The sequence below is a fragment of the Sphingomonas sp. BT-65 genome, from assembly GCF_026107375.2.
Lineage (GTDB): Bacteria > Pseudomonadota > Alphaproteobacteria > Sphingomonadales > Sphingomonadaceae > Sphingomonas.
Map to the genome: position 1 here is coordinate 1,302,169 of NZ_JAPCIA010000001.1, position 112,159 is coordinate 1,414,327.

The 112,159-nt window shown below is 67.4% G+C and carries 113 protein-coding genes (2 of these 113 running past the window's edge); 61 read left to right on the top strand and 52 right to left on the bottom strand.

The features are described 5' to 3' along the window. From OK349_RS06260 to OK349_RS06270, 3 genes are all read right to left on the bottom strand, one after another. A protein-coding gene (locus tag OK349_RS06260; protein ID WP_265116954.1) for a hypothetical protein crosses the window boundary here: on the bottom strand, positions 1 to 297 show its start. Its footprint begins 465 nt before the window's first position; 297 of the gene's 762 nt are visible here — the first part of the coding sequence; its start codon is at positions 295 to 297; the stop codon falls past the left edge of the window. Positions 298 to 432: 135 nt separating this feature from the next. Then, positions 433 to 2,022 (bottom strand): PAS domain-containing sensor histidine kinase, encoded by a 1,590-nt coding sequence (locus tag OK349_RS06265; RefSeq protein WP_265116955.1) that lies wholly within the window; start codon positions 2,020 to 2,022, stop codon positions 433 to 435. A gap of 114 nt (positions 2,023 to 2,136) precedes the next feature. Further along, positions 2,137 to 3,042: a LysR family transcriptional regulator gene (locus OK349_RS06270; protein WP_265116956.1), complete on the bottom strand. Its 906-nt coding sequence runs from the start codon at positions 3,040 to 3,042 to the stop codon at positions 2,137 to 2,139. An 87-nt stretch (positions 3,043 to 3,129) separates the two neighbouring features. On the opposite strand from OK349_RS06270, the gene OK349_RS06275 reads away from it, so the two are divergent. The 6 genes from OK349_RS06275 (at position 3,130) to OK349_RS06300 (ending at position 6,671) form a co-directional block, all read left to right on the top strand. Continuing rightward, entirely contained in the window at positions 3,130 to 4,164 is a 1,035-nt protein-coding gene (locus OK349_RS06275; protein ID WP_265116957.1) for an aldo/keto reductase, read from the top strand. Positions 4,165 to 4,178: 14 nt separating this feature from the next. Continuing rightward, positions 4,179 to 5,357, top strand: coding sequence for an MFS transporter (locus OK349_RS06280; RefSeq protein WP_265116958.1), 1,179 nt, complete (start codon positions 4,179 to 4,181; stop codon positions 5,355 to 5,357). Positions 5,358 to 5,652: 295 nt separating this feature from the next. Further along, the gene (locus OK349_RS06285; RefSeq protein WP_066577768.1) at positions 5,653 to 5,859 is read left to right on the top strand and encodes a cold-shock protein; all 207 of its coding nucleotides are present in this window, start codon (positions 5,653 to 5,655) and stop codon (positions 5,857 to 5,859) included. A gap of 60 nt (positions 5,860 to 5,919) precedes the next feature. Beyond that, entirely contained in the window at positions 5,920 to 6,138 is a 219-nt protein-coding gene (locus OK349_RS06290) for a hypothetical protein (RefSeq protein WP_265116959.1), read from the top strand. A gap of 14 nt (positions 6,139 to 6,152) precedes the next feature. Next, positions 6,153 to 6,491, top strand: a complete 339-nt coding sequence (locus OK349_RS06295; RefSeq protein WP_265116960.1) for a DUF6481 family protein — start codon at positions 6,153 to 6,155, stop codon at positions 6,489 to 6,491. 51 nt (positions 6,492 to 6,542) lie between these two features. Beyond that, positions 6,543 to 6,671, top strand: coding sequence for a hypothetical protein (locus OK349_RS06300; RefSeq protein WP_265116961.1), 129 nt, complete (start codon positions 6,543 to 6,545; stop codon positions 6,669 to 6,671). Positions 6,672 to 6,706: 35 nt separating this feature from the next. Here OK349_RS06300 and guaB read toward each other — a convergent pair whose 3' ends face one another. Next, entirely contained in the window at positions 6,707 to 8,164 is a 1,458-nt protein-coding gene (guaB, locus tag OK349_RS06305) for an IMP dehydrogenase (RefSeq protein ID WP_265116962.1), read from the bottom strand. 225 nt (positions 8,165 to 8,389) lie between these two features. Beyond that, positions 8,390 to 9,211, bottom strand: a complete 822-nt coding sequence (locus OK349_RS06310; RefSeq protein WP_265116963.1) for an HpcH/HpaI aldolase/citrate lyase family protein — start codon at positions 9,209 to 9,211, stop codon at positions 8,390 to 8,392. A 59-nt stretch (positions 9,212 to 9,270) separates the two neighbouring features. On the opposite strand from OK349_RS06310, the gene OK349_RS06315 reads away from it, so the two are divergent. The 5 genes from OK349_RS06315 to OK349_RS06335 all read left to right on the top strand — a co-directional run bounded on the left by OK349_RS06315 (position 9,271) and on the right by OK349_RS06335 (position 14,101). Beyond that, on the top strand, positions 9,271 to 10,260 hold the full coding sequence (locus tag OK349_RS06315) for an SPFH domain-containing protein (RefSeq protein WP_265116964.1): 990 nt from the start codon (positions 9,271 to 9,273) through the stop codon (positions 10,258 to 10,260). Beyond that, positions 10,257 to 10,715, top strand: a complete 459-nt coding sequence (locus tag OK349_RS06320) for an NfeD family protein (protein WP_265116965.1) — start codon at positions 10,257 to 10,259, stop codon at positions 10,713 to 10,715. The genes OK349_RS06315 and OK349_RS06320 overlap by 4 nt, the downstream gene beginning before the upstream one ends. Positions 10,716 to 10,807: 92 nt before the next feature. Then, positions 10,808 to 11,869, top strand: a complete 1,062-nt coding sequence (locus OK349_RS06325) for a methyltransferase domain-containing protein (protein ID WP_265116966.1) — start codon at positions 10,808 to 10,810, stop codon at positions 11,867 to 11,869. A 97-nt stretch (positions 11,870 to 11,966) separates the two neighbouring features. Next, entirely contained in the window at positions 11,967 to 13,787 is a 1,821-nt protein-coding gene (locus tag OK349_RS06330; protein WP_265116967.1) for a DUF885 domain-containing protein, read from the top strand. Then, positions 13,784 to 14,101 carry a hypothetical protein gene (locus OK349_RS06335; protein ID WP_265116968.1) on the top strand — a complete coding sequence of 106 codons (318 nt, stop codon included), beginning with the start codon at positions 13,784 to 13,786 and terminating at the stop codon, positions 14,099 to 14,101. Before OK349_RS06330 ends, OK349_RS06335 begins: the two co-directional genes overlap by 4 nt. Before the next feature lie 4 nt (positions 14,102 to 14,105). Here OK349_RS06335 and chrA read toward each other — a convergent pair whose 3' ends face one another. From chrA to OK349_RS06350, 3 genes are all read right to left on the bottom strand, one after another. Further along, entirely contained in the window at positions 14,106 to 15,488 is a 1,383-nt protein-coding gene (gene chrA, locus OK349_RS06340) for a chromate efflux transporter (protein WP_265116969.1), read from the bottom strand. Beyond that, positions 15,485 to 16,282: a chromate resistance protein ChrB domain-containing protein gene (locus OK349_RS06345; protein WP_265116970.1), complete on the bottom strand. Its 798-nt coding sequence runs from the start codon at positions 16,280 to 16,282 to the stop codon at positions 15,485 to 15,487. Before OK349_RS06345 ends, chrA begins: the two co-directional genes overlap by 4 nt. A gap of 124 nt (positions 16,283 to 16,406) precedes the next feature. Next, the gene (locus tag OK349_RS06350) at positions 16,407 to 16,766 is read right to left on the bottom strand and encodes a hypothetical protein (protein WP_265116971.1); all 360 of its coding nucleotides are present in this window, start codon (positions 16,764 to 16,766) and stop codon (positions 16,407 to 16,409) included. Positions 16,767 to 16,957: 191 nt separating this feature from the next. On the opposite strand from OK349_RS06350, the gene OK349_RS06355 reads away from it, so the two are divergent. After that, positions 16,958 to 17,350, top strand: coding sequence for a DUF3597 domain-containing protein (locus tag OK349_RS06355; RefSeq protein WP_265116972.1), 393 nt, complete (start codon positions 16,958 to 16,960; stop codon positions 17,348 to 17,350). A gap of 10 nt (positions 17,351 to 17,360) precedes the next feature. Here OK349_RS06355 and OK349_RS06360 read toward each other — a convergent pair whose 3' ends face one another. Together OK349_RS06360 and OK349_RS06365 are read right to left on the bottom strand one after the other, a co-directional pair. Then, positions 17,361 to 17,804, bottom strand: coding sequence for a hypothetical protein (locus OK349_RS06360; protein WP_265116973.1), 444 nt, complete (start codon positions 17,802 to 17,804; stop codon positions 17,361 to 17,363). A gap of 42 nt (positions 17,805 to 17,846) precedes the next feature. Next, positions 17,847 to 19,469: a phosphoenolpyruvate carboxykinase gene (locus OK349_RS06365; RefSeq protein ID WP_265116974.1), complete on the bottom strand. Its 1,623-nt coding sequence runs from the start codon at positions 19,467 to 19,469 to the stop codon at positions 17,847 to 17,849. Positions 19,470 to 19,736: 267 nt separating this feature from the next. Between OK349_RS06365 and OK349_RS06370 the strand changes: the two genes are divergently transcribed. The 9 genes from OK349_RS06370 to cysS all read left to right on the top strand — a co-directional run bounded on the left by OK349_RS06370 (position 19,737) and on the right by cysS (position 26,708). Next, the gene (locus tag OK349_RS06370; protein ID WP_265116975.1) at positions 19,737 to 20,447 is read left to right on the top strand and encodes a response regulator transcription factor; all 711 of its coding nucleotides are present in this window, start codon (positions 19,737 to 19,739) and stop codon (positions 20,445 to 20,447) included. Beyond that, complete coding sequence (locus tag OK349_RS06375; RefSeq protein ID WP_265116976.1) at positions 20,416 to 22,002, top strand: sensor histidine kinase; 1,587 nt, start codon at positions 20,416 to 20,418, stop codon at positions 22,000 to 22,002. The genes OK349_RS06370 and OK349_RS06375 overlap by 32 nt, the downstream gene beginning before the upstream one ends. 17 nt (positions 22,003 to 22,019) lie before the next feature. Continuing rightward, positions 22,020 to 22,457 carry an HPr kinase/phosphorylase gene (locus OK349_RS06380; protein WP_265116977.1) on the top strand — a complete coding sequence of 146 codons (438 nt, stop codon included), beginning with the start codon at positions 22,020 to 22,022 and terminating at the stop codon, positions 22,455 to 22,457. Positions 22,458 to 22,467: 10 nt separating this feature from the next. Continuing rightward, positions 22,468 to 23,388, top strand: a complete 921-nt coding sequence (gene rapZ / locus OK349_RS06385) for an RNase adapter RapZ (RefSeq protein WP_265116978.1) — start codon at positions 22,468 to 22,470, stop codon at positions 23,386 to 23,388. Positions 23,389 to 23,411: 23 nt separating this feature from the next. After that, positions 23,412 to 23,819: a PTS sugar transporter subunit IIA gene (locus OK349_RS06390; protein WP_265116979.1), complete on the top strand. Its 408-nt coding sequence runs from the start codon at positions 23,412 to 23,414 to the stop codon at positions 23,817 to 23,819. Continuing rightward, on the top strand, positions 23,816 to 24,088 hold the full coding sequence (locus OK349_RS06395; protein ID WP_265116980.1) for an HPr family phosphocarrier protein: 273 nt from the start codon (positions 23,816 to 23,818) through the stop codon (positions 24,086 to 24,088). Before OK349_RS06390 ends, OK349_RS06395 begins: the two co-directional genes overlap by 4 nt. Further along, positions 24,088 to 24,894 carry a TrmH family RNA methyltransferase gene (locus tag OK349_RS06400; protein ID WP_265116981.1) on the top strand — a complete coding sequence of 269 codons (807 nt, stop codon included), beginning with the start codon at positions 24,088 to 24,090 and terminating at the stop codon, positions 24,892 to 24,894. The genes OK349_RS06395 and OK349_RS06400 overlap by 1 nt, the downstream gene beginning before the upstream one ends. A 106-nt stretch (positions 24,895 to 25,000) precedes the next feature. Further along, positions 25,001 to 25,228 carry a hypothetical protein gene (locus OK349_RS06405; protein ID WP_265116982.1) on the top strand — a complete coding sequence of 76 codons (228 nt, stop codon included), beginning with the start codon at positions 25,001 to 25,003 and terminating at the stop codon, positions 25,226 to 25,228. 49 nt (positions 25,229 to 25,277) lie between these two features. Continuing rightward, complete coding sequence (gene cysS, locus OK349_RS06410) at positions 25,278 to 26,708, top strand: cysteine--tRNA ligase (protein WP_265116983.1); 1,431 nt, start codon at positions 25,278 to 25,280, stop codon at positions 26,706 to 26,708. A gap of 40 nt (positions 26,709 to 26,748) precedes the next feature. Here cysS and OK349_RS06415 read toward each other — a convergent pair whose 3' ends face one another. After that, on the bottom strand, positions 26,749 to 28,119 hold the full coding sequence (locus tag OK349_RS06415; RefSeq protein ID WP_265116984.1) for a DUF1501 domain-containing protein: 1,371 nt from the start codon (positions 28,117 to 28,119) through the stop codon (positions 26,749 to 26,751). An 11-nt stretch (positions 28,120 to 28,130) separates the two neighbouring features. Beyond that, positions 28,131 to 29,834, bottom strand: a complete 1,704-nt coding sequence (locus OK349_RS06420) for a DUF1800 domain-containing protein (RefSeq protein WP_265116985.1) — start codon at positions 29,832 to 29,834, stop codon at positions 28,131 to 28,133. A gap of 161 nt (positions 29,835 to 29,995) precedes the next feature. On the opposite strand from OK349_RS06420, the gene OK349_RS06425 reads away from it, so the two are divergent. The 8 genes from OK349_RS06425 (at position 29,996) to OK349_RS06460 (ending at position 35,713) form a co-directional block, all read left to right on the top strand. Further along, entirely contained in the window at positions 29,996 to 30,931 is a 936-nt protein-coding gene (locus OK349_RS06425) for a D-2-hydroxyacid dehydrogenase (protein ID WP_265116986.1), read from the top strand. A gap of 22 nt (positions 30,932 to 30,953) precedes the next feature. Then, entirely contained in the window at positions 30,954 to 31,538 is a 585-nt protein-coding gene (locus OK349_RS06430) for an anthranilate synthase component II (RefSeq protein WP_265116987.1), read from the top strand. Positions 31,539 to 31,611: 73 nt separating this feature from the next. Next, positions 31,612 to 32,013 (top strand): Dabb family protein, encoded by a 402-nt coding sequence (locus OK349_RS06435; RefSeq protein WP_265116988.1) that lies wholly within the window; start codon positions 31,612 to 31,614, stop codon positions 32,011 to 32,013. Between the two features lie 104 nt (positions 32,014 to 32,117). Further along, positions 32,118 to 32,351: a putative hemolysin gene (locus OK349_RS06440; RefSeq protein ID WP_265116989.1), complete on the top strand. Its 234-nt coding sequence runs from the start codon at positions 32,118 to 32,120 to the stop codon at positions 32,349 to 32,351. 93 nt (positions 32,352 to 32,444) lie between these two features. Beyond that, the gene (gene trpD / locus OK349_RS06445; protein ID WP_265116990.1) at positions 32,445 to 33,440 is read left to right on the top strand and encodes an anthranilate phosphoribosyltransferase; all 996 of its coding nucleotides are present in this window, start codon (positions 32,445 to 32,447) and stop codon (positions 33,438 to 33,440) included. Next, positions 33,437 to 34,219 (top strand): indole-3-glycerol phosphate synthase TrpC, encoded by a 783-nt coding sequence (gene trpC / locus OK349_RS06450; RefSeq protein ID WP_265116991.1) that lies wholly within the window; start codon positions 33,437 to 33,439, stop codon positions 34,217 to 34,219. The genes trpD and trpC overlap by 4 nt, the downstream gene beginning before the upstream one ends. Beyond that, positions 34,216 to 34,692 (top strand): cyclic pyranopterin monophosphate synthase MoaC, encoded by a 477-nt coding sequence (moaC, locus tag OK349_RS06455; RefSeq protein ID WP_265116992.1) that lies wholly within the window; start codon positions 34,216 to 34,218, stop codon positions 34,690 to 34,692. The genes trpC and moaC overlap by 4 nt, the downstream gene beginning before the upstream one ends. Before the next feature lie 79 nt (positions 34,693 to 34,771). Continuing rightward, positions 34,772 to 35,713 (top strand): PilZ domain-containing protein, encoded by a 942-nt coding sequence (locus OK349_RS06460; RefSeq protein ID WP_265116993.1) that lies wholly within the window; start codon positions 34,772 to 34,774, stop codon positions 35,711 to 35,713. Positions 35,714 to 35,736: 23 nt separating this feature from the next. Here the strand turns inward: OK349_RS06460 and OK349_RS06465 are convergent, their stop codons facing one another. After that, positions 35,737 to 36,147, bottom strand: coding sequence for a hypothetical protein (locus OK349_RS06465; RefSeq protein WP_265116994.1), 411 nt, complete (start codon positions 36,145 to 36,147; stop codon positions 35,737 to 35,739). Positions 36,148 to 36,320: 173 nt separating this feature from the next. Here OK349_RS06465 and OK349_RS06470 point away from each other — a divergent pair, with 173 nt between their 5' ends. From OK349_RS06470 to OK349_RS06485, 4 genes are all read left to right on the top strand, one after another. After that, positions 36,321 to 37,505, top strand: coding sequence for a molybdopterin molybdotransferase MoeA (locus OK349_RS06470; protein WP_265116995.1), 1,185 nt, complete (start codon positions 36,321 to 36,323; stop codon positions 37,503 to 37,505). Positions 37,506 to 37,563: 58 nt separating this feature from the next. Then, on the top strand, positions 37,564 to 38,238 hold the full coding sequence (gene lexA, locus OK349_RS06475; RefSeq protein ID WP_265116996.1) for a transcriptional repressor LexA: 675 nt from the start codon (positions 37,564 to 37,566) through the stop codon (positions 38,236 to 38,238). Positions 38,239 to 38,350: 112 nt separating this feature from the next. Beyond that, complete coding sequence (locus OK349_RS06480) at positions 38,351 to 38,767, top strand: GFA family protein (RefSeq protein ID WP_265116997.1); 417 nt, start codon at positions 38,351 to 38,353, stop codon at positions 38,765 to 38,767. Between the two features lie 134 nt (positions 38,768 to 38,901). Beyond that, positions 38,902 to 39,498 carry a hypothetical protein gene (locus tag OK349_RS06485; protein ID WP_265116998.1) on the top strand — a complete coding sequence of 199 codons (597 nt, stop codon included), beginning with the start codon at positions 38,902 to 38,904 and terminating at the stop codon, positions 39,496 to 39,498. A 150-nt stretch (positions 39,499 to 39,648) separates the two neighbouring features. Here OK349_RS06485 and OK349_RS06490 read toward each other — a convergent pair whose 3' ends face one another. Then, on the bottom strand, positions 39,649 to 39,852 hold the full coding sequence (locus OK349_RS06490) for a hypothetical protein (RefSeq protein WP_265116999.1): 204 nt from the start codon (positions 39,850 to 39,852) through the stop codon (positions 39,649 to 39,651). A 169-nt stretch (positions 39,853 to 40,021) separates the two neighbouring features. Then, on the bottom strand, positions 40,022 to 42,163 hold the full coding sequence (locus OK349_RS06495; RefSeq protein ID WP_265117000.1) for a ComEC/Rec2 family competence protein: 2,142 nt from the start codon (positions 42,161 to 42,163) through the stop codon (positions 40,022 to 40,024). 27 nt (positions 42,164 to 42,190) lie between these two features. Between OK349_RS06495 and gltX the strand changes: the two genes are divergently transcribed. Then, positions 42,191 to 43,645, top strand: a complete 1,455-nt coding sequence (gltX, locus tag OK349_RS06500; protein ID WP_265117001.1) for a glutamate--tRNA ligase — start codon at positions 42,191 to 42,193, stop codon at positions 43,643 to 43,645. Positions 43,646 to 43,662: 17 nt separating this feature from the next. Continuing rightward, positions 43,663 to 44,937, top strand: a complete 1,275-nt coding sequence (gltA, locus tag OK349_RS06505; protein WP_265117002.1) for a citrate synthase — start codon at positions 43,663 to 43,665, stop codon at positions 44,935 to 44,937. Between the two features lie 77 nt (positions 44,938 to 45,014). Here gltA and OK349_RS06510 read toward each other — a convergent pair whose 3' ends face one another. After that, a complete protein-coding gene (locus OK349_RS06510) occupies positions 45,015 to 45,668 on the bottom strand; it encodes a hydrolase (RefSeq protein WP_265117003.1) in 654 nt (217 codons plus the stop codon). Positions 45,669 to 45,815: 147 nt separating this feature from the next. Between OK349_RS06510 and OK349_RS06515 the strand changes: the two genes are divergently transcribed. Beyond that, positions 45,816 to 46,712 carry a LysR family transcriptional regulator gene (locus OK349_RS06515; protein WP_265117004.1) on the top strand — a complete coding sequence of 299 codons (897 nt, stop codon included), beginning with the start codon at positions 45,816 to 45,818 and terminating at the stop codon, positions 46,710 to 46,712. A gap of 104 nt (positions 46,713 to 46,816) precedes the next feature. Here the strand turns inward: OK349_RS06515 and OK349_RS06520 are convergent, their stop codons facing one another. The 4 genes from OK349_RS06520 to OK349_RS06535 all read right to left on the bottom strand — a co-directional run bounded on the left by OK349_RS06520 (position 46,817) and on the right by OK349_RS06535 (position 48,961). Continuing rightward, positions 46,817 to 47,215, bottom strand: coding sequence for a hypothetical protein (locus tag OK349_RS06520; RefSeq protein WP_265117005.1), 399 nt, complete (start codon positions 47,213 to 47,215; stop codon positions 46,817 to 46,819). Positions 47,216 to 47,306: 91 nt separating this feature from the next. Beyond that, positions 47,307 to 47,657: a DUF2200 domain-containing protein gene (locus OK349_RS06525; protein ID WP_265117006.1), complete on the bottom strand. Its 351-nt coding sequence runs from the start codon at positions 47,655 to 47,657 to the stop codon at positions 47,307 to 47,309. Between the two features lie 18 nt (positions 47,658 to 47,675). After that, the gene (locus OK349_RS06530) at positions 47,676 to 48,503 is read right to left on the bottom strand and encodes an SDR family NAD(P)-dependent oxidoreductase (RefSeq protein ID WP_265117007.1); all 828 of its coding nucleotides are present in this window, start codon (positions 48,501 to 48,503) and stop codon (positions 47,676 to 47,678) included. Positions 48,504 to 48,574: 71 nt separating this feature from the next. Then, positions 48,575 to 48,961: a MerR family transcriptional regulator gene (locus OK349_RS06535; RefSeq protein WP_265117008.1), complete on the bottom strand. Its 387-nt coding sequence runs from the start codon at positions 48,959 to 48,961 to the stop codon at positions 48,575 to 48,577. Positions 48,962 to 49,027: 66 nt separating this feature from the next. Here OK349_RS06535 and OK349_RS06540 point away from each other — a divergent pair, with 66 nt between their 5' ends. Beyond that, the gene (locus OK349_RS06540; RefSeq protein WP_265117009.1) at positions 49,028 to 49,765 is read left to right on the top strand and encodes a MauE/DoxX family redox-associated membrane protein; all 738 of its coding nucleotides are present in this window, start codon (positions 49,028 to 49,030) and stop codon (positions 49,763 to 49,765) included. Here OK349_RS06540 and OK349_RS06545 read toward each other — a convergent pair whose 3' ends face one another. The 6 genes from OK349_RS06545 to OK349_RS06570 form a co-directional block, all read right to left on the bottom strand. Then, positions 49,766 to 50,128 carry an MmcQ/YjbR family DNA-binding protein gene (locus OK349_RS06545; protein ID WP_265117010.1) on the bottom strand — a complete coding sequence of 121 codons (363 nt, stop codon included), beginning with the start codon at positions 50,126 to 50,128 and terminating at the stop codon, positions 49,766 to 49,768. Beyond that, entirely contained in the window at positions 50,125 to 51,033 is a 909-nt protein-coding gene (locus OK349_RS06550) for a retroviral-like aspartic protease family protein (protein WP_265117011.1), read from the bottom strand. The genes OK349_RS06545 and OK349_RS06550 overlap by 4 nt, the downstream gene beginning before the upstream one ends. 46 nt (positions 51,034 to 51,079) lie before the next feature. Next, positions 51,080 to 52,468 (bottom strand): sensor histidine kinase, encoded by a 1,389-nt coding sequence (locus tag OK349_RS06555; protein ID WP_372340539.1) that lies wholly within the window; start codon positions 52,466 to 52,468, stop codon positions 51,080 to 51,082. Further along, on the bottom strand, positions 52,465 to 53,562 hold the full coding sequence (locus OK349_RS06560; protein WP_265117012.1) for a DUF2336 domain-containing protein: 1,098 nt from the start codon (positions 53,560 to 53,562) through the stop codon (positions 52,465 to 52,467). The genes OK349_RS06555 and OK349_RS06560 overlap by 4 nt, the downstream gene beginning before the upstream one ends. 36 nt (positions 53,563 to 53,598) lie before the next feature. Further along, positions 53,599 to 54,765 (bottom strand): hypothetical protein, encoded by a 1,167-nt coding sequence (locus OK349_RS06565; protein WP_265117013.1) that lies wholly within the window; start codon positions 54,763 to 54,765, stop codon positions 53,599 to 53,601. A gap of 195 nt (positions 54,766 to 54,960) precedes the next feature. Beyond that, a complete protein-coding gene (locus OK349_RS06570) occupies positions 54,961 to 56,157 on the bottom strand; it encodes an exo-beta-N-acetylmuramidase NamZ family protein (RefSeq protein ID WP_265117014.1) in 1,197 nt (398 codons plus the stop codon). A gap of 111 nt (positions 56,158 to 56,268) precedes the next feature. Between OK349_RS06570 and OK349_RS06575 the strand changes: the two genes are divergently transcribed. Continuing rightward, a complete protein-coding gene (locus OK349_RS06575) occupies positions 56,269 to 56,619 on the top strand; it encodes a hypothetical protein (RefSeq protein ID WP_265117015.1) in 351 nt (116 codons plus the stop codon). On the opposite strand, the gene OK349_RS06580 is transcribed toward OK349_RS06575, so the two are convergent. Continuing rightward, positions 56,616 to 57,161, bottom strand: coding sequence for a DOMON-like domain-containing protein (locus tag OK349_RS06580; RefSeq protein WP_265117016.1), 546 nt, complete (start codon positions 57,159 to 57,161; stop codon positions 56,616 to 56,618). The two genes, OK349_RS06575 and OK349_RS06580, sit on opposite strands and share 4 nt — an antisense overlap. Positions 57,162 to 57,378: 217 nt before the next feature. Between OK349_RS06580 and tyrS the strand changes: the two genes are divergently transcribed. Together tyrS and OK349_RS06590 are read left to right on the top strand one after the other, a co-directional pair. Further along, the gene (tyrS, locus tag OK349_RS06585; RefSeq protein WP_265117017.1) at positions 57,379 to 58,605 is read left to right on the top strand and encodes a tyrosine--tRNA ligase; all 1,227 of its coding nucleotides are present in this window, start codon (positions 57,379 to 57,381) and stop codon (positions 58,603 to 58,605) included. 112 nt (positions 58,606 to 58,717) lie between these two features. Next, positions 58,718 to 59,056: a PilZ domain-containing protein gene (locus OK349_RS06590; protein WP_265117018.1), complete on the top strand. Its 339-nt coding sequence runs from the start codon at positions 58,718 to 58,720 to the stop codon at positions 59,054 to 59,056. A 76-nt stretch (positions 59,057 to 59,132) separates the two neighbouring features. On the opposite strand, the gene OK349_RS06595 is transcribed toward OK349_RS06590, so the two are convergent. Both OK349_RS06595 and recG read right to left on the bottom strand, forming a co-directional pair. After that, positions 59,133 to 59,390: a DUF2798 domain-containing protein gene (locus tag OK349_RS06595; RefSeq protein WP_265117019.1), complete on the bottom strand. Its 258-nt coding sequence runs from the start codon at positions 59,388 to 59,390 to the stop codon at positions 59,133 to 59,135. A 157-nt stretch (positions 59,391 to 59,547) separates the two neighbouring features. Beyond that, positions 59,548 to 61,665: an ATP-dependent DNA helicase RecG gene (recG, locus tag OK349_RS06600; RefSeq protein WP_265117020.1), complete on the bottom strand. Its 2,118-nt coding sequence runs from the start codon at positions 61,663 to 61,665 to the stop codon at positions 59,548 to 59,550. 16 nt (positions 61,666 to 61,681) lie between these two features. Between recG and OK349_RS06605 the strand changes: the two genes are divergently transcribed. Together OK349_RS06605 and mfd are read left to right on the top strand one after the other, a co-directional pair. Then, positions 61,682 to 61,948 (top strand): FAD assembly factor SdhE, encoded by a 267-nt coding sequence (locus OK349_RS06605; protein WP_265117021.1) that lies wholly within the window; start codon positions 61,682 to 61,684, stop codon positions 61,946 to 61,948. A 3-nt stretch (positions 61,949 to 61,951) separates the two neighbouring features. Continuing rightward, positions 61,952 to 65,410 carry a transcription-repair coupling factor gene (mfd, locus tag OK349_RS06610; RefSeq protein ID WP_265117022.1) on the top strand — a complete coding sequence of 1,153 codons (3,459 nt, stop codon included), beginning with the start codon at positions 61,952 to 61,954 and terminating at the stop codon, positions 65,408 to 65,410. Positions 65,411 to 65,505: 95 nt separating this feature from the next. Here mfd and OK349_RS06615 read toward each other — a convergent pair whose 3' ends face one another. The 4 genes from OK349_RS06615 to OK349_RS06630 form a co-directional block, all read right to left on the bottom strand. After that, complete coding sequence (locus tag OK349_RS06615) at positions 65,506 to 66,135, bottom strand: TIR domain-containing protein (protein ID WP_265117023.1); 630 nt, start codon at positions 66,133 to 66,135, stop codon at positions 65,506 to 65,508. A 58-nt stretch (positions 66,136 to 66,193) separates the two neighbouring features. Then, entirely contained in the window at positions 66,194 to 66,817 is a 624-nt protein-coding gene (locus OK349_RS06620) for a hypothetical protein (RefSeq protein ID WP_265117024.1), read from the bottom strand. A 23-nt stretch (positions 66,818 to 66,840) separates the two neighbouring features. Further along, positions 66,841 to 67,374 (bottom strand): hypothetical protein, encoded by a 534-nt coding sequence (locus OK349_RS06625; RefSeq protein WP_265117025.1) that lies wholly within the window; start codon positions 67,372 to 67,374, stop codon positions 66,841 to 66,843. 489 nt (positions 67,375 to 67,863) lie between these two features. Further along, a complete protein-coding gene (locus OK349_RS06630) occupies positions 67,864 to 68,676 on the bottom strand; it encodes a hypothetical protein (RefSeq protein ID WP_265117026.1) in 813 nt (270 codons plus the stop codon). A 257-nt stretch (positions 68,677 to 68,933) separates the two neighbouring features. Here OK349_RS06630 and OK349_RS06635 point away from each other — a divergent pair, with 257 nt between their 5' ends. After that, on the top strand, positions 68,934 to 70,436 hold the full coding sequence (locus OK349_RS06635) for a DEAD/DEAH box helicase (protein ID WP_265117027.1): 1,503 nt from the start codon (positions 68,934 to 68,936) through the stop codon (positions 70,434 to 70,436). 51 nt (positions 70,437 to 70,487) lie between these two features. Here OK349_RS06635 and OK349_RS06640 read toward each other — a convergent pair whose 3' ends face one another. After that, on the bottom strand, positions 70,488 to 70,931 hold the full coding sequence (locus tag OK349_RS06640) for a nuclear transport factor 2 family protein (protein ID WP_265117028.1): 444 nt from the start codon (positions 70,929 to 70,931) through the stop codon (positions 70,488 to 70,490). A gap of 31 nt (positions 70,932 to 70,962) precedes the next feature. Continuing rightward, complete coding sequence (locus OK349_RS06645; RefSeq protein ID WP_265117029.1) at positions 70,963 to 71,913, bottom strand: hypothetical protein; 951 nt, start codon at positions 71,911 to 71,913, stop codon at positions 70,963 to 70,965. A 210-nt stretch (positions 71,914 to 72,123) separates the two neighbouring features. Here OK349_RS06645 and OK349_RS06650 point away from each other — a divergent pair, with 210 nt between their 5' ends. From OK349_RS06650 to OK349_RS06675, 6 genes are read left to right on the top strand one after another with little or no spacing between them, the layout of a single operon-like run. After that, positions 72,124 to 72,678: a F0F1 ATP synthase subunit delta gene (locus OK349_RS06650; RefSeq protein WP_265117030.1), complete on the top strand. Its 555-nt coding sequence runs from the start codon at positions 72,124 to 72,126 to the stop codon at positions 72,676 to 72,678. Positions 72,679 to 72,720: 42 nt separating this feature from the next. Further along, positions 72,721 to 74,250, top strand: coding sequence for a F0F1 ATP synthase subunit alpha (gene atpA, locus OK349_RS06655; RefSeq protein WP_265117031.1), 1,530 nt, complete (start codon positions 72,721 to 72,723; stop codon positions 74,248 to 74,250). 46 nt (positions 74,251 to 74,296) lie between these two features. After that, positions 74,297 to 75,178 (top strand): F0F1 ATP synthase subunit gamma, encoded by an 882-nt coding sequence (locus OK349_RS06660; protein ID WP_265117032.1) that lies wholly within the window; start codon positions 74,297 to 74,299, stop codon positions 75,176 to 75,178. Next, positions 75,175 to 75,741 (top strand): hypothetical protein, encoded by a 567-nt coding sequence (locus OK349_RS06665; protein ID WP_265117033.1) that lies wholly within the window; start codon positions 75,175 to 75,177, stop codon positions 75,739 to 75,741. Before OK349_RS06660 ends, OK349_RS06665 begins: the two co-directional genes overlap by 4 nt. Positions 75,742 to 75,760: 19 nt before the next feature. After that, complete coding sequence (gene atpD, locus OK349_RS06670) at positions 75,761 to 77,290, top strand: F0F1 ATP synthase subunit beta (RefSeq protein ID WP_265117034.1); 1,530 nt, start codon at positions 75,761 to 75,763, stop codon at positions 77,288 to 77,290. A gap of 51 nt (positions 77,291 to 77,341) precedes the next feature. Continuing rightward, positions 77,342 to 77,599, top strand: a complete 258-nt coding sequence (locus OK349_RS06675; protein WP_265117035.1) for an ATP synthase F1 subunit epsilon — start codon at positions 77,342 to 77,344, stop codon at positions 77,597 to 77,599. Between the two features lie 63 nt (positions 77,600 to 77,662). Here the strand turns inward: OK349_RS06675 and OK349_RS06680 are convergent, their stop codons facing one another. Beyond that, positions 77,663 to 78,106, bottom strand: a complete 444-nt coding sequence (locus OK349_RS06680) for a DUF6265 family protein (protein ID WP_265117036.1) — start codon at positions 78,104 to 78,106, stop codon at positions 77,663 to 77,665. A gap of 81 nt (positions 78,107 to 78,187) precedes the next feature. Here OK349_RS06680 and OK349_RS06685 point away from each other — a divergent pair, with 81 nt between their 5' ends. The 3 genes from OK349_RS06685 to OK349_RS06695 all read left to right on the top strand — a co-directional run bounded on the left by OK349_RS06685 (position 78,188) and on the right by OK349_RS06695 (position 81,796). After that, positions 78,188 to 78,898, top strand: a complete 711-nt coding sequence (locus tag OK349_RS06685; protein ID WP_265117037.1) for an AraC family transcriptional regulator — start codon at positions 78,188 to 78,190, stop codon at positions 78,896 to 78,898. Between the two features lie 83 nt (positions 78,899 to 78,981). Further along, a complete protein-coding gene (locus tag OK349_RS06690) occupies positions 78,982 to 80,520 on the top strand; it encodes a TadA family conjugal transfer-associated ATPase (protein ID WP_265117038.1) in 1,539 nt (512 codons plus the stop codon). 109 nt (positions 80,521 to 80,629) lie between these two features. Next, positions 80,630 to 81,796 carry a retropepsin-like aspartic protease gene (locus tag OK349_RS06695; protein ID WP_265117039.1) on the top strand — a complete coding sequence of 389 codons (1,167 nt, stop codon included), beginning with the start codon at positions 80,630 to 80,632 and terminating at the stop codon, positions 81,794 to 81,796. Positions 81,797 to 81,806: 10 nt separating this feature from the next. On the opposite strand, the gene OK349_RS06700 is transcribed toward OK349_RS06695, so the two are convergent. Beyond that, positions 81,807 to 81,968, bottom strand: a complete 162-nt coding sequence (locus tag OK349_RS06700) for a hypothetical protein (protein WP_265117040.1) — start codon at positions 81,966 to 81,968, stop codon at positions 81,807 to 81,809. 85 nt (positions 81,969 to 82,053) lie between these two features. Between OK349_RS06700 and OK349_RS06705 the strand changes: the two genes are divergently transcribed. Next, complete coding sequence (locus tag OK349_RS06705) at positions 82,054 to 82,884, top strand: class I SAM-dependent methyltransferase (RefSeq protein WP_265117041.1); 831 nt, start codon at positions 82,054 to 82,056, stop codon at positions 82,882 to 82,884. A 22-nt stretch (positions 82,885 to 82,906) separates the two neighbouring features. Here the strand turns inward: OK349_RS06705 and OK349_RS06710 are convergent, their stop codons facing one another. Then, a complete protein-coding gene (locus tag OK349_RS06710) occupies positions 82,907 to 84,253 on the bottom strand; it encodes a metal-dependent hydrolase family protein (RefSeq protein WP_265117042.1) in 1,347 nt (448 codons plus the stop codon). A 146-nt stretch (positions 84,254 to 84,399) separates the two neighbouring features. Beyond that, positions 84,400 to 84,957 (bottom strand): polyhydroxyalkanoate synthesis repressor PhaR, encoded by a 558-nt coding sequence (gene phaR, locus OK349_RS06715; RefSeq protein WP_265117043.1) that lies wholly within the window; start codon positions 84,955 to 84,957, stop codon positions 84,400 to 84,402. Between the two features lie 23 nt (positions 84,958 to 84,980). Here phaR and OK349_RS06720 point away from each other — a divergent pair, with 23 nt between their 5' ends. The 3 genes from OK349_RS06720 (at position 84,981) to OK349_RS06730 (ending at position 90,772) form a co-directional block, all read left to right on the top strand. Beyond that, positions 84,981 to 86,042: an alpha/beta hydrolase gene (locus OK349_RS06720; RefSeq protein WP_265117044.1), complete on the top strand. Its 1,062-nt coding sequence runs from the start codon at positions 84,981 to 84,983 to the stop codon at positions 86,040 to 86,042. Between the two features lie 27 nt (positions 86,043 to 86,069). After that, entirely contained in the window at positions 86,070 to 87,245 is a 1,176-nt protein-coding gene (locus OK349_RS06725; RefSeq protein ID WP_265117045.1) for an acetyl-CoA C-acetyltransferase, read from the top strand. A gap of 221 nt (positions 87,246 to 87,466) precedes the next feature. Continuing rightward, on the top strand, positions 87,467 to 90,772 hold the full coding sequence (locus OK349_RS06730) for a TonB-dependent receptor domain-containing protein (protein ID WP_265117046.1): 3,306 nt from the start codon (positions 87,467 to 87,469) through the stop codon (positions 90,770 to 90,772). Positions 90,773 to 90,882: 110 nt separating this feature from the next. Here the strand turns inward: OK349_RS06730 and OK349_RS06735 are convergent, their stop codons facing one another. The 3 genes from OK349_RS06735 to OK349_RS06745 all read right to left on the bottom strand — a co-directional run bounded on the left by OK349_RS06735 (position 90,883) and on the right by OK349_RS06745 (position 94,042). Continuing rightward, positions 90,883 to 91,293 (bottom strand): hypothetical protein, encoded by a 411-nt coding sequence (locus OK349_RS06735; protein WP_265117047.1) that lies wholly within the window; start codon positions 91,291 to 91,293, stop codon positions 90,883 to 90,885. Between the two features lie 77 nt (positions 91,294 to 91,370). After that, positions 91,371 to 92,405, bottom strand: a complete 1,035-nt coding sequence (gene alr, locus OK349_RS06740) for an alanine racemase (protein WP_265117048.1) — start codon at positions 92,403 to 92,405, stop codon at positions 91,371 to 91,373. A gap of 35 nt (positions 92,406 to 92,440) precedes the next feature. Further along, positions 92,441 to 94,042 (bottom strand): MFS transporter, encoded by a 1,602-nt coding sequence (locus tag OK349_RS06745; RefSeq protein ID WP_265117049.1) that lies wholly within the window; start codon positions 94,040 to 94,042, stop codon positions 92,441 to 92,443. A gap of 236 nt (positions 94,043 to 94,278) precedes the next feature. Between OK349_RS06745 and OK349_RS06750 the strand changes: the two genes are divergently transcribed. Further along, positions 94,279 to 95,904, top strand: coding sequence for an NAD(P)/FAD-dependent oxidoreductase (locus tag OK349_RS06750; RefSeq protein ID WP_265117050.1), 1,626 nt, complete (start codon positions 94,279 to 94,281; stop codon positions 95,902 to 95,904). A gap of 6 nt (positions 95,905 to 95,910) precedes the next feature. On the opposite strand, the gene OK349_RS06755 is transcribed toward OK349_RS06750, so the two are convergent. From OK349_RS06755 to OK349_RS06795, 9 genes are all read right to left on the bottom strand, one after another. Then, positions 95,911 to 97,221 (bottom strand): cation:proton antiporter, encoded by a 1,311-nt coding sequence (locus OK349_RS06755; RefSeq protein ID WP_306310659.1) that lies wholly within the window; start codon positions 97,219 to 97,221, stop codon positions 95,911 to 95,913. 115 nt (positions 97,222 to 97,336) lie between these two features. Then, positions 97,337 to 99,940, bottom strand: a complete 2,604-nt coding sequence (metH, locus tag OK349_RS06760; RefSeq protein WP_265117051.1) for a methionine synthase — start codon at positions 99,938 to 99,940, stop codon at positions 97,337 to 97,339. Positions 99,941 to 100,090: 150 nt separating this feature from the next. Then, entirely contained in the window at positions 100,091 to 101,137 is a 1,047-nt protein-coding gene (locus tag OK349_RS06765) for a homocysteine S-methyltransferase family protein (RefSeq protein ID WP_265117052.1), read from the bottom strand. Positions 101,138 to 101,150: 13 nt separating this feature from the next. Next, the gene (gene metF, locus OK349_RS06770) at positions 101,151 to 102,068 is read right to left on the bottom strand and encodes a methylenetetrahydrofolate reductase (protein ID WP_265117053.1); all 918 of its coding nucleotides are present in this window, start codon (positions 102,066 to 102,068) and stop codon (positions 101,151 to 101,153) included. Beyond that, positions 102,065 to 103,039, bottom strand: a complete 975-nt coding sequence (locus tag OK349_RS06775; protein WP_265117054.1) for an ArsR/SmtB family transcription factor — start codon at positions 103,037 to 103,039, stop codon at positions 102,065 to 102,067. The genes metF and OK349_RS06775 overlap by 4 nt, the downstream gene beginning before the upstream one ends. 296 nt (positions 103,040 to 103,335) lie before the next feature. After that, positions 103,336 to 104,358: a glycosyltransferase family 4 protein gene (locus OK349_RS06780; RefSeq protein ID WP_265117055.1), complete on the bottom strand. Its 1,023-nt coding sequence runs from the start codon at positions 104,356 to 104,358 to the stop codon at positions 103,336 to 103,338. 11 nt (positions 104,359 to 104,369) lie between these two features. Next, entirely contained in the window at positions 104,370 to 105,257 is an 888-nt protein-coding gene (locus tag OK349_RS06785; protein WP_265117056.1) for a UDP-2,3-diacylglucosamine diphosphatase, read from the bottom strand. Positions 105,258 to 105,341: 84 nt separating this feature from the next. Continuing rightward, complete coding sequence (locus OK349_RS06790) at positions 105,342 to 105,962, bottom strand: glutathione S-transferase family protein (protein WP_265117057.1); 621 nt, start codon at positions 105,960 to 105,962, stop codon at positions 105,342 to 105,344. Then, complete coding sequence (locus OK349_RS06795; protein ID WP_265117058.1) at positions 105,959 to 106,963, bottom strand: NAD(P)H-quinone oxidoreductase; 1,005 nt, start codon at positions 106,961 to 106,963, stop codon at positions 105,959 to 105,961. Before OK349_RS06795 ends, OK349_RS06790 begins: the two co-directional genes overlap by 4 nt. A gap of 131 nt (positions 106,964 to 107,094) precedes the next feature. Between OK349_RS06795 and OK349_RS06800 the strand changes: the two genes are divergently transcribed. Continuing rightward, a complete protein-coding gene (locus OK349_RS06800) occupies positions 107,095 to 107,292 on the top strand; it encodes a DUF1192 domain-containing protein (protein WP_265117059.1) in 198 nt (65 codons plus the stop codon). 141 nt (positions 107,293 to 107,433) lie between these two features. Beyond that, complete coding sequence (gene clpA, locus OK349_RS06805) at positions 107,434 to 109,758, top strand: ATP-dependent Clp protease ATP-binding subunit ClpA (protein WP_265117060.1); 2,325 nt, start codon at positions 107,434 to 107,436, stop codon at positions 109,756 to 109,758. Between the two features lie 44 nt (positions 109,759 to 109,802). On the opposite strand, the gene OK349_RS06810 is transcribed toward clpA, so the two are convergent. Next, on the bottom strand, positions 109,803 to 110,378 hold the full coding sequence (locus tag OK349_RS06810) for an FMN-dependent NADH-azoreductase (protein ID WP_265117061.1): 576 nt from the start codon (positions 110,376 to 110,378) through the stop codon (positions 109,803 to 109,805). Between the two features lie 94 nt (positions 110,379 to 110,472). On the opposite strand from OK349_RS06810, the gene OK349_RS06815 reads away from it, so the two are divergent. Together OK349_RS06815 and OK349_RS06820 are read left to right on the top strand one after the other, a co-directional pair. Beyond that, entirely contained in the window at positions 110,473 to 110,841 is a 369-nt protein-coding gene (locus OK349_RS06815) for a winged helix-turn-helix transcriptional regulator (RefSeq protein ID WP_265117062.1), read from the top strand. A 79-nt stretch (positions 110,842 to 110,920) separates the two neighbouring features. Then, positions 110,921 to 112,159, top strand: the 5' portion of a protein-coding gene (locus tag OK349_RS06820; protein ID WP_265117063.1) for a sensor domain-containing diguanylate cyclase. The gene runs 441 nt beyond the window's last position; the window shows 1,239 of its 1,680 coding nt (coding positions 1–1,239); it begins with the start codon at positions 110,921 to 110,923; its stop codon lies off the right edge, out of view.

A 112,159-nucleotide genomic window follows, 5' to 3' on the forward strand; every position in this document is an offset into this window, starting at 1 on the left:
CGACGGCTCGGGCAGCGGTGCCGGCGGCTGCGGCACGGGCGGAGCTGGATCGGGCGTCGTCTCGCTCGGCTGCACGCGGGGGTTCGGCGCGGCGCTAGGCGCGGGGTTTTCCGCCTCGGTGTCCGGCTCAGGCTCGGGGCTGACGCCGAACGTCGCCATGTCCACCGTCTTTTCCTCGCGCGGGCGCAAATTGGGCGCGAGGGTGAACAGCATCAGCACGACTAGCGCCTCGACCAGCAGCGCAAGCGCGAACCCGCGCGCCCGTGGTCCGAACCGCTCGCGAAGCCGGTCGCGCAAAGGCGATGCAGAGGGGGCCGGCTCGGACAATGAACCTCGTGCAGAACCGCGCGGGAGATCAATCCAGCGCCGGGACCGTGCGGATACGCAGCCAATGCGTCCAAAACATGTCGGCGCGGCGCGCCCTGAACCGCGTCAGGACAGCTCCATCACCGTCTCGGAAACCGCGCGATTGAGATCGGCCTGGGTGAAGGGCTTGTTGAGCCGGGTCACGCGCGAAGCCGCATCCGCGGGAGTTTCGCCATAGCCGGTGGCGAGGATGACGGGCATGCCGGGCCGCAGCTCGCGCGCCGCGGCAATGAGCTGGCTGCCGGTCATCACCGGCATCGCCTGATCGGTGATCAACAGCGCGATATCCTCCCGCTCGCGCAGGATCTCGAGCGCTCGCACGCCCGATTCCGCCTCGATCACGGTATGCCCCAGATCCTCGAGCAAGGCGGCGGTGTTCATCAGCACCAGCGGATCGTCGTCCACCGCCAGCACGACCCGCGGCAGCTCCGGCACGAACGCGACATCGCTCGGGGGCGCCATCTCGCGCTCGCCATTACTCTCTGCGGCAGGGAGCCAGACATGCGCACTGGTCCCGCGGCCAGGCTCACTCTCCATCTGGAGCATGCCGCCATTCTGCTTGGCGAAACCGTGGATCATCGACAGGCCGAGGCCAGTGCCCTTGCCCACGCCCTTGGTGGTGAAGAAGGGCTCGGTCGCGCGCGCCAGCGTCTCGGCGTCCATGCCGGTGCCCCGGTCGATCACGCTCAAGCGGACATAGCGGCCCGAGGACAGCTCGCCGACGGTACCGATCACGTCCTGATCGACCGCCTCGATCGCGATTCGTCCGCCCTCCGGCATCGCGTCGCGCGCGTTCACCGCGAGGTTGAGCAGCGCCATCTCGAGCTGGTTGACGTCGGCGGAGACCGCACTGAGGCTGGCGGGGAAGCGGATGTCGATCTGCCATGCCGGGCCGATCGTGCGCTGGAGCAGCCCGCGCATGTCGGCGATCAGCGCCATCACGTCGATCCGCTCAGTCTTGAGCTCCTGCCGTCGCGCAAAGGCGAGCATGCGCTGGGTCAGCGCCGCGCCGCGCTCCGCGGCCTGGAGCGAGTTGTCGATCAGCCGCATGACCTGGGGTTCCTCCGGCACGCGTTTGCGCAGCAACGTCAGCCCGCTCATGATCGCCATCAGCAGATTGTTGAAATCGTGCGCGACGCCCCCGGTGAGCTGGCCGATCGCCTCGATCTTCTGCGACTGGAACAGCGCCTCGCGCGCGACTTCGAGCTCGCGCTGCGCCGCGTCGCGTTCGGTGATGTCGCGCGTGATCTTGGCAAAGCCGATCAGCTTGCCGTCGTCGTCCTTGATCGCGTCGATTACCACGCTGGCGCGAAAGCGGCTGCCATTCTTGCGCATGCGCCAGCCCTCGGCGGAGAAGCGGCCATGCTTGCGCGCGGTCTCGAGCGCGCGCGCGGGCTCGCCGCGAGCGCGATCCTCCTCGGTATAGAAATTGGAGAAATGCTGGCCGATGATCTCCTCGGGCGTGTAACCCTTGATCCGCTGCGCGCCGGCGTTCCAGCTCGACACCACGCCGGTGGGATCGAGCATATAGATCGCATAGTCGGTCACGCCCTGCACCAGCAGGCGGAACTGCGTCTGGCTTTGGGAAAGCGCCGCGGACCGAGTGATCGCGCGGCCCTCCAAACAGCCTCCCCCCTCGTCCAGCACCCTGTCCACGTTTCTCCCTGCTCCGTTCTGCGCGTATGCGCTTTGTCGTTCGGCCTGCAACGCATGAGCCCGATGAACGCTCCCACTGGGCGCGGCCAGTCCGTTGAAAATAAGGGAAGTTGTCTAACGAAGCCGTTCGGCGAGGAAATCGACAAAGACGCGGACGCGCGCCGGCGTGTTGGCGCCGCCGACGAACACGGCGTGGATCACCTCGACATCGCCCGGGTTGAATTCCTCGAGCAGCGGGACGAGGCGGCCATCGGCAATCTCGTCGACCACGCTGAACGCGCCGACCCGGGTGACGCCGACCCCGGCGGCGGCGAGCTGGCCCAGCGTCTCGCCATTGTTCGCCTCGATGCTGCCGGTGACGGTCATCGCATAGTCGCTGGCGCCGTCGCAGAACGGCCAAACCGGCTCGGCGCGGCGGAAGTTGAAGTTGAGGCAGTTATGGTTGTGCAGGTCGGCGGGTACGCGCGGCGTGCCGTGCCGCGCGAGATATTCGGGTGACGCGACGATCACCCGGCCGTTCTCCCCCAGCTTGCGCGCGGTGAGGCCGCTATCGGCGAGCGGCCCGAAGCGGATCGCGACATCGGCCTGCCCCGCGGCGACGTCGACGATCGAATCGCTGAGGCTGATGTCGACGAGGATATGGGGATAGGCCCGCACGAAATCGCCGAGCAGCGGAACGATGCACAGCCGCCCGTGCGACAGCGCGGCGCTGACCCGCAGCCGGCCGCGCGGGGCGCCCTGATCGGCGATCTGCTGCTCGGCATCGTCGAGATCGGTGAGGATGCGGCGCGCGGCGGCGAGATAGGCCTGCCCCTCGGCGGTGAGGGTGAGCGCGCGGGTGGTGCGCAACAACAGGCGCACGCCGAGCCGCGCCTCGATCCGGTCGACGGTGCGGCTCACCGCCGAAGGGGTCAGGCCGAGGAGACGCCCGGCGGCCGAGAAACTGCCCTGTGCGGCCACCGCGGCGAAGATCTCGAGCGAGCGGGCGCGATCGGCACCGATCTCCAGTTTTGCGTCCACGGCAAAAATCCTTCGCTTCGCCACGCCCTACAAGGTGCGAGGGCGGCCGTCCATCTGTGCGTCTAACGCTTATCAGGGAGTATCGCGATGGAATATCGGCAATTGGGCGCATCGGGACTGCGCGTGCCGGTGCTGAGCTTCGGCACCGGCACCTTCGGCGGTACCGGGCCGCTGTTCGGGGCGTGGGGCACCAGCGACGCAGCCGAAGCACGGCGGCTGGTGGACATCTGCCTCGACGCCGGGGTGAACCTGTTCGACACCGCCGACGTCTATTCGAACGGCGCGTCGGAGGAGGTGCTGGGCGAGGCGATCAAGGGCCGGCGCGACCAGGTGCTGATCTCGACCAAGACCGGGCTGCCGATGGGCGACGGGCCCACAGACTGGGGCGTCTCCCGTTCGCGGCTGATCGCCGCGGTCGAGGCGTCGCTCAAGCGGCTCGGCACCGACCATATCGACCTGCTCCAGCTCCATGCACTCGACGCGCACACCCCGGTCGAGGAGCTGCTGGAGACGCTCGACATGCTGATCGCCCAGGGCAAGCTGCGCTATGCCGGCGTCTCCAACTATCCCGGCTGGCAGCTGATGAAGGCGCTCGCCGCCGCGGACCGGCACGGCTGGCCGCGCTTCGTGGCGCACCAGGTCTATTATTCGCTGATCGGCCGCGCCTATGAGGCCGACCTGATGCCGCTCGCCGCCGACCAGGGTGTGGGCGCTTTGGTGTGGAGCCCGCTCGGCTGGGGCCGCTTGACCGGCAAGATCGGTCGCAACCGCCCGGTGCCCGAGGGCAGCCGGCTGCACGACACCGAGCAGTTCGCGCCGCCGGTGAGCGAGGAGCATCTCTACAAGGTGATCGACGCGATCGAGGCGGTGGCCGGGGAGACGGGCAAGACCGTGCCGCAAGTCGCGATCAACTGGCTGCTCCAGCGCCCGACCGTGTCGTCGGTCATCATCGGCGCGCGCAACGAGGAGCAGCTGCGGCAGAATCTCGGCGCGGTCGGCTGGTCGCTGACGCCCGAGCAGGTCGCCGCGCTCGATGCGGCGAGCGACGTGCTGCCGCCTTACCCCCACACGCCCTACCGGCAGCAGGAGGGCTTTGCCCGCCTCAATCCGCCGCTGGTCTGATCCGGAGCAACCCAATGAAGCTCAATCCCCCGTTGCTCGCGCTCGCCGCGGGCGCCTTCGGCATCGGCGTGACCGAATTCGCGCCGATGGGCCTGCTGCCCGTGATCGCCAATGATCTCGGCGTATCGATCCCCGCCGCCGGGCTGCTGGTCAGCGCCTATGCGCTGGGCGTGCTGATCGGCGCGCCGCTCATGACGCTGACCACCGGACGCGTGCCGCGGCGGACGCTGCTGATCGGCCTCGCCGCGATCTTCACGCTTGGCAACCTGCTGTCGGCGGTCGCCGATGGCTACGGCATGCTGCTCGCGGCGCGCATCCTCACCTCGCTCAACCATGGCGCGTTCTTCGGCGTCGGGTCGATCGTCGCAGCGAGCCTGGTGCCGCCCGAGCGCCGGGCCGCGGCGGTGGCGGCGATGTTCATGGGGCTGACGATCGCGACGATCGTCGGCGTTCCGCTCGCCACCTGGGCGGGCGAGCATCTTGGCTGGCGCGCGTCCTTCTGGGGCATTGCCGGGCTCGGCGTGGTGACGATGGCGGCGCTGCGGCTAACCCTGCCGGCGATGCCCGCGCCCGAAGGCGGCAACATTGCCGACGAGCTGCGCGTGCTCACCCGCGGTCCGGTGCTCGGCGCGCTCGGGCTCACCGTGATCGGGTCGAGCGCGATGTTCACCGTATTCACGTACATCACGCCGATCCTGCAGACGCAGACCAACGCCTCGCTGGCGTTCGTGACGGCGATGCTGGTGACTTATGGCGTCGGGCTGACCGTGGGCAACTGGCTGGGCGGCAAGTTCGCCGACAAGTCGGTCGACCGCACGCTGATCGTGACGCTCGGCTCGCTCGCCGCGATCCTGGTCGCCTTCGCGCTGGTGATGCCGTTCCATGCGCCGGTGGCGGTGCTGGTGTTCCTGTGGGGCGTGGCGAGCTTCGCGCTGGTGCCGCCGCTGCAGGTGCGGGTGATGGCGGCCGCGGCGGACGCGCCCAACCTCGCCTCCTCGGTCAATATCGGCGCGTTCAACCTTGGCAACGCGATCGGCGCGGCGCTGGGCGGCGCGGTGATCGCGGGCGGGCTCGGCTACCCCGCAGTGGCGCTGGCGGGCGCGGCGACCTCGGCGGCGGGCCTTGCGATGGTGCTATGGTCGCGGCGCAGCAGCGTCCGCCAGGCAAGGAATCTCGCGACCAGCACTTGCTGAGCCCTCACGCTTTCGTCCCTCGATAATATTTAGCGCCCGCGAATCCGATCCCCGAAAAATCTACCAATCATATTTCGCAATTATCGCCATTCACCTGAGCAGGTTCTGACGAATTTCGATTTCTGCGCCGGGCGGTTTTTATTTCAAATGATTATGTGCTATACAATCTGCGCTGACGTCGCCTGCGACGGATATCGGGCCGCCTTGGCTCCCCCTTGTCCCTTTCTAGCCTCACCGAAGCCGGGATGCGCTGCTTTGGCGCATGCCCGCCCCCATGGGACAAAGGAACCCCATCATGATCACCGGAACCGTAAAATTCTTCAACCCTGACAAAGGCTTCGGCTTCATCGCGCCCGAAGGCGGCGGCGGCGATGCCTTCGTCCATATCTCGGCAGTCGAGCGCGCTGGCATGCGCACGCTCGATAAGGACCAGCGCGTGACCTACGAGCTCGAGACCGACAACCGCGGCAAGACCTCGGCCGTCAATCTCCAGTCCGCCTGACCTGAACCGGTCGAGGGGCGCTCGAACGGGCGCCCCTCACCTCTCGCGAATGGAGATCCCATGTCCAGAGCACTCAACATCAATGCGACGCAAGAACATGTCGTCGCCGCCTGCGCGAAGCACAAGATTCCGATCAGCGCGATCGAGACCCTGCAGTCGGGCGGCACGCGCGTCGTGATGAACAACGCCGACGATACCGCGCGCGTCGCCAAGGCCTATGGCTCGAAGGTGATCAAGGGCGTCGCGACCCGCTTCCCGACCCGGATGGGCCGGCAGTAGAACCGGAACGACGCATGGCAGCATATCGGGAACCCGGTTTCCAGGAGCGCGTGGCGCTTGCCGCAAAGGCCAAGGCCGCGGCGCTGGAACGGCTGAAGACGAAGCCACCCATCGACGAAGCCGAGCAAGCGGCACGCGCCGCGCGGACGCTCGCGCGCGAAACGGCTGCGGCCGAGAAGCGCGCCGCCGGCCGGCTCGCCAAGGAAGACGCAGCCGCCAGGAAGCGTGCCGACGCGGTCGCGGCATCCGCTACGGCGGACGCGCAGGCCGATGAAGCCGCGCCGACCGATGCGGATCGCAAGGCCGCTCGTGACGCCCGTTATGCGGCGCGCAAGGGCAGGAAGTCGAAATAGGCCGGGCGAAATCCCGGCAACCAAACGAACAACCGTCTACAGGAGATCGTGATGGCCAAGGGTCAGAGAAAATCGAGCCGCGAAGCGCGCAAGCCCAAGGCGACCAAAGAGCCCAAGCTGAACGCATCGAACCCGTCGCTTAAGGGCAAGCCAGTCGCGATGACGACGCTGAAGACCTGACCGGCTGGTCCGGGTCGCGCCGTGAATGCCCGGTCCTAGCGGGTCGGGTAGTTCGGCGCCTCACGCGTGATCGTCACGTCATGGACATGGCTTTCGCGCAGGCCCGCGCCGGTGATGCGCACGAAGCGGCCCTTTTTCTGCAGATCCGGGATCGTCGCAGCGCCGGTGTAACCCATTGCCGCCTTGATGCCGCCGACCAGCTGGTGGATCACATCCTTGGCCGGACCCTTGAACGCCACTTGGCCCTCAATCCCCTCGGGAACGAGCTTGAGTTGATCCTTGATGTCGCCCTGGAAATAGCGGTCGGCCGAGCCGCGGCCCATCGCGCCGACGGACCCCATGCCACGGTACGATTTGTACGAGCGGCCCTGATACAGGAAGGTCTCGCCCGGCGCTTCCTCGGTGCCCGCGAGCAGCGAGCCGACCATGCAGGTCGAGGCGCCCGCCGCCAGCGCCTTGGCAAGGTCGCCCGAGGTGCGCAGGCCGCCATCGGCGATCACCGGCACGCCCGACTTGGCGGCTTCGTTGGCGCTGTCCATCACCGCCGTCAGCTGCGGCACGCCGACGCCCGCGACGACGCGCGTGGTGCAGATCGAGCCCGGGCCGATGCCGACCTTCACCCCGTCCGCGCCCGCGCCGATCAGCGCCTTGGTCGCCTCGCCCGTCGCGACATTGCCGGCGACGACCTGCACACGGTTGGAGAGCTTCTTCACCCGCTCGACCGCGCGCGCGACGTCCTTGTTGTGGCCGTGCGCGGTGTCGATCACGATCAGATCGACCTCGGCATCGACCAGCGCCTCGGTGCGCTCGAAGCCCATGTCGCCCACGGTGGTCGCGGCGGCGACGCACAGGCGGCCGGCGCCGTCCTTGGTCGCCTCGGGATAGTTCACCGCCTTTTCGATGTCCTTGACCGTGATCAGGCCGACGCAGCGATAATCGGCGTCGACCACCAGCAATTTCTCGATCCGCCGCTGGTGGAGCAGCCGCCGCGCCTCGTCCTGCCCGACCCCGATGGAGACCGTGGCGAGATTGTCGTGCGTCATCAGCTCGCTGACCGGCTGCTTCGGGTTCTCGGCGAAGCGCACGTCGCGGTTGGTGAGGATGCCGACGAGCTTGCCGCTCGGTTCGGTGATCGGGATACCGCTGATCTTGTGCCGCGCCATCAGCGCCTGTGCCTCCGCCAGCGTGCCGGTCGGCGCCATCGTGATCGGGTTGACGACCATCCCGCTCTCGAAGCGCTTGACCGCGCGCACCGCCTCGACCTGCTCCTCGATCGTGAGGTTGCGGTGGAGCACGCCGATGCCGCCCAATTGCGCCATGACGATCGCCATGTCCGCCTCGGTCACCGTATCCATTGCCGAGGAGATTATCGGGATGTTGAGCGCGAGGTCGCGCGTCACATGGGTTCGGGTGTCCGCCATGCTCGGCAGCACCTCGGATTCGCCCGGGTAGAGAAGGACGTCGTCGAAGGTGAGGCCGAGGGGAATGTCCATGCGTGCGCCAATGTCCTGAGTCGGAAGTTGGCGGCCCATGTAACCGTGGATACCGATGCGCGCTAGGGGGTGTACCAAGTCCTCCCCCGATGGGGAGGTGGCACCGCGAAGCGGTGACGGAGGGGCCGCCGCGAAGACGGCGGTGTTTGCTGCGAGGTTCCCCGCCCTCTGCGGGGCGGCCCCTCCACCGCCTTTGGCGGTCCCCCTCCCCGTACCGGGGAGGAATTAGGTAGCGTTACGCGCCAGCAGCAGCTTGGCCTGCTCGACATGCAGATCCTCGACCAGCCGGTCCTTGTAGCGCTCGGCGCCACCCGAAGCCGCGGCGATCAGCGCGCGCGCTTCCTCCAGCTCGGCTTCGCTGGGAGCGAACGCCGCGCGGGCGATGTCGATCTGGTTGGGATGGATCAGGCTCTTGCCGTCGAAGCCGAGCAGGCGGCCCTCGGCGGCCTCGGCGGCCAGTCCCTCGGGATCGTCGAGCTTGTTGAACACGCCGTCGATCGCCCAGATCTCGCGCCCGCGCGCGGCGAGCACGATGAGCTGGAGCGCGAGCTGAATCTGCGCGCGTCCTGCTGCCGGAGGAAGCTTGAGCGAGGCCGCGAGATCGTTGGTACCCGCGATCAGCCCCGCCATCTCGACGCCCCAGCCGCTTGCCGATGCGATCGGGCCGACATTCATCACCCCCGCCGCGGTCTCGATCATCGCCAGCACCGGCCGGTCGGCATAGGCGGCGGCATAGACGATCGTCTCGGGCTTCTCGACCTTGGGCACGATCACGTGGGTGGCGGCGGATTTCTTCACCGCCTTGAGGTCCTTCTTCCAATGCTCGCTGTCGTCCGGGTTCACGCGGATGCCGAACGGGCGGCCACCAAAGCCCTCGGCGGTCTTCGCCGCCTCTCGCGCGCGCTCCTTGTCCTCGGCCTTCACCGCATCCTCAAGGTCGAGGATCACCATGTCGGCGGCGAGGGTCCGCGCCTTCTCGATCGCCCGCGCGTTCGATGCGGGCAGGAACAGCGCGGTGCGCGGCGCGATGTAATGGACTGTGCTCATGCCCGCTCTATGCTAGCATCCGGCGGCCTTTGCGAGGCCCTGAAACCGGGGGAGTCGAGATGGAACTGACCGTAGGTGCCTTTTTCGTCGGCGTGTTGCTGGTGCTGATGTACCTGTTCTCCAGCATCAAGATCGTGCGCCAGGGCTATGAGTACACGATCGAGCATTTCGGCCGCTTCACCACCGTCGCGAAGCCCGGGTTCAACCTCTACCCGGCCTTCTTCTACCGCGTCGGCCGCCGCGTGAACATGATGGAGCAGGTGATCGACATCCCCGGGCAGGAGATCATCACCAAGGACAATGCGATGATCTCCACCGACGGCGTGGTGTTCTTCCAGGTGCTCGACGCTGCCAAGGCCGCATATGAGGTGAGTGACCTCTATGTCGCGCTGCTCCAGCTGACGACCACCAACCTGCGCACCGTGATGGGCTCGATGGACCTCGACGAGACGCTGTCGAAGCGCGACGAGATCAACGCGCGATTGCTCTCGGTGGTCGATCACGCGACCACGCCATGGGGCGTCAAGATCACCCGTGTCGAGATCAAGGACATCCGCCCGCCCGCCGACATCGTCAACGCGATGGGCCGCCAGATGAAGGCGGAGCGCGAAAAGCGCGCCAACATCCTCGAGGCCGAAGGTTCGCGCGCTTCAGAGATCCTGCGCGCCGAGGGCCAGAAGCAGGCGCGCATCCTCGAGGCTGAGGGCCGCAAGGAATCGGCGTTCCGCGACGCCGAGGCGCGCGAGCGCGCGGCGGAGGCCGAGGCCAAGGCAACCGAGCTGGTCAGCCAGGCGGTTGAATCCGGCTCCGCGGCCTCGCTCAACTATTTCATCGCGCAGAAATATGTCGAGGCGGTCGGCAAGTTCGCGACCTCGCCCAATGCCAAGACGATCCTGTTCCCGGTCGAGGCGACTCAGCTGATCGGCACGCTGGGCGGGATCGGCGAGCTCGCCAGGGACGCGCTCGGCAAGATCCAGCCGCCCGCCGCGCCGCCTGCCCCGCCCGCCCGCGTGCGCCAGTCGCCCTTCGTGGAGAAGGACGGCGAATGAACTGGGCCGAACAGGGCGGTTTCGTCTGGCTGATCCTCGCCGCGATCCTCGCGATCGCCGAGCTGATGCTGCCGGGCGTGTACCTGACCTTCATCGCGATGGGCGCGGCGATCACCGGGGTGCTCGCGTTGCTGTTCCCCGAATTGGGGATGGTCGGCCAGCTGGTGAGCTTCGCGGCCTGGTCGATGGTGTTCGTGCTGGTCGGCAAGCGCTGGTACGGCGCCAATCCCGTACCGAGCAGCGATCCCGACCTCAACAACCGCGCCGCGCGGATGATCGGCCAGACGGTGACGGTGGTCGAGCCGATCACCGGCGGCACCGGCCGGGTGCGCGTCGGCGACGGCGAATGGCCGGCGGAGGGGCCTGACCTTGCTGTCGGCGAGAAGGCGCGGATCGCGGGCGTGCGCGGCGGCGTGGTGGTGGTCGAGGCGGTGAAGGCGATCGGCGACACCTGATCGAAGCGCGTCGCAGGAAGGCTGCTGACATGCTATGATCCGTCGCGAGCAGGGGGCAAAGGGTCGCATCCATCTTTGGATGGAGGAACGACATGCCCGCAGCGATCGACGAAGCAAAGCTTCACACGTTCATCGGCAAGATGCTGGGAGATCTCGGCGGCGCGATGAGCGTGCCAACGGTGCGCATCGGCCTCCGGTCGGGGCTGTTCGAGGCGCTCGCGCAGTCCCCCGCCACCGCAGCTGAACTCGCCGAGCGCGCAGGCGGGCTTCACGAGCGCTATGTGCGCGAATGGGCGCTGGCGCAGACGGCAAACGGCTATGTCGATTTCGATCCTGCGACCGATCGTTTCAGCCTGTCGCCCGAGCAGGCGATGGTGTTCGTGAACCAGGACAGCCCCGTCTATCTGGCCGGCGCGTTCGAGCTGGTCGCCGCGATGATCGAGGCGGAACCGAAGGTCGAGGAATGCTTCCGCCACGGCACCGGCGTGCGCTGGGGCGATCATGCCGGCTGCCTGTTCTGCGCGACGGGCGCTTTTTTTCGGCCAGGCTATGTGAACAACATCGTGCAGGCGTGGATTCCCGCGCTGGACGGGGTCGAGGCCAGGCTGCGCGGCGGGGCGAAGGTGGCCGATGTCGGCTGCGGCGTAGGCTTTTCCACCCTGCTGATGGCGGAGGCTTATCCGGAGAGCGAGTTCACCGGCTACGACTTCCACGCGCCGTCGATCGAGGAGGCGCGCCGCCATGCCGAGGCGCATGGCCTCGGCGATCGTGTGCGCTTCGAGGTCGCGGCCGCGAAGGAGATCGCGGACGGCGGCTTCGATCTCGTCACCATGTACGACTGCCTGCACGACATGGGCGATCCGCGCGGGTGCGCCGCGCATATGCGCAGCATCCTGGCGCCGGGCGGCACCTGGATGATCGTCGAACCGATCGCCGGCGACAGCCCCGAGCAGAATTTCAATCCGGTCGGGCGGCTCTACTACAATGCATCGACGATGATCTGCGTCCCGACCTCGCTGGATCAGGAAGTGGGCGAGGGCCTGGGCGCGCAGGCCGGCGAGGCCAAGCTCGCGCAAATCGTCCGTGAGGCGGGTTTCGAACGGGTCCGGCGCGCCACCGAAGGGCCCTTCAACATGGTGCTCGAAGCCGTCTGAGCCGTTCCCCCGCGGATCAGGCAAACCGGGGTGGCGCTTCCAATCCGCCGCGCTAAGGTCTCGCGCGTAACCACCCTCCCCGTTTCCCGGAGACCCCATGCGCACCACTCGCCGCCAGTTCCTCGCCACCACCGCCACGCTCGCGACGCTGCCCGCGCTCCCCGCCTTCGCGCGTGGCCAGGCCGCGGCGGCGGGCGATGCGGCGGCGGACAAGCTGCTCACCGCCACCGCCGAGCAGCTGCTCGAGAATGGCCCCGAGAGCGCGACCAGCCTTGGCATCGACAAGGGCGAGCGCGCGCATCTGCGCTCGAAGCTCGAGGATCGCAGCATCGCCGGCAAGGCGCGCGTCGCCGAGGGGCTGCGCAAGCGCGTCGCGGAACTGAAGGCGCTCGACCCCAAGGGCCTCAGCCCGGTGATGCGCACCAATGTCGATGCGGTCACCACCGCGTTCAGGAACGCGCTCGACGGCTTCGCCTTTCCCTATGGCGACGTCGCGGTCGGCGGGTGGCGCAATTCGCCCTATGTCGTGGTGCAGAATGTCGGCGGCTATCTCGACATCCCGCGCTTCCTCGACACCGAGCACAAGGTCGAGAACGCGGCCGATGCGGCGAGCTGGCTCGCGCGCTTCGACCAATATGCCGGCCTGCTCGACGGCGAGACCGAGCGGCTCAAGGTCGCCTATGACAAGGGCGTGATCGCGCCCGATTTCCTGCTCGACAAATGCCTGAAGCAGATCGCGCTGACCCGCGGCACCGATGCCGGCAAGTGGGAGCTGGTGACCAACTACACCGGCAAGCCGTCGGTCACCGGCAGCCAGGCCGCGGAAGCGGCGCGGATCGCCGCGGGCAGAATCGCCCCCGCGCTCGACCGCCAGATCGAGGAGCTCAAGCGCCACCGCACCAAGGCGACCTCGCATGCGGGCGTGTGGAAATTCCCCGACGGCGAGGCATACTACGCCTGGGCGCTACGCGCTGGCACCACCACGACGATGACGCCGGACGAGGTGCACAAGACCGGCCAGGAGGAGCTGAAGGCGCTCCAGGCCGAGATGGACGTGATCCTCAGGAAGCAGGGCTTCACCCAGGGCACGGTGGGCGCGCGGATGACGGCTTTGGGCAAGGACCCGCGCTTCCTGTTCCCCGACAATGACGCGGGGCGTGCCGAGATCCTCAAGTTCATGACCGGCCGGATCATGGACATGCGCAGCCGGATGCCGCGCGCGTTCCACACCCTGGTCAAGGGCAATGTCGAGGTAAAGCGGCTCCCGCTGGCCGAGGAGCCGGGCGCACCGGGCGCCTATGGCGGCGCGGGGTCGATCGACGGCACGGTGCCGGGCCGGGTGTGGCTCAACCTGCGCACCACGCTGTTGCACTCGCGCTTCAGCCTGCCGACGCTCGCCTATCACGAGGGCATTCCGGGGCACGCCTGGCAGGGCGAATATACCTTCAAGCTGCCGCTGGTCCGCTCGCTGCTGTCGTTCAACGCCTATACCGAGGGCTGGGCGCTCTATGCCGAGCAGCTCGGCGCCGAGCTCGGCGCCTATGACGAAGACCCCATCGGTCGCCTAGGCTATCTCCAGTCCCTCGCCTTCCGCGCCTGCCGGCTGGTGGTCGACACCGGCCTCCACGCCAAGAAATGGACCCGCAGCCAGGCGATCGAATGGTTCGCCACCGCCAACGGTTCGTCGGTCGAGGAGGTCAGCGGCGAAGTCGACCGCTATTGCTCCTGGCCCGGCCAGGCGTGCGGCTACAAGCTCGGCCATACCGAGATCAACACGCTGCGCACCAAGACGCAGAAGGCGCTCGGCCCGCGCTACGACTTCAAGGCGTTCAACGACGCGGTGGTGCTCGGCGGCAGCGTCCCGCTGACCGTGCTCGAAAGCGTCATCGACCGCCACATCGCGAGCCGCAGGGCGTGATCCTGCGGCGCTGGCGCGGCGTCATCCGCACTGCCGAGCGCGAGGCCTATCGCGCCTATATCGCCGGGACGGGCGGGAGCGACTACACCGCCACGCCCGGCAATCTCGGCTGGCAGATGCTGTTCCGCGATCTCGGCGACGGCACCAGCGAGGTGGTGACGCTGAGCTGGTGGCGCACCCTCGACGACATCCGCGCCTTTGCCGGCGCGGACATCGCCACCGCCCGCTACTATCCCGAGGACGACCGCTTCCTGCTCGAGCGGCCGCGCGAGGTGGAGCATAGCGAGGTCGCCGACGGCAGCCTGTTCGGCTGACCGATCACGCCAGTCCGGCGAACCGCAGCGCGATCCCCGCTACGGCAGCCGCCGCGAGCACGGTGAAGGTGCCGATCCGGAAGCGGAACACCGCGACGATCGCAGCGAGCGTCAGCAACGCGGTCCACGGATCGATACTGGCGAGCACTGGCAAGTCGAACTTGACCGGCCCCGCCTCCACCGGCGTCACCCGCCGGAACACCGCATGGATCGCGAACCACAAAGCGAGGTTGAGCACCACGCCCACTACCGCCGCGGTGATCGCCGACAGCGCACCCGCAAGCGCCGCATTGCCGCGCATCCGCTCGATGAACGGCGCGCCGAGGAAGATCCACAGGAAGCACGGCGCGAAGGTCACCCAGGTGGCAAGCAATCCGCCCAGCGTCCCCGCCCAGAGCGGTGAAAGCATGCCCGGGTCGCGATACGCGCCGAGGAAGCCGACGAACTGCAGCACCATGATCAGCGGCCCAGGCGTGGTCTCCGCCATGCCGAGCCCGTCGAGCATCTCCTGCGGGCTGAGCCAGCCGTAATTCTCGACCGCCTGCTGCGCGACATAGGCGAGCACGGCATAGGCGCCGCCGAACGTCACCATCGCCATCTTGGCGAAGAACAACGCGATCTGGCTGAACACATGATCCGGGCCGAGCACGACGAGCAGTGCAACGATCGGCGCGAGCCACAGGATCAGCCAGAGGACGACGTCGAACACCACGCCCTGCCAGCGCGGCCGGGCATGTTCGGGCAGCCCCTCGCCCAGCAACGTATCGGCATCGGTCACGCCCGCGCCTGCCGCGCCATGTCCGCCGCCGCCGGCAAAGGCCAGACTGCCCGCGCGCCCCGCCAGCCAGCCGATCAGCGCCGCGCCGAGCACGATGATCGGGAACGGCACCGCCAAGAAGAAGATCAGCACGAACGCCACAGCCGCAAGCAGCTTCGCCTCCGCGGTCCGCAGCGCGCGGCTGCCGATGCGGATCACCGCCTGCAGCACGATCGCCAGCACCGCCGCCTTGAGCCCGAGGAACAGCCCGGCGACGAGACCGGTGTTGCCGTAGAGCACATAGACCCAGCTCAGCGCCATGATCGCCAGCGCGCCGGGCAGGATGAACAATCCCCCGGCGATCAGCCCGCCCAGCCGCTTGTGGAGCAACCAGCCGATATAGGTGGCGAGCTGCTGCGCCTCGGGGCCCGGCAGCAGCATGCAGAAGTTGAGCGCGTGGAGGAACCGCTGCTCGCCAATCCAGCGCTTCTCGTCGACCAGGATGCGGTGCATCACCGCGATCTGCCCCGCCGGCCCGCCGAACGAGAGCGCGGCGATCCGCGCCCACACGCCGGCCGCCTCGCCCAGCGAGACCGGTGCGGGCCGTGCGCCCGCCGCCGCGACGCTCACGCCTTGCCTCCGCGCGGCTGGTGCGAGGTCCAGTCATGCTTTTCCTCGCGTGCGTCACGCGCCCAGCGGAAGAGCGCGTCATAGACCGCCATACCGGCGTCGAGCTGCGCATGGTCGTCGGCATGCAGCCGCGACAGGCCTAGCGAGACGGCGAGCAGCCCCGCCGCCTCGGGCGCGAGATCGAGCCGCGCTGTGTCGGCGCCGCGCACGATCGGCGCGAGCTGCGTCAGCGCCTCGAACCCGCCAAGGCCCAGTTCTTCGATCATCACGTCGAAGGTGCAGAGCTCGCCGCGATGCGTCCAGCGCACGCCCTGCGCGGCGATGTCGAAGGGGGCTGCCCCGGTCTGCGCGGCCACGCCCTGCACCTCGCCCGGCGCCACGAACAGGATCACCGCATGCGGATCGACGAAGCGGCGGATCAGCCACGGGCAGGCGATGCGATCCACTTTGGGCCGGCCGCGTGTCACCCAGAGCGAGCGATCCTCCGCGTCGCGCACCAGCGCGGCCTCGGGCACCAGCGGCAGGCCGGCCGCGGTCCATGCCGCCTGCCCGCCCTCGAGCACTTCGGCGGCAATGCCGTCGTGCCGCAAGCGGGCGGCGATGGCATGGGCGGCTGCGCCACCGGTCTCGTCGATCACGACCGCGCGGGGTTCGGGTGAGACCGGCAGGCGGCGCGTGGCTCCCGGGATCCGCTCGCTCCCCGCGGGTTCGCGCACGTCGATCAGCCGGGGGGCGTCCGGCGCGCCAGTCAAACGGGCGAGCGTCGAAACGGAAATCATATCCGGTGCAGGCATGGTGCGTCCTTCACGAATTGCGGACGCGACACTTCGGCTGACGCCTCATGGGGAGATCGCCGCCCCCATCGCCATGCAGAAAACCGCGCCGCCCGCCCGATGTCAAGCGAGCGGCGCAAAAGCGTTACTTCTTGCCGAAAAAGCCGGAAGCGATCCCGGTCAGGTCGTTGAGCGGATTGCCGTCGCCGTCCTTGTCGAGCGCGCCGAGCAGCCCGCCGGCCGCACCGTCCTGCTGGAGCAGGTTGGCGAAATGGCCGAGCGAACCCTCGCCGCCGATCTGGCCGATGATCTCCTGCAGCTTGTCGACCGGAAGGCCGGTCGCGGCGGCCGCGCCTTCGGCGGTGTCGCCTTCCATCACATGATGCTTCGCCAGCGACTGGATCGCCGATTCGACATGCTCGGGCGACAGGCCGACCTTGGCCGCGAGGTTGGTGACGGTCGAGTTTTCGGCAACTTGGCCGAGAATGCTGTCGAGAATGCTCATCGGTCGTTCTCCTTGCCATGCCTGGGGGGCTGTGCTTGCCTATCATGCCCGGAAAATGGGGGCGAGGCGAGCCCGGCGCGGGAACGGCACTTTTTCCCGTTTCATGCGTCATCGCCATGTCGCCGAACGTCGCCAGCATGGCGATCGGGTGATGTGCCGCACGGTTACGCGGCGTTTTGAGGAGAGTAGGCATGGGCATTTTCTCGTCGATCAAGAACGCGATCTTCGGCAAGGCGAAGGCCGCCCCCGCGCCGGTGGAAGCCGCGCCGCAGCCCGAGGCGGTCGCCGCGCAGCCGACCCCGCAGCCCGCGCCCGAACAGCCGCAGGAAGTGGATATCGAGGCCATTCTGGTCGAGCTCGACAGCAACGACGGGCGCGACCTCAACTGGCGGACGTCGATCGTCGACCTGATGAAGCTGGTCGGCCTCGAATCGAGCCTCGCCGAGCGCAAGGAGCTGGCACAGGAGCTGGGCTATACCGGCGACCTCGACGGCAGCGCCGAGATGAACATCTGGCTCCACAAGCGCGTAATGCAGGAGCTTGCCGCGAATGGCGGCAAGGTTCCGGCATCGATGCTCGACTGACGGTTGGGGCCTAGGGCAGCGGCGCGAGGTCCGGCTCGACGAACCCGCGCCGCGCCTGCACCGAGAAAAGCAGCTCGCGGCTGTAGAAGCGCAGCGGCCAGTCGCGGCTGCCAGCCTCGCTCGCGAGCAGCGCGTTGACGTCGGCGGTCAGGTCGCCGGTCGCACACTCGCGCAAGAACCGCCGCACGCCCGCGACATAGGCGCGGGTGATCGTGTCATGATAGCCGTTCTGGTCATCATTCACCCCGCCGACACTTTCGTTGAAGCGCGAGATGAGGCCGGCGATCTGCGCATCCACGTCGATATCGGAACGCCACGCCAGCAGATAGAGGCACGCCGCCAAATGCGCCTCGTGCGTCCATTCCTCGCGCGCGAGGGTGCAGGCGAGCAAGCCCTCGCCGAGATGGACGATCGCGGCGTCACTGACGAAGAAACGGATGGGATGGTCGGTCATCGATCGGGCTTCCTTGGGGTGCCCGATCGATGACCGGGCGATTCAGGCGGTTTCGGTAGCGTGCTTTTGACTTTGGGGCGCGGCTTGGCGCACGCCCTCGTCCACCTGGCTTTCAAATTGGGCGAAATTGGCGACGAACTCGTCGACCAGCTTGGCTGCGGTCGCGTCATATTCGGCCTTGTTCGCCCAGGCCGCGCGCGGATCGAGCATGTTGGGATCGATCTCGCCCAGCTCGACCGGCACCATGAAGCCGAAATTGGGGTCCTTGCGGAACTCGGCATGTTTGAGGCTGCCGTCGAGCGCGGCGTTGAGCAGCGCGCGCGTCACCTTGATCGGCATGCGCTTGATCCCCGGCATCGTCGCCTTGCCACCGCTCCAGCCGGTGTTGACCAGCCAGCAATCGACGCCGCTTTCCGCGATCCGCTTCTTGAGCAGATTGCCATAGACCGACGGGTGGCGCGGCATGAACGGCGCGCCGAAGCAGGTCGAGAAGGTCGCGGTCGGCTCGGTCACGCCGATCTCGGTTCCCGCGACGCGCGCGGTATAGCCCGAGAGGAAGTGGTACATCGCCTGCTCCGGCGTCAGCTTCGCGATCGGCGGGAGCACGCCATAGGCGTCGGCCGTCAGGAAGATGATGTTCTTCGGCACCGGCCCCATATTGTCCTTCGACGTGTTGGGAATGAAATCGAGCGGGTAGGAACCGCGGCTGTTCTCGGCGAGCGAATTGTCGTCGAGGTCGAGTTCGCGCGTCTCGGCGTCCATCACGACATTCTCGAGCACCGTGCCGAAACGCCTGGTGGTCGCGTAGATCTCCGGTTCGGCCTCGGGCGAGAGGTTGATCATCTTGGCGTAGCAGCCGCCCTCGAAGTTGAACACGGCGGTGTCCGACCAGCCATGCTCGTCGTCGCCGATCAGCGTGCGGCTGGCATCGGCCGACAGCGTGGTCTTGCCCGTGCCGGAGAGGCCGAAGAACACCGCGGTGTCGCCATTGGGGCCGATATTGGCCGAGCAGTGCATCGGCATGATGCCCTTCACCGGCAGCAGATAGTTGAGCAGGCCGAACACGCTCTTCTTCATCTCGCCGGCATAGGCGGTGCCGCCGATCAGGATCAGCTTCTCGGTCAGGTTGACCGCGATCACCGTCTCGCTGCGGGTGCCGTGGCGCGCGGGATCGGCGCGGAAGCTCGGCAGGTCGATGATCGTATATTCGGGATCGAAGCCGGCCAGCTCGTCCGCCCCGGGCCGCACCAGCAGCGTGCGGATGAACAGGCTGTGCCAGGCGAGCTCGTTGACGACGCGGACGTTGAGCCGATGCTCGGGCTGCGACCCGCCGTACAGGTCCTGCACGAACAGCGTGTCCTTGGTGCCGAGAGCGCTAAGGAAATCGGCCTTGAGCGCCGCGAAATGCTCCGGGCTCATCGCGCGGTTGACCTCGCCCCACCAGACATTGTCCTCGGTCGTCGCGTCGCGGACGATGAACTTGTCCTTGGCGCTGCGCCCGGTGTGCTTGCCGGTGGCGACGACCAGCGGCCCGTCCTTGGCCAGCCTGCCCTCGCCGCGCTGCACAGCATGCTCGACCAGCGGCGCAGTCAGCAGGTTCCAGTGAATGGTGGCTGCCTCCCCGACGCCGAGCGCATCGAGGCCAAGTGGCTTCCGGTCAGTCAATGTCCGTCTCCCTATCGCCGGAGCCCGCAAGAGCCTCTGGCGATCGTTACTTTTGTAATCAGTGAGTCGCGCATAGGCAGTGCGCGGAATGGGGGTCAATGCCAGTAACCGGTGTCAACGGCGGAGCTAACCAATTCGGATTACGAGACAACGTTGACTTGGCGCGATGCCCCGTCCGACAGCGTTGGCAGGATGGAAGGGCGGAAGTATCGGGGCCATCGGTTCACCCGGTTGAGCAGGCCCGCGCATTCCGCTACGCCACGCGCCATGACCGCAACGATCGCGCTGGTTGACGACGACCGGAATATCCTCACCTCGGTCTCGATCGCGCTGCAGGCCGAAGGCTTTGTGACGCGCGTCTATTCGGACGGCGAGACCGCGCTCAAGGCGCTGATCGAGAATCCGCCGGACCTGGCGGTGCTCGACATCAAGATGCCCAAGATGGACGGGCTGGAGCTGCTGCGCCGCCTGCGCGAGCGCCAGGCGACGCCGGTGATCTTCCTCACCAGCAAGGACGACGAGCTCGACGAGGCGCTGGGGCTCGCCATGGGCGCCGACGACTATATCGCCAAGCCGTTCAGCCAGCGCCTGCTGCTCGCCCGTATCCGCGCGATCCTGCGGCGGACCGAGGCTGTTTCGGCATCGCCTGGCGCGGAGTCCGAGGAGGAAGTGCAGCCCGTGATCGAGCGCGGCCGGCTGAACATGGACCCGGCGCGGCACAAGGTGACCTGGGGCGGCAGCAACGTGACGCTCACCGTCACCGAGTTCCTGATCCTCGAAACGCTCGCGCAGCGCCCGGGCATCGTCAAGACGCGCAACCAGCTGATGGACGCGGCGTATCAGGACGACATCTATGTCGATGACCGCACCATCGACAGCCACATCAAGCGCGTCCGCCGCAAGTTCCGCCAGGTCGATCCCGAATTCGACGCCATCGAGACGCTCTATGGCGCCGGATATCGATTCTCCGACGAATAAGGCGCCGCGCGAAGACCGCGATCTCGCGCTGCGCTGGTCGGCCCGGCTCAGCCTCACGCCGCGCATCCTGGCGGTCAACATCTTCGCGCTGGCGATGCTGGCGGGCGGCTTCTTCTATCTCGACAGCTTCCGCGCGCGGATCGTCGACGACAAGGTCGAGCAGGCGAGCCGCGAGGCGCGGCTGATCGCGCAGGCGGTGGCGATGACCCCGCCGGACGACCGCACCGCGCTCGTCCTGCGTGTCGCGACCGAAGCCGGGCTGCGCATCCGCCTCTACGACCGGACGGGCCGCGTGACGCTCGATACGCGGGCGCTGGGTCTCAACAACGTCGTGCTGCGCGATCCCGACAAGGATCCGTGGAACCAGAGCGCCGCGCGCTTCCTCGACGCGATCATCGACACCGTGGCCGGCGCCGACCGTGCGCCGCAATTCCGCGAGCGTGGCGCGAGCAAGGGGCTGGACTGGCCCGATCTCGCCGCGGTGATGCGCACCGGCGAGGCCAGCGCCAGCGTGTGGCGCGCGCCCGATCGCACGCCGGTGATCACTGCCGCGGCTTCCTATGGTCCCGAGGGCGCGGTGTTCACCACCGACAACGCCCGCGAGATCACCCAGACGGTGCGGATCGAGCGCTTCCGGCTCGGCGTCGTGCTCGCGGTGGTGATGGGGCTGTCGATCTTCCTCTCGCTGTTCCTCGCGCGCACGATCGTCCGCCCGCTCCGCCGCCTCGCGCGTGCCGCGGTGCGCGTGCGGCTCGGCCGTGCGCGCGAGGTGGTGGTGCCGCGCCTGCCCGAGCGGCGCGACGAGATCGGCCATCTCGCGCGCTCGCTGTCGGACATGAGCCAGGCGCTGCGCGCTCGGATCGACGCGACCGAAGCGTTCGCCGCCGATCTCGCGCACGAGCTCAAGAACCCCCTCGCCTCGCTGCGCTCCGCGGTCGACGGGCTCGCCAATGTCCGCGATCCCGAATTGCAGGAGCGGCTGCTGGCGATCGTGCGCGACGACGTCCACCGGCTCGACCGGCTGATCAGTGACATTTCCGAAGCCTCCCGCCTCGACGCGCAGCTCTCCCGCGCCAAGTTCGAGCCGGTGAACATCGTCGCGATGCTCGACGGGCTGATCGCCCAGCGCAACGAGCGTGGCGTCGCGCGCGGCGTGCGCCTGCGTTTCGACCCGCCGATCGGGCCGATCCCGCGCGTGATGGGCGAAGGCGCGCGGCTGGAGCGGGTGTTCGAGAACCTGATCGACAACGCCATTTCCTTCTCGCCCGAAGGCGGGCTGGTCACGCTCTCGATCGCCACGATCGATGACCTGCTCGAAGCGCGTGTCGAGGACGAAGGCCCGGGCGTGCCCGAGGAAGCGCGCGAGGCGGTGTTCCGCCGTTTCCATTCGGTGCGGCCCGACGCCGAGGCGTTCGGCCGGCATTCGGGGCTGGGGCTTGCCATCGCGCGCACCATCGTCGAAGGCCATCAGGGCACGATCGGGGTCGAATCGCGCGAGGATCGCATGCATGGTGCGCGCTTCTTCGTCCGCCTTCCGCTGGTGCAACCAGGCTGACAATACGGGGGTATCGCGTGGCCGTCGTCTCTTCCGAAACGCTGCATGCCTCGTGCGTCGCCATTGATGGGCGCGCGGTGCTGATCGAGGGCCGCTCCGGCGAAGGCAAGTCGGATCTCGCGCTGCGGCTGATCGACCGCGGCGCGGTGCTGGTGTCGGACGACTACACCATCTGCACCCGCACCGACGGCGCGCTGCTCGGCTCGGCGCCGGCCAACATCACGGGCAAGATCGAGGTGCGCGGGATCGGCGTGATCGACATGCCGCACCAGGATCGCGTGCCGATCGCGCTGCTCGTCAACATCCTCGAGGACCCGCCGCGCATGCCCGAGGGGCCGAAGAAACGCCGCATCGCCGGGATCGACATTCCCGAGGTCGCGCTCGCCGCGCTCGAGCCCTCGGCGCCGGTCAAGGTCGAGCTGGCGCTGCGCCACATCGGCTGGACCGCGGCATGAAGCGCGCCAGGTGAGCAAGATCAGGCCCAAGCAGATCCTGCTCGTCACCGGCATGTCCGGCGCGGGCAAGTCGACCGTGCTGCGCACGCTCGAGGATCTGGGCTGGGAAGTGGTCGACAACCTCCCCCTCCTGCTGCTCAACCGCCTGCTCGACACCGAGCCGGCGGAGGGCGCCGATGGCGATGACCGCCCGCTCGCGCTCGGCATCGGCACGCGCACGCGCGGCTTCGATGCCGACAGCATCGTGCGGCGCATCAAGAAGCTGCGCGACGAACGCGGCTACGACATCGGGACGTTGTTTCTCGACTGCGCGGGCGCCGAGCTCGAACGCCGCTACAACGAGACGCGCCGGCGCCATCCGCTCGCACAGGATCGCCCCGCTGGCCAAGGCATCGCCCGCGAGCGCGAACTGCTCGAACCGCTGCGTCGCTGGGCCAACCGGCTGATCGACACCAGCAACATGTCGGGCAACGAACTCGCGCAGAAGATCCGCGCGACCTTCTCCGGCGAAGGGCTCGGCGAACCAACGCTGTCGGTGATGTCGTTCGGCTTCGCGCGCGGCATCCCGGCCAATGCCGATTTCGTGTTCGACATGCGCTTCCTGCGCAATCCGCATTGGGTCGATTCGCTGCGCCCGGGCACTGGCAAGGATCGCGACGTGGCCGATTATGTCGCCGCGGACCCCGCCTATGCCGACGCGCTTGAGCGCATCGAGGGGCTCATCCTGTCGCTGCTCCCGCGCTACCGGGCCGAGGGAAAATCCTATGTTACCATTGCCTTCGGCTGTACCGGAGGGAGACACCGCTCGGTCCATGTCGCCGAACGCGTCGCTGCCCGGTTGCGCGACGCGGGATTTTCGCCCACGGTGGCGCATCGTGACTTGCAGACCGCACCGCAGGACTCGCTAGAAGGCCCCCCGGTCGCAAGATGAACCGCATGGGACAAACATAGAAAATGATCGGTCTGGTACTCGTGACGCACGGGCGGCTCGCGGAGGAGTTCGTCGTCGCGATGGAGCATGTGGTGGGCAAGCAAGAGCGAATCGCCACCATCTCGATCGGCCCCGAGGACGATATGGAGGGCCGCCGGTCCGACATCGCCAGGGCGATCACCGACGTCGACGCCGGGCGCGGCGTGATCGTGCTGACCGACCTGTTCGGCGGCACCCCGTCCAACCTCGCCATTTCGCTCATGGAAGCCGGCCGGATCGAGGTGATCGCCGGCATCAACCTGCCCATGCTGATTCGCCTCGGCGGTGCGCGCAAGACGATGAAGGTCACCGAAGCCGTCGCCGCCGCGCGCGAGGCGGGCCGCAAATACATCACCGTCGCGTCCGAGGTTCTCGGGGAGGCTGCCGCTTGAGTCGCGTCAGCCGGACGGTCCTGATCGGCAACCGCCGTGGCCTGCACGCCCGCGCCAGCGCCAAGTTCGTCACCCTCGCCTCCTCCCAGCCGGTCGAGCTGACCGTCGAGAAGGATGGCAATGCGGTCACCGGCACCTCGATCATGGGGCTGATGATGCTCGGCGCCGCGATGGGCGACACGATCACGATCAGCGCTGCGGGCGACGGCGCCGAGGATGCGGTGCTCAAGCTGGTCGGGCTGGTCGAGGATCGCTTCGGCGAGGATTGATGCCCCGCGAGATCACCGCCTTTTCCAACCCGCTGGTCAAGCGGGTGCGCAGCCTGCGCGACAAGAAGCATCGCCGCGACGAGGGCTTGTTCCTCGCCGAGGGGCTGCGCATTCTGACCGAAGCGCGCGAGGCCGGGCACCTGCCCGAATATCTGTTCTTCGCGAAGGGGCATGAGACCCACGCGCTGGCCGCCGCGCTGGTCGCCGAGACCGAGGCCGCAGGCGGCGAGGCGATCGCGACCGACGCCGACATCCTCTCCAAGCTCTCGGGCAAGGACAATCCAGGCGCGGTGGTCGGCGTCTATCGCGAGTTGCCGACCGACCTCGCCCGGCTCGACCGCACCTCAGCGCCGCTCTGGCTGGTCGCCGAGCGGCTGCGCGATCCCGGTAATCTCGGCACGATCCTGCGCACCGCCGATGCGGTCGGCGCGGGCGGGCTGATCCTGGTCGACGAGTGCGTCGATCCGTTCAGCGTCGAGGCGGTGCGCGCGAGCATGGGCGCGCTGTTCACCATCCCGATCGCGCGCGCGCCATGGGACGAATTTCAAGGCTGGCTGCGCAGCGGCCCCGGCCAGCTGGTCGGCCTCGCGCTCGAAGGCGCTGTCGATTACCGCGCGCCGGCCTTCGCCGCGCCCGTCTTCCTGCTCACCGGCAACGAAGCGCAGGGCCTGCCCCCAGCCTATGCCGAAGCGTGCGATATTCGCGTGAAAATCCCGATGCTTGGCAAGGCCGACAGCCTCAACGCCGCGGTCGCCACCGCGGTGATGGCGTACACCGTTCTCGACCGGATTCGCCCGCTCGCCTGACCCCGCAACTGTTGCGGCTTGGCAACACCGCCGGCTCCATTTCGAAGCCCGCTTGGAACAAACGGCGATTCCGTGCGTCGAACCGGTCACGTTTGGAGACGAACCGATGTATTACGACACCGACGCCTTCACTGCCGCCAATAGCGGCTACCGCATCGCCTTTCACCCGGGCGAGCGCAACCATTGCCCCGGCTGCGGCCAGTCGCACTGGACCGTGGGACGGATGACCGCGGAATGCGCCTTCTGCGGCACGGCACTACCGATCAATAATGGCGGCACGTTCGGTGCTGGCCTGTTCCACACCAGCCGCAAGCCCGACTCGCTTGCCGCCTGAACGCGCGGAGGCGGTTTGACCGCCGCCTCCGCCGCGCTATGGCGCGGGCATGACTGCCGCGCCGCTCATCCTCTACAATTCGCTCACCCGCACGCTCGAACCGTTCGCGCCGATCGATCCCGTCAAGGGCGCGCGCGTCTATTCGTGCGGGCCGACCGTCTATAGCGACCCGCATCTCGGCAATCTGCGCGCTTATGTCTTCACCGACACGCTCAGCCGCGTGCTGCGGTGGAAGGGCTATCCGCTCAAGCATGTGCTCAACATCACCGATGTCGGTCATCTGACCTCCGACGCCGACGAGGGCGAGGACAAGATGGAGGCCGCGGCGAAGAAGCGCGGCATGAGCGCATGGGACATCTCGCGCCATTATGCCGATGTGTTCCGCCGCAACCTGCACGATCTCAACATCCGCACCCCCGACCATATGCCGCTGGCGACCGACTATGTCGGCAAGATGATCGAGTTCGCGAAGGGCTTCGCGGAGACGAACTGCTACCGGCTCGACAGCGGCCTCTATTTCGACAGCAGCACCGTGCCCGACTATGGCCGCCTCTCGGGCGGGCAGGACGATGCCGGCGAAAGCCGCATCGAGAGTGTCGAGGGAAAGCGCCATCCGCAGGACTTCGCGATCTGGCGCACTACCCCGCCGGGCGAGACGCGCCAGATGGAGTGGGATTCGCCCTGGGGCCGCGGCGCGCCGGGCTGGCATCTCGAATGCTCGGTGATGAGCGCCGAACTGCTCGGCTTGCCCTTCGACATCCACACCGGCGGGATCGACCATCGCGAGATCCACCACGTCAACGAGATCGCCCAGAACCAGGCGCATTGCCGCTGCGGCGACAGCGGCGCGCGGGTGTGGATGCACAACAACTTCCTGGTTGATCGCGGCGGCAAGATGTCGAAGTCGAAGGGCGGCATCGCCACGCTCGACGCGCTGGTCGCGAAGGGCGTTCACCCGCTCGCCTACCGTCTGATGTGCCTTTCCGCGCACTATCGCAGCGAGCTCGAGTTCAGCGGCGAGAACCTGATGGCGGCGCTGGTCCGCCTGCGCCGCCTCGTCCTCGCCGCCGAGAAATTCCGCGCGACCGAGGGCAAGGGCGGTGGGGATGCGGGCGGCTATCTCGAACGGCTCGACGCAGCGGTCTCGGACGACCTCAACACGCCCAAGGCGCTGCCGGTGCTCGAGGAGTTGCTCGCCGACAAGCAGCTCGGCCAGGAAGCGCGGCTGATGACGCTCGCCCAGTTCGACGCGGTGCTCGGCCTCGACCTGCTCGCGCTCAGCCGCGCCGACCTGCGCGTCCGCCCGGCCGAGGCGAAGGTCACAGAAGCCGAGATCGAGACTCGCCTGACCCAGCGCAAGGAAGCGCGCGCGGCCAAGGACTTCCCCCGTTCCGACGCGATCCGCGACGAATTGCTCGGCGCCGGCGTGGAGGTGATGGACGGCGACCCGCTCGGTTGGGACTGGAAGGTCGAGCTTTAGACAAGCCATCATTCCCCTCCCTTGCTGGGAGGGGAGAAGCTCACACGAACCCCAGGTTCCGGGTCGAATAGTTGCCGATATTGGGCAGCACCGTCGCCATGCTCGAATCGCTCACCCCGAACCAGCTCGCCAGCGTCGCGGCATATTGATCGACCGAGGTCGTCGGCAGCAGCCGGCCCTGCCCGACATCGTCCGGCGTGTTGTGCCCTACCGCGGGCGGCGTGCCGTAGATGCGCTGCCCGTTGACCGCGCCGCCGACCACGAAGTGCATCGCGCCCCAGCCATGATCGGAACCGTCGTCATTCTGGGTCAACGTGCGGCCGAAGTCGGACGCGGTGAAGCTCGTCACCTTGTCCGCCACGCCCAGCCCCTCCATCGTGTCGTGGAACGCGCGCATCGCCGATGCGAGGCGGCCCACCTGGGTCGGATGATCGCGCACCAGGAAGTCGTGCATGTCGAACCCGCCGAGCGAGACGAAGAACACCTGCCGCTTGGCGCCGAGCTGCTGCGATACCGAGATCATCCGCGCGACGATCTTGAGCTGATCCGCGAGCGAGTTGCCCGTGGGGAACAAGGGGAAGTTCGCCGCCGGCGCGCCGGCGAGCGCGCCGTTGACCTGGGCATAGAGATCGAGCGCGCGCTTGGTGATCGTCGCATGCTCGTTCTCGACCAGATGCGTGCGCGCGCCGCCCATGATCGAACGCAGCGCGCTCGCCGCGGCCGAGGAGCCGTAGAGCGTCGAGGCATTGCCGATCAGCGGAGTCGGCCCACCGGTGCCGGTGACATATTGGATCGCGCTGCGGCCCGAGAGGTAGGTCGCGTTGCCCGAGGCGCTGATGCAGGTCAGCGCCGCGCTGCCGTTGCCGCTCTGCAGCAGGTCGCCGATCCGCCCGCCCCAGCCCGAGGTCGCGCCTTCCGCGTTCGAGGCCTGCCAATAGCTCTGCTGGTCGTTGTGGCTGAACAATTTGGGCGGCAGGGCGACGGAGTTGGCCTGATACTGCGCCTTGGTCGTCGGGCGCACCAGCGTGCCGACATTGAGCACCACCGCCATCTTGCCCGCGTCGAACAGCGGCAGCAGCGGCGCCATGGTCGGCGCCAGCGCATATTGCCGCCCGCCCAGCGCATTCAGCGGATTGAGCGCGGTCGCCGTCAGCGTGTCGCGCAGGTGCGCGAGGCCGGGACGGGCATTGGTGTAGAGCGCGTGGCTCGCCATGTCGTAGGGCGGCAGCGTGTTGGCGTAATCGTTGCCGCCATAGAGAAACACGCAGACCAGCGCCTTGTAGTCGCTCGCCACCGCGGCGGAGGCTTCGCCGATCGCGGCGAGCTGGGTGACGAACGGCGCGGCGCCGCCGGCGATGCCGAGCGTGGCGGTACGGCGGAGGAAGGCGCGACGGGACTGGTTGGTTTCCATCTTCCCGCCCCTCACTTCTGCGCCAGATATTCGGGCGCGGCGAGCGTCAGCAACAGCGCGATCGCGACCCGGTTGTTGGTGTTGGTCGAGCTGTCGACCGCGGTCTTGATCTGCGCCACCGTCGCTGCGCTGACCTGCCCCGCGGCGAGCACCAGGTTGATGCGGTCGATCAGCGCCTGGCTGTCCGCGGCGAGCGCGATCAGCTCGGCATAGTCGCTCTTCAGGTCGGCGATGCCGTTGTTCACCGCCGACTGCATATAGTTCACATAGCCGACGACGCTGATCTCGTTGGTGATCTGGAATTCCGGCGCGACCAGCCCGCCGGTCGCGAACGCGCTGTTGGGCGGGGTGTAGCCGGGCCGGAAGAAGTTGAAGACCGACGCGCTGCGGCCCAGCGCCTGGCTCAGCCGGTTGATCGGGCTGCTCGTGTCGCCGACCGCGAAGGTGCCGCTCGGCGAGGTCGCACCGAAGCCGCGCGCCCAACCGGTGAAGCGCATCACTGGCTCGCGCAGCTTGCCCGCACTGGTCCCAGACGGATCGGCACGCGCCTCGTCATCGAGGAGGGTCGCGCGGATCACCGCCTGCATGTCGCCGCGCACGCCGGAGCCGTTGTCGGCGAACCTCGCCGCTACGCGCCCGACATAGGCGGGCGAGGGATTGCTCGTCACCAGCCGCTGGATCAGCTGCTTCGATACGAAGGGCGGGACGTTGGGATGTGCGAAGATCGTGTCGAGCGCCTGCTTGACCGCATCCAGCCCAGCGGTGCCTGCAGCCACCGTGGTGCCGAGGAAGGTCGAGGCGCCAGTCTCGTGCTGGCCGGCGTTGACGATCAGCGGGCGGCGATAGCGGTCGGGTGTGGTACCGTCGGTCGAATCGAGCGTGAGGCCGGTGAACACGCGTGCCAGCCCCGAAACGTCGGCAGGCGTATAGGTCTCGACCGGCACCCCGCCCGAGGTCACCATGCTGCCGTCCATGTTGAGCCGGTGCAGGCCGATCGTGAACAGCTGCATCAACTCGCGCGCGTAATTCTCGTCGGGGACCGAGCCGGTGTTGGCGTTCGCCTTGCGGTTGCCGAGGAAGGTGAGAAACGAGGCCATCGCCGCGTTGGTGGTCACCTTGTCGAGGATCGTGCGGAAATTGCCGAAGGCGTTGTCCATCAGCACGTCGACATAGGCGGCCATCGCGAACTGCCGCCAGTTGAGGTTGACCCCCGACATGCCGACCACCAGGATCTCGAGCAGCGCCATGCCGACGCGCTGGCGCAGCTGGTCGCCCGCGCCGATCAGCTGGCTCCACATGACATTGTCGAAGCCCGCCTCGCCGTTGATGTTGGCGGCGTCGTTATAGCCTTTGGCCACTAGCCAGTCCCAATGGGTGGTCGCGCGCGGCTTGGCGAATTCGGCGGTGATCCAGCCGGCATAGCCGCGCGACTGGACATCGGCGATGTCGGCGCTGGTCGCGCCCATCGTCGCCTGCGCGAGGAAGCGGCTCGCCTGCGCAGCGGTAATGGGCGCGGGCGTCGGCGATGGCGTGGCGGTCGGCGGGGGCGAAACCACGCCGCCGCCGCTTCCGCCACCACCCGAATCGCACGCCGCCAGCGCGAGCCCGAGCGCGACCGCGCTCGCCCCGCTCAGCCCCGCGCCGCCGACGGCTGGTACTGCTACCTCGGCATCGCCATGCTCCGCCTCGACCAGAGGCGTCTCCAGATTGTCCATGCAGCCCCACCCCGTGCGCGGAGGCGCTTTGCCCGCATCACGCCGCGGCTATATTCTCGCATTTCACGACTCGCCGCCAGCCGGAAATAAGGTCAATTCATCGCAAACCATTCATTTTCAACTGTTTGCGAACGCGTAACGAATCGTTCTAACCTGCTGCCATGAAAGCCGTTCTGCCCGCCCTCGCCCGCCCGCTGATCGAACCTGGCCTGCCCGCCGGGATCGAGCCGCACTGGTTCACCAGCCGCGAGGAAGCCGCCGCGATGGTGGCGGACGCCGATATCGCCTGGATCGACATGCAGAGCCCCGAATGGACCGGCGAAGCGGCCGCCGCGGGCGCGCGCCTCAAATGGCTCTTCACCATTCGCGCTGGGATCGATGCGTTCGATACCGCATTGCTCAAGGCGCGGCGTACCATCGTCACCAACGGCGCCGGGATCAACGCGATCGCGGTCGCCGAATATGCGGTGATGGGCATGCTCGTCGCAGCCAAGCGCTTCGATCAAGTCGTCCACATGGCCGACCGGCGCGAATGGACGCACGACGCGCCGGGCAGGCTCGAACTGTTCGAGACCCGCGCGCTCGTCATCGGTTATGGCACGATCGGCCGGATGATCGGCGATCGGCTGACGGCGTTCGGCGTCGAGGTGACCGGCGTCACCCGCTCGGGCCGCGACGGCACGCTCAGTCCGGACCAGTGGCGCAGCCGGATCGGCGAGTTCGACTGGATCATCCTCGCCGCCCCCTCGACCGCCGACACCCATGCGCTGATCGGCGCAGACGAACTGGCCGCGATGAAGCCCGGCGCCTGGCTGGTAAATTTCGCGCGCGGCGGCATGGTCGATCAACCGGCGCTGATCGAGGCGCTGGACAAGCGCCGGATCGGCGGCGCGTTTCTCGACGTCACCGATCCCGAACCGCTTCCACCTGATCACCCGCTCTGGGCCGCACCCAACTGCATCCACTCGATGCACCTGTCCGGGCGATCGCAGACGAAAATGTTCATGCGCGCCGCCGCACTGTTCCTCGAAAACGCCCGCGCCTTTGTCGAGGGCAGGCCGATGAAGAACGTCGTCGATCTCGACGCGGGCTATTAGCGCGGCTAAGCCCGCCTCCACCATGATCCTGGTCATCGACAATTACGACAGCTTCACTTGGAACCTCGTCCATTACCTGATGGAGCTGGGCGCGGAGGTGGAGGTGGTGCGCAATGACGCGCTCACCGCGCGCGACGCGATCGCGAGCAACGCGCAGGCCTTCCTGCTCTCGCCCGGCCCGTGCACCCCGAACGAGGCGGGGATCAGCCTCGACCTCGTCGCCGCTTGCGCCGCTGAGGGCAAGCCGCTGCTCGGCGTGTGCCTCGGCCACCAGTCGATCGGCCAGCATTTCGGCGGGCAGGTGGTGCGCGGCGGGCTGATGCACGGCAAGACCAGCCTCGTCGAGCATGACGGCACCGGCCTGTTCGAGGGCCTTCCCTCGCCCTTCACCGCGACGCGTTATCACTCGTTGATCGTGACGGACATTCCCGAGGAACTCGTGGTCAACGCCACCGCGGCGGACGACAGCGTGATGGGCTTCCGTCACGCCACGCTGCCGATCCACGGCGTCCAGTTCCATCCCGAGAGCATCGCCACCGAGCATGGCCATGCGATGCTCGCGAACTTCCTCAAGATCGCGGGGATCGAGGCGAAGGCGCTGGCCTGAGCCGCCTTGACCCGGGCCATGGTGCGGAGGCTATAGCGACTGTTCGCGGGCACCGGAAGGATGAGGTGACAATATGCCAGTCAATCGCAGGGATGTCGTGGGGGCGGTTGCGTTGGGCGGCGCTGCCATGATCTCGGACGCAGCCTCGGCAGCGTCCGCGCCGGGTGCCAAGATCGTTCATCACGTCTTCTTCTGGCTGAAGCGGCCCGGGTCGGGCCAGGACCGTGACCAGCTGATCGCGGGCCTGCGGGCGCTCGCGAAGATCCAGGTCATCCGCAGCCTGCAGATCGGCGTCCCCGCATCAACCGAGCAGCGCGACGTCGTCGACGCGAGCTTCGATGTGTCGGAGCTCATGGTATTCGACAATGTCGCGGACCAGAAACTGTATCAGGACCATCCGATCCACCAGGATTTCATCGCCAAATGCGGGCATTTGTGGCGCAAGGTGATCGTCTACGACATGTTGACGATCTGATCGGCGATCTCTGACCCATTTTTGTGCAGCCTGTTGCAAGGCGGTTCTGCGGGGCATAGCCTGACGAAGAGCGGCCCTGCCGTCCGTCATCGTTGGAGACTGGCGTGAAACGCGTTGTGCTCATGCTCCCCTTTGCCCTGATGGCCTGTACCCCCAAGCCGGCGGACACAAGGGCGACGGGGATGGCGAACCCTGCTTCGGTTCATTGCGTGGAGGTCGGCGGCCGCGTCGAAATCCGCAAGGAAGCGGGCGGTGCAACCGGATATTGCCACCTGCCAGACGGCCGCGTGATCGAGGAGTGGACGCTGTTCAGATCCGCCGAAGGCAAGAACAACTAGCGCCGGGAATCGCCCATCGTCCCCCAGTCCCGCTTGCCCGCCCCGCAACAGGATTTGCTCGACTTGGCTCGCCCGCGCCCCAATAGAGGCGGCGTGACCAGCTTCAGCCTCCTCCCTGATCCCGCGACGCCGCTCGCGCGCGAATCCGCTGCGCAGGCGTTCGCCGACATTCTCGACGGCACCGTGTCCGAGGCGGAGATCGAGGCGTTCCTGATCGCCCTAGCCGAACGCGGCGAGACGAGCATCGAGATCGCCGAGGCGGCGCGCGCGATGCGCCAGCGGGTGATCCCGGTCAGCGCCCCCGCCAACGCGATCGACGTGTGCGGCACCGGCGGCGACGGGCATCACACGCTCAACGTCTCGACCGCGGTCGCGATCGTCGTCGCGGCGTCGGGCATTCCGGTCGCCAAGCACGGCAACCGCGCCGCCAGCTCCAAGTCGGGCGCGGCCGACACGCTCGAGGCGCTCGGCCTCGATCTCGACCGCGCGGCGCTCAATGCCGAGGCGCATCTGAACGACCTCGGCATCGCCTTCCTGTTCGCGGCCAAGCACCATCCCGCGATGGGCCGCATCGCGCCGCTGCGCAAACGCATCGGGCGGCGCACGATCTTCAACCTGATGGGCCCGCTCGCCAATCCGGCGGGGGTACAGCGCCAGCTGATCGGCATCGCCCGCCCGGACTATGCCCCGATCTATGCCGAAGCGCTCGAGCAGCTCGGCGTCAAGGGCGCCGCGATCGTCGCGGGCGAGGAAGGGCTCGACGAGCTCTCGCCCGAGGGCGCTTCGCGCGTGGTGAGCATCGGCGATGTCAGCTTGCCCCCGCGCGTCACCCCCGCGGACGCCGGCCTCGACTCCCATCCGCTAGCCGCCCTGCGCGGCGGCGACGCGCGCGAGAATGCCGCGGCGCTGCGCCGCCTGCTGCTGGGTGAGCGCGGCGCCTATCGCGACGCCGTGCTGCTCAACGCCGCCGCCGCACTAGTGGTCGCGGGCGAGGCGGCTGACCTGCGCGAGGGCGCCGAGGAAGCCGCCGAGACGATCGACAAGGGGCTTGCCAACGCGCTGCTCGACTGCTGGATCGCCGCGGCATGAACACGCTCGACAAGATCCTCGAAGTGAAGCGCGGCGAGGTCGCGGCGCGCAAGGCCGCGACCAGCCTCGCCGAGCTGCAGGCGCACGCGCTGGTCCAGACCCCGCCGCGCGGCTTCCGCGCCGCGCTCGATGCGAAGGCGGCGAGCGGCTACGGCCTGATCGCCGAGATCAAGAAAGCATCGCCCTCCAAGGGATTGATCCGCGCCGATTTCGATCCCCCTGCCCATGCCCGCGCCTATGCGGCGGGCGGCGCCGCGTGCCTGTCAGTGCTCACCGACGCCGAGTTCTTCCAGGGGCATGAGGACTATCTGGTCGCCGCCCGCGCCGCGTGCGCGCTGCCGGTGATCCGCAAGGACTTCATGATCGATCCGTGGCAGGCGCTGGAGGCGCGCAGCATCGGCGCCGACGCGATCCTGATCATCGTCGCCGCGCTCGACGACGCGCAGATGGCGGAGATCGAGGATGCCGCGCTCGGGCTCGGCATGGACGCGCTGGTCGAGGTCCATGACGAAGTCGAGCTCGACCGCGCGCTCGCGCTCAAGTCGCGGCTGATCGGGGTCAACAACCGCAATCTCAAGGACTTCTCGGTCTCGTTCGACCGCACCTATGAACTCGTCGGTCGCGCGCCCGAAGGCTGCACGTTCGTCGCCGAGTCCGGCCTCACCAGCCGCGCTGATCTCGACGCGATGGCCGAGCACGGCGTGCGCTGCTTCCTGATCGGCGAGAGCCTGATGCGCCAGGACGATGTCGAGGCGGCGACGCGGGCGCTGGTCGGATGAGCGACCTCACCCATCTCGACGAGAGCGGCGCCGCGCGCATGGTCGATGTCGGAGCCAAGGCCGAGACTCAGCGCGAGGCCGTCGCCATCGGCCGCATCACCATGTCGGCACAAGCCGCCGCCGCAATCCGCGACGGCCTCGTCAAGAAAGGTGACGTGCTCGCTGTCGCACGCGTCGCCGGGATCATGGCGGCGAAGAAGACCAGCGACCTCATCCCGCTCTGCCATCCGCTGGCGATCAGCAAGGCGACCCTCGATCTCGTCGCCGACGACACCGGCGTCGCCGCCACCGCCACCGTCGCGCTCACCGGCCGCACCGGGGTCGAGATGGAAGCGCTCACCGCGGTCTCGGTCGCGCTGCTCACCGTCTACGACATGGCCAAGGCACTCGACAAAGCGATGGTGATCGAGGGCATCCGCCTCGTCGCCAAGACCGGCGGCAAGTCGGGCGACTGGGCCGCACCGCAAGGTTAACGCCGCCTCCACCCTGAAAGCTCAGCAAATCTTGAGGCGCGCCGCCGCAAGCTCTTGCGGGCAAAGGGGCGGGATCAAAATGACATTACCGGCACGATCGGCGATCTTCTCGCTGTCCGGCGACCTCAATTCGTCGCCGGTCGGCGCGATCGAGGATGCGGCGCCCGCACGGCTGCTGCTCGGCAGCGCGGGCGAGCGGCATTGCTTCGTCCACCGCATCACCGCGGCGGGGGCCACGCTCACCGTTTCGGGTCCCGTCGGCAACGGCGATCTGGCCACGATCGAGCTGCCCTTCGGCCTCACCGCCGACGGCTCGATCGTCGGCGACGACCCCGCGGCGATCTCGTTCCGCTTCGACGAGCCGCTCGACGTGGTGGGGGCGCTCGCCCGCTGCCTCGCCGCGCTCCCCGCAGAACGCCGCCAGATGCCGCGCATCGAGCTGCGCCAGCGGCTGTGCATCCGCCACGCCGGGCAAGTCGATTTCGCCTGGACCCGCAACCTTTCCCCCGCCGGCATCGGCATCGAGACCCGCGCCGCGCTCACCGAGGGCGCCGAGGTCGAGATCACTCTCGACGGCCTCCGCCCGATCCAGGGCGAGGTGCGCTGGACCGAGAAGGGGCAAGCCGGCATCGCCTTTGCCGCTGAGCTGGGCTGGCAGCTGCTGATGCCCTGGCTGCGCAAGGTCGCGACCCACCGCCCCGGGCCGGTGGTGGTGCGCGAGCTGTCGCCCTCCCCGCTCGGCGCGGTCCGCGATGCGCTGCGCCTCGACATCGCGACCCATGTCCGCTCGGGGGTCAACTGGTGGAACGCCCAGCTCAACACGCTGAGCAGCACATTGGTCGAGTTCGAGAGCGCGACCGAGTTCGCGCCGCTCTCCTCGCTGTGGCTGTCACTCCCCGGGATCGGCGGCTGGCCGATCCGCGTGATCGAGTGTCACGGCGCGCGCCACGTCGCCGAGTTCCGCCTGCCGCTGCGCCCACACGACATGGCGAAGCTGACCGAAGCCGCCCGCCCGCGCTGACGCCGCGCGGCCGGCCGCAGCGCTCAGTCCTTGCAGACCTGGACCAGCGCCCACCCCATCGAGCCGCCGATGTTTGGGACGTTCTGGTTCTCGAGCTCCAGCCGCTTGCACGGCTTGCCGTGCCGGTTGAGGATCTGCCCCTCCTGGCGCCGCCCGCCATCGCGCGCCGGATCCCGTGTGCTCGCGGTGCGCGGCGCCGGGCACATGCCGTTCGCCGCGAACTTCCTGGTATAGGCGCTACGCTGCGCTTGCGCCCAGGCGTCCGCTTTCGCCTTGCCCTCGGTCCGGCTGACCCTGGCATAGCCTTCCACCAGCGCCCGCTTCTCCGCATCGGACATGGCGTCCAGCCAGCATTGCCGTTCCTGGCCCGGCGCGGGCGCGGCATGGGCCGGCGCCGCAAGCAATAGGATCGCCATCGGCAGAACTCGTTTCATGCGCGCCTCCGTTCCGGCGAGCCTAACGCCGGATATGCGTGCCGGTCGCGAACAGCCGCGACCGGCGACCGCGCAAACCGCACGGCCCGTCGGCTTTCGCCGTGCACGGTCTCCGGCCTCTGGCAGTGCGAAACGCTCGCATCCTCCGGCGCGCCGCGATAACGCTGCCCGCAATGGCCGATCTGCTCCCCGTCGCCGAAGCCCAGCGCCGCCTGCTCGCGCTCGCCCCGCCCGTCGTGGCCGAGATCGTATCGCTGCGCGATGCCGCGGGCCGCTGGGCCGCTAAGGCCGTGGCCGCGCTGCGCACCCAGCCCGAGCTGCCGCTCTCGGCGATGGATGGCTATGCGATCCGCTTCGCCGACCTGCCCGGCCCGTGGCAGGTGATCGGCGAGAGCGCCGCCGGACGCCCCTTCGGCGGAACCGCCAATGCGGGCCAAGCGGTGCGCATCTTCACTGGCGCGGCGCTCCCCGACGGTACCGATGCCGTGCTGGTACAGGAGGAAGCGCGCCGCGAGGGCGACATGCTTCACCTCGATGGTGAGGGCCCCGGCCATCCCGGCCGCAATGTCCGCGCGGCGGGGCTCGATTTCCGCGAAGGCGAGACGCTGATCGCACCGGGCGAGCATCTCACCCCGGTCCGTATCGCGCTCGCCGCCTCGGCCGGCCATGCCGCGCTTGCCGTCCGCCGCCGCGTCCGGATCGCGATCGCCGCGACCGGCGACGAGTTGCGCCCCGCCGGCGCGCCGCTCGGTCCCGGCGAGCTTCCCGAGAGCAACGGCGCGATGCTCGCGGCGATGCTCGCGCACCTGCCGGTGGAGATCGAGGATCTCGGCATCCTCCCCGATCGCCGGGACATCCTCGAAGCTGCCTTCGCCGCGGTGAGCGCCGACATCCTCGTCACCACCGGCGGCGCCTCGGTCGGCGACCATGACCTCGTCCGGCCTTCGCTCGAAGCAGCAGGCGCCGCGATCGATTTCTGGAAGGTCGCCGTCCGCCCCGGCAAGCCGATGATGGCCGGACGGCTCGGCGACACAGTGGTGATCGGCCTGCCCGGCAACCCGGTCTCGGCCTTCGTCACCGCGCGGCTCTTCCTCCTCCCCCTGGTCGCGCATCTCTCCGGCGGCGCCGATCCCCTGCCCGCCACCCGCACCGCCACGCTTGGCGAGCCCCTCCCCGCCAACGGTCCGCGCGCCGATTATATGCGCGCCGCGCATCGCGAGGGCCGCGTCGTCGCGGCGGCGATCCAGGACAGCTCGATGCTCCGCACCCTCGCCCGCGCGGACTGCCTGATCGTGCGTGCGCCCCACGCGCCGGCCGCCAATCCTGGCGACTCGGTGGAAATCCTCGACATCGCTTGACAGACAGGCGGAACAAGGCGTAAACGTTCCGCGTCTGTTCTGGATGGAGGACGTCCCGATGCTTACGAAGAAGCAGCATGAGCTGATCTGCTTCATCGCCGACCGCTTGAACGAGACCGGCGTCTCGCCCTCGTTCGAGGAGATGAAGGACGCGCTCGATCTCAAGTCGAAGTCGGGCGTGCATCGCCTGATCTCCGCGCTCGAGGAGCGCGGCTTCCTTCGCCGCCTGCCCAATCGCGCGCGCGCGCTCGAAGTGCTCAAGATGCCCGAGCGCGGCGAGACCAAGAAGGCCGCGCCGGCGCCGAAGGGCAATGTCGTCCCCCTCAACCGCCCCGCGCCGCCGCCCGCCAACGACGTGATCGAGATCCCCCTCCACGGCCGCATCGCCGCCGGCGTGCCGATCGAGGCGCTGGAGGGCTCGACGATGCTTCCCGTTCCTGCCGCGTTGCTCGGCTCGGGCGAGCATTATGCGCTCGAGGTCGCGGGTGACTCGATGGTCGAGGCCGGCATCTTCGACGGCGACTATGCGCTGATCCGCCGCCAGGACACGGCACGCGACGGCGAGATCGTCGTTGCGCTGATCGAGGATAATGAGGCGACGCTCAAATATTTCCGGAACGAGGGCAGCATGGTCCGCCTCGACCCGGCAAACCGCGCCTATGATCCGCAGCGCTACCGCCCCGATCAGGTGCGCGTGCAAGGCCGGCTCGCAGGACTGCTGCGCCGCTACTGACCGGATTGCCACCGCTTGGGCGGCGGTGCGATTACCGCCGAGGTAATTGAGCCGCCCACGCGCGCCGGTACGCATGTCGTCGACACCAACGGCAAACGACAGGAGCGATGTCATGACCCTTTCCGGTCCCCTCACCGGTGGCTGCCACTGTGGCGCGATCCGCTACGAGCTCAGCGGCGAACCGATGCATCATGCGCTGTGCCACTGCACCGACTGCCGCCGCGCCTCGGGTGCACCGATGGTCGGCTGGGCGATGTTTCCCGAGGATGCGCTCACCATCATCCAAGGTGTGCCGCGCGAATATGCCTCGTCCGAGCATGGCCGCCGCTATTTCTGCGGAACCTGCGGCAGCGGCGTGTTCTACCGCAACGCGAAGAACCTGCCCGGCATTGTCGACATCCAGGCGGCGACGCTCGACGATCCCGATGCGCTGCCGGCGGGCGCCCATGTCCAGGTCGCCGAGCGTATCGGCTGGATGAAGGACGCGCATGCGCTGCCGGAATTCGCGCGGTATCCGGGGATGGAGTAAGGCGAAGCGGGCGCTATCAACCAGATTGTAGACGTTCAGCTTCGATAGCTCACCACCCGAATCCGACTGTTCATCGACTGCCTCACTCTTTGACGAACTGATGCCCTGACGTAATCATGGCCTAGGGGAGATCTATGGGCATCACCGACCTCGTCGCGACTGGCTATCTTATGTGCCTCGATAGCAAGAAGGACCTACATAGCGCTTGGATTTCACAGTCGTTTAAGCTGGCTGCTATTGCTGGCGAAGCGCATATCGCCTCCATTCAAGCGAATAATCGGCTGGACCTGCTGCTTCGGGCGCTCGAGGAGGAATGGGAACAGCCTCCCGAAGCGGTGATCGATTACTCGCTAGACCTGCGTTACTCGCTCTCCGAATGCTGGGTACTGCGGTCCTATGAAGTGGTGCGCGCGGCCGCACAACAACTGTACCAGAACGGTGACGCCAACGAGAAGGTGGCGGCTATCAAGCACCGACTGGGCTTGGTCCGTATGCCGGTCGCGAAAGCGGAAATCCAACAGGCTCGGAAGGTGACGGACCCAATCGTTCTCGTCCATGAGGACGGGTCCAATCCGAAAGAGTACGCTAACGACGGGAGCTACGTCATTCCTCGCCAGGTCTGCGCGGATACCGGCTCGGCCATGTGGTGCCCCGTAGATGTTTTGACGGGCGAGTCCGTTCAGATACGTCGGATTGATCTTTCCAGTGAACTGCTGACTTTGTTGGATTGAATTTCCGTCCACCCGTTCAATCTCGCCCCGGCATCACGTCTCCCCCCGATCCAAGGATGCCGCGCCGTACGCCGCACCGTCCGCACTCCGGCCGCGTCCCAAAGGTGATCGTCACCCCACCCGTCTTCGCCAGCATCATTCAGTCGAGCTTCAGCCACCTCGGCACACACCCCGGCGGCAACCACCGGTCACGACGATGTCCACCGTGCGGCAAACCGCGATCATCTCCCGCCACGATACCAGATATCCGCTACGCGTCGCCGCGATGCGCCAGCGCCGGCCATCGGGCTCGATATCGATCAGGCACAGGTCGGGTTCACCGGCAACTAACCACCCAATGCCGATCGCTTGCAATGTTGGAATTGGCTTGCTTGGATCGACGGGTCGCGGCGCGACCGCTCTTTGATTTCGTCGACCAGCCCCACCAAACGCACCGCCCCGACAAAGGCGGCAGAGTTGACAGAATGAATCGCGTTCCGCGTAACGTGGTCAACTTCGCGGCCGCCAAGTGTCGGACATTCGCTCAATCCCGCGCCGGCATCACCGTCTCCGCCCCGATCCACGGATGCCGTGCTCCCGCCCGCCGCACCGTCCGCACCTCCGGCCGCGTTCCAAAGGTGATCGCCACCCCGCCCGTCTTCACCAGCATCGTCCGGTCGAGCTTCAGCCACTTCGGCGTGCAGCCCGGCGGCAGCCGCCGCTCCGCCACCACGATGTCGACCGAGCGGCACACCGCGATCATCTCGCGCCACGGCACCAGATAGCCGCTGCGCGCCGCCGCGATGCGCCAGCGCCGCCCATCGCGCTCGACGTCGATCAGGCACAGATCAGGGCTGCACCGCGCGCCGTCCTGCCCGTCGAGCGCGGGCAGCTCGGCATCCACGCCGCCATTCTCGGCCATCATGTCGCGCACATAGTCGCCTGCGCGGTCGCGCAGCAGCGCCATCTCGCCGCCGGGCATGCGCAGTGCCAGGTGCCGCCCGTCGCCGGTCACCAGCAGATCGGGCATCGGCGTCGCCAGCGCCCAGATCGCGCCCGCCACGGCCGGCACCACCCCCGCAACCCGCACCGGCGTCCGCCACAATGCGATCCACAGCCCGCCCGCCACCATCAGCGCATAGGCGCCGCCCGGCATCGCGGGCAGCATCGCCAACGCCCCCGGCGCGCTCGCCGCGGCATGGGCGATCCACAGCAGCAAGCGCAGCGCCTGTTCCGTCGCCCACCAGAAGGGCGCGCCCAGCCCGATCAGGTCGAAGAACAGCGCCGCCGCCTCCAGCGGCATCACGATGAAGGTGGTGAGCGGGATCGCCACGATGTTCGCCAGCGCCCCGTACAGCCCCGACTTGTGGAAGTGGAACAGCGCGATCGGCGTCAGCGCGATCTCGACCAGCAGGCCGGTCAGTAGCAGCGACGCGACTCCCCGCCCGAGCCGCGGCGCCCACCCTTCCTCGCGCCGCTCGAACCAGCCGCGCACGCGCTTGCTCTCGTACAAAGCGACGATCGCGGTCACCGCGGCGAAACTCATCTGGAAGCTCGGCCCCATCAGCGCCTCGGGCCACAGCAGCAGCACGACCAGCGCGCCGAATGCCACCAGCCGCAGCGTGATCGCCTCGCGCCCCAGCATCATCGCCGCCAGCACCATCAGCGCCGCGATGCACGAGCGCACCGTCGGCACCTCCGCGCCGGTCAGCAGCGTGTATCCCACCGCCGCCATCCCCGCCGCACCCGCCGCGACCACCGGCAGCGGCCAGCGTAGTGCGAGTGCCGGGCTCAGCGCGAGCAACCGCAGCACCAGCAGCATCGTCGCACCGACCACCGCGGTCACATGCAGCCCGCTCACCGACAGCAGGTGCGCCAGGCCCGAGCGCCGCAGCGCCTCGGAATCCGCTTCGGAAATCGCCCCGCGGTCGCCCGTCGCCAGCGCCGCGGCGATCCCGCCTGCGCTGCCCTCGACCTGCGACTGGACATGCACCGTGAGCCGCTCGCGCAGCCCGCTCTTCGCCTCCCCGGGCGTCACGATCTCCACCGGCGCAAAGCCGCGCCCGGTCGCGCCAAGCCGGTCGAACCAGGCCACCCGCTCGAAATCATAGGCGCCCGGCACCGCCGGCGGCGCGGGCGGCATCAGCCGCGCCCGCAGCTTCACCACCGCCCCCCGCGTTAAGCCGGCTGGCACATCCGCCGCATCCAGGTTCACGCGCACCCGCCCCGGCAGGCCCGAGCCCGCCTCGGGCGCGATCCGCACACGCACCAACTCGCGCGCCGGCATCGCCTCGATCCGCTCGACCTTGCCCTGGAACGCCACGATCGCCGGCCGCGCCAACACCGGCGCCGCCACCCGCTCGGCGCGCCACCACACCAGCGCGCAACCGATCGCGACCAGTGCCGCCGCCACCGTCACGCAACGCGCCGCACGACCGCTGCCGCCCACGGCCAGTCCGGCGGCCGCCACCGCCAGCCCGCCCAACATCACCGCCGCCCAGCGATTCGCATCGGGCAATGCGAACCACGCCGCGATTCCGGCCCCGATCAGCACCGGAATCCACAGCACCAGCTGCCCGCGTTCGGCCTCCAGCCATCGCTCCAGCGCCTCGCCCGGCCGCCATCCTCCTGCGATTTGAAGCAGGCGGAACCCCGTGCTACGGGCGCTCGCGGCTGAACTGGCCATCGATCACCTGTCTGGGAGCAAGCGCGCTTGGGCGCAACATCACAGCCCGTTAGCGGGCCAAATCCTAACGGCGCAATCGTCACGCGTTTCGCCCCGTCGCCAACGGGGTTCCTGCACATCGGGGGCGCGCGCACCGCGCTGTTCAACTGGCTGTTCGCGCGCCGCCACGGCGGCAAGTTCCTGCTGCGCATCGAGGATACCGACCGCGCCCGCTCGACCGACGCGGCGATCGCGGCGATCCTCGACGGAATGCGCTGGCTGGGTCTCGATTGGGACGGCGACGAGGTCTATCAGTTCGCTCGCGCCGAGCGTCATGCGCAGGTCGCGCACCAACTGCTCGAGAGCGGCCACGCCTATCGCTGCTGGATGAGCCAGGAGGAGATCGCCGCGCAGCGCGAGGAAGCGCAGGCGGCGAAGCTGCCCTACCGCATCCGCAGCCCGTGGCGCGACCGCGCCGACGGCCCGCTCGACCAGCCGCACGTGATCCGCATCCGCGCCCCGCGCGAGGGCGCGACGACGCTTCCCGACGCGGTACAGGGCGAGGTGACCGTCCAGAATGCCGAGCTGGACGACATGATCCTGCTCCGCTCGGACGGCACCCCGACCTATATGCTCGCGGTGGTGGTCGACGATCACGACATGGGTGTGACCCATGTCATCCGCGGCGACGATCATCTCAACAACGCCTTCCGCCAGCTGTTGATCATCCACGCGATGGGTTGGCCCGAGCCGATCTACGCGCACATCCCGCTGATCCACGGCGCGGACGGCGCCAAGCTCTCCAAGCGCCATGGCGCGCTCGGTGTCGACGCCTATCGCGACGAATTGGGCGTGCTGCCCGAGGCGCTGTTCAATCACCTGCTCCGCCTCGGCTGGGGCCATGGCGACGACGAGATCATCGATCGCGCGCAGGCGGTCGAGTGGTTCGACCTGTCGGGCGTCGGCAAAAGCCCCTCGCGCTTCGACTTGAAGAAGCTCGACAGCCTCAACGGCCACTACATCCGCGCCGCGGACGATGCGCGACTCGCGCAGCTCGCCGCGCCGTTCCTGCCCTTCGAAGCGTTGCCGCAGCAGATCGAGCTTCTGCAGCGCAGCATGCACGCACTCAAGCCCCGCGCCGCCAACCTCCTCGAAATCGCGGATGGCGCGGCCTTTCTCTTTCGCACACGCCCCCTTGAAATGGACGCAGATGCACAAAATCTACTAGAGGGTGACGCGCGAGGCCTGCTCGCCCAGCTTCACACCGCGCTTGACGCGGTCGCGGAGTGGAATACGGAGGCGCTCGAAGCGGCGGTACGCCAGGTGGCGGAGTCGGGAGGGGTCAAATTGGGAGCAGTCGCACAACCGCTCCGCGCGGCGCTCACGGGGCGCCGGACCTCGCCTGGCATCTTCGACGTCCTCGTCCTGTTGGGGCGCGAGGAAAGCCTGGGCCGGATCGCCGACCAGACGAAAGCCCCCGCCGGTTCCGGCGTCCAGGGCTGAACGAAAGGATGAAGACCATGACCGACTCCACCCTTCCCATCGGTGACAAGGATTATCCGGTCCGAAAGGGTAGCGTCGGTCCCGAGGTGGTCGACATCCGCAAGTTCTACGGCCAGTCGGGCATGTTCACTTATGACCCCGGCTTCACTTCGACCGCGTCGTGCGAGAGCGGCCTCACCTATATCGACGGTGACGAGGGCATCCTGCTCCACCGCGGCTATCCGATCGATCAGCTCGCCGAGCAGTCGAGCTTCATGGAAGTCGCTTATCTGCTGCTGAACGGCGAGCTGCCCAACCAGGGCGAGCTCGACAAGTTCACCACCACGATCACCCGCCACACCATGCTGCACGAGCAGCTCGCGACCTTCTACCGCGGTTTCCGCCGCGACGCGCACCCGATGGCGATCATGTGCGGCGTGGTTGGTGCGCTCTCCGCCTTCTACCACGACTCGACCGACATCACCGATCCGCAGCAGCGCATGATCGCCAGCCACCGGCTGATCGCGAAGATGCCGACGATCGCGGCGATGGCGTACAAGTACAGCGTCGGCCAGCCCTTCCTCTATCCGGACAATTCGCTGTCCTACACCGGCAACTTCCTGCGCATGACCTTCGGCGTCCCCGCCGAGGAATATCATGTCGATCCGGTGATCGAGTCGGCGATGGACAAGATCTTCATCCTGCACGCCGATCACGAGCAGAACGCCTCGACCTCGACCGTGCGCCTCGCCGGCTCATCGGGCGCCAACCCGTTCGCGTGCATCGCCGCGGGTATCGCCTGCCTGTGGGGTCCGGCGCATGGCGGCGCGAATGAGGCGGCGCTCAACATGCTGCGCGAGATCGGCCGTCCCGAGCGCATCCCCGAATATATCGCGCGCGCCAAGAACAAGGACGACCCGTTCCGCCTGATGGGCTTCGGCCACCGCGTGTACAAGAATTTCGACCCGCGCGCGAAGGTGCTGAGCAAGGCCGCCACCGAGGTTCTGGACAAGCTCGGCATCAGCGATCCGGTGCTCGACACCGCGCGCGAGCTCGAGCAGATCGCGCTCAAGGACGACTATTTCATCGAGAAGAAGCTCTACCCGAACGTCGATTTCTATTCGGGCGTGATCCTCTCGGCGATCGGCTTCCCGACCACGATGTTCACCGTACTCTTCGCGCTCGCCCGCACCGTCGGCTGGGTCGCGCAGTGGAACGAGATGATCAGCGACCCAGACCAGAAGATCGGCCGCCCGCGCCAGCTCTACACCGGCCCGACGCAGCGCGACTACGTGGCCGTAGGCAAGCGCTGAGCAGCGAAGCAGGACAGGAAAAGGCCCGCCGGAGGAGCAGTCCGGCGGGCCCTTTCGTTGGGATATCCCCGCGCAGATCAGCTTGCGGTGCCCGGCACCGGCGTGTTGAGCAACTGCTGCTCCCAAAGATACGCGACGCCGCTGCCGCCAAAGTGCTGGATGAGAATCTCGGTCAGCTCCTCGACATGCTCGGTGCGCGCCCAATCGCGTTGCCATTCGCCAGCGAGCGCCATCACGGTCATCACGTTCGCGCCGGCCGCGATCATGCGCTGGATGGCAACTTCGTGAGACTCCTTCGAAATCCCGCCCGACGCGTCGGTGATCACGGTCACGTCCCAGCCTTCGCCGGCGGCTTGGATCACAGGCATAGCCACGCAGACCTCGGTCCACAGGCCGGCGATGATCAGCTGCTTGCGGCCGGTCGCCTTGACGACGCTCACCACATTCTCGTCCTGCCAGGTGTTCACCCAGGTGCGGTCGATGACTTCCTGGTCCGGAAATACGTCGGTGATCTGCTTGAAGAGAAGTCCACCGCGCGCCGCGATCACGCTGGTGAGAATGGTCGGAACATTGAAGGCTTTTGCTAGCTTCGCCAGCGCGGTCGTGTTGTTGACCACCATGTGGGGATCGTGGCTGTTCAGGTTCGCGAGCTGATAGGGCTGGTGGTCGATCAGGACGAGCACCGAATCTTCGGGACGGAGGAGCGACTTAAGGCCGTTGCGAAAGGTCATGATTGTCCTCTGCTGTCGTTGCGAGTGGCGGTTGTTCGCCGGGAGGCAGCGCTGCGCCGCCACCGGTAGGACGGCATTGCCGTTCCCACGCACAATGCGGTAGCCTCCTGTTGTGCGGAGCTGTGTCGCAGAATCGGGAACGCTGAATTGGATATCGAAGAGCTGCGGACATTCGTCGAAGTCGCCGATGCCGGAGGCGTTTCGCCCGCCGCGCGCCGGCTCGGCGTCTCCAAATCGATCGTCAGCCGACGGCTTGCCCGGCTCGAAGCGGAACTTGGCGTCCAGCTTCTGGCGCGAACCACCCGCGGCGCCGCGCTCACCGAAGCGGGCGCCACCTTCCGGGACTATGCGGCCAAGGTCTGCGCCGAGATCGACATTGCCAGGGAAACGATCCTGCCCGCCGGCGACCTTTGCGGGCGCTTGCGGATTGCGGCGCCGCTGTCATTCGGCCCGACTCACTTCGCGCCTGTGCTCGCGGATATGGCGCGACTTTACCCTCAGCTCCACATCCACACCTGCTACAGTGACCGCTTCGTCGATCTCATCGCCGAGGGTTATGATTGCGCGATCCGGGTCGGCTATCTGAAGGATTCCAACCTGGTCGCACGACGCGTTGGGCCGATCTATGGAAGGTTCGTCGCAAGCCCGGACTATATCGACGCGAACGGGTCGCCCGAGACGCCGGAGGAGCTCGTCGCCCATCAGGCCCTGATGCAGGGCACCGAAGCCTGGCAGCTCATGGACGGCGACAGGATCATCACGGTCCATCCGCAGGGGCGCTTCAAGGCCGACAACGGCACCGCGCTGATTGCCGCCGCAACCGCGGGCCTCGGGATCGCCTACCTGCCCGATGGCCTCACCCAGCCATATCTGGCCTCCGGCGCGCTCGTGCCGGTCATGACAAATTATCCGCCGCCGCCGGCAGGCGTATATGTCGTCCGTCCGCCAGGGCAGCATCCCGCGCGGAAGATTCGAGTCCTCACCGAGATGCTGATCGAATGTTTCGCACACACGCCGCCCCCTTCGGGGGCTACCTCTGTTTGAGCGGTGCGTCCGGCAGGATCGGTCGGATCGCCAAACAGGATGCGTAGCAGCAAAAAGGCCCGCCGAAGTGATCCGGCGGGCCTTGTTCGTAAGGGACTACGCGATCACTCAATCTCGCTACGCGAGTTTCGGATCGCTTCCTTCATCATCTTGTCCATCAGGATGTCGGCGAGGTTGTCGGCGATGATGGTCTTGCTGTTCTGCAGCATCCGCACCAGATCGGCCAGCAGTTCGACTGCCTTGGGCGGCATCGGGCCGGCGTTGTTCGCCATCCACTCGGAGAACGTCTTGAGCTGGGCTCCCGCATCCTCGATACCTGCCTGAATCGCATCGATATCGAGAATTTCGGGCCAGCGATCGGGATACTCGCGTTTCAGACCGGGCAGCGTGTTCACCTGCCCGACCACCGTTTCGAAAAGGTCCGCAGCGGCGATCAGCAATTGTCCATGCAGTTCGCGCTCGGATGGCGGGTTCTGCTTCCTGCCAAACACCGATCGATCCATTTCGGCTTCCCTTGTGACGTGAGTCCTGCCGTCGGCAAGCCCTTCTACCGGGAATTTGCTAACAGTTCGCTTGTCCGGCCCGCCGCACCGGCTAGGCCCGCAGGATCTTGGCCATCGGCCGCCCCTTGGCCAGCTCGTCGATCATCTTGTCGAGGTAGCGCAGCTCGCGCATCAGCGAGTCCTCGATCTCCTCGATCCGCACGCCGCAGATCACACCGGTGATCAGCGAGCGTGCCGGGTTCAGCCGCGGCGCCTGCGCGAAGAAATCCTCGAAATTGGTCTTCTGCTCCAGATGCGCCGCAAGCTGCTCCGCGCTGTAGCCGGTCAGCCAGCGGATGATCTCGTCGACCTCGGCCTGGGTGCGCCCCTTCTTCTCCGCCTTGGCGATATAATGGGGATACACGCTCGCGACGCTGATCGAATAGACACGGTGCTTCTTCATACAGCCTCCCCGCAGCCGCTACTCCGCCATGAACCGGGCGAAGGCCTCCTTGTAATTGGGATGCCAGCGCGACAGCGCGGGGCGATTCTCGATGATGTCGTCCATCGCCCAGCGCATGCGCTTCTCGTCAGTCGCGCGATCGACGTCGTTGTCGGGGCAGAGGATGTAGAAATCGCCCCGCGCGATGCTCTCGAACATGAACATCGCGACCTGGTCCGCGGTCCACGCGCCCTTGGCCTCGCCGGTCATGCCGCTTTGCGTGAAGCCCGGGATCAGCAGGTGAGCCGAGATCCGGTCGCCCGCTTCTTCGCGCAGCGCATGTGCGAGCGACTCGGTGTAGTTGCGCACCCCCGCCTTGGAGAGGTTGTAGGCGGGGTTGCCCGGCGGGCTGGTGATGCCCTGCTTCGATCCGCTGTGGATGACCGCGCCCGGCTTGCCGCTCGCCAGCATCCCCGGGACGAACGCCTGCGCGACGTTGAGCACGCCCATCAGGTTGATACGCAGCAGCTTCTCCCAGCCTTCGGGATTCTCCCAGGGCTGTCCGGGATTGCTCCCGATCCCGGCATTGTTGACCAGCACCGCGACCGGCCCATGCTCGCTCAGCACGCGATCGCGCAGCCGCTCGACCTCGGCGGCAACCGAGACATCGGCGGCCATGGCGGTGACATTACCGCCCAGCTCTCTCGCCGCCGCATCGAACTTCTCGCCAGCCAGGTCGGTGATCACGACCTTGAGCCCCCGTTCGGCGAGCCGCGCCGCGATCGCGAAGCCAATGCCGCCGGCCCCGCCGGTCACGACGGCGACGCCGCCCGCATCGAAGGCTGGGGGAAGTGAGATCGACTCCATGGCACCGTCCTTTCGCTGACCAGCCGCCTTTAGCGTTCCCATGATCGCGACGCGATAGCCTGTAATACCGGTCAGCGCTCGAACGCCCCCAGGATCGGGCAGCCTTCGCCCTCCCCTGCAGCACAGCGCCGCGCCAGCTTCTCCAGCGCCCCGCGCGCCGCGGTCAGCTTCGCCACCTCGGCATCGATCGCCGCGATCCGCGCCTGGGCCAGTGCGTGCGCCCGCACCCGATCCTCGCCGGCATCCAGCTCGAGCAGTTCGCCGATCTCATTGAGCGTGAACCCCGCTTCCTGCGCCGCGCGGATGAAGCGCAGCCGCCGTGCATCGCCCTCGCCATAGCGCCGCACCCCGCCCGCCCGCGCGGGCTCGGCGAGCAAGCCGCGCCGCTGGTAATAGCGGACGGTCTCGACTCCCACACCGCCGGCCCTGGCCAGCGCACCGATCGTCATATCGGCCATACTTGACTCCGTACCATAGTACGGAACCTATCTAAGCGGGGTTCGTAGAGTCGCAAGGAGCCCCTCATGTCCCCCCGCCCTGTCGCCGTCCTCCACCGCATGGTCATGCCCGACCATATCTGCCCCTATGGCCTCAAGGCGAAGGCGCTGCTCGAACGGCGCGGTTACAAGGTCGAGGATCACTGGCTGCGCACGCGCGAAGAGACGGATGCCTTCAAGGCAGCGCATGACGTCAAGACCACGCCCCAGACCTTCATCGATGGCAAGCGGATCGGCGGCTATGACGATCTCCGCCGCCATTTCGGCCTGCACGTGCCGGAGAAGGGCGAGACCAGCTACACGCCGGTGATCGCACTGTTCGCGATGACCGCGCTGATGGCGCTCGCCGCCAGCCATGCCATCGCGGGCTCGCCCTTCACGATCCGCGCGGCGGAATGGTTCATCTCGTTCAGCATGTGCGCTCTCGCGCTGCTCAAGCTGCGCGACGTCGAGAGCTTCTCGACCATGTTCCTGAACTACGACCTGCTCGCGCGGCGCTGGGTGCCCTATGCCTATATCTACCCCTTCGCCGAGGGTGCGGCGGGCGTGCTGATGACCGCCAACGCGCTGCACTGGCTGGCGATCCCGCTGGCGCTGTTCATCGGCGGCATCGGCGCGGTCTCGGTGTTCAAGGCGGTCTATGTCGACAAGCGCGAGCTCAAATGCGCGTGCATGGGCGGCGACAGCAACGTGCCGCTGGGCTTCGTCTCGCTCACCGAGAATTTGATGATGATCGCGATGGCGGTATGGATGCTGGTGCGGTAATCAGCTCCACGCGTCGAGCTCCTTGACCAGCTTCTTGGGCGCCTGGGCGCGATAGCTTTCCTCGATCCAGTCCTTGAGCTGCTCCATGTCGGGGATCGCATCGTCGCCGGGCGCGAAGCTCACCCAGCCGCTCTTGCCCAGGCCATAGGCGGTGGGCGTGGCGAAGGGCAGCTCGAGCGCGACCTCGCTCGTGTAGCGCAGCTTCACCGACATGCGGAATTCCTCGCCGGTCGAGAGATAGGCGAAGGTCTTGTCGTTGACCGCGAGGTCCGCATGGTCCGGCCACGGCGCCTTGATGTGCGCGCCGGGCAGGGTCAGTCCCCACGCCCGCAATTCGTCGATCACGGCCTTTGCCGTGGTCATCGCGGGTCGCCCGCGTCGCGGGGACGCTGCATCAGCCACACCGATTGACTGCGATAATCCACGGCGAATCCCTCCGTCGCCAGCCAGTCCATGCCCAGGATCGCCAGCATTTCCCCAGCGCCCGCGAGACGATCGAAGACCGGCAGCGCCCCGACTCTTACCGTGCGGCGCTGCCATTGCCACGGCCCCACGGCAATATCACCGATCTCGCCCTGCAGCAGCGGCAAGGGCCGGCCGTCGATACCCTCGATCGAGCCGCCGGGGCGCAACCGGCTCGGGTCCAGCCCGGCCCGCCACGCGAAGGCGGGGTTGAGCGTGGTGAATTGCGCGCCTGTGTCGAGCAATCCCCAGCCACTCGCATTGCCGATCCGTACCGGCAGCATGATCTTCCACGGCTGAAGCCATTTGGCCGCGACCGGCCGCCATTCCTCGCTCACCGCCTGCGCACCGCCCGGGGCGATGCGCACGCAACCGCTGCCGGGGATCCAGATCGTCAGCCGGTCGGCCAGCAGGTCGACGCCCGCGAGGCCCGCGACATCGTGGCTGTCGAACGACGGGGCCGGGAGCGACGGAACCACGACGTCGCGGAGCAGCACCGGGCCAGCCTCGATCGAGCGGATCCGGTGAAAATGGACCGCAACCCCTCCGCCCATCCCCTGGGCCTGCTCGGTCTTCGCATCCCGCGGCAGACCGAGCTGCGCGGCGCGGGCGGGATCGATGGTCGACCCGCTGGCCGCGGTATCGAGGATGAAGGCGAACGGCCCCTGATCGTTGATCCTGGCGCGGAGGATCGGCGTCCCTTGGTCGCCGGTCTCGATGGGGAGGCACGCCGCTGGCTCATCCGCCCGCGCCGGGGCGGCGATTGCCAGTCCGAGCAGCGCGGCGATCAACGGGATCCTGGTCATTTCGGACGGATAACAGCCGCATGACGCGACTGGAAGCGCTCCGGTCTCAGTCCTCGCGGCTCGGCAGCGTCAGCACGAAGCGCGCGCCCTGATCGGGGGCGCTGTCCACGAGGATGTCGCCGCCCATCGCCCGCGCCAGCCGCCGCGCGATGTAGAGCCCCAGCCCGCTGCCGCCCGGCTCCGCGGGATCGACGCGGCCGAACTTCTCGAAGATCTTCGCCTGGTCCGCGTCCGCGATGCCCTTGCCCTGGTCGGCGACGATCACGCAACCCAGCGCACCCTCGCGCTCCAGCCGCACCCACACCCAGCCACCGGGCGGCGAGTAGCGCACTGCATTGCCGATCAGGTTGACCATGATCTGCAGCACGCGGCGGAACTCGCCCGTCACCGGCATGCGTTCGTCGGCGCGCGGCTTCTCGATCCGCACGTCCGCTTCGCTCGCGCGCACCGCGAGCAGGCCGGCGGCGCGCCGCGCGACGTCGGCAAGGTCGATCGGCTCGAGCTCGACCGTGAAATCCTCGCGCTCGATCGCGGAGAGGTCGGCAAGGTCGCCGACCAGCGACAGCAGGTGCCGCCCGGCATTCGCGATATCGAGCGCATATTCGGCATAGTCGTCGCGCAGCGGCCCGTCGACACGCGCGCTGATGCTGTCGGCATTGGCGATGATCCGCGCGAGCGGCGCACGCAGCGCCTTGTCGAGCCGCTGGCCGAACTCGCTGGTGAACTCGGGTTCGGCAGCGGGTGCGGGTACGGGCGCGGCTTCCGCCTCCTTCGCCGGATCGATCCGCGTCGCCGCGCCGCTGAAGCCGGCGAAGCGCCCTTGCGCATCGATGCGCGGACTGGCGGAAAGCCGCACGCGCTGGCCGGTTCCGCGCAGTTCCGCGACCTGCCCGTCGAAGCGCGCCTGCTCGACCGCGGCGGCCAGGATCGGCAGCGTGCCCGCGCCGTCCGCCTCCAGCGCGAACAGCAAAGTCAACGGCTGGCCGAGCATCGCGACCGGATCGAATCCGTTGAGCTGCCCGGCTTCGAACGGAAGATGCGTGATGCGCATCGCCGCATCGGTCTCCCACAGCCAGTCGGTCTCGGCGCGCAGGAAATCGTCCTCGCGCGCGGCATCGCCATCGGGCGCACGCCACGCGGCGCGCGGCCGCCAGCCGCTCACCTCGAGCCGCACGCCATCGGCATCGGGCTCGGCGCGGACCCACAGGTCGATATCGTCCTCGCCATCGGCGGCGACGACGTTGCGGGAGACCGCGATGCCGAGCCGCTGCGCCAGCCGCGCGATCGCCGCGATCGGCGGCACCGCGATCGGCGCGCCCAGCTTGCCGCCCGCGCGCGCATTGAGGTCGGCCAGCCGCGCCTCGGCGTCGACCAGCAGCCCGTCGGGACCGACGCGTCCCATCGCGATCGGCGGGCGGGGCTCGATCGCGTTCACCGGGCGACACTCCCGAGCGTGAAGACCGCCGCCCGATAATGGTGGGGCAGGCGCAGCGGCGCGAGCGCTTCCTGCGCTTGCGCCGGCGCGATCGCCATGATCGAATCGAGCAGATCGGCAAAGGCCTCGACATTGCGGCGCGGATCGGCCTCGCTCAGCGCCACGCCGAGGCGCGCCACCGCGGCGCGATCGAAGTCGAGCGCGCGCAACGCGATCCACAGCCGCCCGCTCGACGCGTCGAACGTCATCGCGCGCGCCGCGTCGAAATCGATGTGCAGCGCATGCGCGAGCAGCGCGACGAACAGCGCGACGCGCCGGTCGCCGAGCGACTCGGTCATCAGCTCGGGCAGCTCGTCCGGCTGCGCGTCGAGCGCCACCGCCAGCCGCAGCGCCGCCGCCTCCACGCGCTCGCCCTCGTCATGCGCGGCGAGGCTGCGTTGCGCGGCATCGGCCAGCGCCCGGTCGAGCGCGGCCGTCGGTTCCATGACGCTCGCCCGCAACGCCGCCGCCACGCGCCACACGAGCTTGTGGTGCAGCTCCGCCGGAAGGTCGGTCTGCGCGAGCGGCCCGGCGTCCGGGATCCCGCGCCGACGGCTCTCCGCGACCAGCACCGCCGCCGCGTTGTGCGCCAGCAGCCGGTCGGGATGCAGCGCGAGCCGGCTGAGCAGGCTCGGCCGCTCGGGATCGTCCTGCGCCTGCACCTGCATGCCGCTCGCCAGCAGATCGAGCCGCACCCGTGCGATCAGCTCGCCCATCAGCTCGCGGTCGCGCAGCAGCCCGGAGTCGCGCAGCAGCCCGGCGACGCTCGCGCCGTTCGCCAGCGCGTCGGCCTGTTCCGCCTCGCTTTGGGTGCGCAGCAGCCGCACGGCATGGCCGCGGACCTCGCCCTCGATCGTGTCGATCAGCGCGCGCAAAAGCTGCGCCAGTGCCGCGCGCGTGCGCTCGTCGAGCCGGCCGTCGTCGGGAACCAGAAAGTCGTCGATCGCCGCGCCGAGCGCACGATGCGCGGCGACATCCGCCGCCGCGGCACGCGCGAGCAACGCCTGTGCGCCGTCAAGGGCGCCTTCACGCATGTCGACATTCGGGTCGGACATGGACCTGGACTTAGAGGAACTGCGGTTAAGACAGAGCTAAGGCTTTTCCCGCCGACTCTCAACAGCCGCGGCGAGCGTGACGAACGCATAGACCGCGACCGCCGCCAGCCCCCAGCTCACTCGCCCCGCGATGGCGAAGGGCGCGACGAGCAACAGATAGGTCGCCGGGCTGCCCCACCAGCGCCGCACCAGCGCCTGGCTGCGCTCCGCGATCACCGTCGCCGCGATCGTCACCAGCGCCAGGATCAGCCCGTCGAGCGTCGCGGCGGCGCGCGTCTCGGTGATGCCGAGCGCCAGGATCACCGCCGCGGCGATCACCCCGATCAGCTGCTCCTGCACCCTCGCCCGCTTCTCTTCGCCACGTAGGGCGGACAGCGCCGCACCGGTCGCCAGCGCCGCCACGCCGGGCAGCGCCACGCCCGCGCCCCACGGCCAGCCGAGCGCCACCAGCGCCACCGCGCCACCGCCGAACAGCACCCCGCCTGCCATCACCAGCCAGCCGGGCACCGCTTTCTCGACCACCTTGGGCAACGCCAGCCGGGCGAGGCGCGTGAAGACGTGCCGGTCGGCCCAGCTCGTCCGCCGCTCGGTCAGCGCGGCGAGCACCGCGTTGCTGCGCGAGGCGAGCGCCCCGCCGTCGCGCTCCACGCCATGCCCGGCGCGCACCGCGCTGCCCGGCAGCGGCACCTGCTCGGCGCCCGCCTGCACGATCGCGCGCAGCAAGGTGGACTGGAAATCATAGTCGGGCGGAAAGGACGCGATGTCGGCGATGCGCTGCGCCGGCGCACGCGCGATCCCCGCCCAGCAGTGGCTCGCATCGACTCGTTCGAGCGAGGCGGCCGGATCCTGAGTCACCAGGATCGCGTCCTTGCCCTCGTTCGCGATTCTGTCGACCACATCGTCGGTGGTGACGAGCCCATCCGCCAGCACCACGAAGCTCGCCAGTGGGTGCGCCTTGGTCGAGGCTTCGGCGGCCGAGCGCACGATATCCACCGGCACGCCGCGCTTCGCCGCGCGGCTTACCGCGCCGAGCAATGCCGGCGTCACCCGCGTCACCGCGACCAGGATCTGCCCCGCTCCGGCGCCGACCAGCAGCCGCGCCTGGTATTCGAGCAAGGTCATGCCGCCGAACGGCAGCGTCGCCGCCAGCGTCCCCGGCTTGTCGCCCGCGTCCTCGGTCGCGAAAATGAGCCCCGCCAACATGGCTTTAGCGGTTAGGGGAATTGAGGGGGTGAAGGAAGAACCCAATTCCTCCCCGGCACGGGGAGGTGGCATCGCGTAGCGATGATGGAGGGGCCGCCGCGAAAACGGCGGAAAGGCTTCGACTGAGCACCGCCCTCTGCGCGACGGCCCCTTCACCGCCTTCGGCGGTCCCCCTCCCCGTACCGGGGAGGAGTTTCAGTAGCGAAGGAACGCCCGCCGCACCTCTTCCCACGCTGCCTCATCCGCCTTCGCCGCCGCATCCAGATCGTCCGGCGCCGCCGCGGCGTCATCGACCCACTCGCGCAGCCCCGGCCCGCCGTTGATCACGTCGATCGCCAACTTGCCGAACTCATATTCGTAGGGGAAATCGCGCCACAGTTCGTAGTCGGGGTAGAGCGTCCGGATCGCCTTGAACCCCAGCGCCTGCAGCCGCCACGGCTGGAACGCCGCATGGTCGTATCTCGGCCCCTCGGCATGGATGAACACGCCGCTGCACAGCTGCCCGACATGCTTGTGGAAGGTCGGCTGGAACCAGAAGTCGCGCAACGTGCAGCCGGCGAGCCATTCCGGCGCGATCCGCCGCATCTCCGCGATCACCGCCTTGGCGTCGATGTCGGGCGCGCCGAACAGCTCCAGCGGTCGCGTCGTCCCGCGCCCCTCCGACAGCATCGTCCCCTCCAGCATCACCGTGCCGGCATAGGCGCGCGCCATGTTGACGTTGGCGGCGTTGGGGCTGGGGTTGATCCACACGCGATCCACCGGCCAGCCGAACCCAGGCGCATCATCGGGTCGCCAGCCCTCCATCTCGACCACGCGATAGCCGACATCGAGCTTGAAATGGTCGATGAACCACGCCCCCATCTCGCCCAGCGTCATGCCGTGCCGCATCGGCATCGGCCCCGCCCCGACGAAGCTCTCCCAGCCGGGCAGCAGGGTCAGCCCCTCCACCGGCCGCCCCGCCGGATTGGGCCGGTCGAGCACCCACATGTCCTTGCCGTGCTGCGCCGCCGCTTCGAGCACGTAGAGCAGGGTCGTGACGAAGGTGTAGATGCGGCACCCCACATCCTGCAGGTCGACCAGCATCACGTCGAACGTGTGCATCGACTGGCCCGTCGGCCGCCGCACCTCGCCATAAAGGCTGAACACCGGCATCCCGTAGGTGGGATCGGTATAGTCCGGCGACTCCATCATATTGTCCTGCAAGTCGCCCCGCACGCCATGCTGCGGCCCGAACACCGCCGACACGTTCACCCCGGCTGCCACCAGCGCGTCGAGGCTGTGGGTCAAATCGGCCGTCACCGAAGCCGGATGCGCGAGTAGCGCGACGCGGCGGCCGTGAAGCTGGGACAGAAGCGCGGGGTCGGCGAGCAGCCGGTCGATACCGAAGTTCATGATGGGTCAGGTGCCGGGAGTTCGAGGGGGAAGCAAGCCGCTTCGTCGCCCTGGCGGGACCGGAACGCGACCTCGTCGGTTAAGCCGTTCGACAACGAACGGAGATATCGCATGCCGGTCCGCAAATTCGCCATCGCCGATGCCGTGTTCGAGCGCTCGCCGGGGCAGGATGGCGACGTGTTCGTGGGAAATCTCGTCGATCAGCGGCACGGCGCGCCGATCACGATCGGCTTCGGCCGCTATGGTCCCGGCCAGGGTCTCGACGAGACCATCGCGGTCGATGACGTGATGATCGTCCTCGAAGGGCGGCTGTCGGTTTCCAGCGAGGCCGGCACCGTCACAGCCGGATCGGGCGAGATCGTGCACATGCCCAAGGGCGCGGCGGTCAGCATCCGCGCGCACGAGGAAGGTGCGGTCACCGCTTATGTCACTTACCCGCACTGGCAGGAGGCACGCGACTAGACCCAACCCTGGCTCCCGGCCGGCAGCGCCAGCACAAAACCGTCGGGATGATGGAAATCGGGCTTTCCCGGCGGGTGGTTGAGCGCCCAATAGGATTTGGTGCCGTCGGCCTCTTCGACCACGGCGGAAAGGCTGATGGTCAGCCGCCCGGCCGGGATCGCCGCCAGATCGACATCCGCCTCCAGCACGAAAACCGCGCCCTGCCGTTCGAGCTCGATATGCGGATCGACCGGCAGCGCCAGGTTGCGCATCCCGGCGCGATAGCCGTCGAACGCATAAGCTGCCCATTGCCCTGAAGGGGACAGGTTGAACTCGAAATAGCTCTCCCCTCCCTCCGGCTTCAGGAACAGCTCGCAACAGGTCCGCTGCCACAGTCCATCGGCGCGGCCCGGAGAGGTGGGATCCGGGACCGCGAGCGCCGCCCCCGGTGTGATATAGAAGGTCAGCAGCATGTCGTCGGAATCGGTCATCGCCAGCTCGACGTGAACGGATTCGACAAATGCCGCTGGCGTATCCGGGTGGCAGTTCAGGTCATGGCGCATGGTCTCGACTAACCCGCCAAAAACAACTTTCCTAATTGGATTTCGCCTGCTTGGCTCGCGGGATGATCCGTTCGCCGTCTCCGTCCGCTCATCTTCGCAGCTGCGGCCCGATGCACCGGAGACGAAACCGGGGGGTACGTAGTGGCAACTTTGAAAACTTCCACGCCCGCCGTCGGGGGATGACGCGCCCCGACTCGTCGGCTATGCGGCGCGCGCCATGACCGAATACAAGTCCGATCTGCTTCGCCTGCTCGACCAGCGTGGGTACATCCATCAGGTCACCGACGCCACCGCGCTCGACGCGCTGGCGCAACAGCAGATCGTGCCCGGCTATATCGGCTTCGATCCGACCGCGCCCTCGCTCCATGTCGGCAGCCTCGTCCAGATCATGCTGCTCCGCCGCATGCAGCAGAGCGGGCACAAGCCGATCGTCCTCATGGGCGGCGGCACCGGCAAGATCGGCGATCCGAGCTTCAAGGACGAAGCGCGCAAGCTGATGACCGACGAGATCATCCAGGCCAATGTCGCCTCGATCAAGACGGTGTTCGAGAAGTTCCTGACCTTTGGCGACGGCCCCACCGACGCGGTGATGGTCGACAATGCCGACTGGCTCGACAAGCTCGAATATATCCCGTTCCTGCGCGACATCGGCCGGCATTTCTCGGTCAATCGCATGCTCTCGTTCGACAGCGTCAAGCTGCGGCTCGATCGCGAACAGTCGCTTTCGTTCCTCGAATTCAACTACATGATCCTCCAGGGCTATGACTTTCTGGAGCTGTCGCGCCGCGCCGCGTGCCGCCTGCAGATGGGCGGCTCGGACCAGTGGGGCAACATCGTCAACGGCATCGAGCTGTCGCGCCGCGTCGATGGGACCGAAGTCTATGGCGTCACCACGCCGCTGATCACCACCGCCGACGGCGGCAAGATGGGCAAGACCATGTCGGGCGCGGTGTGGCTGAACGAGGATCAGCTCCCGGCGTTCGATTACTGGCAGTTCTGGCGCAACACCGACGACCGCGACGTCGGCCGCTTCCTGCGCCTGTTCACCGACCTGCCGCTCGACGAGATCGCCCGGCTCGAAGCGCTGGAAGGCGCCGGGATCAACGAGGCGAAGAAGATCCTCGCTACCGAAGCGACCGCGATGTGCCGCGGCCGTGACGCCGCCGAGGCTGCCGCCGAGACCGCGCGGAAAACCTTCGAGGAAGGCGCTTCGGGCGAGTCGCTTCCGACGCTCGCGGTCAGCGGCGAGATCAGCGTGGTCGATGCGCTGGTCGGGCTCGGCTTCGCCGCGTCGAAGGGCGAGGCCCGCCGTCTCATCAAGGGCGGCGGCGCGCGCATCGATGGCGAGAAGGTGAGCGACGAGGCGGCCAGCGTCACCGTCGGCGCAACGCAAGTGCGCGTCTCGGCAGGCAAGAAGCATCACGGGCTGCTCGATCCTGCCTGAGCGAGAAGCTGTCTGATAGGATTTTGCTAACCATGACGGTTGCCGGGACATTTACGCCCGGCGGTTATCCCATGCTTCCAAAGAGTTGCCGGAGAGTCCGGAGCATGGGCGCGTGACGTATCAATTCTCATCCCTTGCCGGCGCGCCTGCCGCCGGCACGGACCGGCGCGAGATCGAGCGCGACGAGGTCCATTACCGGGCGCGCGCCTTCGGCCCGAGCGCGCAGCCGGTGACGCTGCTGATCGTCAACATCTCGCCGCATGGCCTGATGGCGCGCTGCGAAACCCCCTTCGAGGAAGGCGACCGGCTGCGCGTGATGCTGCCGGTGGTCGGCGTGGCGGCGGCGGAGGTGCGCTGGTGCCTGGGCGGACGTCTCGGCGTCAGCTTCGACATCGCGATCGACCTGGCGAGCTATTACGAGCTGCTCGCCCAGATGCTGAAGAAACCTTAGCGCCGGCGCACCAGCGCGAGACAGATAGGCGGCGCGCCGACCCGTTCAACCCGCGCCGCCTTCATTGTTTCTGAATTCAGGCCGGAGGCCGCTCCACGATCGCTGCGACGATCCGCCGCACGACCGGCAACACCGCCAGCAGAACGGGAAAGGCGACAATCCACGACAATCCCCACGCCGCCATCCACGCGCGAGGGAAGTCCTCCGAAAAGCCAAGGCCACGTGCCGTAGCGATCGCCGACACGACGAAAGTCATCATGACCGAAAGGATCAGCGCCGACACGAGCCCGGCGTGACGGGCGGGCAGGCGGCGAAGACGAAACTTGCTTGGCATATAGTTCTCACAGTCAGAGCATCGGCCAGCATCCCGGGAAGAACCCGTTTCCCGGCCGATCACCGGTTTGGATGCGTTGCCTGACGTGAGACGCTTACGGCCTCCACTGCGGAGGCGCGTTGCCACTGTCACGGATGCGATCGATTCGCAACAGGTTTCAACCCGCGCGCAGCAATCCCACCGCAGCGTCACGTTCGAACAAATAGAGCGCCACGCGCGCCGCCTGCCCGCGCTCGCCCTGCAAGCCCCCGTCGCGATCGACCAACAGCCGTGCATCGGCATTGGCCGCGCCGATCAGCTCGGCGAACTTCTCCGGCGGGGCGAGGCGGAAGGTCTGCTCGCCCGACTGGCGCGTGCCCAGCATCTCGCCCGCGCCGCGCAGCCGCAGATCCTCCTCGGCGATGCGGAAGCCGTCATTGGTCTCGCGCATCAGCGCCAGCCGCGCCCGCGCCGTCTCGCTCAGCGTCCCGCCGCGCAACAGCACGCACACCGATCGCCCGCCCCCGCGCCCGACGCGCCCGCGCAGCTGGTGGAGCTGGGCGAGGCCGAAGCGGTCGGCATGCTCGATCACGATCAGCGTGGCGTTGGGCACGTCCACCCCCACCTCGATCACCGTCGTCGCGACCAGCACGCCGAGCTCGCCAGCGGAAAAGCGCGCCATCACCGCGTCTTTCTCCGGCCCTTTCATCCGGCCGTGGACCAGCCCGATGCGGTCGCCGAAGCGCGCGCGCAAAGCCTCCGCCCGCGCCTCGGCGGCGGCGAGATCGACCTTCTCGCTCTCCTCGACCAGCGGGCACACCCAATAGGCTTGCCCCCCGCCCGACAGATGCCGCGCGAGGCCGTTGACCACCTCCTCCAGCCGCTCCTCGCTGATCACGCTGGTCTCGATCGGCTGGCGTCCCGGCGGCATCTCGTCGAGCTTGCTCACGTCCATCTCGCCATGCGTCGCGAGCTGCAGCGTGCGCGGGATCGGCGTCGCGGTCATCACCAGCAGGTGCGGCGCGGTCTTGGCCTTGGCCTGGAGCATCATCCGCTCGGCCACGCCAAAACGATGCTGCTCGTCCACCACGACCAGGCCGAGGTCGCGATACTCGACCCCTTGCTGGAAGATCGCATGCGTGCCGATCAGGATGTCGATCGATCCGTCGGCGAGACCCATCAGCGTCGCCTCGCGCACCTTGCCTTTGTCGCGCCCGGTGAGGATGGCGAGGTTGACGCCCAAGCCGCTGAACAGCCGCTGCAGCGTCTCGAAATGCTGGCGCGCGAGGATCTCGGTCGGCGCGAGCATCGCACCTTGCGCCCCCGCCTCGACCGCGATCAGCAGCGCCATCGCCGCCACCAAGGTCTTGCCCGCGCCGACATCGCCCTGCAGCAGCCGCAGCATCGGGCGGCTCTGCGCCATGTCGCCCTCGATCTCGCGGATCGTCCGCGCCTGCGCACCGGTCGGCGTGTAGGGCAACCGCAAGGCATCGCGCAGCCGCCCGTCGCCCGCCAACGGCCGCCCCTTCTTCGCCCGCGCCGCGCCGCGCACCAGCATCAGCGCGAGCTGATTGGCGAACACCTCGTCATAGGCGAGCCGGTCGCGCGCCTTCACATCCGCCGGATCGGCATGGATCCGCGCCAGCGCCTCGCGCCAGCCCGGCCAGCCATTGCGATCCTTCAGGCTCGGCTCGATCCATTCGGGCAGCTCGGGCGCACGCTCCACCGCCTGCGCCGCCAGCGCCGCCAGCCGCTTCGAGGTCATCCCCTCCGACAGCGGATACACCGCCTCGCGCCCCGAATGGGCCTCCGCCTCGCCCAGCGGCACGACATAGTCGGGGTGCACCATCTGGAGCATATCGCCATAGCGCTCGAGCTTGCCCGACACGCGCCGCGGCTCGTTGAGCGGCAGCAGCTTCTTCACCCAGCCCGAATTGCCGCCGAAATAGGTGAGGCTGACATAATTGCCCCGCGCATCCACCGCATTCACCCGCGCCGGCGCGCGAGCGCTCCCGCTCATGCGATACTCGACCGGCGTCAGCGTGATCGCGATCACCTGGCCGACATCCGCCGCATCCAGCTCCTCGCGCGGCAGCCGGTCGATCCACCCACTCGGCAGGTGGAAAGCGACATCCACCGCCCGCGCCAGCCCCAGCCGTTCCAGCGGCTTGGCCAGCTGGGGTCCCACGCCCTTGAGCGCGGTCACTTCGGCGAACAGCGGGTTGAGGATGTCGGGGCGCATGTCTATCTGCTGCCTACACCCAAGCCGACTGCGCATTCCAGCGCTGTCGGCCAATTTGCGTTGAGAACCAATGGATCGAGAAACCCGCCTGAAACGCCTCCGCTTCCGCGCCTGGCACCGCGGCGTCAAGGAAGCCGACCTGATGATCGGCGGGTTCTTCGACGCACATCACGTCGCCTGGAACGACACGGAGATCGAGCTGTTCGAGGCGCTGCTGGAGGAACAGGACGTCGACATCATGGCCTGGGCGATGGGCACCCAGCCGGTGCCGCCCGAATATCAGGGGGCCATCATGTCCGCGCTCAGGGCGCTCAACTACGTCCCCGTCGCCGAGTAACCCGTGCCCGATCTCAATCGCATCCTGAACGCTTCGGCGCCGCTCACGCTTGCGGGCGCGCCCTCGGGCTTCCTCCCGTGGCTGCTCGCCGATCTCGCGCGCGCCTCGACCACGGGCGCCGTCTACATCGCGCCCGACGAAGCCGCGATGCGCGCGGTCGCGTCCACCGCGACCTTCTTCGCGCCCGAGCTCGAGATCGTCCAGTTCCCCGCCTGGGACTGCCTCCCCTATGACCGCGCCAGCCCCACGCTGCGCGTCATGGCCGAGCGCATGGCCGCGCTCTCCGCGCTGCAGAGCAAGGCCAGCAAGCCGCGCCTGATCCTCACCACCGTCAACGCCGCGACCCAGCGCACGCTCACCCCGTTCCGCATCCGCCAGATGACTGCGCGCCTCGCCCCCGGCGAGCGCATCTCGCTCGACAAGCTCGCCGCGCTGCTCAGCGCCAACGGCTATGTCCGCACCGACACCGTCCATGATTCGGGCGAGTTCGCGGTGCGCGGCGGCCTCGTCGATCTCTTCCCCTCGGGCTCCGAGCAGGGCCTGCGCCTCGACTTCTTCGGCGACGAGATCGAGAGCGTCCGCACCTTCGACCCCGCCGACCAGCGCACCACCGGCCGCGTCGACGGCTTCACCCTCCTCCCCGCCTCCGAGGCTTTGCTCGACGAGGACACGATCAAGCGTTTCCGCACGCGCTATCGCGAGAAGTTCGGCGCCACCGCCACCGGCGACCCGCTGTACCAGGCGATCAGCGATGGCCGCCGCCTCGCCGGCATGGAGCATTGGCTGCCGCTGTTCGAGGAGCGCCTCGAAACGCTGTTCGACCATCTCCCCGAGAACGCCGTGATCGTCCGCGACGCGGGCGATGCCGGTGCCGCCGAAAACCGCTTCGAGGCGATCGCCGACTATCAGGCCAACCGCGTCCGCGCCCAGTCGACCGATGCCGGCAGCTACCGCCCGCTCGGCACCGACCAGCTCTACTTGCTCCCCGACGAGTGGGAGAAGCGGCTCAAGGCGGTGAAGGCGCACCTCGCCACGCCGTTCCACGAGCCGGAGAGTGCCACCGTGCTCGACTTTGAAGTCGACGGCCCGCGCGACTTCGCGCCGGAGCGCGCGGCAGGCACCAACATCTACGAAGCCGTCACCGACCACCTCGCCAGGCTGCGCAAGGGTGGCAGGAAACCCATCCTCGCCAGCTACTCGACCGGCTCGCGCGAGCGCCTCTCCGGCCTGCTCGCCGACCACGGCCTCACCGGTGCGCGCCAGGCCGAAAGCTGGCAGGAGGCGCTAGGAGCGGCCGACAAGGGCGTCGCCCTGATCGTCCTCCCGCTCGACCACGGCTTCGCCGCCCCCGGCGTCGCGCTGCTCACCGAGCAGGACATGCTCGGCGACCGCCTCGTCCGCCGCAACAAGCGCAAGAAGTCGACCGACGCCTTCCTCGCCGAACTCGCCACCCTCTCGCCCGGCGATCTCGTCGTGCATATCGAGCACGGCATCGGCCGCTACGAGGGCCTGACCCAGATCCCGGTGCAGAAGGCGCCGCACGATTGCGTCGCGCTCACCTATGCCGGCGGCGACAAGCTCTACGTCCCCGTCGAAAATCTCGAAGTCCTCTCCCGCTACGGCTCGTCCGACGAGGTCGCCTCGCTCGACAAGCTCGGCGGCGAGGCCTGGCAGCGCCGCAAGTCGCGGATGAAGGAGCGCATCCGCGAGATCGCGGGCGAGCTCATCGCCACCGCCGCCGCGCGCGCCGTGCGCCCCGGCGAAGTGCTCGAGCCCGATCCCGGCGGCTATCCCGCCTTCGTCGACCGCTTCCCCTTCACCGAGACCGACGACCAGGACCGCGCCATCTCCGACGTGCTCGAAGACCTCGGCGCCGGCCGCCCGATGGACCGGCTCGTCGTCGGCGATGTCGGCTTCGGCAAGACCGAGATCGCGTTGCGCGCCGCCTTCATCGCGGCGATGGCGGGCAAGCAGGTCGCGGTGGTCTGCCCCACCACCCTGCTCGCGCGCCAGCACTACACCAATTTCGTCCAGCGCTTCGAAGGCTTCCCGATCAACATCGGCCGCCTCTCGCGCCTCGTCCCTGCCGCGGAGTCCAAGGCGACCAGGGAAGGCCTCGCCGACGGCCAGATCGACATCGTCGTCGGCACCCATGCGATCCTCGCCAAGGGCATCGACTTCAAGCGCCTCGGCCTCGTCATCGTCGACGAGGAGCAGCGCTTCGGCGTCACCCACAAGGAACGGCTCAAGGGCCTCAAGGCCGACGTCCACGTCCTCACCCTCACCGCCACCCCGATCCCGCGCACCCTCCAGATGGCGATGTCGGGCCTGCGCGAGCTCAGCGTGATCCAGACCCCGCCGGTCGATCGCCTCGCGGTGCGCACCTATGTCATGCCATGGGATCCGGTCGTCCTCCGCGAGGCGCTGCTGCGCGAACATTATCGCGGCGGGCAAAGCTTCTTCGTCACCCCGCGCATCGCCGACCTGCCCGATATCGAGCAGTTCCTGCGCGAGGAGGTGCCCGAGGTGCGTTACGTCGTCGCCCATGGCCAGATGGCGGCATCCGAGGTCGAGGAGCGCATGTCCGCCTTCTACGACAGGAAATACGAGGTGCTGGTCTCCACCACCATCATCGAATCCGGCCTCGACATCCCCTCGGCCAACACGATGATCATCAACCGCGCCGACCGCTTCGGCCTCGCCCAGCTCTACCAGCTGCGCGGCCGCGTCGGCCGGGCCAAGACCCGCGCCTATGCCTATATGACCACCGCCCCCCAGCGGCTGATGACCGAGGCCGCGGAAAAGCGCCTCAAGGTGCTGTCCGATCTCGAAAGCCTCGGCGCCGGCTTCCAGCTCGCCAGCCACGATCTCGACATCCGCGGCGCGGGCAACCTGCTCGGCGACGAGCAGTCGGGGCACATCAAGGAAGTCGGCTACGAGCTCTACCAGTCGATGCTGGAGGAGGCGATCATGGACGCCAAGGCCGGCGGCATGGCGAGCAACCGCCCGCGCGATCTCTCGCCCCAGATCACCGTCGACGCCCCGATCCTGATCCCGGAGGGCTTCGTCCCCGATCTCGACCTGCGCATGGGCCTCTACCGCCGCTTGAACGAGGTCGAGGACAAGCGCGGCATCGACGAATTCGCCGCCGAGATGATCGACCGCTTCGGTAAGCTGCCCGAGGAGACCGAGAACCTCCTCCTCCTGATCGAAGCCAAGCTCAACGCCAAGAAGGCCTGCATCGCCAAGATCGACGTCGGGCCAAAGGGCGCGCTGGTCAGCTTCCACGAGGACAAGTTCCCCAGCGTCGAAGGGCTGCTCGGCTATGTCGAGCGGCTGGAGGGTACCGCGAAGCTGCGGCCGGACATGAAGCTGGTCATCAGCCGGGTGTGGGCGACGCCGCGGGCGCGGCTGAATGCGGCGGTGCAGTTGTCGCGGGGGCTGGCGAAGGCGGCGGGGTGAGGGAGGGACGTTGATGGCCTCACCAGGTCGAAGTGCATTCTTCGTCTGAATAGAGCCGTTTCCTGACAGTCAGGTGCGGTAACCTAAGGACCACCTCAGCGCCCCGCTGCCTTTGCAGCTTGGTTCGCCCAATAGAGCAGCAGCCGGGATCCGTTCTGGCTGTCATAGTCGTAGATCGGCGCACCCGTGGAAAGCGGCTGCACATACCCGTTGGCAACCGGCGCCAGCCACTTGGGCCACCGCATCAGCTGCTTGGACATGCTCTCCATCTTGTACCAGCCGCCATCGATGTATTCATAGACGTAGATGCGGCCCTGCGCGTCTTTGCCCACCGCAATATAGTCGAGCGGGTTCGGTCCCCATTTCCCGTAACAGCGCTGGCCGATGCACCAGAGGTGATCGATTCGAACGGCGAAGATGCCGTTGCCGTTGAGCAGCGATCGAGCAATCTCAAATCGGCACCACGGACGTGCCCAAGTATGCTCGCCGGTCAGGACGCAGGTTGCGCTTGTGCCGACGATGTTCTTGCTGATCGACTTCCGAAGATACTCCGCGTTGAAACTCTTGCGGCTTTCCCACAGGCTTCGGTCCTGAACGGTCTTCACCCGCTCACTGTCGATGAGCCTGATCTTGCCCGACTGCCGAACCTGATTGACCCGGTTCACGTCTGCGTAGTGGAAGGAGTAGAATACTCGCCGAATACGAGGCGCCGGTGCAGGCAACATCGCGGGTGCGGTTGGTGGCGTCCTAAGCCCGAACAAACCCCCGAGTGCAGACGGCGTGCTACTTGCGAACGGGTTCAGGGCTGGCGGCTGCTTTCCCAAATACGCCCCGAATATCCCGCCCGGTGGCACTGCTGGTGGAGGCGGCGGCGGGTTGAACAGGTTCCGCAACGCGTCTTGGTGCGAGGTCGAACTTGGAGTTGGCGCTGGCGGATTGCTCAACGCGCGAATGATCTGCTCCAAATAGTCGTCCGGCTTTCCACTCATGAATTCCACCATACACGATGAACAGGATGCACGCGAACAAAACCGGCACATAGAACATCAAGTTGGATTTGCTGGTCAGTGCCTTCTTGGTGTCGCCATCACAAACGGAAGGCGCGATCCCCATGTCGGCTGCATCGTCCAAAGGCCGCACAATCACCTTGTCGTAAAAGGTGCGGAATTGCACTTCGAGCGTCATGTAATAGGTATCTATGAGGAACAGCAGAACGGCGGCGATCATCGCTATCACGCCTAGCTGCATGGAATTCGCCTGGAGCGATATGGCAGCGAGGCCAGCGAGGATGGTGACGAGGAAGGTCTTCGCGCTGGCGCTGAAACCCGACATGCGAGTAATGACGCCCTGGATCATCCCCAGGTGCGCGACACGCATCGCAACCAAACTCTCCTCCGACAATGCCATCCCCTGCTCTCCCTAAAGCCAGCTTACTTGTTCCAGCCGTCCACAATGGCCTGTGCGGATCGCTTGGCAGACGCGATACCGTCCTCCTTCATGTATGCCGCGACTTGATGGAGATAGTAGGAGATTTTGTCTCTCGCGAAGCCACCATTGTCAGCGGGCGGAGTAGCAAAGCCATGCCGACGCAGCTTATTCATTATCACGTTTAAATTGGCGATGACCGCTGGACTGGTGAAGACACTGCTACTGTTGTCAAGCGAGTAAGCAGCAAGCGACACGTCCGTAGCCAAAGCCTCAAGTGGCGTCAGACTACCTCGCTTCTCCAGCAAACGACGAACAAACACAGTTACGACGCATCCAAGCGCGAAAAACGCGACGGCTAGAAACCAGTCAGTCTGCACGATCCCAAAGAGCCAGTTGGGCAATGAGTGGACGAGTGGGTTTTTTGCGTAGCTGGCGATGTTGGATTGCATCTCGCTTGCGGACTGGTTCGCCATAAAGGCGATCAACGCCAGCAAGGGCGATCCCACAAAGACGATCACTTTCCAGATGTTCTTCATGCGCTCAGATGCTCCCTGCCCCTGAAGCGTAAATAGGTGCATGGACGATACCAAACAATCAACGCTACTTGTTGCGAATGCGTGGTGAACAGCAACTGCGGCACGCCCTCGATTAGCACCCGTTGCCGTTCTCGCTCTCGCGGAGCGCCGTCTCCACCAATGCGCGAACGACCGCTGTTAGGGCGCCTACCTGCCGACACCACTTGCAATGTTGGATTTCATTTGCTCACCTCGACCGGTCGCATGACGACCGCTCTTTGATTCTGTCGATCCGCCCGGGCCAACCGGGAACCCACACACCCTCCCGACAAACGCGACAAGGGTGACAGAATGAACCGCGTTCCGCGTAACATCGTCAACTTCGCCAGTCGTCACCCGGCCTTTAGCCGCGGCCGCCGCCGCGCCAAACCATCGCGATAGTGTCAACCTAGTGTCAACTTCCGCCCCCGCCGCCCAACCTTGACTTACGACAGCCCTGCATCGTCAACTTCAGACTCCGCTCACCCCAAGCAACCACAGTGCCGTCCCCCGCCACCCCGGCGTACCCCACAACAAATGCATCGGGATCGTCGTCGCCAGCCCCAGCCCCAGCGCGATGACATAAGCCATGTGCACGCGCCGCAGGCGGTAGAGGTCCCACAGGAACATCGGCGCGATCAGCAGCAGCGGCCACAGATCGACCGTCAGCGGACTCTCCGGCAGGCTGGTGGGCAGCCAGAACATGCGGTCGGTCGCGGGCGGGAGCGCCGCGGCGGTGCCGAGGATCATCAGCCTTTTGTGCAGCCCCGAATCCCGCCGCCGCACCGCGATCCCCCAGGCGGTGAGCACCGCGAACAGCACCCCGATCCGAATCTGCACCATCATGATGTTGAGCTGATGCTCGAAACGCGGCCTGAGCTGCGCCGCGACCTCCGGCGGACCGTTCAGGATCGCATCGGCCACTTGCAGGCGCACCACAGGGACCAGCAGGAAGCCGACGATCACCAGCGCCGGCGCCAGCACCATGGCGATCACGCCGAGCCGCTGGTGCAGGCCGCGCCGGCCGGTCGCCATCAGCGTGGTCTGCGTCATCAGAAGCAGCATCCAGCAGCCCATCAGCACGGCATGGACATGCAGGATCATCGGGAAGGGTGGCCGTTGCCCCAGCCGCACCGCTTCGATCTTCAGGAGCGAAACGGGAATGAACCCGGCGAGCACCGTGACCAGGAACAGCCCGGCCATGAACACATAGATCCAGCGATCGACGGCCTGCGCCAGCCCCGTCGAGCGTGCTTCGATACCGGAGTCCGCAAGCGTCGCCATGGCATTCCCCTGCCGCGCGCGGCACACTATACAGGGAATATTGCAGCACGCTTGCATTGACTTCCGGCAGCAACACTGCCATATCCCCGCCCAGCGAGGCGTCATGCAGCGTGATCGGACGATCGGTTAACCCCGAGCGCCCCGGCTCCGCCTCGGTTGATTACTCGGCTTCCCATATCACGCGGGTTGTCATTTTTGACCCCGCCTCCGTGCGCGCCTTTGGCGTGCGCGTCGGCCGTAATTGCAAAGAGATTCCTTTGACCGAATTCAAGTCCCTCGGCCTGTCCGAGACCACCCTCGCTGCGCTTGCCGCGAAGGGCTACACCACCGCGACCCCGATCCAGGCGCAGTCGATCCCGTCGCTGCTCCAGGGCCGCGACCTGCTCGGCATCGCCCAGACCGGCACCGGCAAGACCGCGGCGTTCATGCTGCCCTCGATCGATCGCCTGATCGCATCGGGCAAGCGCGCCCAGCCGCGCGGCTGCCGCATGCTCGTCCTTGCGCCGACCCGCGAACTGGCCAGCCAGATCGCGCAGAGCGCCCGCGACTACAGCAAGGGCTCGCGCCTCACCGTCGCCACCGTGTTCGGCGGCACCTCGATCCACAAGAACAAGACCGACCTTGCGCGCGGCGTCGACATCGTCGTCGCGACGCCCGGCCGCCTCGTCGACCTGATCGACCAGTGCTACGCGATCCTGCTCGGGATCGAGATCCTCGTGCTCGACGAAGCCGACCAGATGATGGACCTCGGCTTCATCCATGCGCTCAAGCGCATCGTCCGCGAGCTGCCGAGCAAGCGCCAGACTTTGTTCTTCTCGGCGACCATGCCCAAGACGATCCGCGATCTCGCCAACCAGTTCATCCATGAGCCGGTCGAGGTGAAGGTGACCCCGGTCGCCACCACCGCGGAGCGCGTCGAGCAGTTCGTCACGCATGTGAACCAGGCCGAGAAGCAGTCGCTGCTGACGATCAAGCTGCGCGACGAGAGCATCGATCGCGCGCTGATCTTCACCCGCACCAAGCATGGCGCGGACCGCGTCGTGAAGCTGCTCGCCGCCAGCGGCATCGCCGCCAACGCGATCCACGGCAACAAGAGCCAGCCGCAGCGCGAGCGTGCGCTGGGCGAGTTCCGCTCGGGCAAGGTCAAGCTGCTCGTCGCGACCGACATCGCCGCCCGCGGCATCGACGTGTCGGGCGTCAGCCACGTGTTCAACTTCGAGCTGCCCAACGTGCCCGAGCAATATGTCCACCGCATCGGCCGCACCGCGCGCGCCGGCGCGACCGGCATCGCCTTCAGCTTCTGCGCCGATGACGAGCGGACCTATCTGCGCGACATCGAGCGGCTGACGCGCCAGAAGGTGACCGCGGTTGCGCTGCCCGAGGACTTCGTCGCCGAATCGGCGCGGATCAAGTCGACCCGTGGTCCGGTGACGATCAGCCGCGACGAGATGAACGGCCGCAACGGCCGCACCATGCAGGATCGCAACGCGCACCACCGCCACAACTCGCAGAGCCAGCGCGGCCCCCGCGCCAATCCTGCGGGCGGCGACCGTCGCAATGGCGAGCAGCGCGGCGATCGCCCCCAGGGCGACCGTCAGGCCCGGCCCGAAGGCCAGCGCGCGACGCTCGGCGCCAGCTTCGGAGCTCGCGAGGGCGGCGAGCGTCCGCAGGGCGACCAGCCGCGCTTCTACGGCCCGCGCAAGAAGAAGTGGGCGCCCCGCCCCGCCAATGGCGGCCAGCGCGGCGGTGCCCGCGGCTAATCTATGATCCGGCGCGCGGAGCGGTCATCAACGCTCCCGCGCCGCATCGGCCTAGAAGGCGAAGTCCTTGGGCATGTTGTGGACCCAGGGCCGTATCTCGATGAGCTCGGCAATCCGCCACCCATCCGGCGTGCGCACCAGCTTGTTGCGATACTCCACACCCATGAAGAAGACCTGCCGCTCGCCTTCGCCAAGGTCGAGGTCGAGTGGACAGGTGCAGGCGATCCGCGCATCGGCGCGGTCGCCGTCGAGCGTGATCAGCGTCGTCGAGATCGAGTGCTGCGAAAGCGGGATCCGCGACAAGGCGCGCTGCAGATAGACGATATGGTCCTCGACCCCGCTGCGGATGCCGCCGGTCACCACATCGTCAATAACGGCATCGGCGGTGAAGATCGTGCGATAAGCGTCCCAGTCACGATCATCCACCGCGAAGCAATAGCGCGCCAGAACGTCTGAAATCTCGGCGCGATCCGACAGTTGCTGAAGCGTGAGCATGTTCGACTCCCGCTGAGGGCCGGATCAGCTTTTATCGCCGCTTGCGTTCGGAGTCATCCTCTTGCGCCGCGATCAGCCGGTTGATCCGCTCGACGCCGGTGACCGCTTCATTGGCTCCGCCCCCAATCAGCGGCGCCGCGCGGCGATACAGGTCCAGCGCGCGGCGATAGTCTCCGGCTGCTTCGGCGCACAGGCCTAGGTCGAAGGTGATCGAGGGGTGGTTCGGCGCCTGCCCGTCCATCGCCTCCCACGCCGCGCATGCCCCGCGCAGATCGCGCTGGGTCTGCTTGACGATGTCCTTGAACGGACGGTTGAGCTCCTTGGGCAACCGGCTCGTACTCTCGCGGAAGCGGATGCTATAGGTCTCGACCACCGGCGCGATGTCGCGCCGCACCTCGCCCGCCACATCGAGCACCATGCCGCGCACCGTCTCCTCCACCGTGCGCGGCGGGTTCTCCCCGCGGCACCAGCTCACCTCGTCGCGGCGCGGCTTGGCGGCGGAATAGACGATGCGCCCGTCGGCCCTTCGCGTCAGCCGCAGATCGGCGTTGAGATCGACCACGCGCCGCGTGCAATTGACCTCGACCTCGGCCTCGCGCAGGCATTTGCCGCTGTCCTTGCCGCCCTCGCGCTCGACGCAGCGCTTCTCTTTCCGCTGGAAGCGATTCTCCTGCACGCCGCTCGACACCGCGCCGCTCAGCACGCCATCGGGCGCCGCACCGCCGCCGAACGCACCAATCAGGTCGAAATGCGGCCGCCCCTCGATATCGGGCTGCGACAGCGCGCGCTCGATCGCCATCTCGAGCTGCCGCCCGTCCTGGCCATTGAACCGGTCGATCCCCAGCGAGTCGAGCATCGCCGCCTCGCGATGCGGCGCGGCGAACTTGCCCGTCATCCGCACCGCCTCGGCATATGCCGGCCCGGCCGCGACCATCCCCACCGCGCACAGCGCGACCTGCCACCCGAACCGCTTCGTCCGCATGATTCCCCCCGCAAGGATCGTGAACCCCGTTACGGTGTCGCATCGAAGTCACCGCATCGCAACACCCAGCACAGCCGCATGTCACCCGGGTTGCATCCCCCGCCCCCCTTTGCTACGCGCCCGCCAACCCAAGCGGGGCTGCCGGGTTCGTCGGCGTGCCCCTTTTTCGCATGGGGCCATTTCGAAGATTCCTAGAGGAAGCACGCGTCCGTGGAGAATTCCGGCGGTATTCAAGCAAGTCTAAGTGGACGCTATGCGACCGCTCTGTTCGAACTGGCGCGTGAGAATGGCGCGATCGACAAGGTCGAATCGAACCTTGCCACGATAAAGCAGGCGCTGGCCGATTCGCCCGAATTCGCCGCGCTCACCAGCAGCCCGCTGATCGCCCGCAGCGATGCGGCCAAGGGCGTCGCTGCGGCCGCCGGGGCGATGAAGCTCGATTCGCTCACCGCCAACTTCCTCGGCGTGCTCGCGCAGAACCGGCGCCTCGCCGCGCTGCCCGGCATCGTCCGCGACTTCCGCACGCTCGCCGCGCGCCATCGCGGTGAGACCACCGCTGAGATCGTCTCGGCGCATCCCCTTTCGGCTTCGCAGGTCACCGAGCTCAAGGCGCAGCTGCGCCAGCGCGTCGGCCGCGACGTCAATGTCGACCTGTCGGTCGATCCCGCGCTCCTGGGCGGCCTGGTCGTAAAGATCGGCAGCCAGATGATCGACAGCTCGATCAAGACCCGTCTCAATTCCCTCGCGCACGCAATGAAGGGCTGATGGCGAACACGCCATCACCAGGAAAGGCTAAAGGCTAAGACAATGGATATCCGCGCCGCAGAAATCTCGAAGGTCATCAAGGACCAGATCGCCAATTTTGGCACCGAGGCAGAGGTCTCCGAGACCGGCCAGGTGCTGAGCGTCGGTGACGGCATCGCGCGCGTCCACGGCCTCGACAACGTCCAGGCCGGCGAGATGGTCGAGTTCGCCAACGGCGTGCAGGGCATGGCGCTCAACCTCGAAGCCGACAATGTCGGCATCGTGATCTTCGGCTCGGACTCGGAGATCAAGGAAGGCGACGTCGTCAAGCGCACCGGCACCATCGTGGACGTTCCGGTCGGCAAGGGCCTGCTCGGCCGCGTCGTCGACGGCCTCGGCAACCCGATCGACGGCAAGGGCCCGATCGTCTCCGACCAGCGTTCGCGCGTCGAGGTCAAGGCGCCCGGCATCATCCCGCGCAAGTCGGTGCATGAACCTGTTCAGACGGGCCTTAAGGCGATCGACGCGCTCGTCCCCGTCGGCCGCGGCCAGCGCGAGCTGATCATCGGCGACCGCCAGACCGGCAAGTCGGCCGTCGCGATCGACACCTTCATCAACCAGAAGACCATCAACGCCGGCGATGACGAGAGCAAGAAGCTCTACTGCGTCTATGTCGCCATCGGCCAGAAGCGCTCGACCGTCGCGCAGCTCGTGCGCACGCTCGAAGAGAATGGCGCGATGGAATATTCGATCGTGGTCGCCGCGACCGCGTCGGACCCCGCCCCGCTGCAGTTCCTCGCGCCCTATACCGGCTGCGCGATGGGCGAGTATTTCCGCGACAACGGCATGCACGCCGTGATCGTCTATGACGACCTGTCGAAGCAGGCCGTCGCCTACCGCCAGATGTCGCTGCTGCTCCGCCGTCCGCCGGGCCGCGAAGCCTATCCCGGCGACGTCTTCTATCTCCACTCGCGCCTCCTGGAGCGTGCGGCGAAGCTCAACGACGCCAACGGCAACGGCTCGCTCACCGCGCTGCCGATCATCGAGACCCAGGCGGGCGACGTGTCGGCCTACATCCCGACCAACGTGATCTCGATCACCGACGGCCAGATCTTCCTCGAGACCGACCTGTTCTTCGCGGGCATCCGTCCGGCGATCAACGTCGGCCTCTCTGTGTCGCGCGTGGGTTCGTCGGCGCAGACCAAGGCGATGAAGAAGGTCGCCGGCTCGATCAAGCTCGAGCTCGCCCAGTATCGCGAGATGGCGGCGTTCGCGCAGTTCGGCTCGGACCTCGACGCCTCGACTCAGAAGCTGCTCAACCGCGGCGCGCGCCTCACCGAGCTGCTCAAGCAGCCGCAGTTCTCGCCGCTGCCGTTCGAGGAGCAGACCGTGTCGATCTTCGCCGGCACGCAGGGCTTCCTCGACTCGGTCCCGACCCAAGACGTCGTGCGCTACGAGGCGGCGATGCTCGCCGAAATGCGTTCGAAGCACGCCGGCATCCTCAAGGATATCCGCGACAGCAAGGATCTGAGCGACGCCACCCGCGCCAAGCTCAAGGACGCGCTCGAAGCGTTCGCCAAGACCTTTGCTTGATCTCCATCCCGGCCGCTCCGCGGCCGGGGCTAGAAACGGACGATAAATGGCCAGCCTCAAGGCACTCAAGGTCCGCATCGGCTCGGTGAAGTCGACGCAGAAGATCACCAAGGCGATGAAGATGGTCGCCGCCGCCAAACTGCGCCGCGCGCAGGAGGCGGCCGAGGCCGGACGCCCCTATGCCCAGCGCATCGAAGCGGTCGTCGCCAGCCTCGCCGGCAAGGTGAGCATCAGCGAGAACTCGCACAAGCTGCTCGCCGGCACCGGCAAGGACCAGGTCCACCTGTTCGTGGTCGCGACCTCGGACAAGGGCCTCGCCGGCGCGTTCAACACCAACATCGCGCGTCTCGCGCGCCGCCGCGCGCAGGAGCTGGTGGCCGAGGGCAAGACGGTCAAGTTCTACACCATCGGCCGCAAGGGCCGCGCGGTGCTGAACCGCCTGTTCCCCAAGGACATGCATCATTCGATCGAGCCAGGCGATCTCGGCAAGCTCGGCTTTGCCGATGCGCGTGACTATGCCGACGACCTGATCCGCCGCTTCGAGGCGGGCGAGTTCGACGTCGCACACTTGTTCTACTCGAACTTCAAGTCGGTGCTGACGCAGGAGCCGACCGGGCAGCAGATCATCCCCGTCCCGGTCGCGCAGGACGCGGCGGAGGCATCGCCTTCGACTGCCGCCGTTACCTACGAGCCCGATGAGGAATCGATCCTCGCCGACCTGCTGCCGCGCAACGTCGCGATCCAGCTCTACCGCGCGATCCGCGAGAATGCCGCGTCGGAGCAGGGCAGCAAGATGACGGCGATGGACAATGCCACGCGCAACGCGGGCGACCTGATCAAGCGCCTGTCGATCCAGTATAACCGCGCACGTCAGGCCGCGATCACGACCGAGCTGGTCGAGATCATCTCGGGCGCCGAAGCGCTGTGATCCGGACGGCCGCCCTTCTTGCCTCAGCGCTCGCGCTCGCCGGTTGCGGCGGGAACGCGCCCGGCAGTGATTCGGCGGCGAACAACAGCGCGGCGTTCGTGCCGATCACCGAAGGCTGGGACGCCTTCTTCACCAAGCCGCCGAGCGAGGCGCTCGGCATCCTCGATCGGCTGAGCCTGCGTCCCGGCACCTATGCCGCGCAGGGTGCGGCGCATGTCTCGGAAGGCACGCCGATCCGGCTGGCCGACACCAGGGCCGGCACCGACAATATGCTGACCGTCACCGCCCGCGGCGATGCGAAGCAGTTGTCGTCGATCACGTTCGATGTCCGCATCGAGGATGCCGCCCAGAGCGCGCTTTCGCGGACTCGCGCACTCGAATCGATCAACAATGTGTTCCGCTTCGCCGGGCTCGAGGGCACGGCGGTGGCCAAGGCCGCGCTCGACACGCCCGCGCCGGCAGCCGGCAATGTCGCCGGCGCCAGCTATGCGGTGACTCGCGAGCCCGCGACCGGCGAAGCACAGCGCATCACCATCACTTTCACGCACAAACCGTCGAATTAAGAAAGCCAAGGAACAGATCATGGCAACCGCAGCCCCGACCGCAGAGAAGCCCGCGCGCAAGCCCCGCGCGACCAAGCCCAAGGCCGACGCCCCCACCGCGACGGCGCCCGTCGCCGCGACCGGCACGGGCCGCATCGCGCAGGTTATCGGCGCGGTCGTCGACGTGAGCTTCACCGGCACGCTGCCGGCGATCCTCTCGGCGCTCGAGACCGAGAACAATGGCCAGCGCCTCGTGCTCGAGGTTGCCCAGCATCTCGGCGAGAACACCGTCCGCACGATCGCGATGGACTCGACCGAGGGTCTGACCCGCGGCCAGGCCGTGCGCGACACCGGCAGCCAGATCCAGGTCCCGGTCGGCCCGGCGACGCTCGGCCGCATCCTCAATGTGATCGGCGAGCCGATCGACGAGCGCGGCCCGGTCGCGACCGATCTCAAGGCGCCGATCCACGCCGAGGCGCCGCTGTTCGTCGACCAGTCGACCGAGAGCTCGATCCTCGTCACCGGCATCAAGGTCATCGACCTGCTCGCGCCCTATGCCAAGGGCGGCAAGATCGGCCTGTTCGGCGGCGCGGGCGTGGGCAAGACCGTGCTCATCCAGGAGCTGATCAACAACATCGCCAAGGGCCATGGCGGCACCTCGGTGTTCGCGGGCGTGGGCGAGCGCACCCGTGAGGGCAACGACCTCTATCACGAGTTCCTCGACGCGGGCGTCATCGCCAAGGATGCCGACGGCAACGCGATCAGCGAGGGTTCGAAGGTGGCGCTGGTCTATGGCCAGATGAACGAGCCGCCGGGCGCCCGCGCCCGCGTCGCGCTCTCGGGCCTGACGATCGCCGAATATTTCCGCGACGTCGAAGGCCAGGACGTGCTGTTCTTCGTCGACAACATCTTCCGCTTCACCCAGGCGGGCGCCGAAGTGTCGGCGCTGCTCGGCCGCATTCCCTCGGCCGTGGGCTACCAGCCGACCCTGTCGACCGACATGGGCGCGCTGCAGGAGCGCATCACCTCGACCAACAAGGGCTCGATCACTTCGGTTCAGGCCGTGTACGTCCCCGCTGACGACTTGACCGACCCAGCGCCGGCGACCTCGTTCGCCCACTTGGACGCGACGACCGTGCTCAACCGCGCGATCTCGGAGCTCGGCATCTACCCGGCGGTGGACCCGCTCGACTCGACCTCGCGCGTGCTCGAGCCCCGCGTCGTCGGCCAGGAGCATTACGAGACCGCCCGCGCCGTGCAGTCGATCCTGCAGAAGTACAAGTCGCTGCAGGACATCATCGCCATTCTCGGCATGGACGAGCTGAGCGAGGAAGATAAGCTGATCGTCTCGCGCGCGCGCAAGATTCAGCGCTTCCTCAGCCAGCCGTTCCACGTCGCCGAGGTGTTCACCGGCATCCCGGGCGCGTTCGTGCAGATCGAGGACACGATCAAGTCGTTCAAGGCGGTGGTCGAGGGCGAGTATGACCACCTGCCCGAAGCCGCCTTCTACATGGTCGGCGGCATCGACCAGGCGGTCGAGAAGGCCAAGAAGCTGGCCGCCGAGGCGTAACGCCATCTAACCCTCTCCCCCTTGCGGGAGAGGGCAATTGGAAGACCGGATATGCCGCTGCACTTCGAACTCGTCACCCCCGAGAAGCTCGTCCGCTCCGAGGAAGTCCATATGGTCGTCGTTCCCGGCACCGAGGGCGACTTCGGCGTACTCGAGGGCCATGCCCCGCTGATGTCGACCATCCGCGACGGCAATATCGAAATCTACAAGACCGCGGGCGGCAACGCGCCCGAGATCGTTCGCGTCGAGGGCGGATTCGCCGAGGTGAACGAGAAGGGTCTCACGGTCCTGGCCGAGAAGGCCGACTGACCGGTCTCGCTAACCGGACGCAGAGGCCGCGGGCAATCCCCCGCGGCCTTTGTCTTTTAGGGCTTACCGCACGCGGCGATAGTTGAACCGCATCGGCTTGCGGCCGTCCGCCAGCGAGATCTCCGCAGTGAGCGCGTCGCCCTTTACCCGGTAATGGATGCGCTGCGGATAATCGTGCGCGGCGTTGACGAAGGTCACGCCCTCCCCGCCCGCGACCGCGCGGAACGCCACCGGCGGCTTGCCGCCTGGCTGCGCGAGATAGACCGCGGTATCGCCGTCCATCGCGATCCGCATGAACTCGAATTCCGACGTCTTCCCGCCGCGCACCGTTTGCGAGACTCCCAGCATCATTCCGCCGGCCGCCGGCAGCCATTGCTCGCAAGTCTGCCCGCGCGCGCCCTCGACGGTGCACCACCGCCCCGCCAGCCACTCGGGAAGTCCGGTGCTTGGCGACGTCGCGGCCGCAGGCAGCGCGATGGCCAAGGCGGCCAATGAAGCTCGGATCATGTCATGTCCCTCCCTATGGGGTTCGTATAGGCGCCGCTGCCCCCACTGGCTTGAACCGATGCGACATGCCAAGCTCCGTGCGTGCACTATGCCGAAACGCCTCCGCCTCCGGAACTTGAGGGTCTGGTGGAGGCCGTGTGGACGCTCAACGTCGCCACGGAAGGCTGGGTCGATCACCAGGCGGTGCCGGATGGCTGTATCGAGCTGATCCGCCGCCATTCAGGTCGTTCGGTCTGGCGGCGCGAGCAGCCCGGACTGTTCGTCACCGGTCTCGCACTGCGCCCCGCAATGCTGCGGTTCAGCGGCGACGCCCGCTTCACCGGCATTCGCCTCTGGCCATGGGCCTGGCACGCGCTCGGCGGCGCGCCCTGCCGCGACTTCGCCGACGACTGGCGTCCAGTCAACGACGATTCGCCCCTCGCCGCGCTGTTTCCCGACGACGGCGACCCGACGCCGCGCCTCGCCGCCGCCTTTCGCGGGCTCGCCCCGCCGCCGCTGGCCGCGATCCGCCATGTCGCGTCGGTGGCCCTCCTGGCGCGGCTTGCGGGTCTGTCCGAACGCCAGCTTCAACGAATCTGCGCGCGCGAGACCGGCATGCCTCCGCGCAGTTACCTGCGCCTGCTGCGCTTCCGCACCGCGGTCGCCGCAGTCCAGCGCCCCGACGCGCTGCTGGCGGATACCGCGACCGCGTCGGGCTACGCCGATCAGGCGCACATGACCCGCGAGTTCCGGTCGCTGGGCGGGCTGCCGCCGGCGCGGGCGCGCAAACGCGCAAAAGGGCCGTTCATCTGACCCGCCCGCTTCGGCGCGATGGTTAGGAACTTGTCAAATCTTGCCCGCTATCCCCTCGGTGTTGGAGTAATCGGGGAACAAGCGTGAGCGCATTCGGACGTCGCAGCGGACCAGGGGCAACACCGGCCCGGCCGGCCTTCGGCGTCGCGCGGCCGATGCAGGGCGGCGCGCCCTCCGCACGCCAGGCCGAGCCGCTCGGTGGCGACCAGTTCCCGCCGCTCCACGACGTGCCGCTCCCCGGCGCCAGCCAGCATGAGGCGGACAAGCCCGAGGCTCTCAACAGCCAGTCGGACGCGATGCAGCGCCTGGCCGACCGTCAGGCCGCGACCGGCGAGCCGAGCTCGTCGCGCAGCGAAGGCTTCGAGGCCTCGATCCACCGCATCAAGGAGCAGGTGCTTCCCCGCCTGCTCGAGCGAGTCGATCCCGAGGCGGCGGCGACACTCAACAAGGACGAGCTTGCCGAGGAATTCCGGCCGATCATCGGCGAGGTGCTCGCCGAGCTCAAGCTGACGCTCAACCGCCGCGAGCAGTTCGCGCTCGAAAAGGTGCTGGTCGACGAGCTGCTCGGCCTCGGCCCGCTCGAGGAGCTGCTCGCCGACAGCGCGATCAGCGACATCATGGTCAACGGCCCCGACCAGACTTTCATCGAGCGCAAGGGCAAGCTCGAGCTCGCCAATATCCAGTTCCGCGACGAGGAGCATCTGTTCCAGATCGCACAGCGTATCTGCAACTCGGTCGGCCGCCGCGTCGACCAGACCACCCCGCTCGCTGACGCGCGCCTCAAGGACGGCTCCCGCGTCAACGTGATCGTCCCGCCGCTGTCACTGCGCGGCACCGCGATCTCGATCCGTAAATTCTCCGACAAGCCGATCACCCTCGACATGATGGCGGGCTTCGGCTCGATGTCGCAGAAGATGGCGACCTGCCTCAAGATCGCCGGCGCCAGCCGCTTCAACATCGTCATCTCGGGCGGCACCGGCTCGGGTAAGACGACGATGCTCAACGCGCTGTCGAAGATGATCGACCCGGGCGAGCGCGTGCTGACGATCGAGGACGCGGCCGAGCTTCGGCTCCAGCAGCCGCACTGGCTCCCGCTCGAAACCCGTCCGCCCAACCTCGAGGGCCAGGGCGAGATCACCATCCGCGACCTCGTCAAGAACGCGCTGCGTATGCGCCCCGATCGCATCATCCTCGGCGAAATTCGCGGATCGGAGTGTTTCGACCTCCTGTCCGCGATGAACACCGGCCATGACGGCTCGATGTGCACGCTCCACTCCAACAGCCCGCGCGAGTGCCTCGGCCGTATGGAGAACATGGTCATGATGGGCGACATCAAGATCCCCAAGGAAGCGATCAGCCGCCAGATCGCCGACTCGGTCGACCTCATCGTCCAGGTCAAGCGCCTGCGCGACGGCAGCCGCCGCGTCACCAACATCACCGAGGTGATCGGCATGGAGGGCCCAGTGATCGTCACGCAGGAGCTGTTCAAGTTCGAGTATCTCGATGAAAGCTCGGACGGCAAGATCATTGGCGAATACCGCTCGATGGGCCTGCGCCCCTACACACTCGAAAAGGCGCGCTCGTTCGGCTTCGACCAGGCGCTGCTCGAGGCTTGCCTCTGATCGCTCGCCCGCAGCGAGGCGTTTGCAAACGGGACATTAACCACGCCCGCAACGGCTGGCGCCTGTCCATGCGCGCGATACGCTCGCTGGCATGGATCTCCGCGCGGCCATGACCTTCGTTCTTGCCCTATTCGCACTGCTCGCGCCGGCCCCGGATGTGCAGGCGGCTCCCGCGGTCTCCCAGCTCGCCGCGGACACCGAAGCGCGCTGGGTCCCGTTCGAGCTGACCCCGGGCAATCAGATCCGCTTCCGCACCCTGCTCAACGGCCGCTGGGCCGCCGCGATCCTCGACACCGGCGTCACCGACACCGCGGTCTCGGCGCGGTTCGCGCGTGCCGCGGGGATGAAGCCGCTCGTCGCCGGCCGCGCCGATGCGATCGGCGGCAGCGTGGCGCTCAACTGGGGCGCGGTCGAGCGCGTCGAGGTCGGCGGGCTGGTGCGCACCGGCGGGCGCATCGCGATCATCGATGCCGATCCGCGCGTCACCGGCGCGGCGCCGGTCGACCTGTTCATCGGCGCCGACCTGCTCGCCGCCTACGCGCTCGAGATCGACTATGACGCCCAGCGTTTCCGCCTACTCCCGTCAGGCCGGATGCCGTTCCGCGGTACCACAACGCCGTTGCGGCTCGCCGGGCCGACCGGCCTGTATCTGAGCGAGCTGGACATTGGCGGCCGCCGCCACCGCCCCGTGATCGTCGATACCGGCGACGGCAGCATGGTCACCCTCACCAGCACCGCGTGGCGCGGGATCGAGGGTGCGGGCGGACCGGTGACCACCGCAATCGCCTATGGCCTGGGCGGAGAGGTCGAGAGCGAGGTCACGATTCTGCCCGCGCTGCGCATCGCGGCGCTGCCGGCGAGCGAAGTTGAATTGCGGATCGAGCCTGACAGCGGCTTCTCCGCGCGCAAGGGCGCCGCGGGTCGTGTCGGCGGCGGGCTGCTGCGGCGGCATCGCGTGCTGCTCGATCCCGGCGCGGGCCGGATGATCCTCGCCCCTGCCGCGCGCAGCGACTGGCCGGTGACGCGCTCGACCAGCGGATTGATGGTGAGCCAGCGCGGCGACCGGCTGCGCGTCCTGCACGTGATGCGCGGAGGCCCCGCGGCAGCGGAATGGCGCGCGGGCATGGAGATCTGCACGATCGACGGCGCGCCGATCCCGCCAGCCTATGCGATCAGCCCGATCGCCGGCTGGTCCACCGGCGCGCCCGGACGGACCGTGCGGCTCGGCCTGTGCGACGGCGGCGAGCGCAGCCTCACCCTCGCCCGCTTCTACTGAGACCGGGCGGTCAGCCCTTGATCGCCAGCGCCGCGGTCACCACCGCTGCGAGCATCGCCATCACCTGGATCAGCGTCCACGGCACCCAGCCGACCCGGTCGGGATCGCTGCGCCTCGTGCGGCGCCAGTCGGCGAAACCGCTGCCCGCCGCGACCGCCACGAAGGCCCCCACGCCAATCCATAACGGCCCCAATAACGCCACTTGCATCGCCGCTCGCTCCGCTTCACCAATCGGTCCCCATCAGAGAGGAGCCGATATGCGCCACGCCCTGACCCTTGTTGCCGTCACCGCTTCCGCCATGCTGGCCACCGCCGCGATCGGCGCGCCCCAGATGGGAAGCGTCAGCCAGGAATTGAAGGACGCGGTCGCCGCGCCCACCCGCACCCCGGCCAATACCGCGCGCGACAAATATCGCCACCCGGCCGAAACCCTCGCCTTTTTCGGGGTCAAGCCGACCGACACGGTGGTCGAGCTATGGCCCGGCGGTGGCTGGTACACCGAGATTCTCGCCCCCTATCTCAAGAAGGGCCGCGGCACGCTGTGGGCGGCGGCGCCCTGGCCGAACGGGATCAAGGGCGCGCAGAACCTGCGCCAGAAGGATTCGACCACCTATGGCGAGGTCGCCTTCGCCGCCTTCCCGGTGTGGAACGAGGGCGAGCCCAAGATCCGTGACAACAGCGTCGACGTCGTGCTCACCTTCCGCAACGTCCACAACTGGCGGATGGGCTATCAGCGTGAGGACAAGGCGGATTATTCGCCCGAAGCGTTCAAGCAGATCTTCGCGATGCTCAAGCCCGGCGGCACGCTCGGCATCGAGGATCACCGCCTGCCCGAGAATGCCGATGCCGAGCGCGAGCGGACCAGCGGCTACATCAAGGTCTCGACGATCAAGAAGCTCGCCGCCGATGCCGGCTTCGAGTTCGTCGCGTCGAGCGAGGTCAACGCCAATCCCAAGGACACCGCCGACTGGCCCAAGGGTGTCTGGACCCTACCCCCGAGCTATACGCTCAAGGACGTCGATCGCACCAAGTACGAGGCGATCGGCGAGAGCGACCGCATGACGCTCAAGTTCCGCAAGCCCGGCTGACCGCGCAACGGGGCCGTGACGCTCACGGCCCCTTGTGCACCACCCCGGCGCGCATCACGAAGCCGACCGATTTCAGCACCTTCACGTCGCTCAGCGGATCGCCGCTGACCGCGATGATATCGGCACTCTTGCCCGGCTCGATGCTGCCGACCTCCTTTGCCAGCCCGAGCAGGTCGGCGGCGTTGACCGTCGCCGCGGCGATCGCCTGCATCGGCGTCATGCCGTGCTTGACCATCAGCTCGAACTCGTCGGCATTGCGGCCGTGCTTCGATACGCCGGCATCGGTGCCGAAGGCGATCTTGACGCCCGCCGGCATCGCCTTCTCCAGCGCCTTGCCGGTGATCGAGATGCGCCAGTCGATCTTGGCGCGCACCGCGGGCGGGTAGGCGTTTGGATCCTTGGCGATCCGCTCGAGATAGCCGTTCACGGTCGACAGCGTGGGCACGTAATAGGCGCCGGTCTTCTTGAACAACGCGATGCTCTCGTCGTCGATCAGCGTGCCGTGCTCGATCGAATCGACCCCGGCGCGCAGCGCCACCGCGATGCCGTCGGCGCCGTGGGCATGCGCCGCAACCTTGCGGCCATAGAGGCGTGCGGTCTCGACGATCGCCTTGGCTTCCTCGTCGAACATCTGCTTGCCGAGCCCGGCACCGATGCGGCTGTTGACCCCGCCGGTGGTCGCGATCTTGATGACATCGGCGCCGCGGCCAATTTGAAGGCGCACCGCCTTGCGGCATTCGTCGGCCCCGTCGCACAGGTTCGGCGTGCCGAGCGCTTCGTGCAGATCCTCGACGATGCCGAGCCGCTGGTCGCCATGGCCCGAGGTCGTCGAGATGCCCATCCCGGCGTCGACGATGCGCGGGCCCTCGACCCAGCCGCGCGCGATCGCCTCGCGCAGCGCCAGCGTCGCGCCTGCGTCGCCCAGATTGCGCACCGTGGTGAAGCCCGCCATCAGCGTCTTGCGCCCGTTCCACAGCGCCTCATAGGCGCCCAGCTGCTTGCTCTCGGTGAACTCGGCGAGCAGCCCCTCCTGCCCGGCGCGGTCGGAGCTCAGATGGACATGGCTGTCGATCAGGCCCGGCAATACGGTCCTGTCGCGCAAGTCGATCACCGGCGCCTCGCCAAGCGGCGTCACATGGCCCTCATAGACCCCAGCGATCTTGCCGTCCTTGATCGCGATCGTGCTCGCGCCGCGCGGCGCCTGGCCCGGCCGGTCGAGCAACCTGCCGGCGTGGATATAGCGATCGGTCGCAGGCGCGGCTGTCTGAGCGTGGGTCCCGGCGATCGCCAGCCACAACGCCGTGATCACCGCCAGAGGACGCGCGGCATGATTCGCGGCCCTGCCGCCGCGGAAGTTCTCAAAGTTCACACTACGTCCCCCCCGATTCCCCTCCCCCGAAGGTACGGCGCACAGACGTTTGAACAAGGAGGAAGGCTTGCCGAATGCGCATCCGGCGAGGCAAGCAAATCAAATCCTACATTGCAACCCTCGGCGCGCGAGGGCCGACGGCGCGCTCAGCCGAGCTTGTCGATCTTGTCCTGCAGCGAGGCGAGCTGCGCCTTCAAAGCGGCGATTTCCTCGTCCTTGCTCTTCTCCGGCGCCGCGGGCGTGCCGGGCGCGCCCGGCGCGCCCGGCTTGAATGCCTCGGCCGCGGCTTCGAACATCGCCATGTTGCGCTTGGCGATCTCGGCGAAGGGCGAGTTGGCGAACGCCCCCTCGACCGCCGACTTGAACTGCGCCTGGTTGCGGCGGAAGCTCTCCATCGAAGCCTCGAGATAGCCCGGCACCACCGCCTGCATCGAATCGCCGTAGAGCGCGATCAGCTGGCGCAGGAAGTTGACCGGCAGCAGCGTCTGGCCGCGCGCTTCCTCTTCCATGATGATCTGCGTCAGGACATTATGCGTGATGTCCTCCTCGGTCTTGGCATCGACGACCTTGAAGTCTCGCCCCTCGCGCGTCATCGCCGCGAGATGGTCGAGCGTGATGTAGGACGAGGTTTCGGTGTTGTAGAGACGCCGGTTCGCGTATTTCTTGATGATGACCGGGCCATCGGTATTCGCCGTTTTCTTCATCTGGACCCCCGCGGGTGTTTGACATGTCCCTAACACCCTTTGATGACGCACCGCAACACGGACCGCGTCCGCTCCCTCTCTTTCTGGGACTGCTGCGCAGCGAGACCGCAGCATCGCCCGAGCGGCGCGCGGCGGCGCTCGCCGGACTCGCCGCCTATCAGGCCGCGCGGCGTCCGCGCCCGCGCCGGCCGATGCCGGCGATCGCGCGCGCCGGACGCGCGATGCTCCGCGACTATGGGGGAAACGGGCCGCCAGTGGTGTTCGTCCCCTCGCTGATCAATCCGCCATTGATCCTCGACATGCCCTATCGCCGCTCGCTGCTGCGCTGGCTGTCGCGCCAGGGCGTGCGGCCGCTGCTGCTCGACTGGGGCACCCCCGCCCCGCAGGACCGCGCGCAGGACGTTGCGCAGCATGTCGAGGAGATGCTGATTCCGCTGCTGCGCAGCATCGGCGTGCCGGTCGCGCTGGCCGGCTATTGCCTGGGCGGCACGATGGCGGTGGCCGCTGCGGCCGCGGTGCCGGTGCGCGGGCTCGCGCTGATCGCCGCGCCTTGGCGCTTCTCCGGCTTCGGGGAAGAGGCGCTCGAGCGGATCGATTCGCTGTGGCAGGCCGCGCATGAGACGTGCGACACGCTCGGCCTAGTTCCGATGGAGGTGCTCCAGGCGGGCTTCTGGCAGCTCGATCCCGCGCGCACGATCGCCAAGTACGAGCGCTTCGGCCGCCTCGACCCGGCGAGCGCCGAGGCCAGGTCCTTCGTCGCGATGGAGGACTGGGCCAATGCCGGCGCGCCGCTGACCTATGCCGCCGGCCGCCAGCTCTTCGACCACCTGTTCACCGCCGATCTGCCCGGCCGCGGGCTATGGCACGTGGCGGGCGCGACCGCCGATCCGGCCACGCTCCCCTGCCCCGCGGTCGAGTTCGTCTCGCTCACCGACCGCATCGTTCCCGCCGCCAGCGCGGCTGGCCTGCGCGACCGCCGCGAGCTGCGCCTCGGCCATGTCGGAATGATGGTCGGCTCCTCGGCCAAAAGGTCTCTGTGGCAACCGCTTGCGCACTGGCTAACCGCGCTGCCGACCACTAGATAACGGGAAACCAACCGGAGTCCCGCACCCATGACCGAAGTCGTGATCACCGCCGCCAAGCGCACCCCCGTCGGCAGCTTCCTCGGCGCCTTTGCCGCGACCCCCGCGCACGAGCTCGGCCGGATCGCGATCGAGGCAGCGCTCGAGCAGGCCGGCGTCAAGGGCGAGGAAGTGTCGGAGGTGATCCTGGGCCAGGTGCTCACCGCCGCGCAGGGCCAGAACCCGGCGCGCCAGGCATCGATGGCGGCGGGCGTGCCCAAGGAAGTCCCCGCCTGGGGCCTCAACCAGGTGTGCGGGTCGGGCCTGCGCGCGGTCGCGCTGGCGGCGCAGGCGGTGCAGACCGGCGACGCCACGATCGTCGTCGCGGGCGGGCAGGAATCGATGTCGCTCGCCGCGCACGCCCAGTCGCTGCGCGCAGGCGCCAAGATGGGTGACGTCGGCCTGATCGACACGATGATCAAGGACGGCCTGACCGACGTGTTCAACGGCTATCACATGGGCATCACCGCCGAGAATCTCGCCGAGCAGTATCAGGTCACCCGCGGCGAGCAGGACGAGTTCGCCGTCCGCTCGCAGAACCTCGCCGAAGCCGCGCGCACCGCAGGCCGCTTCAAGGACGAGATCGCGCCGGTCACGATCAAGGGCCGCAAGGGCGACACCGTGGTCGAGCAGGACGAGTATATCCGTGCCGGCGCGACGCTCGACAGCGTCGCCGGCTTGCGCCCTGCCTTCAAGAAGGACGGCACCGTCACCGCGGGCAATGCCTCGGGCCTCAACGACGGCGCCGCGGCGCTGGTAGTGATGAGCCGCGCGGAGGCCGAGAAGCGCGGCACGCCGGTGCTCGCCACGATCAAGAGCTGGGCGACCGCCGGCGTCGATCCCTCGATCATGGGCATCGGCCCGGTCCCGGCGTCGAAGAAGGCGCTGGAGAAGGCCGGCTGGACGATCGCCGACCTCGACCTGATCGAGGCCAACGAGGCGTTCGCGGCGCAGGCGCTGTCGGTCGGCAAGGAGCTCGGCTTCGATCCCGACAAGGTCAACGTCAATGGCGGCGCGATCGCCATCGGCCATCCGATCGGCGCGAGCGGGGCGCGCGTGCTCACGACTCTGCTGTACGAAATGCAACGCCGTGACGCGAAGAAAGGCCTGGCGACTCTGTGCATCGGTGGCGGCATGGGCATCGCGATGTGCGTTGAGCGCGCCTGACCGCCCGAACCCGTTTTTTCGCGCACGCAACAAACGAAAAGTCACAGCTTCGCGCATGATTTTTCATTGCTGCTTCATGCATGGCGCGTTGCACAAATGTGACATTCTGGCCACATCCCGTTCCGAAATTGCGTCGAACGGGGGAACTTTTCTTGCCAGAAGATGAACGAGAAGGTTTCCTATGAGACGGACCGGCATTCAGCCGGGCATAGGGGACCTACATGAACATCAGCCGCCTTTTGACGGCGACCGCGCTTGCCAGCGCGGCTTTCGCCATTCCGCACGCCGCTTGGGCACAGGACACCTCGACCGGCCAGACCGAAGAAACCGCCGCTGAGGAATCTGAAACCGATGAGGCCGTCGTCATCACCGGCTCGCGCATCCGCAGCCCCAACATCACGGCGGACGTGCCCGTCACCTCGATCGGCGGCGAGACGATCTTCCAATCAAGCGACCAGAATGTCGGCGAGTTGCTGAACGACCTGCCGCAGCTGCGCAGCACCTTCGCGCAGCAGAATCCGGGTTCAGGCATCGGCATCGCCGGTCTCAACCTGCTCGACCTTCGCGGTCTCGGCACGCAGCGCACGCTGGTGCTGGTCAACGGTCGCCGCCACGTTCCCGCCGACATCCTCAACAATGCGGTGTCGCCGGACGTGACCTCGATTCCGAACGACCTGATCGAGCGCGTCGATATCGTGACCGGCGGCAACTCCGCGGTCTATGGTTCGGACGCGATCGCGGGTGTGGTCAATTTCGTGCTGCGTCGCTCGTTTGAGGGCGTGCAAATTCGTGGCTCGGCCAGCACGACGCAGGAGGGCTTTGGCTCCTCGCAATATGTTTCGGCGATGGTCGGCCAGAACTTCGGCGAAGGCCGCGGAAACATCACGGTGCATGGCGAATATACGCGCTCGGATCGCGTCTATGCGTCGGATGTGCCGTGGTTCCGTGAACAGGCCGGCCTGTTCACGGTCGATGCCGACGTCGGCGGCCTGGCCAACGGCAGCGACGGGTTTCCCGACGCCATCTTCCTGCGCAATGTGCGCAGCGGCACGATCAACCCCAACGGCCTTATCGCGATCAATCAGCGGAATATGCCGAACGGTCTCTGCGGGAACGCGACAGCGTCTAATAACGGTCCGTCGAATACCAACGGCGCGGCGTTCAGCTGCTCCTACATCTTCGGTGGTGACGGGCGGCTGATCGAGCAGACCGGCACGCGCTTCGGCACTGGCATCAACGCCAGCCGTATCGGCGGCAACGGTCAGACCGGCCGCGAGGGCAAGACGCTGTCGATCATGCCGTTCCTTGAGCGCTACAACTTCAACATGCTGAGCCATTACGAGTTCAGCCCGGCGCTGGAAGTGTTCTTCGAGGGCAAGTTCAATCGCGTGAACGCGGTGGGCAATAATGCCGGCCCGTCGTTCATCCAGTCACCGTCGGCGGCGCAGGGTTCGGTCGGCGACTTCCGCGAGCGCGTACGGCTTGACAACCCCTTCCTCAACCCCGCCGATCGGACTACGCTGTCGAACCTGATCCTGGCATCGAACTGCCGCCCCAGCTTGCAGGACACTTGTCCCGAGCGGACAAATATCGGAACGGCCCAGGCGCCGGTCTTCATTAACGGCAATCTTACCGATGCCGATCGTGCCGCGATCGCCGCCGGAACCTATCGCGTGCAAATCAACCGCAACCTGCTCGACGTCGGGCTGCGCGATGAACACTTCCAGCGCGATACCTATCGTGTGGTGGCCGGCCTCCGCGGTACGTTCAACACCGACTGGTCGTATGAAATCTCGGCCAACTACGGCAAGTTCGAGCAGACCCAGGTGACGCGCGGCTTCATCGATCGCCAGCGTTTCTCGCTGTCGATGGACGCGGGCCGCAATCCGGTGACGGGCCAGATCCAGTGCCGTTCGCAGTTCGATCCAGCTGCGGCCGTCGCGGACCAGCGTACCGACACGGTGTCGGTGGGACTTCGTGCGCGGAACGCGGCGCGCCTCGCCGCCGATATCGCCGCATGCCGGCCCTACAACCCGTTCGGTGCGGCCGACAATACCGCGGCGATCGACTATTTCTCGGTCGATTCCCACGTGAAAGCGAGCCTGGAGCAGTTTGTCGGGCAGGCGTTCGTGTCGGGTGACCTGAGCCAGCTGTTCGAACTGCCGGGCGGTCCGATCCGCTTCGCGATCGGCGGCGAGTATCGGCGCGAAGAGGCATTCTACCAACAGCCCGCATTCGTCAGCGACGGCTTCACCAACAACGTCGTCATCCCCACCTTCTCGCCGCCGGCGTTCGAGGTGAAGGAAGCGTTCGGCGAGTTGCAGCTGCCGCTGCTGAGGGACACGCCGTTCTTCCACGAACTGACGGTGACCGGCGCCGCCCGCGTCTCGGATTATGGTGGCGGCACGGGCGTGGTCTACGCCTATAACGGTGGCGTGCAGTGGGCACCGATCCGTGATCTGCGCCTGCGCGGTAACTACGCCCGCGCGGTGCGCGCACCGAACGTGTCGGAAACCGGCTTCCCGCTGGTGCCGAACTTCGCGAACAACATCGTCGATCCATGCGATGCGGTGGCGATCAACTCGGGTAGCCAGTTCCGTCGCGCGAACTGCACCACGGCGGTCGGCGCGAACCTCTCCAACCTGCCCTCGCGCACCTACTCGCTGCCGATCGTCAGCGGTTCGAATCCGAACCTCGAGGCGGAAACGTCCGACTCGTACACGATCGGTGGCGTGCTGCAGCCGCGATTCATTCCAGGCCTGGCGCTGACGGTCGACTATTACGACATCACGGTGAACGGGATCATCGCGAGCGTCGGCGCACAGACGATCCTTAACAACTGCTATGACTTCGCAACGCTCAACAACGTGTTCTGCAGCGCCTTCACCCGTTTCGCGGGTCCGGGCAGCGGGCCGAACGGCGAGCTGCCGGGCGCGATCCTGGGCAACTCGCTGGTCGTGGCGCCGCTCAACTTCGCCGAGCGCAAGGCGCGCGGCATCGACGTCAACCTGCAGTATAGCAAGCGTTTCGGTCAGGATTTCCGGCTGTTGGCCAACCTGATCTACGTCCACACACTGCAGCGGAGCAACTTCGAGGATCCCACCAACCCGAACTTCGAGAATCGCATTCTTAGCGAAGTCGGCGATCCGCAGGACGAGTTCCGCTTCGATATCGACCTGGGTTACAAGGACTTCACGTTCGGTTACCGCTTCCGGTTCATCGGTGAGCAGTTCACCTCGACTTACGAGACCTTCCGGGACGGCATCAACGGCTTGCCGGCCTCGAATATCGATGCGATCGCCCCCCAGGAATATCCGGTCATTACCTATTCGGATATCCGATTCGAGTGGGACGTTGCCGGTTCGGAAGCAGGCGACAACAAGTCGAAGGGTCTGCGGTTCTACTTCGGTGTCGACAATCTGTTTAACCAGCTCCCACCGCTCGGCACGACGGCGACGGGTGTCGGTACGGCGATTTACGACTTCCGCGGCCGCAGCTTCTATTTCGGCGCGCGCGCGCGTTTCTGATCGATCGGGTCCTTCTGGACCTAACCTTTCAGCGGACATGAAAAGGCCGGCGGTTCCTATCGGAAACGCCGGCCTCTTTTTTATACGTGTGCCTTTGTTCGCGGCGCCCCTCAGCGCGAGCCGGTCTTCACCCGCGTATACGGCACGAAATCGCCGAGCACCGCGAAGCCGCTCCACATCCGCGAGCTGCGGTCGATGAAGTCGACCTTGTCAACGTTGCACAGCTGGCTGCCATAGATCTTGGTCAGCAGGATATCGTCATCGTCGAGCTGGTCGGCACCCGAGCGCGGACGGTTGACGTAGAGCCTCGAACCGCTGCGGTAGACGATCGCGGTCTTGTCGATGATCGTGCTGTTGTCCATCGCATGTGTCGGCAGGCACTTGACCGGCTTGCCGGCCACGCGCCCCTCGAGCATCTTGGCGAGCTCAGCTTCGCCCTTGGGATATGCCTTTTCCTCGGCCATCGCGGCGCCCGGAAGCGCCAGCAGTGCGAGCGAGGCGGCAGTCAGCAATGCGCGCATCTCACTTCTCCATTTCCAATCGTCCAAGGGAAATGGTGCCAGATTGCGCCTTTCGCAACGCTGAACCGTTAATCGCGCTATTCCCACAACCGGTCGAACCGCCCGCCAAGCCCGGTGATCAGCTCATATTGCGACAGACCTGACAACGCCGCCGTCTGCGGCAGGCTATAGTCGATCGTCACCCAATCCCCCTCGGCCAGATCGGGGGCGCCGCTCACATCGAGCGCGGTCAGGTCCATCGAGACGCGCCCGATCACCGGCAGCTCGATATCCCCCGCCCACGCGCGTCCCTTGCCCGAGAAGCAGCGCAGATAGCCGTCGGCATAGCCGAGGTTGATGATCGCCACCTCGGTATCCGCCTGCGCGGTCCAGGTCGCGTTGTAGCCGACGCTCTGCCCCGCCGGGACCAGCCGTCGCTGGAGCAGCTGTACCTGCGGGAACACCACCTGGCGGATCTGCTCCGCGAACGCCGCCACCTGCACCCCGCCATAAAGCGAAATGCCCGGCCGGGTGAGGTCGAAGGCATAGTCCGCGCCGAGCGCGATCCCCGCCGAATTGGCGAGGCTCATCCGTTTCGCCGCGGTCCGCCCCGCGAGCGCTGCGAACCGCTCGCGCTGCAATGCATTGAGCGGCACATCCTCGTCGGCGCAGGCGAGATGGCTCATCAGCGTCTCGACCGCGAGCCCGTCGAGCAGGCCCGCCGCGACATCCTCGGGCCGGATGCCCAGCCGGTTCATTCCAGTATCGACCATCACGTCGCACGCGCCGCCACCGGCCTCGCGCCAGCGCCGCACCTGTTGCACCGTGTTCAGCACCGGCCGCGCTGATCCCGCCGCCAGAGCGGCGGGCAGATCCTCCTCGCGCATGCCATGCAGCACGGATACCGCCACGCCCAGGCCGGCGAGCGCCAGCGCCTCGTTCCAGGTCGCGACGAAGAAGTCGCGGCATCCCGCGTCCGCCAGCCGCCGCACGACCTCGCGCGCGCCCAGGCCATAGCCGTTTGCCTTGACCGCCGCGCCGCATGCGGCCGGGCCGCTCATCGCGGCGAGGAAGCGCCAGTTGGAGACAAGGGCGTCGCCGTCGAGGCGCAGGCGGAGAGGCGCTGGAATCATCTCCCCCGGTTAGGGTCCCTTCCCGGCCTCCGCAATCACACGTTCTTGTGGAGATCGCTTTCCTTGAGGAAGAACAGGGTGACGAGCAGCGCCATCGCCACGACGATCCAGGTGTACCACAGCCCCGAATAGGGATCGCCACTCTTGGCCACCATATATTGGCTGATCAGCGGCAGGAATCCGCCGAAATAGCCCGTGCCGATATGATAGGGGATCGACATCGAGCTGTAGCGGATGCGTGGCGGGAACAGCTCGGCGAGCAGCGCCGCGACCGGGCCATAGGTCGCCCCCGACAGCGCCGCCAGCGCGACGATCGCGAGCAGGATCATCACGATATTGCCCGCACTCGGCACCACCCGGTCGAGATTGTAGCCGGCATCCGCCAGCGCCTGGTCGATATCGGCCGGCTCGGTCGAGATCACCGGCACCTCGCCGATCGCGACCGCAGCCGACGGCGTCTCCGCCTTGGTATAGGGGACCCCCTTCTTCGAGAGATAGTCGAGCAGTTGGCCGCACGTGTCCTTCTGCTTGCTCGCAAAGGGATCGTAGCTGCATTCGGGGCCCGAGACGACCACGGGTGCGCTGCGCGCCGCATCGGCCAGCGCCGGATTGGCGGCATGTCCCATTACCCAGAACAACGGGAACAGCATCAGCAGCGTGAAACCATAGCCGAGGACGATCGGCTTCTTGCGCCCGACGCGGTCGGACAGCTTGCCGAACAGGATGAACCAGAACAGCCCCGCCGCAGCCCCGCCGCCCGCGAGCAGCTGCGCGGTTACCGTATCGACCCGCATCGTGCCCTGGAGGAAGGACAGGACCGAGAAGGTCGCGGTGTACCAGATCACGGTCAGGCCCGCGGCGATCCCGAACAGCGCGACGAACAGCCGCCGCAGGTTGCCGGGATAGGTGAAGCTCTCGAGGAACGGGTTCTTCGCGGTCTCGCCCGCCTCTTTCATCGCGCGGAACACCGGGCTCTCGTTGAGCTTCACCCGCATCCACAGCGAGATGGCGAGCAGCGCGATCGAGAAGATGAAGGGCAGGCGCCAGCCCCACGCCTCGAAGGTCTCCGGCGTCATGCCGAAGCGGGTGCCAAGCACCACGATCAGGCTCAGCACGAACCCGCCGCCAACGCTCGCCTGGATGAAGCTGGTGTGATAGCCGGCGCGCCCCTTGGGCGAGTGCTCGGAGACATAGATCGCCGCGCCGCCATATTCACCGCCCAGCGCCAGTCCCTGCAGGATGCGCAGCCCGATCACGATCGCCGGCGCTGCCGCGCCGATCGCGGCATAGGAGGGCACGAAGCCGACGCCCGCGGTCGCGATGCCCATCAGGGTAATCGTGACGAGGAAGGTATATTTGCGGCCGAGCTTGTCGCCGAGATAGCCGAACAGCACCGCACCCAGCGGCCGGAAGCCGAACCCCACGGCGAACCCCGCCCAGGCATAGAGCGCCTCCATCACCGGATTGCCGGTGGCGAAGAAGGTGCGGCCGATGATGCCCGAGGCGGCGAGCGTGCCGTAGATGAAGAAATCATACCATTCGAACACGGTGCCGAGCGACGACGCGGTCACCACCTGCCGCATCTCCGCCTTGCTCGGCTCGTGTCCCGGTTGGATATCTTCCGCCACGCTCGCCATTCAGATCCCCCAATCCTGTTCGGGGCAAGGGTTTAGCGGGTTGAGGAGGCGCGGCAAGAGACCTCTAAAGTCCTCCCCCGGAGGGGGAGGGGGACCAGCGAAGCTGGTGGAGGGGTAATCTCCCCACGCGAGCCGGCTACTTTGTTGTGACCTACCCCTCCACCGCCTGCGGCGGTCCCCCCTCCGCCTCCGGGGGAGGAATTGGAAAGACTTCTAATCCACTATAGGGGAGCGCGATGCTGCGTCTCTCCGGGCTCTCCCTACCCCTCGATCATCCGGCCGATGCGATCGCGCCGGCGATCTGCGAGCGGCTGGGTGTCGCGCCCGCCGATCTCGTTTCCTGGACGCTGTTCAAGCGCGGCAACGACGCCCGCCGTCGCAATGCGATCCAGTTGGTCTACACGCTCGATATCGCGCTGGCGAACGAGGCCGAGGTGCTCGCGCGTCTCGCCGGGGACAAGGACGTGCGACCCACGCCCGACATGGCCTATCGCCCGCCCGTCACCGCGCCAGAGGGCTGGTCCGGCAAACGCCCGGTGGTGATCGGCGCAGGGCCCTGCGGCCTGTTCGCCGGGCTGATCCTCGCGCAGATGGGCTTCCGCCCGATCATCCTCGATCGCGGCAAGATCGTGCGCGAACGGACCAAAGACACGTGGGACCTGTGGCGCCGCGCCGAGCTCAACCCCGACAGCAACGTCCAGTTCGGCGAGGGCGGCGCCGGCACCTTCTCCGACGGCAAGCTCTATTGCCGGGTCAAGGATCCTCGCTTCCTCGGCCGCAAGGTACTGGAGGAGTTCGTCCGCGCCGGCGCGCCCGACGACATCTTGTGGGAGGCGCATCCGCATATCGGCACCTTCCGTCTCGTCACCATGGTCGAGAGCATGCGCCGCACGATCGAGGCGCTGGGCGGCGAATATCGCTGGCAGACCCGTGTCGACGATCTCGAACTGGAGCGGCTGCCCGACGGCCGACAGCGCCTGCGCGGCCTCCATCTCCACGATGGCAGCTTCCTCGAGGCCGATCACGTCGTGCTGGCGGTCGGCCACAGCGCGCGCCCGACCTTCGAGATGCTCCACCGCCGCGGCGTGCATCTCGATGCCAAGCCGTTCTCGATCGGCGTGCGCATCGAGCACCCGCAGAGCTGGGTCGATCAGGCACGCTACGGCAAATGCGCGGGCCATCCCGATCTCGGCGCAGCCGCCTATAGCCTCGCACACCACGCGTCTAACGAGCGCACCGTCTACAGCTTCTGCATGTGCCCGGGCGGGCGGGTGGTCGCCGCGACCAGCGAGGAAGGCCGCGTCGTCACAAACGGCATGAGCCAGTACTCGCGCGCCGAGTTCAATGCCAACTCCGGCCTCGTTGTCGGCATCGATCCCGCGCGGGACTATCCCGACGGGCCGCTCGCCGGCATCGCACTTCAGCGTCATTGGGAGAGCCTGGCGTTCGAGGCGGGCGGCGGCAATTACCACGCCCCGGGCCAGCGCGTCGGCGATTTCCTCGCCGCCCGCCCCTCCACTGCGCTCGGCGAAGTCACCCCGAGCTACAAGCCCGGCGTGACGATGACTGACCTGTCGCGCTGCCTCCCCGCCTTCGCGGTCGAGGCGATCCGCGAGGCGCTGCCCGTGTTCGGCCGCCAGATCGCGCGCTACGATCATCCCGACGCGGTCATGACCGGGGTCGAAACGCGCACCTCCTCCCCCGTCCGCATCACCCGCGGCAAGGATTTCCAGAGCCTCAACGTCGAACGGCTGTTCCCCGCGGGCGAAGGCGCAGGCTATGCCGGCGGCATCCTCTCGGCCGCGATCGACGGGATCAAGGTCGCCGAAGCGGTGGCGGCGAGCATCGCCGCCAGGCGCTAGGCAGGATCAGACCGAAGCGGGCTTCGCCTCGGTCGCCGGGGCGCCGTCCTGATCCGCCCCCAGCTCGCCCAGCGACCCCTCGGCGCGCGCCTTGCGGCCATAGACCAGCTCGAACAGCGGCGAGGCCATCAGCGTGGTGACAATCGCCATCAGCACCAGGATCGAGAACAGCGCCGGGGTGATGATCCCGCGCTGCAGCCCGATGTTGATGATGATCAGCTCCATCAGCCCACGCGCGTTCATCAGCGCGCCGATCGCCATCGCGGTCGGGTTGTCCTGTCCGGTCAGCCGCGCTGCGCCCCAGCAGGCGACGCCCTTGGCGGCGATCGACGCGACCAGGATGCCGCCCGCGATCAGGAACATCGAGGGGTCGGCGAGCAGCGACATCTGGGTGTTGAGGCCCGAGAAGGTGAAGAAGATCGGCAGCAGCATCACCACCGTCACCGGCTCGAGCACGCGCCGCACCTCGGTCGCGAACACGCCGCGCGGCATCACCGTGCCGAGCAGGAAGCCGCCGAACACGGCGTGCAGGCCCGCCCAGTCCATGCCCAGCGCCGCCGCCGCGAACAGGATCAGCGTGACGCCCAGCAGCGACTGCGAGACCTTGCCCTCACGCTCCGCGATGCGCCCGAGCGGCGCCAGCAGGCGCGGGCCGGCGAACAGGATGAACAGCGCGAGCAGCCCGCCGCCGACGATCGCCTTGATCGCCACCACGGGCCCGGCACCGAGGCTGGCGAGCACGACCGCGAGCACGGTCCACGCCGCGGCGTCGTCGATCGCGCCGGCCGACAGCGACAGCGTGCCCAGCCGAGTCCCGCTCAGGCCCCGTTCGTGGATGATGCGCGCGAGCATTGGGAAGGCGGTGATCGCGATCGCCGCACCCATGAACAGAGTCGCCTGGAACTGGCCCACGCCCGCGGTGAACAGCCCGCCATTGGCGAGCAGCAGCGGCGCGATCAGCACCGCGATCAGGAACGGCGCGGCCATCCCCGCGATCGAGACCGATGCGGCGCTCTTGGCGTTGGCGCGGAACTCGTCGCCGCGGAACTGCAGCCCGACCAGGAACATGTATAGGCCCACACCGAGCTGAGCGAGGACGTAGAGCAATGTGCGGCTGTCCTTGGGGAACAGCACCTGCTGGATTTCAGGGAAGAGCAGCCCGAACAGCGACGGACCGAGAATCACGCCTGCGATCATCTCGCCGACCACTTGCGGCTGACCAAGCCATTTCCGCGCGGCCCAGCCGACAGTGCGTGCTGCCGCGATGATGATCGCGAGCTGCGCGAAGAAATAAATGCTTAGTTCGGCTGGCGCCATTGAACTCTCCTCCCCTGAACCGGGCTCTGTCGGACCCGTAGGGCCCCGTCCCATGTCAACGTTATCATCGAGGACCGGTCAGGGCAATCCGAAGAATATTAGCGCTAACATCGATTCAGTCGAGGTTCGGCCGCAGCCAGCGCTCGGCCTGCTCCAGGCTCACCCCGCGCCGCGTTGCATATTCCTCGAGTTGGTCGCGGCCGATGCGCGCAACACCGAAATATTCGGCTTGCGGATGCCCGAAATAGAAGCCGCTGACCGCCGCGGTCGGCAGCATCGCGAAGCTCTCGGTCAGGCTGATGCCGGTGCGCTTGTGCGCGTCGAGCATGTCGAACAGGATCGGCTTGAGGCTGTGCTCGGGGCAGGCGGGATAGCCGGGCGCCGGGCGGATACCGCGATATGCTTCCTTGATCAGCGCTTCGTTGGTGAGCTGCTCGCCCTCGGCATAGCCCCACAGGGCCGTGCGCACATAATGGTGCAGGCGCTCGGCAAACGCCTCGGCCAGGCGATCGGCGAGCGCCTTGAGCAGGATGTCGCTGTAATCGTCGATCGCGTTCTTGAAGCGCGCCAAATGCGGCTCGATCCCGTGGATGCCGACCGCGAAGCCGCCGATCCAGTCGCCCTGCCGGTCGATGAAGTCGGCGAGGCACATATTGGCTCGCCCCTCGCGCTTCTGGATCTGCTGGCGCAGCATCGGCAGCGTGACGTGTTTCTCGTCCTCGACATGGACGATGATGTCGTCGCCCTCGCGCCGGCACGGCCACAGCCCCGCAACGCCGCGCGCGGTGAGCCACTTCTCGTCGATGATGCGGTCGAGCATCTTCTGCGCGTCGGCGAACAGCGACGTCGCGCTCTCGCCGACCACCTTGTCCTGCAGGATCGCGGGATAGTTGCCGGCCAGCTCCCACGCGCGGAAGAAGGGCGTCCAGTCGATAAATTGGCGCAGGTCCCGAAGGTCCCAGTCGGGGAAGCTGTGCACGCCGGGCATGCGCGGCTTGCCGGGCTTGAGGCTCATGTCCGCCTCGAACGCATTGTCGCGCGCGGCAGCGATGGGCACGAGCTCACTCTGCCCCTTGTTGGCGCGCGCGACGCGCACGGCCTCATATTCGTTCGCCACCTTGGCGACATATTCGTCGCGGATCGTGGTGCTCACCAGCGTCGTCGCGACGCCCACCGCACGGCTCGCGTCGAGCACATGCACGACCGGCCCGTCATAGGCCGGGGCAATGCGCAGCGCCGTATGCACCTTCGACGTCGTGGCGCCGCCGATCAGCAGCGGCATCGTCATCTGCGCGCGCTTCATCTCCTCGGCGACGGTGACCATCTCGTCGAGGCTCGGCGTGATCAGGCCGGAGAGCCCGATCATGTCCGCGTCATTCTCGTTCGCCGCCTCGAGGATCTTCGTCCAGGGCACCATCACGCCCAGATCCACCACCTCGAAGCCGTTGCACTGCAGCACGACGCCGACGATGTTCTTGCCGATATCGTGGACGTCGCCCTTGACGGTCGCCATCACGACCTTGCCCTTGCCCTTGGCGCCCGGCTCCTTCTGCGCCTCGATATAGGGCAGCAGGTGCGCCACCGCCTTCTTCATCACGCGCGCAGATTTCACCACCTGCGGCAGGAACATCTTGCCCGATCCGAACAGGTCGCCGACAACGTTCATCCCGTCCATCAGCGGGCCTTCGATCACCTCGATCGGGCGATCGGCCTTGAGCCGGCATTCCTCGGTATCCTCGACCACATATTGGTCGATGCCCTTGACCAGCGCGTGCTCGAGCCGTTTCTCGACCGCCCAGCCGCGCCACTCCGCCGCCTGCTTCTCGGCCACCGCATCGGTGCCGCGGAACTTCTCGGCCAGCGCCACCAGCCGCTCGCCGGCATCGGGGTCCTTGTTGAGGATCACATCCTCGCACGCGGTGCGCAGCTCGGGGTCGATCGCGTCATAGACGTCGAGCTGGCCGGCATTGACGATCGCCATGTCGAGCCCGGCGGGGATCGCATGATAGAGGAACACCGAGTGCATCGCGCGCCGCACCGGCTCGTTGCCGCGGAAGCTGAACGACAGGTTCGACAGCCCGCCCGAGAAGTGGACATGCGGGCAGCGCGCCTTGATCTCCTTCACGGCCTCGATGAAATCGACGCCGTAATTATTGTGCTCCTCGATCCCCGTCGCCACCGCGAAGACGTTGGCGTCGAAGATGATGTCCTCGGGCGGGAAGCCGATGCCCACCAGCAGCTTGTAGGCGCGCTCGCAGATCTCGACCTTGCGCTGCTGCGTGTCAGCCTGCCCGACCTCGTCGAATGCCATCACCACCACCGCAGCGCCATAGTTCATGCACTTGCGTGCATGCTCGAGGAACTGGTCGACGCCTTCCTTCATGCTGATCGAGTTGACGATCGGCTTGCCCGAGACGCACTTCAGCCCCGCCTCGATCACGTCCCATTTGGAGCTGTCGATCATCACCGGCACGCGCGCGATGTCGGGCTCCGCGGCGATCAGCTTGAGGAAGGTCGTCATCGCCTCGTGCGCGTCGAGCAGGCCTTCGTCCATGTTGACGTCGATCACCTGCGCGCCGTTCTCGACCTGCTGGCGCGCGACCTCGACCGCGGCGGTATAGTCGCCGGCCATGATCAGCTTCTTGAACTTCGCCGATCCGGTGACGTTGGTCCGCTCGCCGATGTTGACGAAGCTGGTGGAGGTGGTGGTCGCGGTCATCTTGTCTCTCTAATTCCTCCCCCGGAGGGGGAGAGGGACCAGCCGCAGGCTGGTGGAGGGGTAGTTGCAGCAAACGAACCGACCTGCTTGTGGAGAGCTCCCTCCATCGGCTTCGCGGTCCCCCTCCCCCTCCGGGGGAGGAATTTCAGATCACGCCGCCATCGTGAACGGCTCGATCCCCGCCAGCCGCGTACGCACCGCCGGCGTCGGAATGGCGCGCGGCGGCAAATCCTTCACTGCCTCGGCGATCGCGCGGATATGCTCGGGGGTCGAGCCGCAGCAACCGCCGAGCACGTTGACCTGGCCCTGGTCGGCCCATTCCTTGACCAGCCCCGCCGTTGTCGCAGGCGCCTCGTCATAGGCGCCCAACTCGTTGGGCAGGCCAGCATTGGGATAGACCATGATCAACGCGTCGCAGAGGCCCGACAGCGTCTTCACATGCGGCCGCAGCTGCTCCGCGCCGAACGAGCAGTTGAGCCCGATCGTCACCGGCCGTGCATGGCGCACCGCGTGCCAGAACGCTTCGACTGTGTGGCCCGACAGGTTCCGCCCCGACAGGTCGGTCAGCGTCATCGACAGCATGATCGGCAGGTCGCGGCCCAGCGCCTCGCCCGCCTCGATCGCCGCCATGATCCCGGCCTTGGCGTTGAGCGTGTCGAACACCGTCTCGATCAGCACGAAATCGATCCCGCCCTCGACCAGCGCGTCGATCTGCTCGCGATAGACGTCCTTCAAATGATCGAAGTCGATCTCGCGATAGCCGGGATCGTTGACGTCGGGCGAGAGCGACAGCGTCTTGTTGGTCGGCCCCAGTGCGCCCGCGACGAAGCGCGGGCGCCCGTCCTTCGCCTCGAACTCGTCGGCGATGGCGCGCGCCAGCTTCGCGCTCTCATAGTTGATCGCATGCACCAGATGCTCGGCGCCGTAATCGGCCTGGCTGATCCGGTTGGCCGAGAAGGTGTTGGTCTCGGCGATGTCCGCCCCGGCCTCGAAATAGGCGCGGTGGATCGACGCCGGCACCTCGGGCTTGGTCAGCGCGAGGATGTCGTTGTTACCCTTCTGATCGTGGCTGAGGCCAAGATCGCCGGCATAAGCCGCCTCGTCGAGCTTCCAGTTCTGGATCTCGGTGCCGAACGCGCCGTCGGTGATCAGGATGCGCTTGGCGGCTTCGGCCAGCAGTTTTTCACGTGCAGTCATCGTCGTTCCTAAATCACGCTGCAGCCACGCCCGCCGCGTCCTTGGGCCGCACGCCCAGCAGGTGGCAGATCGCGTAACTCAGTTCCGCGCGGTTGAGCGTGTAGAAGTGGAACTGGCGCACCCCCCCGGCATAGAGCTTGCGGCACAGCTCGGCGGCCAGCGTCGCCGCGACCAATTGCCGCGCCGCCGGATGCTCGTCCAGTCCCTCGAACAGCCGCGCCATCCATGCCGGCACCGCGGTGCCGCACATCGCCGACATGCGCACGACGCTGGCATAGTTCATCACCGGCATGATGCCCGGCACGATCTCGGCATCGATCCCCGCTACCGCTGCATCGTCGCGAAAGCGCAGGAAGGTCTCGGGCTCGAAGAAGAACTGCGTGATCGCGCGGTTGGCGCCGGCGTCGATCTTGCGCTTGAGATTATCGAGATCGTGCGCCGCATCGGGCGAATCCGGATGGCATTCGGGATAGGCCGCGACCGAGATCTCGAACGGGTGCAGCCTGCGCAGTCCGGCGACCAGGTCCGCAGCATTCTCATAGCCGCCGACCGGCGAGGTGAACTTCGCCCCCGCCGTCGGCGGATCGCCGCGCAGCGCGACGATGTGGCGCACGCCCGCCGCCCAATATTCCTCGGCGACCGCGTCGATCTCCTCACGGGTCGCCTCGACGCAGGTGAGGTGCGCGGCGGCCGCGATCGGCGTCTCGCGCGCGATGCGGGCGACGGTGTTGTGGGTGCGCTCGCGCGTCGTGCCGCCCGCGCCATAGGTCACGCTCACGAAGCGCGGCCCTAGCGGCGAGAGCGTCTGGATCGACTCCCACAGCGTCTCCTCCATCTTCTCCGTCTTGGGCGGGAAGAATTCGAACGACACGTCGATATCGCCCGCCACATCCGCAAACAGCGGCGCTCCCGGGTCCAAACGCAAACTCATGCTGCCTTCACTTTCTCATAAGAGGCTGGCCCAAGAGCCTGGCCCGCCTTTCGCGCCAGCCACAATTTCACCGTCAGTTCGCCGCCCTCGAGCGTCTCGGTCATGACCGGCGCGAGATCGGCGGCGTCGAACCAGCCGAGCATCTGCTCATCCGAGAAGCCGAGCCGCACATGCCCCTCGCGCTGACGCAATTCCTCGCGGTCATGCGGCGCGAAGTCCGCGATCAGCAGCCGCCCGCCGTCGCCCAGCACGCGCGCCGCCTCGCGGATTGCCGCGCCCGGCTGCTGCGCAAAGTGCAGCACATGGTGCAGGATCGCGGCATCCGCCTCATCGTCCACCATCGGCAGGGCATAGAGGTCGGCCTGGCGCAGCTCGGCATTGACCAACCCCTGGCCCGAGAGCTTGGCGCGCGCAAGCCGCAGCATCTCCGAGCTGCGGTCGATGCCCAGCGCGCTCTTCGCCCGCGGCGCGAACAGCTCGAGCATCCGGCCGGTGCCGGTGCCGATATCGATCAGCCGCTCGATCGGGAGCTCGCCCAGCGCCACGGCCATGGCCGCCTCGACCTGCTCCTCGGCGACATGCAGCGAGCGGATCGCGTCCCATTCGCCGGCATGCGCCTCGAACCACTCCTCGGCCGCCGCGGCGCGATCCGCGCGCACCGCCGCCAGCCGTGCGCTGTCCGCCACCGCCCAATGATCGGCGTCCTCCGCCGACCAGGCGTCGAGCGCGTCGAGGACCGGTGCGACGCGCGCATCGGCGCCAAGCGCGACGAACACCCAGCTTCCTTCCTTGCGCCGCTCGGCCAGCCCGGCGTCGCACAATATCTTCACATGGCGCGAGACGCGCGGCTGGCTCTGCCCCAGCACCTGCGCCAGCTCGCCCACGCTCAGCTCCATCGAGCGCAGCAGCGCAAGGATGCGCAGCCGGGTCGAGTCCGCGAGGGCGCGGAAGATTTCGAGCGCGATCTTCATGGGGTTAGAGATATAAAGATATCTTTATATCAGGTCAACGGCGAGAACGTCCGGATGCGGCATCGACGATTGCCCGCAACCCGTTAAGCTACTCGCGCGAACGCATATATCGCGATTCGCAGATTTGGGAGGGGAAGGATTTCATGACCACGCGCAAGAATGACCCGCCCCCACCCACCGCCGTGAATCCGCCGAAGCCGTCCGCCAGGGGCAAGCTGGACCATCCGGCGCCCGAACCGGAACCTCAGGACAATGTGGCGAAAGGGCGGAAGGGCGGCTGACTCTGCCGACCCGGCTCAGGCCGCGCGCGCTTCCTCGATGATCGGCACCAGCGCCATCAGGAACTGATGCGCGCTCGCTTCCCAGGTGAAGCTGCGGCCATAGTCGGCGCAGGCGGCGCGATCCTTGGTCAGCGCTTCGGCGATCGCCTGGTCGAGATTCTCGGCCATCGCCCCAGTCCCGGGCGTCAGGATGTCGACCGGCCCGGTCACCGGATAGGCCGCCACCGGCGTGCCACACGCCAGCGCCTCAATCATCACCAGCCCGAACGTGTCGGTCTTGCTCGGGAAGACGAAGACGTCCGCGGCGGCATAGGCGCTCGCCAGCTCGGCGCCGAACATCGGGCCAAGGAACCGCGCAGCCGGGTATTTCGCCTGGAGCGACGCCCGCGCCGGGCCGTCGCCCACCACGACCTTGGTGCCCGGATGCGTCGAGGCGAGGAACGCCTCGAGATTCTTCTCGACCGCGACGCGGCCGACATAGAGCTGCACCGGCCCGTCAAGCACGGCCATCGCAGGATGCGGCTCGATCCCGGGCCGGAAATTGGCGAGGTCCACGCCCCGACCCCAATGCCGCACCTGGGTCAGCCCGTGATCGACCAGCGCCTGTCGGATCGAGGGGGTCGAAGCGAGGATCGACTGCGCCGGCGCATGGAACCAGCGGATATAGCGCCACACCCATTCCGCCGGCACGCCCGAACGCGCCTCGACATAGTCGGGGAACTGGGTGTGATAGGCGGTGGTGAAGGGGAAATCATGCCTGAGGCACCAGCGCCGCGCCGCCACGCACACCGGCCCCTCGGTCGCGAGATGCACCGCGTGCGGCGAGAAATCGTCGAGCAGGTCGCCGATCGTCCGGCTGCGCACCATCGCCAGGCGAATCTCGGGATAGGTCGGGCACGGCACCGAGTAGAAGCGGTCGGGCGAGATCACGAGCACCTTGTGCCCCTGGCTCTCCAATACCCGGCGCACAGACTGAAGCGTGCGGACGACACCGTTCACCTGGGGCTCCCAGGCGTCGGTTACGATCGCGATCCGCATCTCTTCTTCGATCAAGCTGCCGCCAGCGCCTCGACCCGTTCGGGGTCGAGGGGCTCGCGTGCTGCGATCTCATCGGCCCAATGGAGAATTTCCATCCGGCCATCGTAGTGCTCGACGAGCGCGGTGCAACCCTCCACCCAATCGCCGTCATTATAATATTCGACGCCGTCGATCTGGCGCATCTCGGCGGTGTGGATATGCCCGGCGATCACGCCGTCCACGCCGCGCGCGCCCGCTTCTTTCGCGACGATTTCTTCGAAGTTCGAGATGAACTCGACCGCGTTCTTGACCTTCTGCTTGGCGTGCTTGGAGAGCGACCAATAAGGCAGCCCGCGCCAGCGCCGGTATTTGTTGCACCAGCGGTTCAATGCCATCACCGCGGTGTAGGCGGCGTCGCCGAGATGCGCGAGCCAGCGGTGCGACAGCGTGATCGCGTCGAACTCGTCGCCGTGCAGCACCAGCAGGCGGCGCCCGTCGGCGGTCTGGTGGATCGCCTGGCGCTTGATCTCGACCCCGCCGAAGTTGAGCCCGGTGAACTGGCGGAAGATCTCGTCATGATTGCCGGGGATGTAGATCACCCGGGCACCGCGCTTCGCCCGCTTGAGGATGCGCCAGACGATGTCGTTGTGCGCCGCCGGCCAGTAGAATTTCTTCTTGAGCTGCCAGCCGTCGATGATGTCGCCGACGAGATAGATCGTGTCGCTGTCGACATGATCGAGGAAGTCGATCAGCATCTCGGCATTGCAGCCGCGCGTGCCGAGATGGATGTCGGAGATCCAGATCGTGCGATACTGTTTCCGCCCGCCGATCACCCGTTCGGGAATCGCCGGATTGGAAGCGGTGAAATCTGCGAGATCGGTCGCCGCCGCATCGAACGGAAGCCGAGTGATCGTGGCCATTTTAGCCCCGCGGTTAAGTCCTTGCCCGCGCTGCCTATGAATCGGGAATGTTACAGCTGGGCGCGTTTGGACGTCATCGCAGTGTCACGCAGTGATGGGAATATATCTCTCTTGCCCCTCGACCCGCGCGATCCATGCCCGAACTGCCGGCCAGGGTGACAAGGAAAAGCCGCCTTCCTCGGCGACGTGCGTATAGGCGTAGAGACAGATGTCCGCGACGCTCGGCCCCTCGCCGACGAACCAGTCGCGCGTCGCGAGATGCTCGTCCATCAGCTTGAGCGCCGCCTCGCCGCCCGCGCGTTTGCCTGGCAGCATCGCGCGCTGAAGGTCGCTCAAATTGTCCTCGCCGACCAGGCTCAGCCAGAAGCGCACCGTCGCGATGTTGGGCTCGTGATTATATTGCTCCCAGAACATCCAGCGCAGCATGTCGGCGCGGTCGAACGGATCGGCGGGGATCAGCGCACTCCCCTCGGCGACATAGAAGGCCGCCGCGTTGCTCTCGGGCAGGAAGCGGTCGCCGGCCTGCAGCACGGGAATCCGGCCATTGGCGTTGACGCTAGTCAGGAACGCGTCGGTGCGCGTCTCGCCCTTCATGATGTCATATTCGCGCCGCTCGATCGGCTTGCCCGTCAGCGCCGCGGCCAGCCGGATCTTGTAGCAATTTCCCGACGCGGCATATTCATGCAGGATCAGTTGCTCGCTCACGCCATTACCTCCAGCACGATCTTGCCGATATGCGCGCCGCTCTCCATCCGCCGGTGCGCCTCGGCCGCGTCGGCGAGGGCGAAGGTCCGGTCGATCACCGGCTTGAGCTTCCCCGCCTCGACATGCGGCCAAACCGTCCGGGCGAGCTCGTCGGCAACCAGCGTCTTGAACGCGACGTCTCGCGCGCGCAGTGTCGAGCCGGTGAGCGTCAGGCGGCGGCGCATAATCTCCCACACCGGCACAGTCGCCACCGCCCCGCCCTGCACCGCGATCGACACGTGGCGCCCGTCATCGGCCAGGCAATTGAGGTTGCGCGCGACATAGTCGCCGCCGACCATGTCGAGCACCACATCGACCCCGCACCCGCCGGTGACCGCCTTGACGCGCTCGACGAAATCCTCGGTGCGGTAGTTGATCGCATGATCCGCGCCATGCGCCAGGCAGGCGGCGACCTTCTCGTCGCTTCCCGCGGTGACGATCACCGTCACGCCGAACAAATTGCACAGCGAGACCGCCATCGTCCCGATCCCGCTGCTGCCGCCATGGACCAGCACGGTCTCGCCCTCGTTCGCATAGCCGCGCTCGAACAAATTGGTCCACACGGTGAACAAAGTCTCGGGCATCGCCGCGGCCTCGGCCATCGACAGTGCGGCGGGCACGGTCAGGCATTGCCCGAGCGGCGCCACAGCATATTCGGCATAGCCGCCGCCCGCGATCAGCGCACACATCGGCTGCCCGATCACCTCGAGCGGCACGTCGGCGCCGACCGCGACGACCTCGCCCGCGACCTCGAGCCCCGGAATGCTCGTCACCCCCGGCGGCGGCGGATAGGCGCCCAGCCGCTGCACGACATCGGGCCGGTTGACTCCCGCCGCGGCGACGCGGATCAGCACCTCGCCCGCGCCAGGGCTCGGCACCGGCCGCTCGACGAGCGCCAGCACCTCGGGTCCGCCCGGAGCTTCCGGGTCGATCGCCGTCATCTGCTGTGGCACGCGCGTCATGCTATTCCCCCTTGCCGCCTGAATCGGGATCGGGAGGCACGACGTCAAGGCTTCAACCGCCCAATCTATCACCAGTTTATCCCGCCGGGGCCGCTTGACTTTGCCCGCCCCGCATCCGACGCTGGTCTGCGATGGACGCCGCCGACGATCTTCCGCGTCGCACCGACGACCCCGCCGCGCAGCTCGCGCGACAGGACCTCGATCCCTTCTCGGTCGAGGAACTGGCCGAGCGCATCCAGCTCCTCGAGGCCGAGATCGCGCGCTGCCGGGGAAAAATGGAGCGCGCGGTTAATCATCGCGCAAGCGCCGACGCCCTATTCAAGCGATGAGCGTTGCACCGGAATCGGGCGTCACGCCACTCCGGTGCGAAAGCGCAGCGCTTGATGCAGAGGTCCACACTTCCAACATTGGTGGAAACGGGCCCTTGCCTTCACGGCTAGTCCTGATGGCCCGACTGGAGTTGTTCCCGAATGCCTAGTTTCGCCTCCGCCCTCGAATCCACTCTCCACCGTGCGCTCGAAGCGGCGAGCTCGCGCCGCCACGAATATGCGACGCTCGAGCACCTGCTGCTCGCACTGGTGGACGATGAGCATGCCTCGAAGGTGATGGGCGCGTGCGGGGTCGATCTCGACGAGATCAGGACCACCGTCGCCCACTATCTCGACACCGAGCTGCAGGCGCTGCGCGTCGACCAGACCACCGATCCCTCGCCCACCAGCGGCTTCCAGCGCGTCGTCCAGCGCGCGATCCTTCACGTCCAGTCCTCGGGCCGCGACGAGGTGACCGGCGCCAACGTGCTCGTCGCCCTGTTCAGCGAGCGCGAGAGCTACGCCGTCTATTTCCTGCAGCAGCAGGACATGAGCCGGCTCGATGCGGTGAGCTTCATCAGCCATGGCGTCGGCAAGGGCGCGACCCCGGCCGAATCCTCGCCCCCCAAGGGCGCGGCCGAGGAGGAGAAGCCGCAGAAGAGCGAGGGCGGCAAGAAGGGCGAGAGCGCGCTCAAGCAGTTCACTGTCGACCTCAACGAGAAGGCAAAGGCCGGCAAGGTCGATCCACTGATCGGCCGCGGGCCGGAGGTCGACCGCACCGTCCAGATCCTGTGCCGCCGCTCCAAGAACAACCCGCTCTATGTGGGTGATCCTGGCGTGGGGAAGACGGCCATTGCCGAGGGCCTCGCGCGGAAAATCGTCGAGGGCGACGTGCCCGACGTGCTCAAGGAAGCGGTGATCTATTCGCTCGACATGGGCGCGCTGCTCGCCGGCACGCGCTATCGCGGCGATTTCGAGGAGCGGCTGAAGCAGGTCGTGAGCGAGCTCGAGAAGCTGCCCCACGCGGTGCTGTTCATCGACGAGATCCACACCGTGATCGGCGCAGGCGCGACCAGCGGCGGCGCGATGGACGCGTCGAACCTGCTCAAGCCGGCGCTGTCGGGCGGCACGATCCGCTGCATCGGCTCGACGACGTACAAGGAATTCCGCAACCATTTCGAGAAGGATCGCGCGCTGCTGCGCCGGTTCCAGAAGATCGACGTCAACGAGCCGACGATCGAGGACACGATCAAGATCCTCGCCGGCCTGCGCACCGCGTTCGAGCAGCACCACTCGGTGAAGTACACGCCCGACGCGATCAAGTCGGCGGTCGAGCTGTCGAGCCGCTACATCAATGACCGCAAGCTGCCCGACAAGGCGATCGACGTGATCGACGAGGTCGGCGCAATGCAGATGCTGGTGCCGCCGTCCAAGCGCAAGAAGACGATTACGCCGAAGGAGATCGAGGCGGTGATCGCGACGATGGCGCGCATCCCGCCCAAGAGCGTCTCGACCGACGACACCCGCGTGCTCGCCAATCTCGAGACCGACTTGAAGCGCGTCGTGTTCGGCCAGGACAAGGCGATCGGCGTGTTGTCCTCGGCGATCAAGCTCAGCCGCGCGGGTCTCCGCGATCCCGAAAAGCCGATCGGCAACTATCTATTCTCGGGCCCGACCGGCGTCGGCAAGACCGAGGTGACCAAGCAGCTCGCCGAGCTGCTCGGCATCCCGCTCCAGCGCTTCGACATGTCCGAGTACATGGAGCGCCATAGCGTCTCCCGCCTGATCGGCGCGCCTCCGGGCTATGTCGGCTATGACCAGGGCGGGCTGCTCACCGATGCGGTCGATCAGAACCCGCATTGCGTGCTGCTGCTCGACGAGGTCGAGAAGGCGCATCCCGACCTGTTCAACATCCTGTTGCAGGTGATGGACAACGGCAAGCTGACCGACCACCACGGCAAGACGGTCGATTTCCGCAACGTCATCCTGGTGATGACGACCAATGCCGGCGCGTCCGACATGGCGCGCGAGAGCATCGGTTTCGGCGAGATGAGCCGCGAGGACGTTCAGGAAGACGCGGTGCGGAAGCTCTTCACCCCCGAATTCCGCAACCGCCTCGATGCGATCGTGCCGTTCGACTATCTCCCGCCCAAGGTGGTCGAGCGGGTGGTGGAGAAGTTCATTCTCCAGCTCGAGCTGCAGCTCGCCGATCGCGGCGTGCACATTGCGCTCGACGATGCGGCGAAGGCGTGGCTCACCGAGCGCGGCTACGACAAGCTCTATGGCGCGCGCCCGATGGGCCGCCTCATTCAGGAGAAGGTCAAGCAGCCGCTCGCCGAAGAGCTGCTGTTCGGCAAGCTCGTCCATGGCGGCGAGGTCGAGGTGAAGCTGAAGGACGGCGCGCTCACCTTCGCCATCACCCCCGCGGCGCCCAAGCGGCCCAAGAAGGGCGGCGGCAAGAAGCCCGTCGCGGCCAAGGCCAAGTAAAAAGGGGCGGGATCACTCCCGCCCCTTCTTCTTTCCCGTCCAGCTCAGGCCGCGAGCGATGATGCGGCGAGGTTCGAAGCCTGGACTCGTGCCGCATCCACCGCGGCGGTGCGGGCCTCGTCGCCCAGCGCCACGCCCTCGGCGATGATGAATTCGGGTTTGATCCCGATGAACCCGAACGCAGCGCCGAGATAGGTCTCGCCATGCTCGAGCGGCGCGGCGGGTGCCCCGGCGCCATAGAGTCCGCCTCGCGCCAGCGCGACGATCACGCGCTTGCCCCCGACAAGCCCGACGGGCCCTTCGGGACCATAGCTGAAGGTCTGGCCCGCGATCATGACGCGGTCGAGCCATGCCTTGAGCTGGCTCGGGATGCTGAAATTGTAGAGACCCGCGCCGATCACCACGACATCCGCCGCGAGGAACGCCTGCAGCTCGGCATTGGCCGCGGGGTCGGCCAGCACGTCGAGCGTCAGGTGCGGCAGCGGCTGCGCGGCAAGGTCGCGATAGGCGATCTCGATCGCCGGATTTTCCGCGCGAAGCCGCTCGGTCACGGCCGCGCTGACGGCGCGGCTCGCCGAACCCGCGCCCTGGATGCTCGAATCGATGTGAAGCAGTTTCATAGGTCAGTTTCCCGGTCTGGATTTGTGACCAGGGTTAGCTATGTAACCACCTTGAGGACGCCAAGAACGCATATTTTTGAGGCCAGGTCATATCATGCTGACTACCCCGCCCCTCGCGCATCGCGACTGCCAGTCGGTCACGGGCATCCTTGCCCGCGTCGGCGACAAATGGAGCATGCAGGTCGTGATGAGCCTGCGCGCGCAGCCGCACCGCTTCAACGAACTCAAGCGCGCGGTCGACGGCATCTCGCAACAGATGCTCACGCGCACGCTCAAGGGGCTTGAGCGCGACGGCCTGGTCGCGCGCACCGTTCACCCGACCGTGCCGCCGCAGGTCGAATACCGGCTGACCGATCTCGGCCATTCGCTGGCCGAGCCAGTGCGCCATCTCGGCGAATGGGCGCTCGGCCACCTGCCGGTGATCTACGCCAATCGCGAGCGTTACGACCACGCCGCCGGCTGACACGAACCCTGCCGCTGCAGCGATCTTAACCGCTTCTTCGCCATCCCGGCCTTAGGGTCGCCGCATGGGTCGGGGGATCATGGCAGCTCTGCTGGCGGCGTTCGCCGCGATGCTCGCGTGCGTCGCGGCGCCCGCGCATGCCCAATTGTCCAATCTCGGCGCCGGTCAGACCGGCCGGCCGCTATCGGTCTGCGTCCTGCGCGCGCATCCCGGCGACGATCCGGCGCGGCTGATCCGCGCGCCGCAGCGTTTCGACTGCACCGCGAAACAGACCAGCTTCGGCCCCGGCGACTATTGGGTGATCTCGAACGATATCGGCCAGCGCTCCCGCTCGCGCCGGCCCCTGGTCGCGCGGATCGGCAGCGTGTGGCAGCAGAGCCTGACGCTCCACGTGCTCTATTCCGACGGGCGCCTCGCCACGATGCACGACGACAATCGCGGCATCACCAGGCGCATCCAGCTCGGCGCGATCGTCGAGCATCCGCTGCCCCGCTACAGCGCCAAGGTTCAACGGCTGATGTGGAAGGCCGAGGGATCGGCCAACCTGCGCGGCATCGTCGTGGGCCCGCGGCTCGCGACGCAGGCGGAGAGCCAGCGTTCCAACCTGGCGATGGCCGCGATCTATGCCGGCTTCGGTGGCCTCGCGCTGGCGCTGCTCGTCTACAATCTCGCGCTCTGGGCCTCGCTTCGCTACCGCTTCCAGCTCGCTTATTGCCTGATGGTGGCGGCGCTGCTCGCCTATGCCTTCACCTCGTCCGGCGCACTCGCCTGGGTCTGGCCGGATATCGCCAACAACGACCGGCTCCGGCTCAACTATCTGCTGCTCACCCTCGCCTGCGCCTCGGCGCTGCTGTTCGCGCGCGCCTTTTTCGAGGAGCATGTGTTCGGACCCCGGCTGCGGCTGCTGATCCGCGCCACAGTGACCCTCCTGGTGGCCACCGGGCTGTTCTTCGTCCTCTTCGCCCCGGTCGGGGTGAACCTCGTCGACCGCGTCTATTCCTGGGTGTTCGCGAGCGTGATCGTCTCGGTCGTCGCGACCTTGTGGAGCGCCTGGCGCAGCCGCTCCAACTATCTCTGGGTGTTCGCGATCGCCTGGGCGCTGCCGATCCTCGCGGCGTGCATGCGCATCTTCGCCAATCTCGGCCTGATCCGCTGGAACTTCTGGCTCGACAATTCGACGATCCTGTCGATGTCGGCCGAGGCGCTGATCTCCTCGGTCGCGATTGCCTATCGCATCCGGCTGCTCAGCCGCGAGCGGGATTCGGCGATTGCGGCGGAGGCGGTCGCGCGCCGTCTCGCCGACACCGATCCGCTCACC

Excerpts from the sequence above, each read along its gene's own strand:
- OK349_RS06275 (WP_265116957.1), top strand. The coding sequence starts at position 3,130 with ATGGAATATCGGCAATTGGGCGCATCGGGACTGCGCGTGCCGGTGCTG.
- OK349_RS06280 (WP_265116958.1), top strand. The coding sequence starts at position 4,179 with ATGAAGCTCAATCCCCCGTTGCTCGCGCTCGCCGCGGGCGCCTTCGGC.
- OK349_RS06285 (WP_066577768.1), top strand. The coding sequence starts at position 5,653 with ATGATCACCGGAACCGTAAAATTCTTCAACCCTGACAAAGGCTTCGGC.
- OK349_RS06290 (WP_265116959.1), top strand. The coding sequence starts at position 5,920 with ATGTCCAGAGCACTCAACATCAATGCGACGCAAGAACATGTCGTCGCC.
- OK349_RS06295 (WP_265116960.1), top strand. The coding sequence starts at position 6,153 with ATGGCAGCATATCGGGAACCCGGTTTCCAGGAGCGCGTGGCGCTTGCC.
- OK349_RS06300 (WP_265116961.1), top strand. The coding sequence starts at position 6,543 with ATGGCCAAGGGTCAGAGAAAATCGAGCCGCGAAGCGCGCAAGCCCAAG.
- guaB (WP_265116962.1), bottom strand. The coding sequence starts at position 8,164 with ATGGACATTCCCCTCGGCCTCACCTTCGACGACGTCCTTCTCTACCCG.
- OK349_RS06310 (WP_265116963.1), bottom strand. The coding sequence starts at position 9,211 with ATGAGCACAGTCCATTACATCGCGCCGCGCACCGCGCTGTTCCTGCCC.
- OK349_RS06315 (WP_265116964.1), top strand. The coding sequence starts at position 9,271 with ATGGAACTGACCGTAGGTGCCTTTTTCGTCGGCGTGTTGCTGGTGCTG.
- OK349_RS06320 (WP_265116965.1), top strand. The coding sequence starts at position 10,257 with ATGAACTGGGCCGAACAGGGCGGTTTCGTCTGGCTGATCCTCGCCGCG.
- OK349_RS06325 (WP_265116966.1), top strand. The coding sequence starts at position 10,808 with ATGCCCGCAGCGATCGACGAAGCAAAGCTTCACACGTTCATCGGCAAG.
- OK349_RS06330 (WP_265116967.1), top strand. The coding sequence starts at position 11,967 with ATGCGCACCACTCGCCGCCAGTTCCTCGCCACCACCGCCACGCTCGCG.
- OK349_RS06345 (WP_265116970.1), bottom strand. The coding sequence starts at position 16,282 with ATGCCTGCACCGGATATGATTTCCGTTTCGACGCTCGCCCGTTTGACT.
- OK349_RS06350 (WP_265116971.1), bottom strand. The coding sequence starts at position 16,766 with ATGAGCATTCTCGACAGCATTCTCGGCCAAGTTGCCGAAAACTCGACC.
- OK349_RS06355 (WP_265116972.1), top strand. The coding sequence starts at position 16,958 with ATGGGCATTTTCTCGTCGATCAAGAACGCGATCTTCGGCAAGGCGAAG.
- OK349_RS06360 (WP_265116973.1), bottom strand. The coding sequence starts at position 17,804 with ATGACCGACCATCCCATCCGTTTCTTCGTCAGTGACGCCGCGATCGTC.
- OK349_RS06370 (WP_265116975.1), top strand. The coding sequence starts at position 19,737 with ATGACCGCAACGATCGCGCTGGTTGACGACGACCGGAATATCCTCACC.
- OK349_RS06375 (WP_265116976.1), top strand. The coding sequence starts at position 20,416 with ATGGCGCCGGATATCGATTCTCCGACGAATAAGGCGCCGCGCGAAGAC.
- OK349_RS06390 (WP_265116979.1), top strand. The coding sequence starts at position 23,412 with ATGATCGGTCTGGTACTCGTGACGCACGGGCGGCTCGCGGAGGAGTTC.
- OK349_RS06400 (WP_265116981.1), top strand. The coding sequence starts at position 24,088 with ATGCCCCGCGAGATCACCGCCTTTTCCAACCCGCTGGTCAAGCGGGTG.
- OK349_RS06405 (WP_265116982.1), top strand. The coding sequence starts at position 25,001 with ATGTATTACGACACCGACGCCTTCACTGCCGCCAATAGCGGCTACCGC.
- cysS (WP_265116983.1), top strand. The coding sequence starts at position 25,278 with ATGACTGCCGCGCCGCTCATCCTCTACAATTCGCTCACCCGCACGCTC.
- OK349_RS06415 (WP_265116984.1), bottom strand. The coding sequence starts at position 28,119 with ATGGAAACCAACCAGTCCCGTCGCGCCTTCCTCCGCCGTACCGCCACG.
- OK349_RS06420 (WP_265116985.1), bottom strand. The coding sequence starts at position 29,834 with ATGGACAATCTGGAGACGCCTCTGGTCGAGGCGGAGCATGGCGATGCC.
- OK349_RS06425 (WP_265116986.1), top strand. The coding sequence starts at position 29,996 with ATGAAAGCCGTTCTGCCCGCCCTCGCCCGCCCGCTGATCGAACCTGGC.
- OK349_RS06430 (WP_265116987.1), top strand. The coding sequence starts at position 30,954 with ATGATCCTGGTCATCGACAATTACGACAGCTTCACTTGGAACCTCGTC.
- OK349_RS06435 (WP_265116988.1), top strand. The coding sequence starts at position 31,612 with ATGCCAGTCAATCGCAGGGATGTCGTGGGGGCGGTTGCGTTGGGCGGC.
- trpC (WP_265116991.1), top strand. The coding sequence starts at position 33,437 with ATGAACACGCTCGACAAGATCCTCGAAGTGAAGCGCGGCGAGGTCGCG.
- moaC (WP_265116992.1), top strand. The coding sequence starts at position 34,216 with ATGAGCGACCTCACCCATCTCGACGAGAGCGGCGCCGCGCGCATGGTC.
- OK349_RS06460 (WP_265116993.1), top strand. The coding sequence starts at position 34,772 with ATGACATTACCGGCACGATCGGCGATCTTCTCGCTGTCCGGCGACCTC.
- OK349_RS06465 (WP_265116994.1), bottom strand. The coding sequence starts at position 36,147 with ATGAAACGAGTTCTGCCGATGGCGATCCTATTGCTTGCGGCGCCGGCC.
- OK349_RS06470 (WP_265116995.1), top strand. The coding sequence starts at position 36,321 with ATGGCCGATCTGCTCCCCGTCGCCGAAGCCCAGCGCCGCCTGCTCGCG.
- lexA (WP_265116996.1), top strand. The coding sequence starts at position 37,564 with ATGCTTACGAAGAAGCAGCATGAGCTGATCTGCTTCATCGCCGACCGC.
- OK349_RS06480 (WP_265116997.1), top strand. The coding sequence starts at position 38,351 with ATGACCCTTTCCGGTCCCCTCACCGGTGGCTGCCACTGTGGCGCGATC.
- OK349_RS06485 (WP_265116998.1), top strand. The coding sequence starts at position 38,902 with ATGGGCATCACCGACCTCGTCGCGACTGGCTATCTTATGTGCCTCGAT.
- OK349_RS06495 (WP_265117000.1), bottom strand. The coding sequence starts at position 42,163 with ATGGCCAGTTCAGCCGCGAGCGCCCGTAGCACGGGGTTCCGCCTGCTT.
- gltA (WP_265117002.1), top strand. The coding sequence starts at position 43,663 with ATGACCGACTCCACCCTTCCCATCGGTGACAAGGATTATCCGGTCCGA.
- OK349_RS06510 (WP_265117003.1), bottom strand. The coding sequence starts at position 45,668 with ATGACCTTTCGCAACGGCCTTAAGTCGCTCCTCCGTCCCGAAGATTCG.
- OK349_RS06520 (WP_265117005.1), bottom strand. The coding sequence starts at position 47,215 with ATGGATCGATCGGTGTTTGGCAGGAAGCAGAACCCGCCATCCGAGCGC.
- OK349_RS06525 (WP_265117006.1), bottom strand. The coding sequence starts at position 47,657 with ATGAAGAAGCACCGTGTCTATTCGATCAGCGTCGCGAGCGTGTATCCC.
- OK349_RS06530 (WP_265117007.1), bottom strand. The coding sequence starts at position 48,503 with ATGGAGTCGATCTCACTTCCCCCAGCCTTCGATGCGGGCGGCGTCGCC.
- OK349_RS06535 (WP_265117008.1), bottom strand. The coding sequence starts at position 48,961 with ATGGCCGATATGACGATCGGTGCGCTGGCCAGGGCCGGCGGTGTGGGA.
- OK349_RS06540 (WP_265117009.1), top strand. The coding sequence starts at position 49,028 with ATGTCCCCCCGCCCTGTCGCCGTCCTCCACCGCATGGTCATGCCCGAC.
- OK349_RS06545 (WP_265117010.1), bottom strand. The coding sequence starts at position 50,128 with ATGACCACGGCAAAGGCCGTGATCGACGAATTGCGGGCGTGGGGACTG.
- OK349_RS06550 (WP_265117011.1), bottom strand. The coding sequence starts at position 51,033 with ATGACCAGGATCCCGTTGATCGCCGCGCTGCTCGGACTGGCAATCGCC.
- OK349_RS06560 (WP_265117012.1), bottom strand. The coding sequence starts at position 53,562 with ATGTCCGACCCGAATGTCGACATGCGTGAAGGCGCCCTTGACGGCGCA.
- OK349_RS06565 (WP_265117013.1), bottom strand. The coding sequence starts at position 54,765 with ATGTTGGCGGGGCTCATTTTCGCGACCGAGGACGCGGGCGACAAGCCG.
- OK349_RS06570 (WP_265117014.1), bottom strand. The coding sequence starts at position 56,157 with ATGAACTTCGGTATCGACCGGCTGCTCGCCGACCCCGCGCTTCTGTCC.
- OK349_RS06575 (WP_265117015.1), top strand. The coding sequence starts at position 56,269 with ATGCCGGTCCGCAAATTCGCCATCGCCGATGCCGTGTTCGAGCGCTCG.
- OK349_RS06580 (WP_265117016.1), bottom strand. The coding sequence starts at position 57,161 with ATGCGCCATGACCTGAACTGCCACCCGGATACGCCAGCGGCATTTGTC.
- tyrS (WP_265117017.1), top strand. The coding sequence starts at position 57,379 with ATGACCGAATACAAGTCCGATCTGCTTCGCCTGCTCGACCAGCGTGGG.
- OK349_RS06595 (WP_265117019.1), bottom strand. The coding sequence starts at position 59,390 with ATGCCAAGCAAGTTTCGTCTTCGCCGCCTGCCCGCCCGTCACGCCGGG.
- OK349_RS06605 (WP_265117021.1), top strand. The coding sequence starts at position 61,682 with ATGGATCGAGAAACCCGCCTGAAACGCCTCCGCTTCCGCGCCTGGCAC.
- OK349_RS06615 (WP_265117023.1), bottom strand. The coding sequence starts at position 66,135 with ATGTTGCCTGCACCGGCGCCTCGTATTCGGCGAGTATTCTACTCCTTC.
- OK349_RS06620 (WP_265117024.1), bottom strand. The coding sequence starts at position 66,817 with ATGGCATTGTCGGAGGAGAGTTTGGTTGCGATGCGTGTCGCGCACCTG.
- OK349_RS06625 (WP_265117025.1), bottom strand. The coding sequence starts at position 67,374 with ATGAAGAACATCTGGAAAGTGATCGTCTTTGTGGGATCGCCCTTGCTG.
- OK349_RS06630 (WP_265117026.1), bottom strand. The coding sequence starts at position 68,676 with ATGGCGACGCTTGCGGACTCCGGTATCGAAGCACGCTCGACGGGGCTG.
- OK349_RS06640 (WP_265117028.1), bottom strand. The coding sequence starts at position 70,931 with ATGCTCACGCTTCAGCAACTGTCGGATCGCGCCGAGATTTCAGACGTT.
- OK349_RS06645 (WP_265117029.1), bottom strand. The coding sequence starts at position 71,913 with ATGCGGACGAAGCGGTTCGGGTGGCAGGTCGCGCTGTGCGCGGTGGGG.
- atpA (WP_265117031.1), top strand. The coding sequence starts at position 72,721 with ATGGATATCCGCGCCGCAGAAATCTCGAAGGTCATCAAGGACCAGATC.
- OK349_RS06660 (WP_265117032.1), top strand. The coding sequence starts at position 74,297 with ATGGCCAGCCTCAAGGCACTCAAGGTCCGCATCGGCTCGGTGAAGTCG.
- atpD (WP_265117034.1), top strand. The coding sequence starts at position 75,761 with ATGGCAACCGCAGCCCCGACCGCAGAGAAGCCCGCGCGCAAGCCCCGC.
- OK349_RS06675 (WP_265117035.1), top strand. The coding sequence starts at position 77,342 with ATGCCGCTGCACTTCGAACTCGTCACCCCCGAGAAGCTCGTCCGCTCC.
- OK349_RS06680 (WP_265117036.1), bottom strand. The coding sequence starts at position 78,106 with ATGATCCGAGCTTCATTGGCCGCCTTGGCCATCGCGCTGCCTGCGGCC.
- OK349_RS06695 (WP_265117039.1), top strand. The coding sequence starts at position 80,630 with ATGACCTTCGTTCTTGCCCTATTCGCACTGCTCGCGCCGGCCCCGGAT.
- OK349_RS06705 (WP_265117041.1), top strand. The coding sequence starts at position 82,054 with ATGCGCCACGCCCTGACCCTTGTTGCCGTCACCGCTTCCGCCATGCTG.
- phaR (WP_265117043.1), bottom strand. The coding sequence starts at position 84,957 with ATGAAGAAAACGGCGAATACCGATGGCCCGGTCATCATCAAGAAATAC.
- OK349_RS06720 (WP_265117044.1), top strand. The coding sequence starts at position 84,981 with ATGTCCCTAACACCCTTTGATGACGCACCGCAACACGGACCGCGTCCG.
- OK349_RS06725 (WP_265117045.1), top strand. The coding sequence starts at position 86,070 with ATGACCGAAGTCGTGATCACCGCCGCCAAGCGCACCCCCGTCGGCAGC.
- OK349_RS06730 (WP_265117046.1), top strand. The coding sequence starts at position 87,467 with ATGAACATCAGCCGCCTTTTGACGGCGACCGCGCTTGCCAGCGCGGCT.
- OK349_RS06735 (WP_265117047.1), bottom strand. The coding sequence starts at position 91,293 with ATGCGCGCATTGCTGACTGCCGCCTCGCTCGCACTGCTGGCGCTTCCG.
- alr (WP_265117048.1), bottom strand. The coding sequence starts at position 92,405 with ATGATTCCAGCGCCTCTCCGCCTGCGCCTCGACGGCGACGCCCTTGTC.
- OK349_RS06745 (WP_265117049.1), bottom strand. The coding sequence starts at position 94,042 with ATGGCGAGCGTGGCGGAAGATATCCAACCGGGACACGAGCCGAGCAAG.
- OK349_RS06750 (WP_265117050.1), top strand. The coding sequence starts at position 94,279 with ATGCTGCGTCTCTCCGGGCTCTCCCTACCCCTCGATCATCCGGCCGAT.
- OK349_RS06755 (WP_306310659.1), bottom strand. The coding sequence starts at position 97,221 with ATGGCGCCAGCCGAACTAAGCATTTATTTCTTCGCGCAGCTCGCGATC.
- metH (WP_265117051.1), bottom strand. The coding sequence starts at position 99,940 with ATGACCGCGACCACCACCTCCACCAGCTTCGTCAACATCGGCGAGCGG.
- OK349_RS06765 (WP_265117052.1), bottom strand. The coding sequence starts at position 101,137 with ATGACTGCACGTGAAAAACTGCTGGCCGAAGCCGCCAAGCGCATCCTG.
- metF (WP_265117053.1), bottom strand. The coding sequence starts at position 102,068 with ATGAGTTTGCGTTTGGACCCGGGAGCGCCGCTGTTTGCGGATGTGGCG.
- OK349_RS06775 (WP_265117054.1), bottom strand. The coding sequence starts at position 103,039 with ATGAAGATCGCGCTCGAAATCTTCCGCGCCCTCGCGGACTCGACCCGG.
- OK349_RS06780 (WP_265117055.1), bottom strand. The coding sequence starts at position 104,358 with ATGCGGATCGCGATCGTAACCGACGCCTGGGAGCCCCAGGTGAACGGT.
- OK349_RS06785 (WP_265117056.1), bottom strand. The coding sequence starts at position 105,257 with ATGGCCACGATCACTCGGCTTCCGTTCGATGCGGCGGCGACCGATCTC.
- OK349_RS06795 (WP_265117058.1), bottom strand. The coding sequence starts at position 106,963 with ATGACGCGCGTGCCACAGCAGATGACGGCGATCGACCCGGAAGCTCCG.
- OK349_RS06800 (WP_265117059.1), top strand. The coding sequence starts at position 107,095 with ATGGACGCCGCCGACGATCTTCCGCGTCGCACCGACGACCCCGCCGCG.
- clpA (WP_265117060.1), top strand. The coding sequence starts at position 107,434 with ATGCCTAGTTTCGCCTCCGCCCTCGAATCCACTCTCCACCGTGCGCTC.
- OK349_RS06810 (WP_265117061.1), bottom strand. The coding sequence starts at position 110,378 with ATGAAACTGCTTCACATCGATTCGAGCATCCAGGGCGCGGGTTCGGCG.
- OK349_RS06815 (WP_265117062.1), top strand. The coding sequence starts at position 110,473 with ATGCTGACTACCCCGCCCCTCGCGCATCGCGACTGCCAGTCGGTCACG.